Origin of the sequence: Daejeonella sp. H1SJ63 (assembly GCF_029360775.1) — a bacterium.
GTDB lineage: Bacteria > Bacteroidota > Bacteroidia > Sphingobacteriales > Sphingobacteriaceae > Daejeonella.
The window spans coordinates 57,672-173,014 of record NZ_JARKMZ010000001.1; the positions used below are offsets into that span (position 1 = coordinate 57,672).

Below are 115,343 nucleotides of genomic sequence, written 5' to 3' on the forward strand. Positions count from 1 at the left end.
CAATTTGTTTTTGGGAGAATAAACGGCAATTTTAGGTGCTTTCTCAAGCTTAACCATCTCCATATTAACCGAGGGATCAGTAATTTCATTAAGAATCAAATTTACTTTGGCATCGGCAATCACCTCATAGGAAATACCTCTGATCTTACACTCAGATTCCATGCTCTGCGTATATTTCATCAGAAAACTTCCTCCTCTGTAATTGAGCAGCCAGTCAGTCTCCAAACCATTCTTTAAGGCCCAGTAGGTGATACCATAAGCTTTTAAATGGTTTTTCTGCTCCTCATCCATGGGAATGAGGATGGATGCGGCCCTGCAAATTGCAGTTAAAAGTAAGAACAGAAGGGTGAATCTGGCTTTTAACATGTGTTTTAAAGGGGTTAAACAGTATTTAAAGGTATAAAAAGAAGAAGATATTCTAAGAATTTCAGCAATTGCCCGAAATAATTAACTTTGTCTACCAATTATAAGGGAACAGATATGAGCAAAGCAATTATAAAAACAGAGAAAGGGGACATGACCGTTCAATTTTATGATAAAGATGCACCAAATACAGTTGCAAATTTCCTGAAACTTGCTAAATCAGGTTATTATGATGGGGTAACATTTCATCGTGTGATCAATGATTTCGTAATCCAGGGCGGAGATCCAACAGGTACAGGTGCCGGTGGTCCGGGATACCGTATTAAGTGTGAGCTTGATGGTGATAATCAGTATCACGACAGGGGAGTGCTTTCAATGGCACATGCAGGAAGAGATACCGGTGGCTCTCAGTTCTTTATTTGCCATAGCCGTACTAATACTGCGCATCTTGATCGTAATCATACCTGCTTTGGTAAGGTGGTTGAGAATGTGGATGTTATTGATGATATCCGACAGGGCGATAAGATTTTGGGGATAGAAATCTTAGAAGAGAGTAATGCGTAATGAGTATTGCGAAATACGTATTTAATCCATTACAAATAAAAATAATTAATAAAGATTGATGTGTCTGAGTAAAGTACAGCGTTGTACTCAATACTCAATACTCAATACTCAATACTTAAAATATGAATTTAAGAGGACTTGTTTCTGTTTCCGGAAAGCCGGGATTGTTTAAATTAATAGGGCAAAATAAATCGGGCTTTATTCTGGAGACACTGGATGAACTGAAGAATAAAATTGTAGTTAATATCAGTACTGCAAAAATGGCTTCGTTGGAAGACATTACAGTTTTTGGCAATTCTTCTGATATTAAGTTAAGCGATATTTTCCAGAAGATGAAGGATGCAAAAAGTATTCCTGATGCTAAAACAGCTGATGGAAAGGTATTGCGATCTTTCTTTATTGAGGTTGCCCCTGATCATGATCAGGAAAGGGTATATGCTTCTGACATGAAGAAGATCATTAGCTGGTTTAACCTTATTAAGGAGCTTCCATTGTTTACAGAAGCTGCTCCTGAGCCATTAACAGAGGGTGGAGCACCTGCAATCGCAGAGCCTGTAGCTAAGAAGCCTGAGCCGATTGCAAAAGAAAAGCCAAAAGCTACAAAGGCTCCTGCCAAGAGTGCAACCCGCGTTTCTCAGAAATCAAAATAATGTCTGATGGTGTATGATAAATTTTCCGAAAATTTATCATACACCATAATTTCTGTATTATCTGAAGAAATACAGGATGGCTGCACCAATAGCCAACCCAATCAGGATGAACAGCCAGAACCTTCTGCTTTCTTTTCTCTGAATCCCTGATTTGAAGTGATAATCTCTTTTATAATCTGTCATAAGCTTGAAATTTAATCATGATGATAGGGCTCCCCTTTCAGAATGGTAAAAGCCCTGTATAGCTGTTCGGTAAAAAGCAATCGGATCATTTGATGTGAGAAGGTCATCTGAGAGAGTGATATTTTATCGTTACTTCTTGAATATACTTCATCACTAAACCCATAAGGGCCACCTACAATGAAAACGAGATGCTGCAAACCTCCAACCATTTTCTTGTTTAAAAATACTGAAAAACCTCTGGAAGAAAATTCTTTTCCATTCTCGTCCAGGAGCACTACATGGTCTGTACTTTGGATATTTTTGAATATTAATTCAGATTCCCTGATTTTTTGTTGCTCCTGCGACAGACTTTTTGTGTTTTTTAATTCCGGAAGCTCAAGTATTTTGAATGTTACGTAATGTTTCAGACGTTTCAGGTAGATGTCAATTCCTTCATTCAGGTATTTATCTTCAGTTTTTCCTATGGTTAGCAGCGTAATCTTCATTATTTTAATATAGTTACAGAACCTGATTTTTTAATCACCTGATCGTTAAAATCATAAGCATTAATTACATAATAATACGTTCCAACCGGAAGAAGCTCATTTTTATAAGTTCCTTTCCAGTGATTGAACAAATCTTCCGAGACAAAAAGCTGTATCCCATACCGGTTGAATATCTGAATTCTGTAGGATTTAATATTAGTCATGCTTACTACAAATTCATCATTCATTCCATCATTATTGGGAGTAAAGGTATTGGGTACAAACAGTATATTATTCTTACTGATCACATATTGCCCATGAACTACTGATGCACTGCATACCGAACTTTTAAAAACAGTCAGACTGACATCAAAATTACCTTCAATGGTATAGATATGTTCCGGATTCAGATCCGTGGAGGTATCGCCATCGCCAAAGTCCCATAGCCACGCATCTGCATCTTTAGATTCATTGTAGAATCTTACCCTGATAGGTGCAGATAATTTTGAAGGCAGCTTCGGTTCTGCACGGAAAGCAGCGACCGGATTTTTATAAATTGGTGGGACAATAATGCTGACTGTCTCTGTCTGGCAATTGCCCCTGCTAATCATTAATGAATAGGTTCCGGCAACAACAGTACTGTTAACCGGAATCTTTGGCTCTCTTTCGTTGGAAGTAAAATTATTGGGGCCGGTCCAGTTGTAAACAACATCGGTCTGAACCCGGGTACTTAAGCGGATGGTATCTGTGAGACAAAAATCGGGTTTATTAACAGTGATTACAGGCTTGTCAGGGCTAAGTGCAACAATAATTTCCTGACTGAAGACACTGATACAGCCTGAGCTGCCTTCTGCTTCAAGGATGATGGTTTTCTTGCCGGAGCTTGAGTAGCTTACTGTATTTGCCAGATTACCTGAGCCTGCAGGTATACTTGCCCCATCTCCGAAATTCCACCGCAGTTTCTGAAAGTCGCTGGAGGTATTGGTAAATGTAAAACTCTGCAGGCTTGTACATGCATTGTTATTCAGAATAGAAAATGAAGCTGCAGGTGTTTGACCGATAGGGGCAATGGTAACTGAGGCAGGGTTGCTCGTACAACCATTCAGACTAACAGTGACGGAATAGATACCCGCCCTGCCTGCATCATCAACCGGAACTTTAATTTCTGCTGTGCTTGAGGTAAATCCTTTTGGTCCGGTCCATGAATAGCTTGCACTGTCCACTAAATCTGCCTTCAGACTTATCATTTCACCAACACAATATCTTGATTGAAGGCCACTAATTTTTGGTGCATCAGGCTTAACGACATGCATGAAAGTCTCGGTTTGAACAATCGAGCACCCATTATTGTTTTTAATCTGTAAAACCACTGTTTTCAATCCCGTTGTGTTATAGGTCACAGTGCCTGGGTTTTGGTTATTGCTTCCGGCGATACTTGCACCTTCTCCAAAATACCATTGTAAAGTGCTGAAATCAGATGCTTCACTGCTAAATGTGTATGAAGGGTTAGAGCTACATGGATTATTATCCACTTTCTTGATTTTTGCGTAGGGGCCTTTAAATAAACCAGTTCCGGTTTTGCCGGTTTTGTCGGTAAAGGCAATTTCAAATCCATTATTTCCGGCTGAGGCATTATTTACAAGGAGTGCGTAAACGTAGCCTTTTTTCATAGTGATAAACTGAACAACACCATCCTGGCCTGTCCCACAGCCGCTTGCCTCACTTAAATCAGTTACGTTAAAGTCTAATCCTGTTTGTACATATGTTGCTTCATTTGCGCAACGTTGATTGATGCCTTCCCCGGCAGCACATCTGATCGCATTAGAGGCTAAAGGATTCTGTGTATTACCTTCAGGTCCTAATTCATATAATACCCAGTCAATATCATCCCTTTTGCTTGGAGTAATTGTAAAAACAAGTGTTCCATCATTGGCGGCTATCCATTTATACCATGCAGAATTTGTTTCTGAAAAAGCAATACCGGGTTGAACATCCAGGCAGGTTCCCTGTGCTTCGTTAGGACTTAAACCAGCCCCTGATATTTTAACCTCTCTTATTATGCTCTCTGTTGAACATATTAACGATGCTCCTGAGAAATCCTGTCCTGCTTTAATTTCAGACTGATAATTTTCTATGCAAAGTTTGAAAGTGCCTGTACTGTTATTTGCCCCGCTTATTCCAATAAAATAGGTGATGCCCGGAACTAATCCTGCACCGGTTATAATGGTTGTATTACCATCTTGTATTGTCTGTACAGTTCTTTGTGTGCCATCGCAGGCATTGTACAAACGAATTTCAGGTGATTGTAAAGTACCGCTACCCGGAGAACCGCTAACGGTCACTTTAACTTCAAAATTTCTTGCATTAAACTTAAACCATACATCATTTCCAGTTCCAATGAAAGTGGGAGTGGCGTTTATATTGCTATACTGTGCATTACCTGAACAATATTCACGGGCATCAGTAATTTCAATAGCATTAATGCAATCATCATTTGCAGGTTGTGCATAGACAATACAAACAGAAATTAACAGAAATAATATCAGAAAAAAATATTTCAATTTTATAGTACTGGCTATTACGAAAATACGAAAAAGCCCTCCACATCTATTGATGGGAGGGCTTATAAATTTTGCCATCAGGTAGGATAGCAATTAAATTATTTATTCAGTATCCCCTTTCTTACCTGGGCTTTCAATAGTTCTCCATCAGGATCCAGACTTGTTTTTAATTTTGTAAATGCCAGGGTACCTTCAGAAGTGAGGTAGCGAACTTTAGGATGCGGATCGTTCATACACCCGATGATTACCGCAGCGATATCTGAGGGCTTTTGAAATGCCTTTTCCTTAAATTCATCGGTAAAAGTGGCCCGGTATCCCATATAGGTTTCCATCAGGGGTTTATAATCATCATTGAGAATTCCACCGGTCGATTCGAAATATTCGGTCAGGCTGTTTCCAAACTCTGTTATTGTGCCTCCCGGTTCAATCAGTGAAATATTGATTCCGAAATAAGGCTCCAGGTAGGTTGCAAGACTTTCGCTCAAACCTTCGAGCGCAAATTTTGCAGCACAATAGATCTCATTTACCGGTGATCCCACGATTCCTCCAACCGAAGATACATTGATGATATGCCCGCTTTTTTGATTGCGCATATATGGCATTACCGCTTTACAGCACCGGATCGGGCCATAGAAGTTCACGTCCATCACCTGCTGAATTTCTTCCATGCTGGCCTGCTCCATCGGTTTGATGAATCCTGCTCCGGCATTATTGATCAAAACATCGATTCTGCTTTCATTTGAGATGATTTCGGAAATACAGGTATGAATGCTTTTTTCATCCTGAACATCCAGTTGCCTGATATTGAGCTTTACATTTCTCTTTTCAACCTCAGTGTCGAGCAATGACCTCTTATTCAGATCACGCATGGTTGCATAAACCTGATGCCCCTGTTCTGCAAGCTGCACAGCAGTTTCAAGTCCGATACCTGTTGATGTTCCTGTTATTAATATAACTTTTGCCATGGTAAATGATTTTAGAAAAATTAACAGAAGCAAAAAGCCAAAAGTGTTGAACTTTTGGCTTTTTGCTATATTATAAAATCGCTTATTGAATTAAGCTTTCTGATTCATTCTGATGATATTTAATGCACCACCTGCTTTGAACCACTCAATTTGCTGTTCATTGTAAGTATGGTTTACATTAAATGACTCTGATTTGCCATCAGCGTGATTCAATACAATTGTTAGTTGCTTACCCGGTGCAAAATCATTTAAGCCGGTGATGTCGATTACATCATCCTCAAGGATGCGGTCATAATCATTTGCATCAGCAAATGTCAATGCAAGCATACCTTGTTTCTTAAGATTTGTTTCGTGGATACGGGCAAAAGATTTAACAAGAATTGCACGAACACCAAGGTGTCTTGGCTCCATTGCTGCGTGTTCACGTGAAGAACCTTCACCGTAGTTTTCATCACCAACAACGATACTTCCAATGCCTGCGGCTTTGTAAGCACGGGCTGTAGCAGGTACTGCTCCATATTCTCCGTTAAGCTGGTTCTTAACGGTATCAGCTTTATCATTGAAGAAGTTGGTAGCACCGATAAGCATATTGTTGGAAATGTTATCCAGGTGACCTCTGAATTTTAACCATGGGCCAGCCATAGAGATATGGTCAGTAGTACATTTTCCTTTTGCTTTGATCAGAAGTTTTAATCCTTTAACATCAGTACCTTCCCAAGCTTTGAACGGATCAAGTAATTGTAAACGTGCAGATGCAGGATCGACAATGACACTTACTTTGCTTCCATCTTCTGCAGGAGCCTGATATCCGGCATCTTCAACTGCAAAGCCTTTTAACGGCATTTCAAGTCCCTGTGGTTCATCAAGCTTAACCTGCTCGCCTGCCGAGTTGGTCAGGGTATCAGTCATTGGATTGAAAGCAAGATCACCGGCTATAGTTAATGCAGTAACGATCTCAGGAGATGCTACGAATGCATGAGTATTCGGGTTTCCGTCGTTACGGGCTTTGAAGTTTCTGTTGAATGAAGTAATGATTGAGTTTTTACGGGTAGGATCATCGCTATGACGAGCCCACTGCCCGATACATGGTCCGCATGCATTTGCAAGAACCACACCACCCATTTTTTCAAAAGTATCCAGGTAACCATCACGCTCTACGGTATAACGAACTAATTCAGATCCCGGAGTGATAGTAAATTCAGCTTTAGCAACAAGGTTTTTATCTACCGCCTGTTTTGCAAGAGAAGCTGCTCTTGAAATATCCTCGTAAGAAGAGTTGGTACAAGAACCGATCAGACCAACCTCCAGTGTCTGAGGCCATCCGTTTTCTTTAACAGCAGCAGCAAATTTAGAGATAGGCCATGCCATATCCGGAGTGAATGGTCCGTTTACATGTGGCTCTAACGAAGAAAGATCAATCTCGATAACCTGATCGAAATATTTCTCAGGATTAGCATAAACTTCATCATCGCCGGTTAAGTGTTCTTTAACCTGATCAGCAAGTTTTGCGATCTCTTCTCTTTCAGTACCTTTTAAGTAAGTAGCAATTTTATCATCGTAACCGAATACTGAAGTGGTAGCACCAATTTCAGCACCCATATTACAGATTGTACCTTTTCCTGTTGCAGAAAGTGATCTTGCACCTTCGCCGAAGTATTCAACGATTGCACCTGTACCACCTTTTACAGTAAGGATTCCGGCTACTTTAAGAATCACGTCTTTTGCAGAAGCCCAGCCTGAAAGTTTACCGGTTAATTTTACTCCGATAAGTTTAGGGAATTTTAACTCCCATGCCAAACCTGCCATTACATCACATGCATCAGCACCACCAACACCAATTGCGATCATACCCAAACCACCTGCATTTGGTGTATGAGAGTCAGTACCGATCATCATTCCACCAGGGAATGCATAATTTTCTAAAACTACCTGGTGAATAATACCTGCACCCGGTTTCCAGAAACCAATTCCGTATTTGTTTGAAACTGAAGCAAGGAAGTCATAAACCTCTTTGTTTTGAGTATTGGCAGTTGCCAAATCCTGATCAGCTCCGATTTTTGCCTGAATAAGGTGATCGCAGTGTACAGTAGACGGAACAGCAACAGTTGGTCTTCCTGCCTGCATAAATTGCAAAAGTGCCATTTGCGCAGTAGCATCCTGCATCGCAACGCGGTCAGGAGCAAAATCAACATAAGTTACTCCGCGTTCATGCGCTTCTGTAGCATTACCTTCCCATAAGTGGGCGTATAAAATTTTCTCTGTTAATGTAAGTGGCTTACCAACAACTTTACGTGCAGCCGCAATACGCGGACCGTAGTTGTTATAAACCTTTTTGATCATGTCTAAATCAAATGCCATGTTATTTGCTTGATTTTAATTTATTTCCAATTATAACTGACAGCGAAGTTACATAAAACGACCTTAAAAATGAATAGGAGAGGACAAGGAAATCAGAAAAAATGTACATTATAAGTAAAATAATACAAAGCCTCCGCATTTTTTAACCGAAGGCTTTGATAGTATATAATGGAAATGTGTAATTAATGGATCTCTTTGAGTACTTTATTTTTGTTTGAAAAGTTCTGAACTCTGGTGTAATTCACATCTCAGGTAAGCGTGAGGACTTTTTTCTCATGCTTCTTACTCCGCAATATTTTACCTGAGAGAGGATAACTGCCGGCATAGCTGCCTATCTGATCCTTATAATTTATACACTGAGATGGCAACATATTCAATCAGGTTTTTACTTCATGTACCCTGCTTATCTGATTGGTTTAAAGATTCTGAATTACTCTGCTGAGTTTTTCTCTGACAGAGGTAGCAACAGAACCTAAAGTATCGTTTTTGATAGCCATCATAGATGCCACAGGGTCAACAGCTGTTACTTCAATTTGTCCTCCTTCATGCTCCTGTACAATCACATTGCATGGAAGCATGGTGCCGATTTTATCTTCAGCTTTGATTGCCTCAAATGCAAAATTAGGATTGCAGGCACCCAGAATGCGGTATTTACGAAAATCAATATCCAGTTTCTTTTTGAAGGTTTCCTTAACATCAATTTCAGTTAGTATTCCAAATCCTTCTTTTTTTAATTCTTCGCTTACTCTTGCTATTGCAGTATCGAAATCTGTATTTAATGTTTTTGAAAAAAAGTAGCTCATGATTTTGTTTTTTAGGTTTTATTGATACTCAAATATCCTTATTTTTTCATCTTTTTGACTGTTACTTCTGTTACAATTTTCATTCAATTAAATAAGATTGCGTCTTCCTTAAATCAAATAATTAAGACTGGCAGCAAATAGATTTTAAATAAAAATCTATTTATCTTTTTTGCAATGAGAATAAAATGTATCCAAAGCTCTGGTTTAGTGCTGCTTATGCTATTGCGGGTCAGCAATCTACCCTGGTAATAATAAATCCGGTACGTTCAGTTAATACATGGGATACAGGTTTGCAGTAGCAGGGGGTAAAGATCAGCTGCGAAGAACATTTAATTCAATTTCCTTCGTAGATCACACCTGAAGTAGGAGTTTCCTTTAATTCGATTCGCTTCAAACCGGGGATAAGGGGTTTAATTTTTTCCCATAACCATACAGATAAAATTTCGCTGGTCGGGTTTTCAAGCCCCTGAATATTGTTCAGAACCTGATGATCCAGTATGTCAATAACCGGTTTGATGTGCATTTTGAGATCGGCGTAATCAATGATCCAACCGCTCTTCTCATCCGGTTTGCCCTCAACGAAAACGCTAAGAGCATAGGTGTGTCCGTGCATGTTTCCGCATTTATGCCCCACCGGAACATTAGGGAGGAAATGTGCAGAATCAAATGTGAATTGCTTGTATATTATCATGGGGCAAAATTAGATTTTGCCCTACATGATAAAAATGATCCTTATCAGTTTTAAAGATTATTTTCTATCAGAATACTGAGTGCAGTACCTCCGAATCCGGCGGCATTGATCAGTATTTTCCGGAGCTTTCTGTTTTGCTTTTGCTCAGGGAGATATGGAGCCTGAATGAAATGATCGTGTTTCAGCATGAGTAGTGCCATTTCAAGACTCAACGCTCCTGATGCCCCGAAGGTATGTCCGATTTTCCATTTGTTACCGGTTAGCAGAGGTTTGTTCTGACCAAATACAGACTCAAGAGCCTTCATTTCGGAATTATCTCCCAAAATAGTTCCCGGAGAGTGCATGATTATAACATCGATACTTTCTGGTTCATGCCCTTCCATTGCCATTTTCATTGATTTTTGAAGGCATTGAGCATCTGCTGATAATGATGCGCCATGACTGATTATTTCTGTTCCATAGCCTATTCCGCTAATATATGCGAGTGCATTTTTAGAGGATAATTCCAGACAAAAGCAGGCTGCTCCTTCACCCAGTATCAGGGTATTCTGTTCTTTTGTAAGATCCATACTTCGGCATGGATAATCATTATTCAGGCCTGAATAAATTTTCAGGGCCTTCATTTGAGCAATAGTAAAACTGGTTAGCGGTGCCTCACTTCCTCCGGCAAGAAAACTTTTGCTAAAACCAGATTGGAGCCAGGCAGCTGCATTGGCAATTGATTGTAGTGCAGTTGAGCAGGTGGCAGAATGTGAAATAGAAGGCCCGCTATTGTTCAGATCGCAGGCAACCCAGCTGGCAATATTACCCAAAGTAGTACCCGGCGATGTTAATGGGTTAACTTTCTGGCTGCCATTCTCAATAAATTCTCTGTGATATTTTTCGAATGTTTCAGTAGCTCCTCTGGAAGAGCCGATATTGATCCCAAATTCTTCATTTTTATTCCAGCCGGCATTTTCTACTGCAATTCTGGATGCTGCAAGAGCATAATGAACACTGGGATCCAGAGACTGATATTTTTTATCCCTTTTAAGTCCGAAAATTATTTCATTCCCCTCCGGAGTTAAAGCTGCAACCCAGTCTTCCGATACGTCAAACTGCTTTTTCATAAAGCAGTGCTGATTATCCAGATACCTGTTCCAGATATGTTCACTGTTTACGCCCAAAGCTGATATACTTCCGTATCCGCTGATTGCAATTTTTAGATTCTTCATTAAAACAGAAGCCTTTTATATGTTCAATTTTTCAGGTAGCTTAATCAGAATATCAGAACTAGTACCTTGTTGCATCCCTTTCCCAGTGTAATTTTTTCCCGAAGAAATTCGTGTTATCTGACATTTTAACTTTTAACAGCTCAATACACCACACTTTACCGGGTTTTGCCAGAGCAAGCGGAAATACCTTATGATAGAATACTTCAGGATTGATTTGCATTAAATAAGGCTCATTCAGAACCCGTCCTGTTAATTGTATTCCCTTTAATGCTAAAAAATCATGCTTTTCAGGCAAGATACTTCCTGCGATGTTTGAGTTTTCTGTAAGAAGCTTCGAATGTAGCGATGAAATTGAAGATTTGAAAAATAAGAGCTGGTTTTTTTCATCAAAAGCATAGAAGCAGTGGAAACAATAAGGTTTGTTTTCCGCATCGATACATGAAATACTTGCTATTCGGTTAGCTTTGATGAAATCTTTAATTCCTTTTTCCATTTAAGTCTTATTTTATAAATTCCTGCTAAATCTGACAGGCTATCAGATTATCTTTTTAAAACTTCATGGATAGCATCATATAAATGTTTCTTCCCGGACGAAGCATTTTACCCCAGTCGAGGTGCTCGTAATAAGCTTTGTCCAACAGGTTTTCGGCACCGGCGGATAATTCCAGTTTGTAAGTTTTTAATTGAAAGGTATAATTCGCCCTCAGGTTAATGATTGAAAACCCCTGACTGCTTTTTTCTCCGAACTCCTGACTTATCCTGTTTTGCCCGCTGCTTAATTCATTTTCAGCCTGAATAAATAAATTATTATGATTAAATCTCAGGCTGCTGACGGATTTGAATGGGGCAATCAGTGGCAGAGGATTTCCATTATTGTCTTTGCCATATAATAATTTCAGAGTGTTGTTAAAGCTAAAGTGCCTGTTGGCAAATTGATAGTTCATACTGCTTTCGGCACCGCTGACTCTGGCTGAAGGGATATTGAAATATGACCTCACTCCTGATGCTCCGATTGTCATTACGCTCAGACCACTCTGTGTTTTTCCTAAAATATAATGCTGCAGATAACTTGTAAACCCGCTAATTTTAACTGAAAGATCACTGCCGGAATAGATCAGATTTAACTCTGCATTCAATGCCTGTTCGTTCTTCAGGTCAGGATTTCCGATATAATCATGATTATCCATCCGGTTGAAAAGGTAAAAGCCAAACCGTTCGGAAGTAGTGGGATTCCGTTCGCTGTAACCGGCGCTGGCATAAAGGGAAAATTCTGAATTCAGATAGTGCGTGTACCCGGTGCTGAAGTTTTTCAGGATGCCCGTTTTTACTTTGGCAACATCATAACCCAGAACTGCAAACTGATCCTGTCCCATTTTGTCAGAAACCTTTGAGAAAGCGGCGTCTATACGTAATTTCAGATCTATTCTGCTTTTATCGTTCAGACTGATCTGGTCCTGAGCAAATAAACCGGATACCGTTTGATGATTTACCGGCCAGGTAAGCATATACATAGGTGCACTGTTTGCCGGATACATGGTCATATCTGCTTTTACCCTGTTGTGATAGCTATCCAGTTTCAGATTAAATGTATGTTTCCCAGCACTTTTTAGCTGTGTTTGGACAAAAGCACCCTGGGTATCGCTCCATCCCGGCATATCCATATGTATTGGTACTACCGGTCTTTTGGTATCGTCCATTGCATGCCGGATACTGTTTGCATAAACTTTGGCTTCCAGTTCACTGATTATTCCGTTTTGCGGATTATTTTTAAAACTGAGAGCAGCAACTCTTGCCTTGGCATAAGCTACGTCCATAGGCAGCGCAGGGTATCCGATATTCCATCCTTCATCAATCAGGACATCGGCTTTTAATGTGCTTGTTTTGCTGAGCTGGTATTTCCCTGAAATATTGGCATTGGCCTTTTCATACTTTGAAAAATCCACTTTTTGATCCATGCCATTACGGTAATTCCCCGCTTTTCTGTAAACCCCGCTAATACGCATTGCCCATTTAGCTGAACTATAATCCATAGCAAGGATGTTCTGAACCGCTGAAGCTGCAGAATAGTAACCTGAAGCAATTGTGCCTGACAGTTTTTGCCCTGAATTAATCATGGCCTCAGCCAATTTCAGGTTCAGCGTTCCTCCAACTGAGGACCCCATCGCCATTCCGTCGCCTGAATATTTTATATCAATACTTTTCAGGTTAACAGGTTCAGTATAAATGGTCACAGGATCCATTTTATCAGTACAGGCGCCAAAAAATTTCATTCCGTCGATCACCACATTTACCTGCCCTGCACTGAAAGCACGAAGGCTTGGTTCCATTCCGATCGGCCCCCGGCGGATGAGGCTTACGCCTTCAATTCTGGAAAGAATATCTTCAGTACTTGAGAGGCTTGATGACTGATAAAATGCTGATCCGGGATGCTTGCTTTGTGTATATCCCTGAATCTGAATTTCTTTCAGAACAAGGTGTTTGAATACAGTGTCCTGCGTAGTCTGAGAAAATGCTGAGAAGCCGCCTGTAAGAGGCAGGCTGCTCAGCATCAAGAGAATTTTGAATGAGGGTTTCATGTCAATCAGAATAACAGGTCAAAGAAAGTTTTAGTACTTAAACCGTCTTTATTGAGATCCAGATTGATTCTCCAGTCGCCGGTCATGGTAAAGTTCACTTTCCCTTTATAATGCCCGTTTTTGGTAAGAACCGGGTTTATATTGTTTGGTGATCCGTGTCCCATGCTGGGCATTTCAGGAGTCATGCTGATGCTGTAACTGTCTTCTGCAGGGAAAGTCATCATATCCTGCTTTCTGAATATTGCAAGCTCAAAATCATTCACCCCAACTTTTGGACTCAGGGGAGATACATAGGCAACAATTATTTTTGACCCATTGGCTGTAGTAATATTTTTTACACGCTCTGGTTGTGATTGCTTTACCTGAATTGGCATCTCTGCTTTTCCGAATTTAGTCTGGCCTTCTTTTTTGACCATGACTGTCATTTTCCATTTTCCGCTTTCGCCGGTGCTTGGCATAGTAAATACTGTTGCACACTGGAATAATGAATTGTCGGCATCAAGACTAAGGGGATTTTCAAACGGGGCAGAATGGCTTATTTTCATTCCATTCATATCCATCTCCATCATCGGCATGATTTGTACAGTAGATCTGCTGATAGATTTTCCTGAGGCTGAGTCATACAGTGCAACAAATAAATTCTGGTATCCTGTGCTTAATTCAGATTTTGACCATAATTCGACCCTGGCCGATGAACCTATGGCATAAGCCTCAGAAATCTTAAGTAAAGATGTTTTAGGATCAGTAATTTCAACTAAGGTGTCTTTTTCGCAGGAGGTAAAAAGTGTAATTGCAGTTGCAGCTGCCAGTAATATCTTTTTCATAATTTTAACAATAAGTAAATCTCTTTCAGGTACAGATGTGCACGGGCATTCCCCATGGTTTACATCATATAACCTGTTGGCATTTCAGAGGCAGTAATTGCCTGAATAAAAAATCTGTTGAATCTTTACCCGCTTGGGTATGAGAAAGATTTAAGCCAGTGGGGGATGGAATATTTTATTGTGAATATTATGAGAATAAAGATCTTTCAGAATAAAAGGCAGGCTTTTTATGTCTATACATTCAATATTGAAAGTGAGCGTAGAGTTTGGAATAAAAGCCGGGAATTCGATCTGTTTGAAAATTTCATTAGTCTTTTTTTCAGCTTCATCAGCTTGAGCCATCTTCTTCTTTAAAAAACACTTACCCTTACATTTCAATTCAGGTTTGTCTTTGTTCTCGCAAAGCTCTTTGACGATGTATTCAATGTTTACAGAATAATAGGTTAAAAGCCCTAATTTAACCAGACACTGAAAACTCAGTGCCAGGATCAAAGTAAGACTTATAAATCTGTTTATCATCTATTGTATTCTGTTTACAGGTGTAAATTTATAAAAGACAGAACTGTCCGAAAATGATGATAGTCTGACAAAAACATGAGATAGGTCACCTTTTAAGCTCCCCGGGTATTGATACTGATTCATTTCAGAAGACTAATATCAAAATTCGAATTTCGGCGCAAAAATACTGATATTTAAATAGAAATGCTATGTGTACTCTGAATTAGCGGGTATTTTTTCAGAGTGTTTTAAAGCCAAATCCTTGTTCATTAAGAACAGTTAAAACTACAGGCAGAGTATGCTCCAGTCGGCCATAGGCTTTTTCACTATCATGAAATACGATGATAGAGCCATTTTTTGCATTTTTCAGGACATTTTGAATGCATTTTTCAGGGCTTATATTTTGGTCCCAATCACCGCTGAGAACATCCCACATAATAATTTCAGTTGCAGGATATAATGCTTTTATAATCTTAATCTGAGATTTTTTTATTCTTCCATAGGGCGGTCTGAACAATCTGCTTCCTGTTAGTTCAGCACATTCTTCAAAATTTTTCAGGTATTCTTTATTATCTGTTTTCCAGCCTTTCAGATGATTGTAGGTGTGATTTCCAACAGTATGACCTTCGGCCTCAAGCAAAGAAAAAATATCAGGATGCTTTCTTACATTGTCGCCTATACAGAAAAACGTAGCTTTCGCATTGAATTTTTTAAGTGTATTTAAAACAAAGGGTGTAACAACCGGTATAGGTCCGTCGTCAAATGTCAAATAAATAAATTTTTGCCTGCGATTTTTATGCCAGGTTAGCTTTGGATAAAACCATTGCAGCCAGAAAGGAGATTTAGCCAGGTACAAATGCCGTATAATAATTTATCACGAAGATAAATATGTTATTAATTAATTGGTAGTAATTTTAGACTCAGTATAAAACGAACCAATCTTGTTGAATTGTGTATGAAAAAAATAAACTTTAAGTTCTTTGGCCGGATTAGTATTTTAGGATTAATACTTTCTGCTTCATTTTTTCATTCGCTCTCAGCACAGGAGCGGATTACCTTGAAGAGGGCAACAGAACTGGTGATAGAAAATAATTTACAGATCAAGCAGTCGCAGTTTTCGGAGGCATTATCTGAAGAGAATCTGCAGCAATCGAAGCTGGCTGTCTTCCCTACACTTAATGCCAATACGGGACTTAATTTCAATTTTGGACGAAGTATTGATCCTTTAACCAATCAGTTTATAAATCAGGCAATTACTTCAACCAGTGGTAATGTTTCATCGGTTACTTCCCTGTTTCAGGGCTTTCAGAAGATGAATCAGATATCCCAGAATAAACTTCAGCTGGAGGCGGATAAAAGCAATACACAGAAGATCAAAAATGATCTGGTGCTTGCTGTTGTAACTAATTATTTGTCAGTTTTAAATGCGCTGGATCTTTTAGAAGCTTCGCGTCAGCAACTGGATATTTCAAATCAAAGACGGGATGTAGAACAAAAATTCTTTGATGTGGGGAATAAGACTTTAGCGGATCTTTCACAGGCAAAATCGCAGGTGGCAACGGCAGAACTGAATGTAACCAATGCACGTAATCAGGTAGATCTTGCCTATCTCAATCTTGCACAATTGCTTGAGAGGGATCCCTCTGTTGCATTTGAGGTGGAAAGACCTGAGGTAGAAGACGTATTAAAGTTAAACCCGTCTTATTCAGCCTCTGATGTTTTTAAAATAGCATCTTCCAATTTTCCTGATATTAAACTGGCTGAGTTCAGAAAACAGGTCTCAGAGAAAGGAATAGAAGTTGCACGTGGCGACTATTTCCCAAGGTTAAATCTTCAAACCGGTTTTGGAACCCGTTATTCAAACGGAACTTTTGCAAACAATGGCTTCTCTACCCAGATAAAAGACAATTTCAATCAGTTTATAGGATTCGGATTAAGCATTCCCGTATTTAACGGAATGGCTGCCAGATCATCGGTAAGAAAAGCAAAAATAGGCTTCCAGAATGCAATGCTTAATGAGCAGCTTGCAAAAAATAATTTAAACAAGGTGATCAATCAGGCTGTTTATGATCTGAGGGCTGCAGAAAAGCGTTATGCTTCCACCCGGTCTGCATTTGAATCATCCAAAGAGGCATTTAATGTTATTGAACAGCGTTATGCGGTAGGTTTAGTGAATTCGCTCGACTTTAATCAGGCACAGACCAATCTTAATAAAGCACAGTTTGATCAGATTCAGGCACGTTACGATTTGATATTCAGAAGCAAGGTTATTGACTATTACCTTGGCAATCCAATTACCTTTTAATTAAAATATTCCCCATTATATTTGAATCATGGCAAAGAAAAAAAATACCCTGAAATATGTGCTCATCGGAGCAGGAGTACTCGTTATAGCTGCAGTTGCAGGGAATAAACTAGGCTGGTTTGGGAAGAAGGATATAGTACAGGTAGCAGTAGATAAGGCTGAAAAGCGTACAATTATCGAAACTGTTTCAGCAAGTGGTAAGGTACAGCCCGAAGTGGAGGTCAAACTTAGTGCAGAGGTCTCAGGAGAGGTTGTTGAATTACATGTTAAGGAGGGCGACGTGGTTAAAAAAGGACAGCTTTTGTGTAAGGTGCGTCCGGATGTACTTCAGTCGGGTTATGATCGTGCAGTAGCGTCTTTAAACAGTCAGAAGGCATCTCTTGCTAGTACACAGCAACAATTGAAACAGGTTGAAGCCAGTTTTGCCAATACTGAAGCAAAATATAAGCGTAATCAGGAGCTTTTCAGTAAGAAGGTAATTTCTGCAGCTGAATTTGACGCAGTGAAAGCTGAGTATGAAGCTGCAAAAGCCAGTCTGGGTGCTGCCCGTCAGAATGTTGTTGCTTCACGTTTTGGGGTGGATCAGTCAGGAGCGGTGGTGAAAGAAGCCGGTGCAAACCTTGCTAAAACCACAATTTATGCACCTGTTGAGGGTGTGATCTCTAAATTATCGGTAGAGTTAGGAGATCGTATTCTGGGGACTTCACAAATGGCAGGTACTGAGATTATGCGAATTTCAAACATGAGTGCGATGGAAGTTAGTGTAGATGTAAATGAAAGTGATATCAACAGAGTATCTATAGGTGATAAGGCAGATATTGAGATCGATGCATTCCAGAATCAAAAATTCAAAGGGGAGGTAACTGAAATTGCCAGCTCTTCAAGTATAGTAGGTACATCTACAGACCAGGTTACTAACTTTAGTGTGAAGGTGCGGATTCTTCCTGAGTCATATGCTAAATTGTTACGTGCCGATAGTGCCAATCCTTCGCCTTTCCGCCCCGGATTATCTGCCACAGTAGATATTCAGACTGAACAATTTGAGGGACTGGCAGTTCCGATCCAGTCGGTAACTACCAGAGAGGAGAAAAAGGATGAAAAAGCCGGAGAAAAGGGAGATAAACCTGCATCGTCTGCTGATGAAAAGACTAAACCCAAAGATGCAGCTCCTGTGAGAGAATTCGTATTTGTGCATAACGCCGGAAAGGTTAAACAGGTACAGGTTACAACCGGTATTCAGGATGATACTTATATTCTGATCAAGACAGGATTGAAAGGTGAAGAAGAAGTTGTTTCGCGCCCTTTTACCGCAATATCAAAAACACTGAAGGATGGATCAGCAGTAGAGAAGGTTGATAAAGACAAGCTTTTTAAAGCTGAAAGTAAAGAGTAATTTCTAAGAAATCCTTATCTTGTCCCGATTAATCAGGTTTTCTATCAGATCTGATTAGCCGGGATTTTTTTATGATGTCAGAAATTCAAAATAGTATTGCTGTTGTTGGAGGCGGAAGTTGGGCAACCGCTATTGTTAAGATATTATCAGATAATCTGATCAGTAAGGAGGTTTTCTGGTGGATGCGGAATGCTGAAGCTATTGAACATATCCGCAAGTATAACCACAATCCGCATTATCTGAGTTCCGTAGAAATCAAAGTCCCTGATGCTAATCTGAGTACTGATCTGAAAGAGATAATTTCCAAATCTGATTATATTCTCTTAAATGTTCCCGCTGTCTTTTTAAAGGATGCGCTTAAAGGGATTGACCCCGATGATTTTAAAGGCAAAAAGGTCATTTCTGCAATAAAGGGTATTGTTCCGGATGAAAATACGATCATTGGAGAATTCCTGAATCAGCATTATCATATTCCCTTTGAGGATATTATTGTTGTGAGCGGACCATGCCATGCCGAGGAAGTTGCATTGGAAAAGTTGTCCTATCTGACCATTGCATCTCAGGATGCAGAAACGGCCCGTCATTTTGCCTCTATGTTAAATACCAGATATATTAAAACCAATGTATCTGATGATATTTACGGAACCGAATACGCGGCTGTTTTGAAGAATATTTATGCCGTTGCCAGCGGGATTTGCCGTGGATTGGGCTATGGAGATAATTTTCAGGCAGTTTTGATCTCCAACGCAATTCGGGAAATTGAGGATTTTGTGGGCGCAGTTCATCCAATCGACCGGGATATTAAGGAATCAGCATATCTTGGTGATCTTTTAGTGACCGCATATTCGCAGTTCAGCCGTAACCGCACTTTTGGTACAATGATCGGTAAGGGCTATACCGTTACTTCTGCCCAGCTGGAAATGAATATGGTTGCTGAAGGTTATTATGCGGTTTGCTGTCTTCACCAGATTAACAAAGCATATAAAGTAAACATGCCTATTTGCAGGGCTGTTTATGCAATCCTTTATGAAAGACATTCGCCCCAGATTGAGATGAAACTTCTGTCAGAGCAGTTAACCTGATTGGTTAATTAAGGACATATCAGATGTTTTATTTGTCGGTTATTCTCCATTTTTCTTCAGGAAAATAATTTCCCGTGTTACATGGCCTTCTAAATAAATTGGGGAGGCTCATTGAAAGGCTCTTAAAAGCATCGCGTGTTATTATGGCTGGAATAAAAGCCTTAAGCCTGTAATTCAAGGCTTGATGATAATTTCAGTGATGGCCATGCTCTGGCGTTGACTCTGCTCACAATAATTTACAAATCGAATATACATTCTACAGTCTGTTGGATTTTGTGACTATTAAATTATCTGTTCCGATCTTCCGGTGCACTAAATCCTTAAAGTGCAGGATAACAGGCCATACTTTCTCTGCATATATCATCTACGACTACTTTAAAATTGGTTTGTCGGAAAAGAAGATAGCTGAAAAGTACCAAAGGCAGGATCTATCGCTGCCATCAAAACATACAGCGCCTTAAAAAAATAATTGGCTGATAATGAGTGATTTGAGTCGTTACATCAATTTTTTTTTGAAAAAAAAATTGATGTAACGGTAATGTTATGTTTATATTAGATTAGGATAGTGTAGTTAATACACTAAATGTTTTATCCCGGGTTCAGAAACTTATGGGGTTAATTGCGGTACTGATGTTTTGTAAAAAAGCCTTTAAACCAAATTTTATAAATAATAACAATAATTAAACCAAACTAAAAATGTATGCTAAAAATCCTGTTACTCTTTAAAAACACCGTGTTTTAATCTCATTTACCGTAAATGGATTATTAACAAAAGAAAATTATTAATTAAACCAATCTAACTAACAAATTTAACAAGCAAATTATGATATTTAAAACTTTACTCCTCCAGAAAAGGAAGGTGTGCTTATCAATTTTGTGCATACTAATCTCTTTAACTGCTGTTGCTCAACCAAGAGTTACGGGAAAAGTCATAGGTAGTGATGACAATCAGCCGATAATTGGGGCAACAGTTCATATTAAAGGAAGCAATGTGGGAACAATGACGAACCTGCAGGGTGCTTTCTCCATCAATGCAAAACAAGGCGATATATTGGTAGTGACTTATATCGGCTTCGCTATCAAAGAAGTTTCTGTTACTAATCAGGCTAACTATGATATTATTCTGTCTCCATCGCAAAGCACTTTAGATGAAGTGATTGTAACCGGATATTCTACTGAAAAGAAAAAGGATATTACAGGGTCAGTTTCTATAGTTAATGTGGCTGATATGAAAACCATCCCGACAGGAAGTCCTGAACAAATGTTGCAGGGACGTGCATCCGGACTAAATGTTACTACTTCCGGTGAACCGGGTGGTGGAAGTAATATTCGTATCCGTGGTATTACTTCATTAGGAAATGTTGATCCTTTGGTTATGATTGATGGTGTTCAGGGAAGTTTGCGTAACATCAATGCAAACGATATTGCATCAATTCAGGTATTGAAAGATGCGGGTGCTGCTGCAGTGTATGGTGTACGTGGTGCCAATGGGGTAATTGTTGTTACTACCAAAAAAGGTTCCGGTAAGCCTAACATTACTTATGATGCTTATGCCGGTACTCAGGTACCTTTACAGGGTAATGTATTTAATCTGTTAAATACTCAGGGAATGGCTGATCTTACCTGGTTAGCTTTAAGAAATTCAGGACAGGTTGCCTCAAACGGCAATCCGACACATCCGCAGTATGGTAATGGTGCAAAACCAGTAATTCCGGATTATTTGTTAATTGGCGGTACAAACGGAGTAACAGGACAACCAACAGCTGCTCAGATGGATAGCTATAATGTGGATTACAGCAAGGGAAATATCTATCAGATAATTCCTGCAAATAAGACCGGTACTGACTGGTTTCATGAAATATTCAAACCTGCTCCAATACAACAACATACAGTTACAGCATCAGGTGGAGCCGACAGATCAAACTATCTGTTCTCTTTAGGATCCTTTGATCAGCAGGGAACATTACAGAATACTTACCTGAAAAGATACAGTCTGCGTGCCAACACTACCTTTAATGTTAAAAACAATATCAGGATAGGTGAGAATGCTTATATCTTTTACAGAAATCAAAGGGGAACACCTTCAGGTAATCAGGGTGAAGGAAATCCTATATCAATGTCTTACCGACAGCAGCCAATAATTCCGGTTTTTGATGCAATGGGTAATTATGCCGGAACACGGGCTCAGGGCCTGGGAAATGCACAAAACCCATATGCTATGATTGACCGCGTAGATGGCAATAGAAATAATATCTGGGATATTCAGGGAAATGTATTTGCTGAAATCGATTTTCTGAAGCATTTCACGGCAAAAACTTCCTTTGGGGGTACTCTGGATAATCAGTATAATTTTAGTTTTGGCTACAGAACCTATGAGAATGCAGAAAATAATGCTTCGAATAGTTTCAACGAAAATGCCCAGTACAACAGAAACTGGACCTGGACGAATACCGTCACTTATAACCAGGTATTCGGGAAGCATAGTGTAAGGGTTTTAGCCGGTTTAGAAGCAGTTGAACTATATGGCAGAGGTCTGGCTGGTGGCGCTTTAGGATTATTTACTGATAACCCTAACTTCCGTACATTAAGTAATGGTTCAGGTGGCTTTACCAACTCCAGTTACGTTTACCAGGAAGCATTGTCATCACAGTTTGGTAAAGTTGATTATGCCTATAATGATAAATACTTATTAAGCGCTACTATTCGCAGAGACGGTTCTTCACGTTTCGGACCGGAAAGCAGATGGGGTATTTTCCCTTCTTTCTCTGCAGGATGGAGATTATCAAGTGAAGCATTTTTGAAAAACCAGACCTGGATTGATAACCTTTTAGTAAAAGGCAGCTATGGTATCCTTGGAAATCAGCTGAATGTTAATCCAACCAATGCCTTCAATCAGTTTGGCGGAGGCCCGGGAAATGCATATTATGATATTAATGGTACAAGTACGAGCACTGTTCAGGGTTTCATTGCGTCCAGAATCGGTAATCCAAAAACAAGCTGGGAAGAAGATAAGTTAACTAACTTCGGTATTGACGGTACATTTTTTAACAATAAGATTGATTTCTCTGTAGAGTATTATAAAAAATCAATTGAAGGACTATTATTTGCAGATCAGTCTCCTGCAACAGTTGGTGGTGCAGCTTTACCTGCGGTTAATATCGGGAATATTGAAAACAAAGGTCTTGACTTTTCTACAACCTATCATGGTTCTGTAGGCAGCGACTTGAAATTTGATATTGGTGCGATTGTCACTACTTATAAAAGTAATATTACCGATATCCCCGGCAAATTCTTTGATGCAGGAGCTTCCAGGATTGGTAATTTTGTACGTAATCAGGTAGGTCAGCCTATAGGTGCATTCTTTGGTTATGAGGTTGAAAGACTATTCAGGGATGCTGCTGATGTTACAGGTTCTCCTGTACAGGATGCTGCAGCCCCAGGCCGTTTTAAATACCGTGATGTGAATGGTGATAAGAAGATAAGTGCTGATGACCGTACTTTCTTTGGTGATCCAAATCCGGATTTTACCTACGGACTTAATTTGGGAGCGAACTATAAAGGTTTGGATTTTTCTGCATTCTTATACGGATCCCAGGGTAATGAGGCTATAAACTATGTACGTTACTGGACAGATTTCTATCCTTCATTCCAGGGGGCAAAGAGTCTTGACTTGTTAAACAATTCATGGACCCCGCAAAACCTGAATGCAAAAACCCCTATTGCAGAGAATGCTTCTAATTTCAGTAATAACTCAGTGCCAAACTCATATTATTTAGAGGATGCATCATTCCTGAAATTACGTTCTTTAGTTATCGGTTATACCATTCCTGCTGCCAAGTTAAAAAGATTTGGAATTGACAGAATGCGTGTTTATGTACAGGGTGCTAATCTGTTCACTATTACCAAATACACCGGATTGGATCCTGAATTGATAGGTCTTAATTCCAATGGTACTAATAATAATACTGCCTTTGGTATTGATTACGGTAACTATCCCAACAATCAGAAAAACTATAATTTCGGTGTAAATCTTACTTTTTAAGTTTACTTATAAAATAAAATAAAAGTTTATGAAACGATCATATATAAAAATAATTCTGGTGTTGAGCATTTCCTCAGTGCTGTTTTATGCCTGTAAAAAAGAATTCCTTGAAAGAGCTCCTTTAGGATCTCTGGATCAGGGTAATCTTACGACCTCTGCAGGTGTCAGGGGACTGTTAATCGGAGCTTATTCATTATTGGATGGCTACGGTGGTGCAGGAGGAGGGTTTGCTACAGCAGCGTCCAATTGGGTATTTGGTGGTGTAGCTTCAGATGATGCCTATAAAGGATCTGATCCGGGCGACCAGGCTGATATTGTATCTATTGAAACATACAGCGCAAATGCATCTAATCCATATTTTGAATCAAAATGGCGTCATTTATATGATGCTATCCAGCGTAGCAATGATGTGCTGAGAGTTATGGCCGATGTAAAAGGTATGAGCGATACAGAAAAGAAAGTAGCAGGTGCTGAAGCAAGATTTCTAAGAGCTCATTATCATTTCGAGGCCAAAAGAATGTGGAATATGATACCCTACGTAGATGAAACTATCACTTACGCGAAGGCAAACATCCTGGTGGCTAATGACAAGGATATCTGGCCAAATATTGAAGCAGATCTGAAATTTGCGGTAGCTAATCTGCCTGCTACCCAACCTGCAATTGGCCGGGCAAATAGCTGGGCAGCCAAAGCATACCTGGCAAAGGTTTATTTGTACCAGAAAAAATATGCTGAAGCAAAGACACTATTGGATGATGTTATTACTAATGGAACAACCGCTTCAGGTAAAAAATATGACTTGGTAAATTTCTTTGACAACTTTAATCCGGAGACCAAAAACAGTGTAGAAAGTGTTTTCTCAGCACAAATGTCTGTAAATGACAATTCCGGAGGTAGCAATGGTAACTGGGGAGATGTATTAAATTTCCCTTACAACGGAGGTCCCGGCGGATGCTGCGGTTTCTATCAGCCTTCTCAAAGCCTGGTTAATTCCTACCGCGTTGATACAGATGGCCTCCCATTCCTTGATAATTTCAATAGTGTGGATGTTAAAAATGACCAGGGATTAAAATCTGATGACCCTTTCACCCCGGAAACCGCTCCTTTGGATCCTCGTTTAGACATTACAGTAGGAAGAAGAGGTATCCCTTATCTTGACTGGGGAGTTCATCCGGGAAATAACTGGATACGTGATCAGGCAAATGGCGGACCATATGCTCCGAAAAAAAGTGTTTATGCTAAAAGACAGCAGGGCGCTTTAACTGATAAATCTTTCTGGTCAACAGGTATAACTGCTAATAATTATACGATTATCCGCTTTGCAGATGTATTGTTAATGGCAGCTGAAGCTGAGGTTGAAGTAGGTTCACTGGATAAAGCCAAAGATTTGGTGAACAGGGTTAGACAAAGGGCAGCAGCTCCGGAAGGATGGGTGAAAACTTATGTTGATCCGGCCGCGCCTGAAAAGGGATTTACCAGCACTCCTGCTGCAAATTATAAAATAGGCTTGTACCCTGCATTCCCTGATAAAGTGTATGCACGTAAGGCAGTACGATTTGAGAGAAAATTAGAGTTGGCTATGGAGGGCTCACGTTTCTTCGACCTGGTACGTTATGGTACTGCGGCTGAAGAGCTAAATGCTTATATTGCTGTTGAAAAAAATCGTCGTTCTTATTTGAATAACGCTTCTTTCACTAAGGCGAAGAATGAGTATTTCCCAATTCCACGTAACCAGATTGATTTAAGTAAAGGAACACTGAAACAAAATCCGGGATACTAACAAAAATTAATTATACTCTTAAAAGGGCAGAGATTTCTGCCCTTTTTTAATTTTATATCAGAGTTTAGTATTTACTATTAATTATGATCAGAATCATTTTTTATTCAGTTCTTTTACTAATTTTTTCGTCCTGTAAAAACTCAGGCCCATTATTCGAAAAAATTAATTCCAACACAAGCGGTATTCATTTTGAAAATACTATAAATGAAACCGATTCCATAAATGTACTTGATTTTGCAAATGTTTATAATGGCGGGGGGGTCGGTATTGGTGATTTTAATAAAGATGGATTACAGGATATCTATTTTACCGGAAATATGGTAAGTAATAAATTATACCTGAACAAAGGAGATTTCGCTTTTGAGGATATTACAGACAAGGCTAAGGTAAACGGGCTGGGAAGATGGGGAAGGGGGGTTTCTGTAGTGGATATTAATAACGACGGATGGGATGACTTATATATTTGCGCATCAATAAAGAAAAAGGCCAAAGAGAGAGAGAACTTATTGTATGTTAATCAGGGTTTGAATAAGGATGGGATTCCAAGTTTTAAAGAGATGGGAGCTGAATATGGATTGAATGATACCACACATTCAACCATGGCAAATTTTTTTGATTATGATAATGATGGTGATCTGGATGTTTTTATAGTTGTCAATGAAATTATAGATGGCGATTTTCCCAATAGGTTTCGGCCACGTTTGTTAAATGGAGAACATCCAAGCACAGACAGATTATACCGGAATGATCCGGACGAAAAGCTGGGGCATCCCTTTTTTACTGATGTTTCAAGACAGGCAGGGATATTAATTGAAGGATATGGACATAATGCTTCTGTTGCAGATATAAATCAGGATGGATGGAAAGATATTTATGTTTCCAACGACTATCTTTCTAATAATGTTTTATATATCAATAACCGGGATGGAACATTTACCGATAAGGTAACATCCTATTTTAAGCATGCAGCTGCTAATGCTATGGGTACTGATATAATTGATATTAATAATGATGGTCTTGATGATCTGGTGGAGCTGGATATGAGTCCTGAAGATAATTACCGGAAAAAGATGATGACGAATGGGAATAACTACCAAACCTATCAAAACATCGAATACTTAAATTATCAATACCAATATGTTAGAAACATGCTTCAGGTTAATCAGGGGCCGAGGATTAATCAGAATGATTCTATAGGGGATCCGATTTTTAGCGAGCAATCATTTTTTGCCGGAGTGGCTGAAACTGACTGGAGCTGGGCGCCTGTAGTAATGGATTTTGACAACGACGGATTTCGTGATATTGTTATTACTAACGGTTTTCCAAAAGATGTTACTGATCATGATTTCATCACTTTTCGGAATACGGCTTATTCCATCGCCACCAAGGCAGAGTTATTAGCACAAATTCCCGCAGTCAAAATTCCTAATTATGCTTTCCATAATAATGGTAATCTATCATTTACAAAGGTGTCTAAAGATTGGGGATTTGATACCCCCTCTTTTTCAAACGGAGCTGTATATGCAGATTTGGATAATGATGGGGATATGGATTTGGTGATGAATAATATTAATGATAAGGCCTTTTTATACCGTAATAATACGAAACAGGAAAGTAAAGAAGCATATCATTATCTGCAGATCAAATTTGTGGGCGATAGCCTGAATAGAACCGGAATTGGTGCCCGGGCAGAATTGCATTATAATCAGGGCAGGCAGCAAGTTTTTGAAAATACCCCATACCGGGGTTATTTATCATCCATGCAAAATATTGCTCATTTTGGATTAGGGAATATTGCCTCCATTGATTCAGTGATAATCAAATGGCCAAATGGAAAATTACAATTGTTGAAAAATGTAAAGACAGATCAATTATTAACTGTTGAAATCACCAGCGCAAGGGAAGTATATTCATCTCAAAATGAAAAGTTCGCAAAGAATAATTTGTTTCGTGAAGTGAGCGATTCTGTGAATATACATTATCAGCAGGAAGAGAAGGATTTTGTGGATTTTAATATTCAAAAATTATTGCCGCATAAATTTTCTGAATACGGGCCTGCTTTAGCAGCCGGAGATGTTGATGGAAACGGACTCGATGACATCATTAGCGGAGGGTCTTTTTCATTTAGTGCCCAGCTATTTTTACAACAGGAAAATGGTCGCTTTATTCAAAAAAGCTTGATACCTGATGCAGATATAAATACTAAAAGATGGGAGGATACGGGAGTTTTGCTTTTTGATGCTGATGGGGATGGTGATCTGGATTTATATTCTGCCAGTGGTGGTTTTGAAAATGAAAGAAATACCATGGTATATCAGGATAAACTATTTATTAACGACGGAAAGGGAAACTTTAAAATAGATTTACCGGCATTACCTCAGAATTTCACCAGTAAATTTTGCGTCAGGGCAAGCGACTATGACAAAGATGGTGATCTTGATTTGTTTGTGGCCGGCAGGGTAGACCCCTGGAATTATCCCAGGCCGGTTTCCAGCTTTATCTTTAGAAATGACAGCCGCAAAGGGAAGGCTAAATTCACAGATGTTACCCAAACCATTGCGAAAGATCTTATAAATGCCGGACTCGTTTGTGACGCTGTTTTTACTGATTTTGACAATGATGGCTGGCAGGATCTGATATTAGCAGGAGAGTGGATGCCTGTTACCTTTTTAAAGAATGAAAAAGGGTTGTTTAAAAATGTAAGTTCAGCCTCTGGAATTAACGATAAGGTGGGCTGGTGGAATACAATTGCTCCGGGTGACTTTGATAATGATGGAGATATCGATTATGTTATTGGCAACCAGGGTAAAAATTCATTTTATAAAGGGAACGATAAATATCCTGTCTTTATTACAGCTGATGACTTTGATAAGAATGGAAGTTATGATGCCATACCTTCTTTATTTCTGCCTGATCAGAATGACGAACTGAAAGAATTTCCAGCTCAGACCAGAGAGGATATGGTAAAGCAAATGATCAGCATGCGGTCTAAATTTCAAAATTACAACTCCTTTGCTGTTGCCACAATGGATGAAGTGCTGCCTGAAATTCAAAGAAAAGGTGCATTAAGGCTAAGAGCGAATTATCTTCTCTCAAGCTTTATTCGAAACGATGGCAAAGGAAAATTTACGATCAGTCCATTGCCTTCGCAAGCTCAGGTCTCTGTATTGAATGGAATCACGGTGGATGATTTTAATGGAGATGGTAATTTAGACCTTGTGATCAATGGAAATGATTATGGTACGGAAGTATCAGTAGGAAGATATGATGCATTGAATGGTTTATTTCTTAAAGGTAATGGCAAAGGCGGTTTTGAAGCTGAAACTATCCTGCAAAGTGGTATATTCATTCCAGGCAACGGGAAAGCACTGATTAAACTAAGAAGTAAATACGGTAATTGCTTACTGGCAGCCAGTCAGAACAGGGGGGCTTTGAAGATATTTCAATTAAAGCGGGCTATAAATCTTGTTCCGGTTTTAGCTGGTGATATGAGTGCCGTCATTAAATATAAGAATGGTAAGCGCAGACGTGAAGAAATATATTATGGTTCGTCCTTTCTATCCCAGTCAGCCAGATTCTTAAATATCGATAATAATATTTCCAGCGTACAGTTAACAAATTATAAAGGGTCAAGTAGAAATTTACAATTGAAATAATAATGGAATATAATTTAAAAAGGCTAGTATATGCAGGAATTTGCATTATGGCTTTATTTACTGCTTGTAATAAAAAGGAAGAAGGCAGATTATCAGATGCTGAAATATTACACCAAAATCAGGATCAGCTTACAGAAGTAATCATATATGATGTTTTTACTCCCCCGGTGGCCAGCCGGATATACGCTTATTCTTCACTTGCTTCGTATGAAGCAATGCGTTTTGCAAAACCCGGTTCTCCATCAATTGTCTTAAAACTAAATGGCTTTAAAGCGTTGCCTGAACCCGAAAAAGATAAAAATTATAACTTTACCTTAGCCGCTACCAAAGCGTTTTTTACAGTAGTTCATAAGGTTGTATTTTCAATTGATTCTTTAAAAGGTTATGAAGCGAGGGTTTTCGGCCAGTTTAAAAAATCTTTACCCAAAGAAACTTTTGAAAGGTCAGTTGCCTTTGGTGATTCTATCGGTAAAGGGGTTTTAGCAATAGCAGCAGTTGATGGATATTTCAAAAGCAGAGGCAAAGCTAAATTTTTGGGGAATCAGAATCCGGGTCAATGGCGTCCTACCCCTCCCGATTATATGGATGGTGTAGAATGGTGCTGGGGGACTATGAAGCCATTCCTGCTGGATTCGGCCTCTTTATCTGCAAATCTGCCAGCTCCTCCTAAATATGATCTGGATACCAATAGTGTTTATTATAAGGAAGTGACCGGATTGTATAAGCTTACAAAAAATTTGACACAGGAACAAAAAGATATAGCACGTTACTGGGATGATAATCCTTTTGTAATGGAACATTCAGGTCATATGATGTTCGCAAATAAAAAAATCACCCCTGGAGGCCATTGGATGGGCATTGCAGCAATTGCTTCCCGGCAAACGAATGCTGATGCGGTAAAAACAGCAAAAGCTTATGCTGCTACTGCGGTTGCTTTGTATGATGCTTTTATATCCTGTTGGAATTTAAAATATAAGTATAATACGGTTAGGCCTGTTACAGTTATCAATGAGAAGATTGATAATAACTGGATGCCAATGCTTCAAACTCCGCCTTTTCCTGAATACCCCAGCGGTCATAGTACAATAACAAGAGCAGCTGCAGAGGTGTTAACTAAGATGTTTGGAGAAAATTTCGCCTTTGAAGATACAAGTGATCTTAAATATATTGGCATGAAGCGAAACTTCAAATCATTTATAGAAGCCGCAGATGAAGCCTCTATAAGCAGGGTTTACGGAGGAATTCATTATCGGTTTAGTGTAGATGAGGGTGCAGAAATAGGTAGTAAAATAGGAAAAACGGTTGTTAATAAATTAGACCTGTAAGTTTTTTGAGGTTTAATAGTATATTCTGTTTTGTCACTTTATAAATTAACGTCTGCAGATGTTTTTATCCTGCAGATACTTAATCACGTTATTATTATTATTATTAAAATGTTTAAATCAAGTTTCATAATTCGTTTATTTTTTGGATTTGTCCTGTCCGGATTAATTTTAGTTCAGGAGCTTAGTGCTCAGGTGACTCCTGTGAATAAAATTCCTGAATTTACATTCTCTACCCTGAATGGGCAATCATTCACAAGAAATGAACTGAAAAAAAACAAAAAACTGGTTATCGTTTTCTTTGATATTACCTGTGATCATTGCCAAATTGAACTCGCAGCAATAGGTGATCATATCAATGAATTTAAAAATGCAGAATTTTATCTTGTTTCTTTAAATCAAGTGGCTGGGATCAGAACATTCATGAGCACTTATGGAAGGAAGCTGAATGGAAGAAGCAATGTAACTGTGCTCCGTGATTTTCAAAATCAGTTTATTACCCGGTTTACACCTGTTCAATATCCGGCACTATATGTATTTGGGCAGGACTTTCGTTTGATAAAATATTTTGGACAAAACAGTAATGTGAAGGAAATAATCAGCACCGTCAATAAAATCTAAACGGATCTGTTCGGTACTATTCCTTGTTTCAGGACGGGACAAACAAAAAGAAAAGGCTCCTCAGGAGCCTTTTCTTTTTAGAATTTTAGAATATTTAACTTAGCTGCGTCTGCGTCTTTCGCCGCCTTCGCGACGACCGGCACTGCTGCTTCCTCCACGATCTTCACGGCGTTTGCCTGAAAAATCACGGAATCCACCGCCACTGCTACCGCCTTCGCGACGTCCGCTTGCACCTTCACGGCGTCCGCCACCGCTGCCGCCACGATAGCCACCGCCTTCACGACGACCACCACCGCTTCCGCCGCGGTAAGAACCACGGTCACTGCTTCCGCCTTCGCGGTCGCCGGCTAACTCAATGCGTACACTTCTGCCCTGAAAATCAACAGATTTGAATCCTTCGATTACCTGATTTACTGCAGATTCTTCAACTTCAAAGAAGGTGAAAACACCTTTCAGGTCAATCTTGCCAACACTCTTTCCGCTGATCTTGGTATTATTGCAGATGAATCCAAGCATATCTCCACGGGTGAAATCATCCACAGAACCAAGGTTCATGAACAGACGGGTATAACCCGGACTGGTACTTGATCTGAATGCACGATCAGGGCGTTCACCGCGCTCAAAGCTGCGTTCATCACCCGAAACATTCAGATCAGGTGCTTTTGAATAATATTCAAGGAAACGGTTAAACTCAAGAGATGCAAAGCGTTTAATAATATCTTCTTTTGAAAGATCCTTAAACTCTTCCATAATACGTGGAATGTACTGCTCAATTTGCTCTTCATTCACTTCAACATTATGAACTTTGTGAACCAGTGCAAACAGCTGCTTCTCACATACATCAAATCCGTTTGGAATCTCTGCCTTGGTGAATTGCTTGCCGATTACACGTTCAATTTGACGGATCTTACCAAGTTCTTTTGAATTAATGATCGCGATAGATACACCTGTTTTACCGGCACGGGCTGTACGTCCGCTTCGGTGGGTGTAATTTTCGATCTCATCAGGAAGAGAATAGTTAATTACGTGTGTAACGTCATTCACATCGATTCCTCTTGCCGCCACATCAGTTGCAATAAGCAATTGAAGACTGCGGTCGCGGTAACGCTTCATTACTTTGTCGCGTTGCTGCTGAGAAAGATCTCCGTGAAGTGCATCTGCATTATAACCATCCTTAATTAAAGCCTCAGCAATTTCCTGGGTTTCAATTTTAGTACGGCAGAATACGATACCAAAGATCTCAGGATTGAAATCTACGATTCGCTTAAATGCGGCGTATTTATCACGTGCCTTTACAATATAATACTCGTGTTCGATATTAGCATTGCCGGTATTTTTGGTACCCATGGTCAGCTCGAAAGGATCTGTCATGTATTTTTTTGCAATGCGGCGAACCTCTGAAGGCATGGTTGCAGAGAACAACCAGGTCTTTTTATCGTCAGGTGTTGTTGATAAAATACTGTCGATGTCTTCCTGAAAGCCCATGTTCAGCATCTCATCAGCTTCGTCAAGTACTACATATTGTACCTGAGAAAAGTCAATTGCCTTACGGTTAATAATATCAAGCATACGGCCTGGAGTGGCCACTACGATCTGCACACCACGCTTGATCTGGCGTAACTGATCTGAAATATTTGCTCCTCCATAAACTGCCACAACATTTACGTTGCGCATGTTTTTGGAATAATTCTTTAAGTCGCTGGTGATCTGTAAACAAAGTTCACGGGTTGGACATAGAATAAGAGCTTGTGGATAATTTTCTTCGAAATCCAATAATTCTAATAATGGAAGGCCGAAGGCTGCCGTTTTACCGGTTCCTGTTTGAGCTAATCCGACAAAATCGTTGCTGCCTGAAAGTAATACCGGGATAGATTGTTCCTGGATTGGTGTGGGATTTTCGAATCCCAGCTCAGTAATGGCATTAACAATATCATGACGGATACCCAAGTTACTAAATGGGTTCATGATAATTTTTATTGCTTATCAGCCTTATTGCCGAAAGCGCCGCAAAGGTACGTTTTTTTAAATTAAAAATAGTATTCAGATTGGGATTTGAAGCTAAGACGGGAATATTTAATTAGAAAAGCGGGCTTCGAACTGCCTCCCGGACCTGCTGCACAGGATTATCCGCTTCATTTATTTTATTGAAATCTTTTACTTATTTATTTTATTTCTAATTTACTTGTGATGAGGAGTTTAATAATTGTATTTTCAGAAATTGGGATTTAAGTCAAAGGTCGTTTGAGATATGTATAATTCGGCAGATTATTTAATTAAGTTATGGGACTTTTCCTGATTTCAGGCTCTCTTTATTAGGGCTTAAATAATTAAATTTATGAAAAGACTGGTTTTCCTCCTTCTTGGGTTTCTAATTGCAGGATTTAATGGTGCTTTAGCCCAGCAAGAGAGTAAATTATATGGAATTATCATCAGCGGCGGGCATCTGATCGACCCCGGAAATCAGATCGATGCACCGATGGATATTGCTATTAATGATGGGAAAATCGCCCTCATTGCTAAATATATTAATCCCGAAAAGGCCACTCAGGTGGTGGATGCCAAAGGGATGTACATTTCTCCGGGTTTAATCGATATTCATTCACGCCTGGGATCAAATCTTCCTGATGGTTATACCCTGCGGGTGGGTGTTACCACAATTGTTGATGCAGGAGATGCTGACCGGAATACTTTTAAAGACTTCAAAAAAAATATCATAGACCGATCTGTAACACGGGTATTGTCATTTCTGAATATTGAAGGTGCTAATTACAGTGGCGGAACAAATGAGAAGAATTCAGGAGATAAAATCGCTGCAGAATCTGCTCAGCTGGCGCTGCTTCACAAGAAGGATATAGTTGGATTTAAAGTTGATTTTGTGGGTCCGGACTGGTCTGCTGTTGATCGTGGTGTAGAAGCCGGAAATATGGCCAAAATGCCGATCATGCTGGATGGAGGAAGAAATCATCCGCATCCTTCTTTGTCAGATCTTTTTACTAAACACATGCGCAAAGGGGATATTTACACGCATACCTATACAATTATTGAAGATTTTAATGCCCGCGACCGTATTGTTGATCAGCAAACGGAAAAAATTAACCCTGCGTTTTTAGAGGCACAGAAGAAGGGGATTGTTTTTGATGTTGGCCATGGTTCAGCTTTTCGCTATTCAAATGCTATTCCGGCAATGAAGCAGGGTTTTTGGCCCAATACCATTAGCACAGATATTTCGATGGGCAGCGTAAATGCTTTTATGAAAGACATGATGAATGTTATGTCTAAATTTCTGAACATGGGAATGAGTCTTAAAGATGTTATCAAAGCCAGTACCTGGGCTCCTGCTCAGGCCATCAGAAGAGAGGAACTTGGACATTTATCTCCTGGAGCTATCGCTGATCTCACCGTCTTTAGCCTGCGCAAAGGCAAATTTGGCTTTTATGAAACTGCCGGATACAAGATGGAGGGCGATCAAAAGTTTGAATGCGAGATGACCATTAAAGACGGCAGGATTGTATACGATTTGAATGGTATTGCAAAACCGTTAAATAATTTTTTCCGTGAAGGAAATCAGTTCCGACAATAAAACCAACACACATATCTATGAAAATGAATCATTTTTTTTACTGCTTACTTTTTTCAATCCTCTTGTCCTCCGGAGGGGCTTTTGCTCAAAAGATTGATATTCTGCTTAAAGGCGGTCATGTTATCGATCCCAAAAACAATATTAATTCGGTGATGGATGTTGCTATCTCAGAGGGTAAGATCCTTCGTGTTGCTCCACAGATAGATGCGGCAAATGCAGCAAAAGTGGTTGATGTCAAAGGGATGTACATAAGCCCCGGACTGATTGATCTTCACGTGCATGTATTTGCCGGCAATAAAATCAGCCAGAAGTATATGGACGGTCCAAACTCACTTCCCCCTGATGGATTTACTTTCAGGGCAGGCGTTACCACAGTTGTGGATGCGGGAAGTGCAGGCTGGAAAAGCTTTCCGCTATTCAAAAAGAATGTTATTGACATCGCCAAAACCAGAGTTCTGGCATTTTTGAATATTGTTGGTGATGGAATGGGAGAGTTTGAACAGGATACTTTGGATATGGACCCTAAAATGGCGGCTGCTTCAGCTATTTTCTACAAACAGCATATTGTTGGCTTTAAGGTAGCACATTATAACGGGGTACAATGGATTCCGGTTGATAATTCTGTTGAAGCAGGTCGTCTGGCTAAGATGCCTGTAATGATCGACTGGCGGGGGCTTCCACCGGTTAATTCTCTTGAAGCATTATTATTAAAGCATCTCCGTCCGGGTGATATCCTTACTCATATGTATCATGCAGGGAAGGGTGCAGGTGCAGGCAGTCCGATGTACAAAGAATCTGTTGTTGATCTCAGCGGAAATGTTAAACCCTATGTTTTTCAGGCTCAGAAAAGAGGGATCATTTTCGATGTTGGACACGGAGGTAACGGGTTTGTATTTGGTCAGGCAATTCCGTCAATGAAACAGGGCTTTGTTCCGAACACCATCAGCTCTGACCTGCATATCGGGAATATGAATGCAGGTATGAAGGATATGGCAAATATCATGTCCAAGTTTCTGAATATGGGGATGTCGGTACAGGATGTAATTACCAAGTCCACATGGATTCCTGCACAGAGTATTCACAGGCCTGAGCTCGGCAATTTAAGTGCGGGTACAGAAGCGGATATCGCAGTTTTTAATATTAGAAATGGTGATTTTGGATATATTGATTCTCACGGAGGAAAGTTTAAAGGGACTAAAAAACTGGAGGCAGAACTAACTATCAGAGCCGGAAAAGTAGTCTGGGATCTGAATGGTATTGCTGCTGATTCTTACGATCAGGCAGTTAAAAAATAATTTATTACATCAACTACCAGAAAAACATGAAACGCAGAGATATTTTAAAAGGCCTGACATTGCTTCCCTTTGCAGGTAGCACTTCAGCCATGGAAGTCAGGGTGCCGCAAAACAGCAATGGATTTACCTTTTTATCGGATGTATCCAGAACATCTGATACTGAGCTTGCTGACAGGGGGAGAAAAATTCTTAAATCTATTGGAGTTGAACCCTTTGTCAATTGCAAGGGGACCAATACTATTATGGGAGGTTCTGTTGCAAGAACAGAGGTTAGACTGGCAATGGAAGCCGTAGCAACACTTAATGTTCAGATGGATGAACTTGTTGAGGGTGTGGGTAAACGTCTTTCTGAATTAACCGGCGCAGAATGGGGTTTGGTTACTGCCGGTGCTGCAGCTGGTATTAAGTTGTGTACCATTGCCTGTATGACAGGAGGTAACCCTGAGAAACTGGTCAGAATACCGAATTTAAACGGATTTGAAAAAACAGAGGTGATTATCCCGGCAGGCATGAGGACGGTTTATGATCAGTCGGTTAGAACTACCGGAGCTACAATTATTACAGTTGAGAATGAAGACGATCTAAGAAAAAAAATCGGACCCAAAACAGCAATGATCTATGTTGAAGCGGAGAAAGAAAATTTTATGTCGCTGGAGACCATCGTAAAAATTGCAAAACCATTGAAAGTTCCTGTATTTGTTGATGCTGCTGCACATATCCTTACCTTCCCGAATGTTCATTTAGCTAAAGGAGCCGATATTGTTGCTTTCAGTGGTGGTAAAGGATTAAAGGCTCCGGGCAGTTCCGGATTGTTACTGGGACGAAAGGATATATTAATGTCTGCATGGCAGGCTGCCGCTCCGCATCATGGTCCGGGTCGGGATAATAAGGTTGGACGTGAGGAACATATCGGGATGCTGGCAGCAGTTGAGCGATGGATCGAGATGGATCATCAGAAAGAAATGCAAACCTGGGTGAGCTGGCTTGAAAATATCGGAAAGGAGGCTTCTGCAGTAAAAGGAGTTACTTATCGTATCAGAATGCCTGATCCGAAGCTGGTACATCACGTTACCCCTTATTTGTTCATTACCTGGGATCCGGCAAAATTGAATGTTACCGGACAGGAAATATCCGAAGAATTGGGTAATACTTATCCAAGAGTTGGGGTAGCTATTTACAGAGATGAACCGGGAGTTACAGGAATTAGTTTGGTTGGATACATGATGGTGCCGGGTGATGATAAACTTGCAGCATCGAGAATCAGGGAAGTACTGTCTAAGAAAAGAGAAGCCAAACCGGTTATTCCATTAAAGTCGCCGGCTATAAATATGACCGGACACTGGGATATGGATATTGAATTCTATAACAGCTCAGAAAAGCATCTTTTATTTATTGATACTCAGGATGGAAATTATTTTTCCGGAATTTATAAGTCCCGGTTTTCTGATCGTGTGATAAACGGAACAATAGATGGAGATCTCATTCATATGCAAAGTACCTGGGTTGTTCCCGGTGATCGGATTCAAACTACTTTCCGCGGCACAGTAAGCGGAGAAAATGTATCAGGCGATGTTGATATGAATGAATTCCTTTCAGCAAAGTTCAGCATCAAACGCAACCGTTCAGCAATTGTAAAACAAAAGATAGTTTTTCCAAAAGGAAGACCTCAGGGGGGCAATTTTTTAATTTAAAATTCAGGAAGTTTTAATAGAGCAGTAGTTTACCTGATCTGTAGCAGCAGCTCATCATATATCCAAATATTCAATGAAACGCAGAAATCTAATAAAAGGACTGGCACTTCTACCTGTTGCCGGTTCAGTATTTTCAAATAACAGCCTTAATGCTGCAGTTCCGGAAAGCTCAGCAGAAGCGTTTGTTCCGGCAGCAAATGCAGATCCCAAAGCCATCTCTACGGTTTCATCTTTTATGAACGAATCGAATATTTTTCGTTCGATCGGAGTGGAGCCGGTAATCAATTGTATGGGTACATTCACCATCATAGGTGGTTCCCTCGAGCGTTCCGCAGTTCGTGTTGCAATGGAAGCTGCAGCACATAATTTCGTTCAGTATGATGAACTTGCCGATGGAATCGGTCAGCGTCTTGCAGATCTGACCGGAGCAGAATGGGGAATGGTTTCTGCAGGATGCGCTGCAGGGCTAAAACATATTACCGCTGCATGTGTTACGGGTGGTAATCCTGAAAAGTTAATTCGCATACCTGATTTGACGGGTTTTGATAAGAACGAGGTCATAATTCCGAGTTTCTCAAGAAATGCATATGATCATGCAATCAGGAATATTGGCGTAAAAATTATTAGTGTTAATACGCCTGAAGAGCTTGAAAAAGCGATTAATCCGCGTACAGCTATGATCTATATCCGATCCACAGATAGTGCAACCTTTACCGGAGAGCCTTTTTCGCTGGAGGTGATATCTTCTATTGCCAAACCGCGACAAGTTCCTGTGCTGGTAGATGCAGCGGCAGAAAACCTGACTTTGCCTCCTGTACATCTTAAGCGTGGGGCAACCATTGTAGCCTACAGCGGAGGCAAAGCGATATGTGGTCCGCAATGTGCCGGACTCATGCTTGGGGATAAGGCGATACTGAAATCTGCATGGCAGTCAAGTTCTCCTCATCACGGGCCGGGTCGTGATAATAAGGTAGGCAGAGAAGAAATGGTAGGGATGATGGCGGCAGTAGAGGATTGGGTTAAGCGTGATCATGATGCCGACTGGAAAAGGTGGCTTTCCTGGCTTGCTACAATTCAAAAAAGACTGGCTCCGGTTGACGGATTGAAAATGGAAGTAATTGAAAGGACTTTACTGGACAATAAAACTCCGGTTTTGAAGCTTAGCTGGAATCCTGATAAACTGCATATCAGTGCTTTTGAAGTGGCAGAAGAACTTGGAAGAAATAAACCAAGAATTGCTGTTTGGGCAGAGGATCCTCAAAATGAAGACAGTTTTTTCAATATCACAACAGGTCAGATGCAGGCGGGTGAGGAAAAAATTGTTGCTGAAAGGGTTTATGCCATATTTTCAAAAAAGCGCAGTCCGAAACCTGAGACAATGACGGCTCCGGCAGCTGATCTTTCAGGTAAGTGGGATGTTAGTATGCAGTTTTTTAGTAGTATAAGTCAGCATACATTTAATATTGCACAGGATGGAAACTGGCTTAACGGGACTTATCAGGCTGAATTTCAATCCGGAAATCTTACCGGAACCATTGAAGGTGATCAGGTCAAAATTCAATGTTCAATGCGAATCGTGGGTGATCATCTGATTTATTTATTCTCAGGGAAGTTGAACGCTGATACCATGTCGGGCGATATACACCTTGGTGAATATCGTACGGCGAAGTTTACTGCAAAACGTAACACTGGCAAAGCTCCGAGAAGAAAAGTAAATATTCCTGCAGGTCCGCCATTGGCTACCTGATCCCTCCATTTTTCTAATATTCAATAAATGTAAGCTATGGAATCAAGCAGAAGGTCAGTGATCACCCGGATATTTTCAGCAATTGCCGGTGTTGCCGGATTGAGCTTAGTAGCCCGATCTCAAACTCCATCTGATAGTGATCAGCTATTTTTAAGTGCCCGAGCTTCACCCGATGTAAAATTATATCCCGGATCGATCAGATATGGAAACCTGGTTTTTGTTTCCGGAACCGGTGCAGATGCAGAATCTGAATTTGAAATAAAGGCCGATACAGATTTCGTTCTTAAAAAGATGGAAAAACGATTAATTGCAGCAGGCTCCTCAATGGAGAAGGTGCTGAAAGTAACGGTATTTTTAAGTGATATGGCAGATTTTGAAGGGATGAATTCAATATATAAAGGCCGTTTTGGGAAAAATCCTCCCGTTCGTTCAACCGTTGCGGTGGCAAAGGGTGGAATTCCGGGCAAATCAATCGTTGAGATTGACTGTATCGCTTATGTATGATCATTTAACTACTTATTCTTTATTGAAAGAATTTGTTTAGGTTTTGGTTCATGCTACTTTTTTGCTGAAATGTTTTAAAGAAGTCTAAAAATTCAGACTTCAGAAGAGTTTTGATTCAATATTTGCTTTTAATTTAAAGAGGGGGGAGCCAGGAACCTGAATTTTTTTGAACGAAAATTGTAATATTAAATATTATATTCGAATAGATAAATTTTTAAGGTCTTGAACTTTAAGTCTTCAACGGATAAGGAATTATTAGAATATCTAAATTTAGGTAATGAAGAGGCGTTTACAGAGATATATAACAGATACTGGAAGCGGCTTCTTGCAATTGCTTATAACTTTAGTAAAGATAAAACTGTTGCCCAAGATATAGTTCAGGAGATTTTTACACGTCTTTGGGTTAAGCATGCCAAGCTTAATATTGAATGTCTGAATACTTATTTGGCAGCAGCTGTTAAGTTTTCAGTATTCAAGTTAATTTATCGGCAAAAAAGAAGAATGGAAATTGAATCTGAGAATTGTGCGGATGAACTGTCTACCCTTTCTGAAGATGAAATAGATGCAAGATTTATACAGGAATATATCAATAAGGTGGTAGAATTTCTTCCAGAGAATTGCAGGCTTGTATTTAAATATAGTCGTAATTCAGGACTCTCAATTACTGAAATTTCTCTTGAGTTAGGTATTTCTCCGAAAACAGTTGAGGGACATCTGACTAAAGGATTAAAAGCCATTCGGTTGAATCTTAGAAATGCTTTAAACCTGTTCTAGGTTATAAGCTCGCAGCAAAAAACTTTTTTTTCAAATTGACCAAGGGTAATAGCTGCTGCTATGGTACTTATCTATGTAGGCTATAAAGGTGAATTATGCAAAATGAGGAAGTAGAAAAATTAGTTGAAAAGTACCTCCAGAATACTGCTTCAAAGGAGGAAGTCAATAAATTATTTCGATGGTATCGAACTGAAAGTTCAAGAGAGTTGGAATGGCATTTTGATCATTCTGAGAACGAGGAAAGTTTGAAATTATCAATGCTGTCTAAAATCATTAAGTCAGATTTAGAACAGAAAAAAGAACCATTAATCAAATCGTTTTATTACACAATAGCCGCTGCTGCCAGTATTATAATTTTGTTTAGTTATGCTTTCTACAATTATATAAGTAAAGATAATACTCAATTAGTCCGCACCGAACAGATTGAAAAGCAAAAACCTCTTGATATTCAGCCTGGTGGACATATAGCAATCCTCACATTGGCTGATGGTAGAAAGATAGTGTTAGACGATTCGCATAACGGGGTTTTAGTTAATGAGGGGGGGATTAAAGTGCATAAAAATCTGAATGGCATTCTTGAGTATACGATAAGCAAACAGGCTCCTGGTGAGGGCCAAAACAGCACTGATAAAAATCTGATCGTCTACAATACCATTCAAACACCTGTAGGCGGTAAGTTTCAGCTAAATCTTTCGGATGGAAGTAAGGTATGGTTGAATTCTGCTTCGTCACTGCGTTTTCCTGTGGTATTTACAGATAATACACGGGAGGTTGAACTAAAGGGTGAAGCATACTTTGAAGTCTCAAAAGACAATAATAAAAAATTTTCAGTTCGTTCGGGTAATCAATCTGTTGAAGTTTTGGGCACACATTTTAATATCAATGCCTATTCAGATGAGCCATCAATTACTACAACTTTGATTGAAGGAAAAGTACGGGTTATTGAATTAAATACTCATGAATCACAAATACTCGAACCCGGGGAGCAATCGAAAGTTGATAGAAATATAAAAATTAAGAAAACGGATACTCAGGTTGACGTAGCCTGGAAAGATGGTTACTTCTATTTTGAGAATGCAGATATCAAAATAGTAATGCGTCAGTTGGCCAGATGGTATGGTATTACCACAAGGTATGAGGGTGTATTACCTGAACATCATTTTGCAGGAGCAATTTCAACTAGTCTGACACTTTTGGAAGTGTTGGAAATACTTGAAAAGAGTAATATTCATTTTAGACTTGAAGGGAAGGAGGTTATTGTGATGCCTTAAATTCGAAATAATTGAAGGCAAAGAAAAAGCCAGAAGCGTTGGAGCGCTTCCAGCTAAAGTCTGGCCTTTAAATAAAATACTTACGAGATAGATTATTAATCACCAAACGAAACAAATTTATGAATTTATTTACTAAAACTGGAGGCTGTTCAGGACGAGTCCTTTCCTTGGACTTAGAGCCGAAAATAACCAGCGAAATTCGATTCTTAACGCATGGTATTAGCCAATGGATTACATTTCATTCAATTCTCCTTGTCATGAAGCTGACATTCATTTTTATTATTGTTTTAATTTTAAATGTTCGTGCTGAAGGATTTTCTCAAAAAGTAACATTTAGCGGAGAAAATGTTCCAATAGAAAAGGTCTTCTCTACAATCAAAAAGCAGACAGGCTATGGATTCTTCTTTCAGGAGGAACTAATCAATTTGGCAAAGCCGGTAACTATTAATGCTGTTAACGAGGATCTTTCGGAAGTATTGATAATTGTATTTAAAGGACAGCCATTAGAGTTTAGCATTAAAAATAAGACAATATTAGTATTTAAAAAGCCGGCATCGGTGGTTGGTGGGGAAACTACAAAATTTAATATTCAAGCCTCATCCCAACAACGTGATGTTATTGTCCGTGGTCAGGTTACTGATACTAAAGGCGAGACACTCCCCGGAGTTAGTATTAAATTAAAGGGGTCAGGTATAGGAGCTACAACGGATCTTGATGGCCGTTTTAGTATAAATGTTCCGGATGAAAGTAGCGTTCTGATATTTACTTATATAGGCTATAATACTAAGGAGCTTATTGTTGGCGGGAGAACAACAATCAATGTGCAGCTGGAAACAGCTAATACTGCATTGAATGAGGTGGTTGTAACTGCTCTTGGTATTTCAAGGGAGTCGAAATCTTTAACTTATTCCGCTCAGAATGTTAGGGGAGATGAATTAACCAAAGCTACCGGAACCAATGTGGTAAATGCATTGCAAGGAAAAGTTGCAGGTATGACTATTACAAGAGGATCTGGAGGTGTCGGAGGGGGGTCAACGGTTTTACTTCGTGGAAACCGTTCAATAACAGGTAATAACGCACCTCTATATGTTACTGATGGTGTTCCCGGAAGCATAGGTATTGAAGATGGCGATAATATTGAGAGTATTACCGTACTTAAGGGTGCGGCGGCAGCAGCATTGTATGGTAGTGCTGGTCAAAACGGAGTAATTCTTATCACAACTAAAAAGGGAAAGGTAGGAACAACATCTGTGGAATTTAATGGAGGTGTTCTTTTCGATCAGGCTGATATTCATACAGAACTTCAGAACGAATATGCACAGGGTGATGCAGGAATCTATGTTCCATCTTCTGAGCATAGTTATGGTCCCAAAATGACGGGTCAAAGTGTTGCTTTGTGGAATGGGAAAACGGTGTCTCTTACAGGACAGCCGGATAATTTAAAAGATTTTTTCAGAACCGGAGCAACCTATAATAATTCCTTGAGTATCAACACCGGAACCGAGAAAATGCAAACATATTTTTCATATGGAAATATTCAGGCTCAGGGAGTGATGCAGAATAATGATCTTACCAGGCATAATCTGACATTAAGGGTAAATAATACAATTTCTAAGAAATTATCTATTGACACCAAGCTAACTTATAATTCCGAAAATGTAGACAATGCTCCGGTGAGTTATGCAATCACATCCATTTATCGTACACCGGTGTCGATTCCAACCAGTGAGATGAGAAACTATTTGTATACAGATGCAAACGGTAATCCACGTCAGAATTACTGGAAACCAGGATCCTCAATAATTGGGAATCCTTATTTCTACATGTATAGAAATTTAAATAATGATAAGGTGAGTCGTATTGTCGGATTATTATCTGCAAAATATGATTTCAATGACTGGTTATCATTTCAGATTCGGGGTAATATAAACCGGACTTTTTCTGAGAGTGACAATAAGACATACTCAGACTCTTATTGGAGTACTGTAGGTTCTTCCTATGCTATGGGTTTCAATAATAACATTAATTCTAATCTGGATGGATTATTGACCTTTAAGCGGGATCTGACAAAAAGCATTAAGTTGTCCGGACATCTAGGTGCCTATATTCAGGGAAGCACAAACCGTGGAACGACCAATAATACAAATGGCCTGAATAAGCAGGATTTTTTCTATTTAAGTAATGCCAGAGCTATTCAGGCTGTCAATACTTTTTCTCAAAGTCCATTGATTCAATCTGTTTATTCATCACTGACATTTGCTTATAAAGATTATTTATATCTGGATGTTACAGGTAGAAACGATTGGTCTTCTGCGCTACCTGGTGGAGAGGAGTCTGTATTCTATCCTTCACTTGGGCTTACAGCAATTGTGTCAGATATGGTTAAACTTCCATCATGGATTTCATATGGCAAGGCCAGATTATCATCAGCTAATGCAGGAAATGGGGGTAATGCTTACTTCGGTAAAGAATATTATCGGGTAGGTGTGGGTGGCCTCATCTCAACACCAACAATTCAGACATTTGACAATTATAAACCTGAACTAACCACCTCATTTGAAGCAGGATTGGACTGGAGATTTTTTAATAACAGATTGGGTTTTGACTTTACTTATTACAAGACTAAAACTACTAATCAATTGCTTTTAATCGGAGCTCCGTCTGCTTCAACTTATGATCAGAGGTACATAAATGCAGGTCTGATTGAAAATGATGGAATAGAACTTATTATGAATGTAACCCCATTAAAGATTGGTAAATTCTCATGGGATGCAACATTTAATTATTCCAAAAATAATAACAATGTAGTTAGGATAACTGACGAGCAGAAATCAGTTATCATCCAAAGTGATGATATCGTTACTACACGAGTTGAGGTTGGACGTCCTTTTGGCGAACTTTATGTAAAGGGATGGCAAAGAGATTCTCAGGGAAGAAAATTAGTGGATTCTCAGGGCAGGCCATTATTGACTCCGGGTCTGACCATTTATGCCGGTAATTTTAATCCGGATTTTATGACCGGATTAACCAATAGCTTTAATTATAAAAACGTATCATTTGCTTTTCAAATTGATTACAGAAAAGGTGGAAGTATTATAGCAGGTACACAACCCCTGTTAGATGCAGATGGACATTCTAAAAGGTCGCTGGAAGGGCGCGAAAGTGGGATTATTTTAGATGCTTATCGTGCCGATGGTACGAAGAATTCGACCCCGATTACCTCTCAGGCTTATTTTAGTACAATTGGAGACCGGAAGCCTACCGGAGAAGAATATAATTATTCTGCTAATAATATGAGATTAAGAGAGGTGACATTGGATTATACAATTCCTGCTAAATTGTTGACCAAAGCAAAATATATAAAAGGGGCCAAGATTTCCTTTATTGGCAGGAATTTATTCTTCTTTAGTAAGTCAACTCCATTTGATCCCGATATCGCCCGCGGCAGGGGAGGGAATGAATATATCGCACTTCCTTTTTCAAAAACTTTTGGGCTTAATTTGAGAGCATCATTTTAGTATTAAATGAGAATTAGATTAGTGTCATTACATTTTTAAACTTCAGGAAATGAAAAATTATATAAATATTCCATTAAGGGTTAGTATGTTATTCTTGTTATTCATAGCAGCTATTCTAAATAGCTGTACTAAAGAATTTGACGAAAGAAATACTGATCCAACAGCAGTTACAACACTAAGCCAAACCGATCTTAAGGGTTTGTTCCCAAATGCGCAATGGCAGGGAGTTGCTCTGGGTGGGGGGTCACAATATCAAAGAGGAGTGAATGCATTCGCTGATTTGTATGCGCAGTATTTTGCGGTAACTCAAACAGCTTTTGCATCAGATCGTTTTGATTTAACTCAGGCTCGTTTACAGAATCATTGGATACGTTCTTATGTGTTTACTATGCCATCTTTACTTACAATTATTAAACAAACGCAGACCCCGGAGACTAAGCCTCTGAATGCAATTGCACGAATTTGGAAAGTATTTAGCCTGATGCGTATCACAGATTACTACGGGCCGGTACCTTATTCTAAGATTGGTTCTTTAGAAAAAACAATTCCTTACGACTCGCAAAAAGATATTTACTACGATTTCTTTAAGGAGTTAACTGAAGCAAGCGCTGATCTGAAAAATAATATAGCATTACCTGGTTATGGATCTCAGGATTTGATATACAATGGAGATAATGCTAAATGGCTTAAGTTTGCTAATACATTACGACTCCGTCTGGCATTGAGAATTTCAAAAGCTGATGCCGCTAAAGCAAGAATTGAGGCTGAGGCTGCTGTTGCTAACGGTGTTATGACAGCTGTTGCTGATGATGCATATATGAAAGTTGATCCGGCTCGTCCAAATGCTTTGGGCTTTATCTCTGCATGGAATGAATTCAGAATGAGTCAAACGATGGAAAGTTTTTTAAAGGGATATGATGATCCACGACTCAGTAGTTATTTTCAACCAGCTGTTAATGATAAGCAATACCGGGGGTTGAGGAATGGAATGATTCCAGCTCAAATTGTTTTACCCGCGAATGGCTACAATAATGCGTCTAATCTCAATGATCGTTTTACACCGGTGAAGATGAACACTGAACCAATGACCGTTATTCGTTCAGGGGAAGCTTATTTGCTTCGTGCAGAGGGTGCTGTGAATGGATGGAATATGGGAGGAACGGCAGCTGATTTGTATGCCAAGGGCATCGAAATGTCCATGAGGACGAATGGTATAACAGATGCTACAATCATTGATAATTATATTAATAGCACTAATTTGCCTTCGGCACCCGGAGGATATTTTAACACTCCGGCAATTAGTGATATTCCTGTCAAGTTTTCAGCGGATCCTGCAAAGCAGAGAGAGCAGATTGGTACACAGAAATGGCTGGCTTTATTTCCCGATGGGCAGGAAGCCTGGGCTGAGGTCAGAAGATCCGGGTTCCCAAAGAGGTATAATGTGATTAATTCGGACAATCCGGATGTACCGGTTGGGAAATTTGTTCGCCGGATTGTATTCCTCGAGTATGATAAAGACAGGAATGGTCAGGCCGTTAAGGATGCTGTGGCTCTTTTAGGAGGGCCTGACTTGGCATCGACTCCCCTGTGGTGGGATAAGAATTAAAATATGCTGATTGTATAAAAACAAGTAGTATTTATAATTACCTGTTATAAATACTACTTGTTTCAGGGTTAAAATCTGTAAGTTTTTTCTTAAAGAATATTTCTGCGATTTAGAATTTGCAAGTGTTTAAATCCTTGAATTGATTCTCATAATGTTTATTAAATATGGGCTCTTATAAATTGCCATTTATAGTCATATTGTTTCTTTTGATTTCTTATGTATCCTTTGCTCAGGAAAATATTTCTGTATCAAAGCGTATTGCGAAATCCTATAAAGTACCACGATTAAAGAATGAGCTGATTATAGACGGGGATTGGAATAAGCCTCAGTGGCGAAAAGTGAAATCTTTAGGGATTAATAATTTTATTCGTGAAAATCCGAAATTTCGGCCCAGGGTATATGCAAAAATGATGTATGATGATGCAAATATATATGTTATTTTTCAGGTTAAGGATCGTTTTGTACGAAGCGTAACAACTGAGATTAACGGACCTGTATGGAAAGATTCAGCCGTTGAATTCTTCTTTTCTCCTGACACGACTATGCCTCTTAGTTATTTTAATCTTGAGGTAAATTGTGGTGGGACGCCTTTATTGGGATATAATTCTATACCACGTAAACGGCCTGTAATTGAAGATATACAGAAAATCACTATAGGACATACACTTCCTGTTAAAGTTGATCCTGAAAGAGAGGAGCCAATAACCTGGATTATCGAGTATAAAATTCCTTTAGATATGCTTGATAATTATTCTAATGTTACACGTCCTCAAAAAGGAGTATTCTGGAGAGCAAATTTTTATAAGATCGCAGAAATAAATTCGAATCCTCATCATGCAACCTGGTCGGTTATCAATGCTCCAAGACCTACATTTCATCTTCCACAGTTTTTTGGTACGCTTAAATTTCAATAATGAATAGAAAAGTCTTTGTTGCTGGTATATGTTTGTTAACAACATTTATTTGGATCTTGTTTCTAAGCCTGAAACCAGTGCAGGAACCTTGGAAGGCTCCCGTATGGACAGATGGTTTAAAGTCAACATTACGTCAAAATCAAAATACTTTAGTCCAGGGTAAAGAACTGTATAATCAATACTGCCAATCTTGTCATGGTAGCAAAGGTTTGGGTGATGGGGTATTAGGAGGTGAATTGCCGGTTAAACCTGCGAATTTTCATCTTCAGGCTCTGGTAAATCAAAAAGATGGAGCGATCTTCTGGAAGTTATCGGAAGGAAGAGGCAGCATGCCATCCTATAAAGAATCATTGTCTGCAGAGAAGAGATGGCAATTGGTATCTTATATCAGGCAGCTGACCTCGGAAAATAAAGATGAACAACTTGTTCCTAAACCTAAGAATTTACTGCCTGTCGCTGATTTTTTGATAGAGCGAAAATTATTGAGTAGTTATTTTCCATTACCGGAGAAAGTTATGAATGCAATAGCTTCAGAAGATATTGTATTCATGGTAGACACAGTTGTTTCAGGCTTATTAAGGCCATGGAGTATGGCATTCTTGCCAGATAACAGTATCCTGATCACAGAGCGGTCTGGCAATCTCAGGATAGTTAAAAATGGTAAGTTATCTGCCAATTCTGTCAAAGGTAATGTTCCAAAAGGTTTGCGTGATGTGAAGTTGCACCCCCAGTTCAGTAAGAACAGGTTGATTTATCTTTCATATTATATTGAACCCCAAAAACCGGATGGTGGTTATACTGTTCTTATGCAAGGGAAGTTAAATGGGGATAGTTTTGTGGATGAAAAAATTCTTTATAAGGCCGGTCCTTTCAGGGAAGGTGGTGAAACATTTGGTAGCAGGATAGCTTTTGATAAGTTTGGGTTTCTTTATTTTACTGTTGGACAACGAACTATAGATGAAAGACACAGGTGGAAAACAGTACAGGATAGAACAAATCCATCGGGTAAGGTAATGCGTTTTAATGATGATGGAACAATACCAAAAGATAATCCATTTGTAGATAGTTTACAGATATTGCCTGAAATTTATACATATGGTCATCGTCAGCCGCAAGGGTTAATCAGACATCCTCTTACGGGAGAAATCTGGGAAACTGAACATGGCGAGATGGGCGGATCTGAACTTAATTTACTAAAATCTGGTTCAAATTATGGGTGGCCTGATGTAACTTTTAGCAGAAATTATGATGGTACTCTTATTTCACAGGATACAGCCCGTGTGGGTATCGAGTCACCTGTTCATCATTGGACACCATCTATTGCTCCTTCTGACTTTGATTTCGTCTTCAGCAACAATTATCCAAAGTGGAAAGGGAATTTGTTTGTTGGAGCGATGGTACATAAAAGATTGAATAGAACAGCTTTTAATAATGGGAAGCCGGTACATGATGAAATACTTCTTGAAAATATCGGTCGAATAAGGGATGTAAAAGTTCCATCTGATGGATTTATCTACCTTATGATTGAAGATACAGGACAAATTGTTCGGCTTTTGCCTCTGAAAAAAAGATAATTACTCAATTTAAAATCAATATTACTCAAAATGAATATGAAAGAGTTAACAAGATATAGTCATGCCTGCTTAATGACACTCACGATATTTTTTGTTGTGGGACTAACAGCAATTAAGGCACAAAACGTAGACATATTAATAAAAGGCGGCCATGTAATAGATGCCAAAAATAATATCAATTCAGTTATGGATGTGGCAATTACCGACAGGAAAATTACACAGGTTGCTGTTAATATTCCTGTAAATTCTGCTAAAAAGGTCATTAATGCAAAAGGGTTATATGTAACACCCGGATTAATCGATATGCATGCCCATCATTTTGCGGGTATTTCTGAAGAAAGAAATGGAGATCCTATGCCTGATGATTACACATTACGTACAGGAGTTACAACTTCAATAGATGCAGGAAGTTCAGGATGGAAGTCTTTCAAGGCATTCAAAGCGCACACTATAGATAAATCGAAAACAAGAGTTCTTGCATGGTTAAATATTGTTGGTGAAGGATATTTGGGCAGAGAACCATGGGAGCAAAATACAGGAGATATGGATGCAAAATTAACTGCAATGTCAGCTCGTATAAACAAAGAATATATTATTGGGATTAAAGTTTCACATTACAAGGGAGGGGATTGGATATCTGTTGATCGGGCTGTTGAAGCAGGTAAGATAGTGAATATGCCGGTTATGGTAGATTTTGGTGAACATAATCCCCCACAGTCAATTGAGGAGCTGTTCACAAAGCATTTCAGACCCGGTGATATCTTTACTCATTGTTTCGCCGCAGGTGCAAATAACCGGGAAACCATTGTAGATGAGAATGGGAAAGTGAAGCCATTTGTTTTTGAGGCTCAAAGAAATGGGATTGTTTTTGATGTTGGTCATGGAGCCGGTGCATTTGCGTTTTCGCAGGCTATTCCGGCCTTAAAGCAGGGTTTCGTACCAAATTCAATCAGTACTGATTTTAATAATGGGAGTAAAAATGCAGCTATGAAAGATATTTTAAATGTGATGTCTAAATTCATGGCTATGGGGATGGATTTGCAAACTGTTATTAAATTAACTACAATGACTCCTGCAAAGCAAATCCAAAGGGAAGATTTGGGTAATTTATCCGTTGGAGCAGAGGCAGATGTAGCAATATTCAGCGTAAGAAAAGGTGATTTCGGCTTTACTGATGTAAGGAAAACAAAGGTCAAAGGAACTCAAAAGCTGGAGGCTGAACTTACTATTCGTGCAGGTAGTATAGTTTGGGATCTGAATGGAATAAGTATTCAAGATTAATTAATAATTTATCAGGGGGGAGACTAATTTATTTTTTGGTAAATGTCTCTCCAAAAAATCATTTAGAACGGCTCAAAGAAATCTGATTTTTTTGAGCCGTAATGTATTTATAATTTGATGTCTGATATGTTAATGTAAACAATTAGTCAAGATTTTTTAATGTCAGATAAACCCAGAAAATGAAATCTTCTTTCGATTTTTTTTAATTAGATACCTTCTGGTAAAAAGACCTGACCCTAAAGATATCCTGGGCAGGATCAGAATTTGGAATACAGTCATTTCAGGCCTCAAACTTCCCGGGTTGATCATTTCTTCAATTAAATCAATCATTTGGAGCTAAATAAAAATTTAGCTTGATTTTCAGGTGTGCTGTTCACTTTGAAATAATCTAAATAGTGCAAATTTCTTAAAATGTACATTGATTAATTGAGTTTATAGTTTAGGTTCAATTGAGCTTGGATTAATGTTTCCGGACTCTTATAAAATTTTATCCTTTGTATTTAGGATATAAAGTTTTTATCTTGGGTTATAACTTATAATAAATTAAAGAGTGAAACAGCCTATTTTGCAGAATGAGCCTACACTCCTGAAGCTGGTGGCTGAAGGTGATGAAATTGCTTTTCGCAAAATATTTAATCATTATAAAGACAAACTGTTTAATTATACCTACAGGATTACAGACAATGAAGAATTGTCTGAAGAAATTGTAATGGATGCTTTTCTAAAGATCTGGTGCAATCGTGAGGAGCTGATCTGCATTAATCGTTTTGACGCTTATCTGTATACAATTATTCGTAACAGGGCTTTTAGTGCCATTAAGCGCAGAGCCCATGAAGCCTTGATCATTACAAAGTTAAGTCATGTATCTTCCGAATACCAGGAGTGTACAGAAGAAACAGTGGTTTTCAATGAATATCAGTATCTTCTCAATAAGGCAATTAATCAGTTACCCCCGCAGCAAAAACTGGTTTACAGTATGAGCCGTGAAGAAGGGCTCAAATATGAAGAGATTGCTGATCAGCTTAATCTTTCAAAAAATACAGTTAAAGCCCATCTGAAAAAAGCATTGCACACACTAAGATTAGTGGTTTCTAATTTTTTGCTGCTTTCCCTTGTCTCCTTGCTGTTTCATAACTGATTCTTAGTTCTTTTTTTAAAAAAATATTTTTCCGGCACTAACCCTTTTATTCTTTCCGATAGTCTTTAAATGAAATGAGGATATAAAACCCTTGTTTTAACTAAACTATTGATATGTCAATTCATAGGTTCAAATATCTCTTTCAACAGTTTATTGATAAAACTGCATCCCCGGCAGAGGTTGAAGAGTTTCTTTCAATGATGAAAAGAGATGGTTATAATGAAGAAGTTCAAACTCTTCTGGATGAATTCTGGGATGAACCAACTTCTGTTACCTCACTTGGTGAAGAAAGGGCAGAAAAGATCTTTAACAAAATAATGGCCTCATCCGGCAACCGGAAGAATGGGAGTATTTTTAGCATTAAACCTCAGTTTTACAGAGCAGCTGCAGCTATACTGATAATTGGTATTTCCGTGTTCTTTTATACAAATCATAACAAAGACCTTAGGGTTCATGACGCTAAGCCAAAGCTTGCTGAAGCAAAAAAATATGAAAAACCAACACGAAGATTTATTAACCTGCCCGACGGAAGTTCAGTAATACTCAATGAAAACAGTCAGATTGAACTTGCTGAAAATTTCAACTCAGGGGGGAAGCGGGAAGTATACCTGATGGGAGAAGCTTTTTTTGATATTGCTCATGATCCGAAGCACCCTTTCGTTGTACATACAGGGAAGTTAAAAACAACAGTTCTTGGAACCGCATTCAATGTTAAGTCGAGTGCAGGTGCAAAGACTGTTACAGTAACGGTTACCAGGGGAAAGGTTAAAGTTGGTGATGAAAAGCAGACTTTTAATGTAATTACGCCGAATGAACAGGTAGTTTTTAAAGAGGAACAAAATAATGTGGTTAAGATTCCGGTGAAGGCCGAGTCATACATCAAATGGACAAGTGAAGATATTTATTTTGATGATGTGAGCATAAAGGATGTAGCTAAACAGCTGCAGGAGAGGTTCGGAGTTTCTATAGTTTTTTCAAATGAACAGATTAAAACCTGCAAATTCAGCGCTACATTCCTTAAGTCTCAAAGCCTTCCACAGATTTTAAATGTTATTGGTGAATTTAATCAGATTAAGTACCAGTTCAAAGACAATAAAACCGTTGTTCTGGATGGTTCCGGTTGCGAATGATGACAAAATAAATGCTATTTAAAGTAAATAAAACTTAACCTATGCATAAGAAATTACCACCTTAAAAAACGTAAAAACCCTCCGAATACTTCACGGCAATGAAGCATTCAGAAGGTTTTGTGCTATTAGTCAGACTATTAGCAGTTTTAATTTAATTCATCCAATGAGAGGATTTTAATCAAATAAAAACATGTAAAAATATGAAATATTTTACAAACAGTACGTCAGGGGCTATACTCGTGAATACGATCACAGTTAGCTCTAACCGCAAAAAACTTATAATTCAGATTATGCGAATTGGCTTTATATCCATTGCCATGCTACTCATTTCTTTGCAGATGCTCATGGCTCTGCCGGCTAAGAGCCAGAAGATTAGTTCGGTAGAAGTCAGGTTAGAGCTCAGGAATGAGACTTTATTGTCAGCGTTTAAGAAAATCGAGCAGCAAACTCCTTTTCGTTTTGTATATCGCAAAGGAGAATTGATGACCTTGCCTTCAAAAAACATCAGCCAATCAACTTATACGGTTGAGCAGGTACTGAATTTGCTTTTGGAGAATACTGATCTTTCCTATAAGCAGGTAGATAATAATGTACTTATACAGTCAAATAATAATCAGTCTGCAAGACTAATCAAGACTGAAGAAACTGTTAATGTTGTTGCTGACATTACCATCCGTGGTCAGATTACAGATTCTAAAGGAGAAACCCTTCCCGGAGTAAGTATCAAAATAAAAGGCAGTAATACCGGTGCAACAACAGATATTGACGGAAGATATTCAATCAATGTGCCGGATAAGAGCAGCGTTTTGGTATTTACCTATATCGGATATCAAACTCAGGAAGTTACAATAGGCGACAGAACTACTTTGAATGTAAAGCTTGAAGCTGCCAATACAGCACTTACCGAAGTGGTTGTAACCGCTTTGGGTATTTCCAGAGAGAAGAAAGCCCTTGCTTATGCAGTAACCGAGGTTAAGGGAGAAGAGTTTACCCAGGCAAGGGAAAACAACGTTGCAAATGCATTTAGTGGTAAGATCGCCGGTGTGAACGTAACAGGTATGTCATCAGGTCCGGGTGGCTCCAGCCGTGTAATTATCCGTGGTAACGGATCATTGAGTGGTAATAATCAGCCTTTATATGTGATCAATGGTATGCCGATGAACAATACAGCACGTTCACAGGCACAGGGTGAGGGAGCAACCATATTAGACCGAGGCGATGGTATTGCTGCGATTAATCCTGATGATATTGAAACTATTAACGTACTTAAAGGCGGGCCAGCTGCTGCACTTTATGGTAGCCAGGCATCAAACGGTGTAATTTTGATTACGACGAAAAGTGGTAAGGCTCAGAAAGGCGTTGGTGTAGAACTCAATAGTAACTTTACTGTCGGCAGTCCGTCGATGTATCCTGATCTGCAGTATGTTTATGGTCAGGGTCTTGATGGAGTGAAGCCTAAAACCAAAGCTGAGGCAATCAGCTCAGGCCGTCTTTCATTCGGTGCCAAAATGGATGGTCAGCCCTATATTCAGTTTGACGGGGTGATGCGTCCTTATTCTCCGGTTAATGTCAAAGATAACTGGAAGAACTTCTACAGACCTAGTACCAATTTAACCAATACTGTGGCATTTTCGGGAGGAAGCACTCCGCAATTAACTTACAGATTGTCATTATCTGACCTTGAGGCTCAGGCTATGGAGCCAGGTTCAAGCTATAACAGACAAACCGGTAACTTAAGTTTAAGATCTGTTCTTGGAAAGAGGATCATCGTTGAGTCAACAATGCAGTACAACGTTGAAAGAGGTATCAATCGTCCGGGAAATGGATATGCTGATAACACCACATCATGGGCAACCAATCTTTTGGCAAATACGGTAGATATCCGCAGTCTGGCACCGGGTTATGATGCCAACTTTAATGAAGTTCAGTGGCAGCAGGTGCCGGAGGCTCAGAATCCTTATTTCGTTATTAACAGAATGGGAAATAAGGATACCAAGAACCGCTTTATGGGACAGGCAAGTATTCAGTATAATATTCTGGATGATTTGTCGGTTAAAGTTAGTGGAATGAGAGATATTGACAGATTCAACTCAATGGATTATATGCCGATAGGTACTGCAAAGAGACCCAGAGGTTTGTTCAATTCCGGTACTTCTTTTGTAACCAAAACTACTGCTCAGGCATTATTGAATTACAATAAAACTTTCTTTAAAGATTTCCAGTTAACTGCAATGGCGGGGGGGAATATTGAAAGAAACGTTGCTGAATCAACTGCAAATTACGGATCGGAATTCATTGTTCCTGATTTTATCAGTTTCTCTAACCTTGCTATTCAGTCGGCAAGCGTGGGTTTAAGCCGCTTCGGACAGAATTCGGTATTTGGTTCTGCTGATATTGGCTATAAGAGTTTGCTTTATTTCACATTTACAGGAAGACAGGATTGGTTCTCAACTTTGAATCCGGGGAATAACTCAATATTCTATCCTTCATTTGGTACAAGCTTTATTCTTTCAGATGCCATCAAATTACCTTCTGTTATCAGTTTTGCTAAGTTGAGAGCTTCATGGGCACAGGTGGGTGGAGCAACTGTTAGTCCTTATCAGATCAACCAGCTTTATACTTTTGAACAGGGTGGGCACATTGGTCGTCCGGTTCAGAATACTTCAAGTGCTTTGTCAAACCCGAATTTGAGACCTCTTACTTCAACAACCTATGAAGGAGGTATTGATATTCAGTTTCTTAACAACCGCTTAGGGTTAGATTTTACTTATTATAACCGTAAAACTACAGATGATATCCTGAGTACTTCGATTGCAGGTTCATCAGGTTATACCTCGGCATTATTAAATGTTGGAGAGCTGAGTAATAGGGGAGTTGAGATCCTGTTAACCGGTACTCCGATTAAATCAAATAAGTTCACCTGGGATGTAAGCTATAATGCGGCTTACAATAAGAGTGAGATTTTGAAACTTGCGCCGGGCCTGAGTACTGTGGGCGGTGCCGGTGTTGGCAGGCCTTATAATACAATCAGAGGAAGAACTTATTTAACCAATGCAAGTGGTGTACGAGTATATAATAAGCTGAGTGGATATGAAGTTCAGAGCCCTGAGATGGAATATGGTCAGGGTGTGCCTCCGTATACAATGGGACTGACCAATAATTTCAGATACAAAAACTTCTCACTTAATATTCTTTTGGATGCCAAATTCGGAAATATCGTTCAGTCGGGCTTAAGCCGCTATATGTACCGTTTCGGACTATCTAAGAATACACTTCCGGGAAGAGAAAATGGTTTGACTGTTTCGGGAGTTGATCAAACGGGAGCACCTTTTACAAAAACCTGGCCAGTTGATCAGTTAGATACCTATTATAATAACCAGGCAAGTATCAGCCCATTAACTACTTCAGTTTTTGATGGCGATTTCGTGAAACTTCGCAGCGCAGTTTTAAGCTACAGATTACCTGTAAATAAACTGCAGTCTCTGAAGATTCAGTCGGCTGATATTTCCCTTGTTGCAAGAAATCCGTTTATACTTTATAAGCATATCACGGATTTCGATCCTGAATCTGCCTACACGATCGGCAATACTCAGGGGCAATCATCAAATACAATTCCAAGAACCCGCGATATTGGGGTGAATTTAATTGTAAGGTTTTAATTAATGTTATCTAATATTTTGAACATGAAAAAGCTAAGTTTTAAACCTATATATACGACTCTTGTTCTGGCCATCTTCTTGTCATCCTGTACAAAGGATCTTGCCGAGCTGAATAAGAATCCAAATGCTTACGAGAGTGTAAACCCTAATTTCCTCTTTACAAAAGCTCAACTGGGAGCCATTGGATTAAATCCAAATGGAAACCGCTTTAATAATATGCAGATGCTTCAGCAGGAAGCTACTTACAGTGAAGTAACAGCTCCGGGCGATAAATATTTTGCTGAAGGCTACGTCAGGAATAACTGGGCAGCATTTTCCGGATGTTTGAATCAAATACAGCTGGTAATCAATGAAGTGAAGAAGGATCCTGCGATGGTTAATAAATTATCTGCAGCAAGAATCTGGAGAGTTTATATCAATCATCAGTTAACAGATCTGTATGGGGATATTCCATATTCTGAAGCTCTTAAAGGTCTGGATGGAAAATATCAACCTAAATATGATCTTCAGTCTGATATCTATAAGGATATGTTTAAGGAACTTGAAGAATCGGCAGCAGCATTCGATGCATCTAAACCTACATTCGGAAATTCTGATCTGTTTTATGATGGTAATACTGTAAAATGGAAGAAATTCGCCTATTCTATGATGCTTAGATTAGGAATGCGTTTAACCAAGATCGATCCTGCTCTGGCTAAAACCTGGGTTGAAAAAGCGATTGCGGGCGGTCCAATCATTGATGATGCTGACCTTACAAGAGCACCATATGCTGATGGAGGATTAGCGAGTAACAGAAATCCATTCTCAGAACAGATGAGAATTCTTGATTATGTTGATGGTCAAAATCCTTTGAATGTTCAGGGATCTAAGATTTCTCAGCGTTTTATTGATCATCTGAAGGGTAATTCAACAACTACAAAAGATCCGCGTTTGAATGTTATCGCCGTTTTATGGGTAAAACAGTCTACCGGAGGTTACGTAGCGGATACTGCCACTGCTTTACAGAAAGGTATGAAGAATGCTCAGTTTAACGGATATCCTGCGGATTTTGAAACCTATTCTGAGCCAAATCCAAATACCGTAATGAGATACGATGCTCCTGTTATTGTAATGAGTTCGGCTGAAGTTCATTTTCTGCTTGCAGAAGCATCTATCCGGGGCTGGTATACAGGAAATGAGGCTACCTCTTATAATAATGGGGTAAGATCAGCAATGAAACAATGGTCGCTTTATGGTGCCGGGGGCGCAATTTCTACTGATAAGGTTGATACTTATCTGAAATATAATCCATTCCTTTCTGCGGGTACTTTTGAGCAGAAGCTTGAGCAGATTTCCACTCAGCGCTGGGTTTTAGGTTATCTCGACCAGATTGAAAACTTCTCTAACTGGAGACGTACAGGATATCCGGTTCTGATTCCAACGAATTATCCTGGTAATATTACCGGCGGTAGAATTCCTCGTCGTTATATTGTTCCGGAGTCTGAGGAAACTTTGAACAGAGAGAACTTCCTGGCTGCCAAGGCCAGACAAAGCGGAGATAATACCCTGCTGAGTCGTGTTTGGTGGGATAAGGAGTAAAATTTTATAAACAAAGAGGAGAAATCTATATCTTACGGTATGAATTTTTTCCTCTTTGTTTTTTCGTTCAACTCATATTCTAAAATTCTATTTTTCATAAAATGAAGCGCAGAGACCTTATTAAATACCTGTCAGTATTGCCTGTGTCGGGTACAGTGGCGGGTGCTATTTTGCCGGTACAGTCTGTAAATGCAGAAGAGATCCAGACTTATAAACCTGATGTGCAATCCGGACCCAAACGTATTGCTGCAATTTTAACAGAATATCGTCCGATTTCCCATGCCGATGTAATAGTTGGTAAATACCTTGAGGGTTTTAATCAGGATCAGATGGCACCTTATCCTGATTCTAAGATCGTTTCAATATTTACCGAGCAGGTACCGGAAAATGATATGAGCCGTTCAATGGCGAAGAAATATAATGTACCTGTTTTCAGAACAGTTGCAGACGCTTTGACTCTGGGTGGTGATAATCTTGCAGTTGACGGAATTTTGCTGATCGGAGAGCATGGAGTTTACCCGATGAATGATAAAGAGCAAAAACTTTATCCAAGGTTTGAAATGTTTCTTAAGATAACTGATGTCTTCAGACAGTACAAAAAATCAGTTCCTGTTTTTAACGATAAACATTTATCCTATAGCTGGCGACAGGCAAAGCGAATGGTGGAAATATCAAAGGAGTTAAAATTCCCGATGCTTGCAGGCTCAACTATTCCGGTTTCGTTACGTATTCCGGCGGTGGATACACCTTATGGAGTGAAGCAAAAATATGCTGTTGGGATTTCTTTCAGCGGACTGGATATTTATGGATTTCATTTGCTGGATGGTTTACAGGCTGTTGTTGAGAGAAGAAAGGGCGGTGAAACAGGTGTTCGTGCAGTACAATGCCTGGAGGGGCAGGATTGCTGGAATTATATTGATCAGAATGAATGGGTAAAACGACTGTTTGATCAGGCAATTTCTCATAGTGAAACCCGGGTGGCAGGTAATATGAAAGAATTGGTTAAGAAGCCTGCGGTATTTATTATAGATTATAATGATGGTCTGAAGGCAGCAGCATTTCTGATGACCGGGCTCGTTCAGGATTTTACGTATGCTGTGGATCTTGAAGGCCAGCAAAAACCATTCTCCACATTAATGAAGTTGCAGGCAGGAAGACCTCATTATCATTTTGGGTGTCTGGTTAAGAAAATAGAAATAATGTTCAAAACCGGCAAGGCTCCTTATCCGGTAGAACGTACAATGTTGAGTAGCGGAATATTGGATTTTGCACTTGAATCACGTATATTGGGATATAAAAAACTGGAAACTCCGGAATTGTCACGGGTACGTTACCTTACTTCTTCGGAATCGCACTTTTTTAGTAAAGGATGGGATAGTAATGGCAAAAGATTAGACTGATAATTTGATTTGAATCTGCTGAGAACCCGCTCTTTCATTCATCATGATTAGTATTTATTAAAAATTTGAGTAATTAACTTAAACCAAAAACATAACAAATGAGAAAGCTTTATATTTTTCTTTTTAGTCTTCTGTTGCCATGTCTATTAATGGCTCAGACAAAACCATACAATATTATTATTAAAGGCGGTCACGTAATTGATCCAAAGAATAATATCAATCGTGTTATGGATGTGGCTATTGCTAATGGTAAGGTTGCTAAGGTCGCAGCAAATATCGATGCTTCTCAGTCAACCCATGTGGTCAATGCAGCAGGGATGTATGTTACTCCCGGTCTTATTGATATTCATGGGCATGTTTTTGCCGGTACTCAGGAAAATCATATGTACAGCAATGGCTTTAATAGCATAATGCCTGATGGATTTTATCAGCGTGTGGGTGTTACTACCGTAGTTGATGCCGGAGGTTCAGGCTGGAGAGATTTTCTGACATTTAAAAAGAATATTATTGATAATTCCCAGACACGTGTTCTGGCTTTTCTGAATATTGTTGGTAATGGAATGCGCGGAGGAATTATTGAGCAGAATACCACCGATATGGATCCGCAAATTGCGGCTAAAGCTGCACTTGCTTACAAGGAGCATGTTGTTGGAATAAAGGTAGCTCATTTTACAAGCCCTGATTTTACCAATGTTGATCGTGGTGTTGCAGCAGGAAAACTTGCAAATATGCCTGTAATGATCGATTTCGGAGGTACTAAACCTCGTCTTTCATTGTACTCTCTGCTGATGGAGCGTCTTCGTCCGGGTGATATATTCACACATACTTTTGGAGAACTTCTTGACACTAAAGAAGCTATTGTTGATACAGCAAAACAGCAGCTAAAACCTTACGTAATGGCTGCTCAGAAAAGAGGGGTGATCTTTGATGTAGGTTACGGTGGTTCAAGTTTCAGATATTCACAGGCAATTCCTGCGGCAAAAGCGGGATTTCATCCTAATACCATCAGTACAGATTTACACATCAGCAGTATGAAGGGATCAATGAAAGATATGCTTTTGGTGATGTCGAAATTTTTGAAACTGGGAATGGATCTTCCTGCAGTAATCAATGCAAGTACCTGGGCTCCGGCAAAAGCAATTAATCGCCCTCAGCTGGGGCATCTTTCTGAAGGAGCAATCGCTGATATTGCGATTTTAGGGATGAGAAAAGGAAAATTCGGATTCTATGATATGCAGGGCTACAAGATGGACAGTGATGAAAAACTGGAGTGTGAAATGACCATTTTCGGTGGCAAAATAGTTTACGATCTGAATGGGATTGTGAATCCGCTGCCTGATCTTACTAAATAATAACGAACCCTTAGTTTAAGCCGGTAAAACCATGAAGCGCAGAGAGATTCTTAAAACATTGACCATGTTGCCTTTAGCAGGAGCAATGGGAAATTCCGGGTCTCTTTTGAATCCGGCTGAGGCAGCTCAGCAGGCGAAACTGGATGTTTTTAAGGAGTTTGGCTTGCGTACGTTTATTAATGCCTCGGGTTATTTTACCAGTCTGAGCGGATCGTTGATGCATGATGAGACAATGGATGCAATCCGCGAAGCTTCAAAGCATTTTTGCAGACTGGATGATGTTCAGGATAAGGTTGGAGCAAGGATCGCAGAACTTCTTCATGCAGAATCTGCCATGGTTACTGCAGGAGCATTTTCTGCATTGATGCTTGGAATGGCCGGTGTGCTGAGCGGAACCGATCCTAAGAAAGTTGCACGTATTCCGGATCTGGAGGGCTCAGGAATGAAATCTGAAGTGATCCTGCAGAAAGCTCATAATGATGGATATGCTCATGCACTTCGGAACTGTGGTGTAAAACTGATAACAGTTGAGACCAGTGAAGAACTTGAAAAAGCGATCTCTGAAAAAACGGCTATGATGTATTTTATTAATTATCAGGCTTCTCTGGGAGGTATACAGCATAATGAATGGCTTGAGCTTGCAAAAAAATATCAGATCCCGACTATGATCGATATGGCAGCCGATCTGCCGCCGAAAGAGAACTTATGGAAGTTTCATGATCTTGGTTTTGACTTGGTTTGTGTATCAGGTGGAAAGTTTATGCGCGGACCACAAAGTACGGGTATATTGAGCGGCAGGAAAGATCTGATTTCCGCTGCAAGGTTAAATGCTCCGCCCAGAGGCTCAAATATTGGCCGGGGGATGAAAGTAAATAAAGAAGAGATTTTCGGGTTGTATTTCGCTCTTGAGCGATTTATTAATACCGATCAGGATAAGGAATGGAAAATGCTGGAAGACAGAATTGCCCTGATCGAAAGATCTGTTACCTCTATACCAGGTGTAAAGACAGAAATGTTGCCTCTGCCAGCAATTAACAGGGTTCCAACTTTGAAAATTTCATGGGATAAAGCAAAAGTGAGGCTTGAAAACCTCGCAGTGAACCTGCGTAATGGTAATCCTTCCATTGAAGTAATGGGCGGTGCGGGAAGTATAAATGTGACTACCCATATGTTGAAGCCGGATGAAGTAAAAGTTGTAGCCGAAAGAATCAGGGCAGAACTTTCAGGCGCATTGATTTAATGTGCAAAAGCTAATTCGGGATTGCTCCTGTTTAGCCCCGATATTTTGTCTCATTGTTATCAGATTAAATAAATTAAAATATATCAATAATGAAACGCAGAGAAATTTTAAAGACTCTCAGTCTTCTTCCACTTAGCGGTGCGGTTACAGCAAGTGCAGCACCGCTAACTAACATGCTGACTTCTACAGATGTTAAGCGTGATCTTTTTAAGGAACTGGGCATTCGCACTTTTATTAATGCTGCCGGTAATTATACGGTAATGTCGGGATCTCTGATGCCGCCTGATGTGATGGATGCGATTAATTCTGCTTCAAAAAAATTCGCTCTGGTGGACGATGTTCAGGAGAAAGTGGGAGCAAAAATTGCTGAAATGTGTCATGCAGAAGCAGCTATGGTTACAGCCGGTTGCTGGTCGGCTCTGATGCTCGGAATGGCAGGAGTGCTAACCGGAATGGATACCAAAAGAGTAAGTCAGGTGCCAAATCTTGCCGGAACCGGAATGAAGACGGAAGTTATCCTTCAGAAGAGCCATTCTCTTGGTTATGATCATGCACTTACTCAGGCAGGGGTTAAGCTGATCAAGGTTGAAACCAGAGCTGAACTGGAAGCCGCCATAAATGAGAATACAGCGATGTTATGGTTTCTGAATCGGGAAGTTCATAAAGGACAAATTAAGCATCAGGAATGGCTTGAACTCGGTAAAAAATATAATCTGCCTACCATGATCGATATTGCTGCCGATGTTCCTCCGGTTGAAAATTTATGGAAATTTAATGATATGGGCTTTGATCTGGTAGTGATATCCGGTGGAAAAGCAATGCGCGGACCGCAGAGTTCGGGTATTCTGATGGGTAAGAAAAAATATGTTTCTGCAGCATTATTGAGCAATAATCCCAGAGGTGGAATAGGGCGTGGCCAGAAGGTAAATAAGGAGGAGATTCTTGGAATGTATGCGGCATTGCATCGTTTCATTAACCTTGATCATAAAAAAGAATGGCAGATGTGGGAGAATAAGATTGCATTTATTGCCGGTCAGATCAAATCTATTCCGGGAGTAAAAACCGAAACTCATATCCCGCCAACAGATAATAATATGCCAACCCTTAAAGTTACCTGGGATCCGGCAAAGATTAAATTAACCAATACCGAAATGGGTGAGCGTCTTCGCCAGGGTAATCCTTCTGTAGAGGTAATTTCATGGGAAGCTCCAAACACCTTCAGATGCGGTATGCATGTTCTTGAGGCTGGCGAAGAGAGGATTGTAGCAAGTCGTATTAAAGAAGAGTTATTAAAAGCTTCAGTATAAAACTAAAATCAAAACCTATAATAATGCAAAAACGTTTTTTCTTATTGGCAGCACTTTTTTTAGTTGCTAATTTCTCAGTTCAGGCACAGACTTATCAAACTCTGCTAAAAGGCGGTCATCTTATTGACGCAAAAAATAATATTAATAAAGTAATGGATGTAGCCATTCAGGATGGCAAGATCGCAGCTGTTGCGGCAAATATTGATCCTAAATCGGCAAAGCAGGTAATTGATATTTCCGGAAAATATATCACTCCCGGATTGATTGATATTCATGGTCATGTGTTTGCGGGTACTGATCATGAAGGTCAGCTGGAGAATGGATTCTCTTCACTACCGGCTGATGGATTTACTTTCCGGGTTGGAGTTACCACCATTGTGGATTGTGGAGATTCAGGTGCAGAAACATTTGAGTTGTTCAAGAAAAATGTAATCGACAAAGTTCAGACCCGTGTTCTGGCATTTTTGAATATCTCAAAAAAGGGAATGTATGGTAGTGAATATTCTCTGGAGCAGCAAAATAACAGTTTCTTTGATCCGGTACTTGCAGCAGATGTTGCCAAACATTACAGTGACTATATTGTAGGGTTTAAAGTTGCACACTACCATAAATCTGACTGGGTAGCTGTTGACAGGACAGTGGAAGCGGGTAAACTTGCCAACAAGCCAATCATGGTTGATTTCGGAGGAGCGATCCCTAGATTATCACTGGAGGAATTGTTCCTTAGAAAAATGCGCCCCGGCGATATTTTTACTCATACTTACGGACAAATACTTAAAACAAAGGAAACTATTGTTGATCTTGATACAAAGAAATTATACCCGTATGTTCTTGAAGCAAGAAAAAGAGGGGTCATTTTTGATGTAGGCCATGGTGGTGGAAGTTTCACCTTTTCACAGGCAATACCGGCTACAAAACAAGGGTTCTATCCTGAAACTATCAGTACTGACCTTCATACAGGAAGTATGAATTCAGCAATGAAAGATCAGCTGAATGTAATGTCGAAATTCATGGCTCTTGATATGCCATTGGCAGATGTTGTGAAAGCCAGTACCTGGTCAGCTGCAAAAGCAATCAATCATGAGGAACTTGGACATTTATCTGTTGGTGCAATAGCTGATATCGCTGTATTGAACCTTCGTGAAGGCAAGTTCGGATTTTACGATGTAGCACGTTACAAAAAAGAAGGTAAGAATCTCCTTGAATGCGAGATGACTATTAAAGATGGCAGGGTAGTTTATGACCTGAATGCAAGATCATTCCCATCTGCTGAATAAACACTTGAATTAACATTTTCTAATTATATACAATCCTTTTACACCAACATGAAAAGATCAATTATTTTTTTTCTGTTCTTATTTACAGTTTGCATTTTAAATATTAGTTCAGCTCAGGCTCAGCAACTTACCGCAAAAGATCCGGAAACCAGAATTAAAGAGCTGGGTATTAAATTAAGAACTCCGGGACCGCCTTCTGCTAATTTTTTGGGAGCTGTCAGAGTAGGTAACCTGGTTTACCTTTCAGGTCAGGGTCCGCTGAAGGAAGATGGGAAATTCATGATCGGTAAGGTTGGTAAGGAATTCAATTTTGATGAGGCCAAATATGCTGCACGTTTAACAGGAATTAGTTTGCTGGCAGCATTAAAAGCTGAAGTTGGAAACCTGAATAATGTGAAAAGGATTGTAAAGGTGCTGGGAATGGTTAATGCTGTCCCTGAATTTGACAATCATTCACAGGTTATTAATGGATTCTCTGATCTGATGGTAGAGGTCTTTGGTGAAAATGGGAAACATGCCCGTTCAGCGATCGGATTGGGCTCATTACCGAGAAATATACCGGTAGAAATCGAAATGATCGTAGAAATGAAAGACTGATTTTTTAAACCTTTAAAAGTATTATCATGAAACGTAGAGAAATCATTAAGTTTTTATCTGCTGCACCCCTTGCAGGAGGAATCATAGGAAGCGGTCTTCCGCTTCAGTCGGCCTTTGCAGAAGAAGCAGCTGCTGCTGCCGGAAGAGATCTGTTCAAAGAGCTGGGCCTTAAAACTTTTATCAATGCATCCTGTGTTTGTACTCGCTTAACGGCTTCCCTGATGCCTCCTGAGGTTACCCAGGCTATTACAAAAGGAGCTGAAGAGTTTGTATTACTTGATGATGTGCTTGATAAGGTAGGTGAAAAGATTGCAGAACTTTGTCATGCGGAAGCTGCAACTGTTACTGCCGGTTGCTGGTCTGCCCTTGTACAGGGTCTTGCTGGTGTCATGACCGGTATGGATCGTAAAAAGGTGATGCAGCTTCCTAATGTGGATGGAATGAAGTCTGAAGTGATCCTTCAGAAATCTCATGCCAATGGATATCACGAAGCTTTGAAAAACACAGGAGCTAAATTGGTTATTGTTGAAACTGCAGCGCAGGCTGAAGCAGCCATCAATGAGAAAACAGCGATGCTTTGGTTTCTGAACAGAGAACTTTCTGCTGGTCAGTTGAACTATGAACAATGGTTAGCCTTAGGTAAGAAGCACGGGGTTCCTACAATGATCGATATTGCATCTGATGCACACCCGGTAGAGAATCTGTGGAAGTTCAATGATATGGGGTTTGATCTTGTTGCTATTTCAGGAGGAAAAGCAATGCGTGGTCCTCAAAGTGCCGGAATTCTGATGGGCAAAAAAGCTCTGATTGCTGCAGCACGCCTTAGTGCACCACCAAATAGTGGAATCTGCCGTGGTCATAAAGTAAATAAAGAAGAGATTCTGGCAATGTATGTGGCGCTGGAACGTCATATTAAAATGGACCATGAAAAAGAATGGAAAATGTGGGAAGACAGGATGGCGGTTGTGGTTAATACTATAAAGGGAATCAAGGGTGTGAAGACAGAAGTTTTCCTTCCGGAAATTGCAAACAACACTCCGACACTTCACCTTACATGGGATGATGCCCAAATAAAAATGACGGGAAAAGAATTCAGAGAACGTTTGTGGAATGGTAATCCCGGTATTGAAGTAATGGGGGGCGGTACAATGGGTAAGAGCAAAGGAGGAATTGAACTATCTGTATGGCAGTTGAAGCCCGGACAGGATAAGATTGTCGCCAGAAGGCTAAAAGAGGAATTGATGGCAGCTTCAGTATAATCGCCGCTTATTCAGCAAAATATTTATATCCAAACATGTTAAAGAATAGTTTTTACAAGATTCTTATGGCCATTGCCATACTTAACCTGATCGTGGCGATAGTAATGGCTTATATAGGAAATATAGCTGATGCTGGTCCTTTTGTGATTGCCTTTTTTATTTTTATGGCAAGCAGTTTCAGAGGCTTTGCTCCATTGCGCGGACTTACTTTTACAACCTCAATTCTGGCGGTAGTTGCTACTTCATTGTATTATCCCCAGTATTTTAAGGAATATCAGGGTTTTGAATATGCTACATTGATTACTCCCCTCATACAGATTATTATGTTTGGTATGGGATGTTCAATGGGTTTGAAAGATTTTATAGCACTTGCCAAATCACCCAAATCGGTTATTGTGGGGGTTATAAGTCAATACACCATTATGCCTCTGCTCGGGTTTTCTCTGGCAAGTTTCAGTGATTTCCCTCCTGAAATTTCAGCCGGTATTATCCTCTTAGGTTGTGCACCCACCTCTGTTACAGCCAGTGTAATGTGCTTCCTTGCAAAAGCTAATGTTGTTCTTGCAATTACAATTACTGCACTGACAACATTAATGGCACCATTCCTGATTCCATTATTAATGAAGGTACTTGCCGGAGGTTTCATCGAGATCAACGTAATGGAGATGATGCTCGGAATCATTAAAATGGTTTTTGTTCCGATTGGTGCCGGATTGCTTTTTAATAAGTTTTTAAGTGGAAAAGCAAAATGGCTTGATGATGCCATGCCGATGGTATCAATGGTTGGAGTGGCATTTATTGTAGCAATTATTATGGCGGCCGGAAGGGATAGTATTTTAAATATAGGAGTTGAACTGATCATAGTGGTATTACTACTGATTGTTCTTGGCTTTTTCTTTGGATACTGGTTTGCAAAACTATTCAAACTCTCAGAAGGTGATTGCAGAACAATTGCAATTACAACCGGAACTCAGAATGCAGGTTTGGTTTCAGGTATTGCCAAAGTGATGGGAAAAATTGCAACAGTTGGATTGGCCACCGCTATTTGCGGACCTATAATGGGCTTTACCTCTTCCATACTGGCATCTTACTGGAACAGTAACCTTCCCAAAGACGAGTTGAATATAGAAAATTAAAATTATGTCTAAAAGGATTGCCCTGATGGGCATTTATCACGAATCAAATACTTTTGTCAGCAAGCCGACTGTTCTCGATGATTTTAAAAATGGTCATTATCTGAGAGGAGAAGCAATTCGTAATGAATATCAGAATGCTCATAATGAAATAGGAGGTATGCTTGAGGTGATGGACAGGGAAGGTATGGAAGTGCTTCCCCTGGTTTATGCTTCAGCTACTCCCGGAGGAACGATTTCAGCTGAAACTTATGATGTCCTGTTACAGGATATGCTTGCAGAACTTGACAAAGTCTTGCCGGTTGATGCATGTCTTGTAATTCCGCATGGAGCCGGAGTTTCAGAAAAGTATCCTGATATGGATGGCCACTGGTTAAGTAAGGTGAGAGAAAAAGTAGGTAAAAATGTTCCTATTGTAGGTACGCTGGATCTCCATGCCAATGTCAGTCAACTTATGGTTGATTCCACGGATGCTCTGGTTGCATATAAAGAAAATCCGCATGTGGATATGAGGCAGCGCGGGGCAGAGGCCGCAAATATTCTGGCTGGTTTGCTGAAGGGGGAAACCAAACCTGTTCAGGCTTTGGTTCAGGTTCCGCTGGCAATCAGTATAGAACAGCAATTAACGGCAAACGAGCCCTGTATAAGTTTATATGCTTATGCCAGTGAACTTGCTAAAGAACCCGGGATTTTATCATTGAGTATACAGCATGGTTTTCCTTATGCAGATGTTTATGAAATGGGTACTTCCATTATTGTTGTTGCTGATGCTGATCGTGATAAAGCACTCTCGGTAGCAAAGAAACTTGAATCCTATATCCTCGAAAGGAAAGATACTTTTGTAGGCCATAAAAATGATATTTCTTCTTCCCTGAAACAGATTAATACGAGTGAAAAACCGGTATTACTGCTTGATATGGGGGATAATGTAGGGGGAGGTGGACCGGCAAATAATTGCTGTATCCTGGAAGCATTTGAAGAGAGCAAACAATACAAATATTTTGTTTGTATTTATGATCCTAAAGCTGTTGAGGAAGCTTCTGCACATCAGCCCGGAGATATTTTTGATCTCCCGGTTGCCGGAACCGGAAAGGATGGCCTGAAAATACTCAATCTCCGTGTAAAGTTATTACGTGTTACTGATGGTACTTTTCAGGAAAGTAACCCCCGGCATGGAGGACAAATTAATTTCAGAATGGGTAAAACTGTGGTAGTTGCTACAGAAGAGGGTAGTGAGATTATGTTAACCTCTTTAAGAGTGATGCCTTTCAGTCTGCAGCAATTAATTTCTCAGGGAGTGAACCCATCTGAATTTGATGCTATTGTAGCTAAAGGAGTTAATGCGCCAATTGCTGCCTATTCTCCTGTTTGTCCAACAATTATTCAGGTAAATACACCGGGGGTTACCCAGGCTGATATGACCCTGTTTGATTTTAAGCACAGGCGTAAACCATTGTTCCCATTTGAGAATGTTTAAGAGATAACCTTTATAAAACAGCCGATTCCGGCCGGTATTTCAAAGCCGGCCGGTGACAGCTGGAATAAGTTCAAAATTATGAATACCGGAAAATCACTATTGAAAAAAGCATTCGGGTTCCTGTTGGGAACCCTGATACTAACCTCATCAATTCAAACAAATGTTTCAGCGCAGGCGGCCAAAGATAATCTTCGTCCTGCGGCACTGGGCAAAAATGGTATGATTGCTACCGCCAATCCCCTTGCAACTTTAGCAGGGCAAAAAATTCTGGTAAAGGGAGGAAATGCAATTGATGCGATAGTTGCAGCAGCAGCGTCATTAAATGCCGCTGAACCCTATATGTCGGGTACAGCTGGGGTAGGATACATGCTTTTTTATTCTGCAAAAGAGAACAGGGTAAGGTCTTTGGTCTTTGGAGGCTGGGTGCCGGAAACATTTAAAATCACAAGATTTAAGACTGATGTGAGGGTAGCTGATGGAGCAGGCCACGGTGCGATGGAAACTATTGGTCCGCGTATTGCTGCTGTTCCCGGTAATCTTGCAGGCTGGGCAAAAGCATTGAAGGATTATGGTACCATGCCGCTTTCAGAAGTGTTTGAAAGTGCAATTGATTATCTCGAAAATGGTGTGCCAGTCACTGAATTTGATCAGGCGATGTGGGCCGGTACAGTTGCGAGAGTTGCTCCACATGCCGAGTCAAGAAAAATATTCCTTAAAAATGGTAAAGACCCTTATGTCATAGGTGATTATTTCTCGAACAAGCCATTGGCTAAAACGATGCGAAGAATTGCTGCAGAGGGTATTGATGTCTTTTACAAAGGTGAAATTGCCAAAGAAATGGCAGATGCATTTGCCCGTGATGGTGGTTTTATTACAGTGAAAGATCTGGCAGCTGTACCTGACAGAGTTCAATGGACTGATCCGATTTCGATTAAATACCGCGATTATACTGTTTACAATAACCCTCCTCCTGGAATGGGTATACAGCAACTGCAGGTTTTAAAGATCATGGAAGGCTTTGACCTTAAAAAAATGGGACATAACAGCCAGGAGTATCTGGCACATCTCCTCGAGGCAAATTATCTGAGCAGAATAGATACTGATAAATATATCGGAGATCCTAAATATGTTTCTGTACCTGTTGATATGCTTCTATCTGATGCCTACATCGCTAAACAGAGGGCAAAAGTTGTTACCAGAGTAAAAGAACGTATGGCAGGTATGAAGCGCCAAAATTCATTGAATATGAATACTGTTCCGCAGGATGATGCTAATGCAAATAAATACAGATATGCAACAACCAGTCTTTCGGCAGTTGATAAATGGGGTAACGCAGTTGTAATTATTCAGACGCATGGCGGAGGTTTTGGTTGTGGATATGTTGCAGGAAATACCGGTGTAGTGTTTAACAGCGCTTTAGACTGGATGTCTGCTGAGCAGGGCCTGGCAAATAGTGTTCAGCCGGGAAAGGCTGTGGGATGGTGCATTGGCGGAATGCTGCAGTTTCACAGGAATGGAAAACCTGAGCTGATCGTTGGCTCTCCTGGTAGTTTTGGAATTTTACAGTCAGTACCACAGGTGGCAATGAATGCCATCGATTTTGGGATGAATATCCAGGACGCAATCAGCGCGCCGCGTTTCCGCTGGAAAGATGAACTGGGATCTGTTCCTGCCAAAGAACTGATTATGGAAACCAGGGTTCCTGCTAAAGTAATTCAATCCTTGAGAGATATGGGTTATGTGATAGATACAAGCCTTGGGGACTGGTCTATGACTGTTGGTGGAGCTCAGGGCGTAAGCATTGACCGTAAAACCGGCTGGCTGATGGGCGGTGCGGATTTAAGAAGAAACGGATATGCAGTAGGCTGGTAAGCAGATATTTATTGTAGAAAAGCATTATAGAATATTAAGATGAGACCTGCTTGCCGCAGGCAGGCCTACCTGCTGGTAGGTTCATCACCTTTAAAAACGAAAAATAAACGGATGAAAAAAGAAAGCACAAATCACCGCAGGGACTTTATTAAGAAGTCAGTTTTTGCTGCAGCGGGAATGAGTCTGGTACCGGGTTTTGTACTAGGCAAAGATGGCAGTATTGATTCAATTACTGAACAGCTGTCGAGGGCCCTGGCCGGGCAGGACGGGATTAAGAAAGTTGCCTTCATAACTCATATTTACAGAAACAGTGCACATGCAGATGTAATCGGTACCAAATTGTTCCTTGGAATTCCGGCTGATGAAGGTATGGTGGCACCACAGATCAAAATTGCATCAGTATATATCGAGCAGGTTGGGGCTAATGATACAGGTATCAGAATCGCTAAAATGAACAATACTCCGGTTTATCCCACAGTTGAAGAGGCTTTAACTCTTGGGGGCGACAAACTTGCGGTAGATGCGGTAATTTATGTGGGCGAACACGGTGAATATCCTTATAACAGACTGGGAATGAAATTATACCCCCGTATGAATTACCTTGAACGAATTTTCAGAGTATTTGATGCATCCAACAGATCAGTTCCAGTTTTTACAGATAAGGCACTGTCTTACAGCTGGATAGATAGCAGGTGGATTTATGATCGTGCTCAGGAATTAAATGTGCCATTAATGGCGGGTTCATCCCTGCCGTATTGCTGGAGAGATAAACCACTGGTTCATCCTCTTGGAGTTAAGATTTCTGAGGCAGTAGCAATAGGTTATGCATCTCTGGATGCTTATGGATTCCACGTAACCGAGATTCTTCAGTGTATGATTGAAAGGAGGGCAGGAGGTGAAACCGGCGTTGAAAGTGTTGAAGGCTTGAAGGGAGCCGATGTATGGGCGGCTATTGATTCAGGGAAGATTTCGCAGAAGCTTGTTGAAGCTGCCTGTGATACCATTCAGGGTAAAGCTACCGGAAATATGCGTGAGATTGTTAAAATGCCGTATGCCGTGATTGTTAAGTATAAAGATGGGACCAAAGGTTCTATTGTTATGCTTGATCAATATGTAAATCAGGGCTGGGCTTATGCCGCAAAAACTGGAAAGGATATTGTAGCAACAGAGTTTGTTCTGGATCATAGCATGAGCTACTCACACTTCAGCTATCTTACCTTAAATATTCAGAAGTTTATTGTTACAGGGAAACAGACTGCACCAATTGAGCGTAATTTGCTGACCAGTGGAATTATAGATATGGGAATTCGCTCACTGGCCGAAGGTAAAGTGAAACAAACACCATTCCTGAATATTAAATACAGTGCTGCAGGTTACGAGCCGATCAGACCAACAGCTCCGCGTCCAACGGGGCAAAGCATCGGACCATGGCCTCCGAAAGGCTATGAATTTATCATTCCGGATGCATTTAAGAATAAGAAATAGATTTTAATTGCTTGCTGAATATATTCAGAATTATACCAGAAATAATACGTTTATAATTTGGAAAATCAGTAAAAAGTAAAGAATATGCAGTATATTTTATTGAGTGTCCATTTGAACTAAATTCATCACGAATGATGCCGGTTAACTAAAGGTGTATTTTCTGTAACTTGCAGTTCTGAAAATAGTATATCAGGCTTTCATTACAATTAAAAACAAATTCAACAAAAAAAATGAAAATCAATTCAAAATTTTTTTCTGAGACTAAGCTTCGCACAAAAGTGCTTGGATTTTTAGTCCTGGCATTTCTGATCACAATCAGTTTTATCAAATCACAGGGAACCGCCGGTTTACCTAAAGCCGATTCTGATAATGGCGGTCTCTTCTTGCCGGGTGGTTTTGAAGCAGTAGTAGTTCATGATTCTGTAGGTCGTGCAAGACATCTTGCGGTTAATTCTAACGGAGATGTTTATGTTAAGCTTAGAGTGCCAATCAACGGTAATGGTAGTGTTGGGCTTCGTGATACAGATAATGACGGTAAGGCTGATATTGTTGAATACTTTGGTAACTATCCGGATGTTGGTAACTATGGTACTGCCATGAGAATTCATAAAGATTATTTGTATTTCTCAACTGCAGGTGAAGTTTATCGTACTAAATTAACTAAAGGTAAACTGGTTCCTGAAAGTAAAGCAGAATTGCTTTTGACTGATGATTATAAGAATGATCCCCATGGTTCTTCTCACATTGCAAAGCCACTTGCATTTGATGATCAGGGTAATATGTATGTTCCTTTCGGATCTCCTAGCGATGTATGTGGTATTTATGACAGACAGCCGGGATCATTGGGCAAAAACCCATGCCCTGAACTTGAGGAACATGCCGGAATATGGAAATTCAGTGATAGCAAACTAAACCAGACTCTGAAAAAAGATGGTATCAGATATGCTACCGGTATCAGAAGTGTTGTGGCAATGGACTGGAATAAGAAAGAAAAGACATTATATGTTGTTCAGCATGGACGTGATGACTTAGTCAGACAGTTTCCTGATATGTATAATCCTTGGCAGAGTGCTTTGCTTCCTGCTGAAGAATTCTTTAAAGTTACTGAAGGAACTGATGGTGGATGGCCATATTATTACTATGACTATATGAAGGGTAAAAAATTATTAAACCCTGAATACGGAGGAGATGGTAAGAAAGAACTTGATCCGTCTTCAAAAATTGCAATGCCTTTAGTTGGATTCCCTGGTCACTTTGCACCAAACGATTTATTCTTCTATACCGGAAATCAATTCCCTGAAAGATATAAAAACGGTGCATTTGTTGCTTTCCATGGTTCAACAATTCGTTCACCTTATCCGCAGGGAGGTTATTTCATAGGTTTCGTACCATTTAAGGATGGAAAACCTTCAGGCGACTGGGAAGTGTTTGCTGATGGATTCCCTGGCCGTGATACTCTGGTTAATACCAGTGATGCTGCATACCGCCCAATGGGTATAGCTATGGGGCCTGATGGTTCACTGTACTTATCTGAAAGCGAGAAAGGTAAAATCTGGAGAGTAATGTACAAAGGAGATAAAAAGAACTTCGGCACTGCTCAATTAGCAGAAATGCAGAAGCGTAAAGAGACTCAGCCTCACATCAAAACTCCTGATATTATTAAGGATAATGTGAATACAGCTAAGATTGCAGCAGGTGCTAAACTGTATAATACCTATTGTGCTACCTGTCACCAAACCAATGGTAAAGGTGATGGAACCCGTTTCCCTCCATTGGAAAACTCTGAATATGTTAAAGGAAACAAGAATCGTTTAATCGGAATTGTGCTGAACGGACTTAACGGCCCGATTACAGTGAATGGTGTTGGTTATAATGAGGTAATGCCTGCTAACAGCTATCTTTCTGATGAGCAGATTGCACTTATCCTTACTTATGTAAGAGCAAACTTTAAAAACAATCTGACAGGCATATTACCTGGTGAAGTAGCCAGAATACGTCAGCAGACTAAAAAATAATTATTGAACATGAATTTTATCAGTTATTTGCTTTTAATCTCTCTGCCTGTATTCTTTACAGGCGGAGAGCCTAAAGCACCTGCAGTTTCAAAACATGTTAACAATGTTAAACCTGCAGATGCTATCTATAAGGTTTCAAGGTTGAAAAAAGCCATGCCGGTTGATGCGAACTGGGATAAGCCTCAGTGGAAAAAGGTGAAGACCATCAAAATTGAAAAGTATATGGGGGCTATTCCTCCGTTTAAGCCTCAGGTGGAAGCAAAGATGATGTATGATCAGGATAATGTTTACGTTATTTTTCGCGTAAAAGATCGCTTTGTAAAAAGTGTCGTTCAGGAATATAATGGAAATGTGTCTGGAGATTCATGTGTGGAATTCTTTTTTGCTCCGGATACGGAATTACCACTGAAATATTTTAATCTGGAAATAAACGCCGGAGGTACACCTTTGATTTATTATGTATCCAAACCATGGACTGAATTTGCAAAGCTGAAGAATGACGAGATCAAACAAATTGAGATTGCTCATTCACTTCCCTCAAAGGTGGATCCTGAAATTACCGAGCCGGTAACCTGGACTCTTGAATACAGACTGCCTTTGGCAATGCTGAAAACATATTCAAATGTTACCCAGCCTGCACCAGGTGTGATCTGGAAAGCTAATTTCTACAAAACAGGAAGCCGTACTTCCAATCCAAACTATCTTACCTGGAACTTTGTAGATAATCCTAAACCTAATTTTCATTTACCTCAGTTTTTCGGAACCTTAATCTTCAAATAGCCGGGGAAGGACATCTGAAAAAGTATGGAAAAGCTGGCAATTATCGGGTCTGGCACAATGGGACATTCCATTGCACTTAGTGCTGCCTGGAGTGGATTAAGTGTTAAAATGTACGGACTGGATGATCTGGATCTTTCGAATGGATTATTGGGTATTCAGCAGAAAATTTCAATCTTAATTGAGAATGGACTTTTACCTTCCTCTCAATCTGATCAGGTATTATCCCGTATTTCCCTGACAAAATCTAAAGAAGAGGCTGTTTCAGAGGCTACATTTGTTATCGAATGTATTCCTGAGGATCTTGGGTTAAAGCAGGAACTGTTTAAGTATTTAGACGAGATTTGCTCTCCTGATGTTATTCTCGCAAGTAATACCTCGGGATTGAGTCTGAGTAAAATGCTTGCAGATACTAAGCATCCTGAACGTTTCGTTTTAACTCATTTCTGGAATCCTGCACATCTTATTCCTCTTGTAGAAGTACTCAGAACTTCCCTTACTGCATCATCAGTATTTAAAAGAACGATCGATTTATTGAATCTGATGGGTAAAAAGCCTGTTGAAGTAAAGAAAGAAGTGCCGGGCCTTATTGGTAACCGGTTGCAGTTCGCATTACTCCGGGAAGCGCTTTCACTGCTTGAAGAAGGTGTGGCTTCTAAAGAGGATATCGATGCGGCGGTTATTTACAGCATAGGCAGAAGATTGCCGGTAACCGGACCTATCGCTTCAGCTGATATGGGCGGGCTGGATGTTTTTGCTGCTATCTCCGACTATCTTTTCAAAGATTTGAGTAATGCAGATCGGGCATTCTCTTCAATGAGAAGTTTGGTTGAACAAAAAAAAATGGGACTGAAGAGTTCTGAAGGTTTTTATCTCTGGGATAAGAAATTCTCGGATGAGATGACAGGATCCAGAGAAAAGGAGTTGATCCGTCAGCTTAAACAGGATCGTGGGATTGAATAAAGAAGCTTATAAATGAAGAAATTACGCCTATAATTTATTAATACAGAAAAGATTATTAACCCTTGTTGCCAATGAAAAGTTTAGATTATTCCAAATCTGCAGAATTACTCGGCAGAGCTAAAAAAGTCCTCGCCGGAGGTGTTTCCTCTGAATTTCGAAAATACAATCATCCACATGCGATATTTTATACGCATGGAAAGGGAAGTCACCTTTTTGATGTGGATGGTAATGATTATCTCGATTTTACCTTAAGTCAGGGCCCTTTGATCCTTGGACATTCACACCCTCATGTATTGAAATCGGTAAATGATTATTCTGAAGAGGGACAGCTATTTGCGGGTCAGCATATCCGGGAGATCGAACTTGCTGAAACATTAAACCGTTTGATTCCATCTGCAGAGCTGATGAGATTCTGCCTGGATGGTTCAGAGGCTGTTCAAACAGCTTTCAGAGTGGCAAGGGCAAAAACCGGAAAACAAAAATTCCTGCGTTTTGAAGGGCATTACCACGGGTGGTTGGATAACGTAGCCTGGGGTATTTCAACACCTTCTCCTGAAGCATTGGGCAGCAGAGAACATCCAAATGTTTATCCATGGTCGGCAGGTTTACCCGAGCACTCAAAAGATGAGTTTATCATTCTTCCATGGAATGATATTGAGCTGGTAAAGAAAACTCTTGCTGAGCGTCATGGAGAGATTGCTGCCATTATTACAGAACCGATTATGTGTAATAATGGTTGTATTATGCCTGCCGAAGGATTCCACGCCGGATTGCGCAGCCTTTGTGATCAGTACGGAATTGCATTGATTTTTGACGAGGTTATCACCGGATTCAGAATGAGTATTGGTGGTTCTCAGAAATACTTCGGAATTACTCCGGATATGTCAATTTTTGCCAAAGCAATGGGTAGCGGTTATCCTATCAGTGCTATTGTTGGAAAACGTGAGTGGATGGGTTTGATCGAAGAGGCAAAAGTAATTCATGCCGGTACCATGAACTCAAGTAATCCTACCATTGCTGCTGCTTTGGCTACTATTGAAGTTCTTGAAAAAGAAAATCCTTATGAGCGCATGTTCCGGTTTGGAAATAAACTAATGGATGGGATTCGTAAAGCTGCTGCAGATTATAATCATAATCTTTTGGTTCAGGGTCCGGGTCCGATGTTCAATATCGGATTCACAAATCTTGATAAGGTTAAAGATTACAGGGATACATTGACATACGATAAAGCTAAGCTTGGAAAGTTCATTGCCACCATGCATGATGAGAGAGTCAGAATCATTGGTCGCGGACTTTGGTATATCAGTGCTGCACATACCGAAGAAGATATCGATCATGCTATTGAGGTGTCGCGAAGAGTGCTCAGTAATATGTAATTATTGAGTTTTCTTTACGGATTCTTTGTATTAAGTATAAATTCTTTCAACTTTAGGGCTTAAAATATCAATATGGATACAGGGAGGCTTTTGGAAGCTATTTTGCCAAAAGAAAGAATTAAGACGAGATTAATTGACCTGGTAGCTTATGCATCAGATGCCGGTTTTTATTATCTGAGACCTAAAGCAGTTGTACAGCCGGTAAGTGAAAACGAGATCATTTCTCTGTTGGAATTTTCGCACAGGAACAGGATTCCGGTTACTTTCCGGACAGGTGGTACAAGTTTATCAGGTCAGTCAATTACAGATGGTATTCTTGTTGATTTAAAGCAATACTGGAATCAGTTGCTGATTGAAGAGGAAGGATCAAGGGTAAGAGTACAACCCGGGATTACGGGTTCTATGGTTAATAATTACCTGAAAAAACACAGGAGAAAAATTGGCCCAGATCCTTCAAGTATTGATTCTGCAATGATTGGGGGAATACTCTCCAATAATTCCAGCGGAATGTGTTGTGGTGTTAACCTGAATTCATATCATACAACCAGGCATATCCGGTTTATACTTCCCTGTGGCAAAACTTTTTCTACAGAGAAAACCTCTGATTATTCACGTTTTGAACAGGAATGTCCGGAGATCTTCTCTACCATTATAAGTTTAAAGCAACAGATTTCTGCAAATTCTGAACTATCAGACCGGATCAGAAAAAAGTATCTGACAAAAAATACGGTAGGATATTCTTTGAATGCATTCATAGATTATGAGCATCCATTGGATATCCTTTCGCATCTGCTGATCGGAGCAGAAGGTACTCTGGGATTCATCGCTGAGGCGGTGATGGAAACTGTTCCTGATTATCCTTTTAAGTCTACAGCATTTCTTTATTTCGAAAATATCTATTCGGCATGTCAGGCTATTGAGCCGCTGACACTGACAGGTGCCGAGGCTGTTGAGCTGATGGACAGGGCTTCATTAAGGTCTATAGAGGATATCAAAGGTGTACCGGCGATTTTTAAAACATTACCTGAAACGGCTGCCGCCTTACTAATTGAATATCAGGCTAATTCTGAAGCTGAACTTCAGGCAAAAATTGATAATTTACTTCCTCTAACCGGAGTTTTTTTACTGCTCGAACCGATCAGGTTTACCACTGATCCTGCTCAGCAGGCATTTTACTGGAAACTGCGTAAAGGGATGTTCCCTGCGGTAGGAGCAGTTCGTGCAAGCGGTACAACGGTAATTCTGGAAGATATTGCTTTTCCGGTAGCTCAGCTTGGAGATGCTATACTTGATCTTCATGTGCTTTTCGCAAAGTATGAATATGAAAATGCCATCATTTTCGGCCATGCAAAGGATGGTAATATTCATTTTGTGGTTACCCAGTCATTCAATTCGCCTGAAGAGGTAGACCGTTATGACAGGTTCCTCAGGGAAGTGGTGGAACTTGTTGTGAATAAATACGATGGTACCCTGAAGGCTGAGCATGGTACGGGTAGAAATATGTCGCCCTTTGTTGAAACAGAATGGGGCGCCGAGGCTTATGAGATCATGAAGAGCCTGAAGCAGGTGGTTGATCCTGAAAATCTGCTTAATCCGGGTGTAATTATCAATGCTCATAAAAATGCACATATTCATGACCTTAAATCTCTTCCAAGTGTTGAAAAAGAGGTCGACAGATGTATTGAATGTGGATATTGCGAACATAAATGCCCGAGCAGGAACGTTACTCTTACTCCGCGCCAGAGGATTGTGGTACGACGTGAGCTAGCCCTTCTGGATGCCAAAGGAAATAGTTCTGATCATAAGGAATTACTTGCTCAGTTTCAATACGACGGACTTGATACCTGTGCGGTAGATGGTTTATGTGCAACGAGTTGCCCTGTTGATATTAACACCGGTGATCTGGTAAAGCGCCTGCGTCGTGAAAATCATTCTGCTTTTTCAAATAAAGCAGCACTTGCTGTGTCTAAGAATTTCAAATTGGTTACTTCTTTAGTAAACTTTGGTCTGGAGGCTGGTACAGTGATGAATAATGTATTCGGTAAGAATGCGATGAAAGGAATTACCGGTGGACTTAAGAAAGTTATTCCTGAGTTTCCTTTGTGGAGTGATCAGCTTCGTACCAGTGGTTCGATTTCAGGAAAATATGTAAAATCTCCTGCAAACATAGGTTTTGATGCTCCGGCAGTTGTTTACTTCCCTACCTGTATTTCACGGATTATGGGTGGTCAGGAAGGTAAGAGAAGTATTCCGGATACATTTCTGAGTGTTGCAGAAAAATCAGGGATTCAGGTAATCATACCGCAAGGTATTGGTTCAATGTGCTGCGGGCAACTTTTCTCGTCAAAAGGTTATAATCAGGCTTATGCGGATAAGAGCAATGAAACTGTTGAGCAGCTCTGGACTATTACAAAAGAAGGTATCTTACCAGTAGTACTTGATGTAACTTCCTGCTCTCATACATTGCAGCAGTGCAGGCCGGTTTTAACTGAATCCAATAAAGAGCGTTACGATAGGCTAAGTATTCTCGACAGTATTGATTTTCTGCATGACTACATTATTCCAGCCTGTGGAACTGTTGATAAGAAAGGGAATATTGTTCTGCATCCCGTATGTTCTTTGCAAAAAATGGGACTTGAAAGAAAGTTTATTGCGGTGGCTTCCCATTTCAGTGATACTGCTGAAGTTCCGGTGCATGCAGGATGTTGTGGTATGGCGGGCGACCGTGGATTTATTTTCCCTGAACTGACTGCTTCAGCAACTGCACCTGAGGCTGCAGATGTAAAACAGGGAAATTATGAAGGGTATTATTCATCCGGTAAAACCTGCGAAATAGCCATGTCTGAGGCGGTTGGAAAGAATTATGAGTCTATTCTTTATCTCGCTGATGAGTGTATAAAAGGCAAGTCATGACAAGGAATTCCGGTAAGATCAAATGTTATGAAAGCTAAAGTTGTTCTGATTACCGGAAGTACAAGTGGTATCGGACTGGAGTTGGCCGGAACATTTGCCCGGGCCGGGTTTAATGTGGTGTTTCACGGTCTTGAACCTGATGGTGCAAAAATAGCCCGTCAATTTGCTGAAGAGTTTCATATCCAAACCTTTTATTCTTCTGCAAACCTGCTTGTACCTTCTGAGATAGAACTGATGATTGCAGATGCATGTTCAGAGCTTGGGTCGGTTGATGTTCTGGTAAATAATGCAGGTATTCAGTTTGTTTCCCCGGTTGAAGATTTTCCTCTGGATAAATGGAATGATATTTTGAGTGTCAATCTGAGTGCCGCATTTTGTACTTCAAAGGCTGTCTGGACTTCCATGAAAGACAAGAAATGGGGAAGAATTATTAACATAGCCTCCGCACATGGATTGCAGGCTTCTGAATTTAAATCGGCATATGTTGCATCAAAACATGGACTTATTGGTTTGACGAAGGTTCTGGCTCTGGAAGGTGCAGAGTTCGGGATTACAGCGAATGCAATTTGTCCGGGTTATGTAAAAACCCCTTTGGTAGAAAAGCAAATAGCCGATCTGATGCAATCGCATAATATTTCAGAACAGGAGGTTTTGCAGAAAATCATGCTGCAGAAACATGCGATCAAAGAATTTGTAAGTCCGGATGCAATTGCAGCACTTGCTTTATTCTTAGCGTCTGATCAGGCCTCAATGATTACCGGAGCTTCTTTGCCTGTTGATGGTGGCTGGGGGGCACAGTAGCCCTTTCTGCAATTAGCGCAGCCTGTCTGCAGATTTTATCAGCTTTTCGTCTCTTCTGATTCCTCTTAATGCAAGTACCACAAAGAATACTGCCAGTGATGGCATTATTACTCCCAATCCATAATTCTCAGATTGAAGTGTGATACCGCCAAGGGCAACTTTTGCTGTTTGAACCAGCCAGAAGCTGAATCCAAGAATAGAAATGATGCTGGCATAACAAAGCATCATTTGCTTCTTTCTGTTTTTGAAAAGGAAAATAGCTATGAATGGAATAAGCCCCAGGATTACTGTAGCTATCGTTAATCCGATAAAAGCTTCTGTCTGAACAATCTGACCACCTACGCTTTCATGAACTCCCGTTACTTTCAGTGATTTGGCACTGCCATCCGGATTAAATGTTTGAAGATATGGGAACAGAAATAAACTGAAAATAGCCGCAGTTGCAAAAAACAGCCAGATAGTTTGTACTCTTTGTAGCATAATTCAATATTTTGCAGCAAATATAAATTTTTTATTCAAGCGATGACCTTAAGTCTGTATGAGAATAGGATTAAAAATATGATCATCTGCACAGCTCTTTAACATTTCAGCATTACCTTTGCAGCTTGAACACACAACAAAGATATTTCATTGAACTGGCTTATAACGGGACTGCTTATCATGGTTGGCAGATCCAGAATAATGCTGTTTCTGTTCAGGAACTGATCAATAAGGCATTGTCTGCGCTTTGCCGTACAGAAATAGAAACTACAGGATGCGGCCGTACCGATACCGGAGTTCATGCAAAGCAGTTGTTTGCACATTTTGATGTTTCAACTGATATCGATGTTCTAAGCTCTAAATTTTTGCATAGTACAAATGCTATGTTACCCTATGATATTGTTGTGAAGCGATTCATAAAGGTTAAGAATGATGCGCATGCCCGATTCGATGCAACATTGCGATCATACGAATATCATATACACTTTTTAAAGGATCCGTTTTTGCATAATCGGTCCTGGTTATTGCGCGATGAGCCGGATCTTGATTTAATGAATAAGGCTGCTCAGATCCTGATGGAGTACCGTGACTTTAGCTGCTTCAGTAAATCAAATACTCAAACATTTACCAATAATTGTGTAGTTAACAGAGCCGAATGGTTAAAAACTGAAAACGGAATCGTATTTCATATCTCTGCCGATCGTTTTCTGAGGAATATGGTTCGTGCAATCGTTGGTACATTGATCAGGGTTGGAAAGAATGAGATCAGTGCAGAAGAGATCAGAAACGTGATTGCCAGTAAAGATCGTTCCAATGCCGGTGAATCGGTTCCTGCCTGTGGTTTATATCTTACAGAAGTAAAATATCCATATTTATAAGATGAGTAAGGTTAGTGGTAATGCAGTTGATGTTAATCTCCTGAGACGGATATTCAGGTATGTAACGCCATACCGGAATATATTTACTAAATCGATTATACTTACAGTATTATTAGCTGTACTGGCTCCATTGCGTCCATGGCTCATCCAGTATACGGTCGACAGCTATATTTTGCTCAACGATTTCAGGGGGCTGGTGAATATGAGTTTTATCATGGTGGCTTTGCTGCTTATCCAGACTTTTGTTCAATATTATCATACATTTTATACAAATGTTCTTGGTCAGTCTGTAATTAAAGATTTAAGAATTACAGTATTTAATCATATTTCGGCCCTCAGACTAAAATATTTTGACCGTACTCCAATCGGGCAGTTGATTACACGTACAGTTTCTGATCTGGAAACCATCGCAGATATCTTTTCGGAGGGTTTAATAGTTATCGTCGGAGATATCTTGCAGGTAGTGGCCATCATTGCCGTAATGTTATATACTGATTGGGAACTCACACTGATAGTGCTGATCCCTATGCCTTTATTGATGGCAGCATCATACGTATTTAAGGAAGCAATAAAATCAGCATTTCAGGAAGTCAGAACTCAGGTAGCAAATCTGAATACATTTTTACAGGAACATATTTCAGGGATCAGGATCATTCAGTATTTCGCCCGCGAAAATCAGGAAATGCGAAAATTTAAGAAGATCAATGCCCGGCACAGAGATGCACATATCCAATCTAACTGGTATTATTCCATTTTTTTTCCGGTGGTGGAGATCATTTCAGCACTCTCTATTGGTTTGCTGGTGTGGTATGGTTCAAAATTGATCATCGCAAACGATATTTCACCGGGAGTGGTAGTGTCTTTTATTATGTATATCAACATGCTTTTCAGACCTATCCGTGAACTGGCTGATAAGTTTAATACTCTTCAAATGGGGATGGTAGGTGCTGAGCGGATATTTAAAGTTTTAGATACAGATGAAAAGACAGAGAATAAGGGAATCCTGAAACCTGAGACATTAAAGGGAGATATTGAGTTTAGAAATGTTTGGTTTGCCTATAATGATGAGAACTGGGTGTTAAAGGATATTTCATTTCATGTTAAACCCGGCGAGACCCTGGCACTTGTTGGTGCAACAGGAGCAGGAAAGTCTTCTGTTATTAATATTCTTAACCGTTTTTATGAAATTAATAAGGGTAGTGTATTGGTAGATGGCAAAGATATCAGGGATTACGAGTTGAATTATCTTCGCTCACACATTGCAACCGTTTTGCAGGATGTCTTTCTTTTTTCAGATACTATCGGAAACAATATAAATCTTAATAATCAGGAGATCAGTCGTGAGGATCTGGTCAGGGCAGCCATGGAAGTGGGAGCACATCAGTTTATAGAGAAATTACCGGGCGGATACGATTATGATGTGATGGAAAGAGGTGCAACCCTGTCGGCAGGCCAGGCTCAGCTAATTTCATTCATTCGTGCCATGGTTTATGATCCACAAATCCTGGTACTTGATGAGGCTACTGCATCTGTTGATACAGAAACTGAGGAATTGATTCGTCATGCAATTAATAAGCTGATGGAGGGCAGAACTTCCATTGTAATTGCACACCGTTTGTCGACCATACAAAATGCAGATAAAATAATAGTCCTTGATCGCGGTGAGATCAGAGAAATGGGTTCTCATCAGCAATTGCTAAAGTTCAATGGTTATTATAAGCGTCTGTATGATCTTCAGTTCAATTCAGAGGGTATAGCTAAAGCTTAATTTTTGCTGAAAATAATTTACCTTCGGTTCAGACCATAATATTACTGATCTTATGAAGCGAATTGTTTCCCATTTAACCTTCCAGGTGCTTGTTGCCATTATTATCGGTGTATTGGTGGGTATAAATTTCCCGGGCTTTGCACCAACGGCAAAACTGATCAGCCAGACTTTTATCAATATGATCAGCATGCTGATCGCACCCATCATTTTTTTTACAATTGTATTGGGCATTTCTCAGATGGGAGATATGAAAAAGGTTGGAAGGGTAGGAGGAAAGGCTCTCATTTACTTTGAGCTTATCACTACCATTGCGATTATTATCGGACTGTTTGTGGCAAATATCTTCAGACCGGGTAAAGGGGTTGATGTAAGTGCAACACATGCTGACCCTTCAAAGATTCAAACTTATCAGGATTCTGCCTCAGAGATGAACTGGCTTGAGTTCTTTGCTCACATTGTACCTAAAAATATCACCGAATCCTTTGCCAAAGGAGATATTCTTCAGATTCTGTTTTTTGCCATTTTATTCGGATTTGCATTAAGCAGAATGGGTTCTGCCGGAACTTCACTGATTGGTACTTTTGAAAAGCTTTCTCAGGTGATCTTTAATATTATGAAAATGGTCATGGTTCTGGCACCATTCGGAGCATTTGGAGGCATGGCTTTTACCATTGGAACTTACGGGCTTGAAACGCTTTATCCATTGGGTAAACTGATGATAGCTGTGTATATGACGATGGCCTTATTTATTTTCATTGTGCTGAACCTGGTTTGCTATTTTTATAAGTTCAGTTTATGGCAGTTACTCAAATATATCCGACAGGAAATAGTGATCGTTTTGGGTACTTCTTCTTCAGAATCGGTTTTGCCAAGTATGATTATGAAGATGGAAAAGTTTGGCTGTTCTAAATCTGTGGTCGGATTGGTTATCCCAACCGGTTATTCCTTTAATCTGGACGGAACTTCTATCTACCTTTCCATGTCGGTGATTTTTCTGTCTCAGGTTTTCAATATTGATCTCAGTATTGGTCAGCAGCTTGCAATTATTGGGGTACTAATGATCACATCGAAGGGTGCGGCAGGTGTAACCGGCAGTGGATTTATTGTATTGGCTTCTACTCTGACAGCATTAAAAGTTGTGCCTATAGAAAGTATAGCCATATTACTGGGGGTCGACAGATTTATGTCTGAAGCCAGAGCGATCACCAATCTGATCGGGAATGCGGTAGCTTCCGTGGTAATAGCCAAGAGTGAAAATGAGTTCGATAATAAAGCTTATAAAAAAGCAATAGATCCAAATGCTCCGGATGAGCTTGTTATTCCCTGAAAAGACTAAAAATCCTTTAATTCTTTTTTTGTTTACCTTTTGAGATTCTGCCTGATTCTGTTAGCTTTGCTGTACAAAAATATATTCAATGAGTGTACTGGTAAATAAAGATTCAAAAGTTATAGTTCAGGGGTTTACAGGTAATGAGGGTACATACCACGCCTCTCAGATGATCGAGTACGGAACGCAGGTAGTGGGTGGTGTTACTCCGGGTAAAGGTGGTCAAAGTCATCTTGACCGTCCGGTATTCAATACGGTTAAAGATGCTGTAGATAAAACAGGCGCTGACGTGTCTATCATATTTGTTCCACCGGCTTTTGCTGCAGATGCGATCATGGAAGCTGCTGAGGCAGGCATTAAAGTTATTGTTTGTATCACTGAAGGAATTCCAACCAAGGATATGATCCTTGTTAAAGAATATATTGCAGATAAAGACTGTCGTTTGATCGGTCCGAACTGCCCTGGTATCATTACAGCTGATGAAGCTAAAATTGGTATTATGCCAGGTTTCATCTTCAAAAAAGGAGGTGTTGGAATTGTTTCAAAATCAGGAACTCTTACTTACGAAGCAGTTGATCAGGTTGTTAAAGCCGGTCTGGGTATTACCACGGCTATTGGTATTGGTGGTGATCCAATTATTGGAACTCCAACTGTTGAAGCTGTGAAATTATTGATGAATGATCCTGAAACCAAAGGTATTGTCATGATTGGCGAGATCGGTGGAGGTATGGAAGCAGAAGCTGCACGCTGGATCAAAGAAAATGGTACTAAGCCGGTTGTTGGCTTCATCGCAGGTCAGACAGCGCCTCCGGGACGCCGTATGGGTCATGCAGGAGCAATTGTTGGTGGTGCTGACGATACAGCTGCTGCTAAAATGAAGATTATGAGAGAATGCGGAATTCGCGTTGTGGAATCACCGGCTGAGATCGGCGCTGCAATGGCTGAAGAACTTTCAAAATTATAAAAGGGTATTTAGCTCACTGAAAACCGGCTTCATGCCGGTTTTTTTGTGCCCATTACTGGTGTTTTCAACAAGATTTTTTAATTTCAAAATCAGAGATCACCCCCTTACCTTAGTTATATGTCTGAATTATAGATTCTTGATGGAGAATTCTGGCCGGGGGCAGATATGCTGGCGAGAACGCCAGCATAAAGGGGCGACTGAGATGTAAATTATTATTTTGTTGTTGATCGGTTTATTAAGTAGATTCAGGTATGGTAAAATTGAAAGCACTATTCAAGACAATCTGTATCGTATTTACGGTAGTCATCTCAAGCCCGGCAAATGCACAGGATCTGGCAAAGAAGGCCAACGCATTTCTAAATACACTTTCGGCTGAATTAAGGGCTCAGGCTCAGTTTGATTTTGCGGATGCAGAACGATTTAACTGGAATTTTGTTCCTATTAAACGAAATGGCCCTTCCTTTCGTGACTTTGATGAAAAACAGAAAAGTGCTGCGATTGTCCTGCTGAGGGCTTCGTTAAGCGATCAGGGTTATCAGAAAACAAGAGCAATTATTGAATTGGAAGAGGTTTTGAAGGTAATTGAAGGCAGAGGGCCTTCTGATAATTTCCGCGACCCCTTAAATTATCACATCAGTATTTTTGGGACACCATCCTTAAATGCTGAGTGGGGATGGAGATTTGAAGGACACCATATATCATTGAACTTTTCTTCAATAAAGGGAGTTCTGGTTTCGTCTACACCCTCTTTCTTTGGAACTAATCCGGCTATTGTTACAAGCGGGCCTAAGAAAGGCACACAGGTTTTAAAAGAGGAAGAGGAGTTTGGATTCTTATTACTTAACTCCCTGGATGAAAAACAATTGAAAATTGCCCGTTTTTCAGAAAATGCGCCATCTGATATAATAACAGGCAATAAGCGCAAAGCATCACTTTTAGATCCCTCCGGAATCAAATTCAGTGACTTGAATGAAGTACAGAAGAAAATATTCTTAAAGTTAATGGATGTTTACATGAAAAATTATGCCGCTGAGTTTTCAGAAAAATTTCTCCGGAAAATAAAAAATGCAGGACTTGATAATTTACATTTTGCATGGGCCGGAAGTTTGAAGCCGGGTAGCGGACATTATTACAGGATTCAGGGGAATTCATTGCTTATTGAATATGATAATACCCAGAACAATTCCAACCATGTACATACTGTAGTTCGTGACCTTACAAATGATTTTGGAGATGATGTATTAAAGGGACATTATCAGCAGCATAAACATCATTAAATAAAGACGTTAACGATCTTATAATTGTTTTCAACCTATGCCAGCCATTTTTGATGCATTGTTTGAATTTGCTGTTTCAGCCTGAAATCGCGATATTTGTTCTGACTAACCAATAAATGAAGCAGATGAAAGCACTAATTTTTATACTCTTCAGCTTTATTTTAATGGCTTCAGCTTCTGCTCAAAAGGCAGATTTACAGAAAGATAGTATACAGATAAATACTATTCAGACAGATAGTATCCAAACCGATAGCATCCGGATTGTCAGAGGGAAGGCAACCTATTATGCAAGTAAATTTCATGGCAGGCGAACTACCAGTGGAGAGATCTTTAGCAATAATAAGATGACAGCCGCCCATCTGACCCTGCCTTTCGGGACAATGGTAAGAGTTACCAATATTGATAACGGACGTACTATAGATGTTCGGGTTAACGATCGGGGTCCGCACAATAAGAGTTTTATCATTGATATATCTCAGGCCGCAGCTAAAGAGATCGGGATCTATTCCAGAGGTGTAGGGAATGTAGAGATCAGATACATATTGCCAAAAAAGTATTGAACTTTTATAAACATTCAACTATTGTATCCTTCACGTCATATACGGGGGTGAATTAATTTATTTCAAAGCCCCTTACTATATTTGTGACAGCCAGACCATACTATGGAATATAACAAACTAAGTCCCGAAGAAGAATACATCATTTTGCAAAAAGGCACAGAGAGGCCCTATTCCGGAGAATATCTTGATAATAAGAAAACAGGTATTTATTTCTGCAGACAATGTAATGCACCCTTATATCGGTCAGAGGATAAATTTGATTCTCACTGCGGCTGGCCCAGTTTTGATGATGAAATTGAAGGTGCTGTAAAAAAAGTGCCTGATAAAGACGGACATCGTGTAGAGATCGTCTGCAATAGCTGTGGTGGGCATTTGGGACATGTATTTGAAGGAGAGAAATTAACTCCTAAAAATACCCGTCATTGTGTGAATTCGCTTTCTATGAAATTTATCTCCTCAGAGGATCTGTCTGCTCAGCGTTTTTCCTGAGTTTTTTTGCCCAGAATACTCCCCACATTAAATATTTGGAGAGCAGGTCGACCTGGCCGAAGCCGGCATTTTCAAGCTGATTGAGGTGCCAGCCTACCGGACTGTGGTGATCATGCGTATCCTGATGTTCCATCCACATCCTCCAGTTTTCCTCTGTTGAGCCAAGTTTTATGGCCTCTTCTTTCCAGCATGCTATATTCTTTTTATAGATCTCGTCTGTAATTCCCCGGGTTTGATCTGCAAAAATAAACAGGCCATTCTTACTCAGAGCTTTGTAAACATCCTGATATAAATGGATTTTAAACGGGTCTTCAATGTGGTGAATGGCAATACTCGACATTACCAGATCATAAGAGTTGGGCTGAAGGTTCATCTGTCTGAAATCGGCCTTGATGTATCTGATATTTTTCGCATTGGGAAAACGCTTTCTGCATTCATCAAGTATATCTTCGGAAAGGTCGAGCGCATGGATCTCCGCATCCGGAAAGTGATCCTGTATCTGTTGGGTCAGATTCCCGGTACCACATCCCAGATCAAGGATGCGTCCCGGCTTAAAATCTTCAGGGATATAACGGAACATGTTAAAAAGCATTTCATGATATCGCGGCACACACTTACGGATTAATTCGGTATAGCTGCTGCTTAATTGATCATAAAATTGTTCAAGTTGTTCCATGTAATACTCCTTTGGATAAAATTGTATTTATTTTTAAGAAAAGTCCTAATTTCACAGTTTTAAATCTCATTATGAAATTACTTAAAGGAAAAATTGCATTAATTACCGGGGCATCAAAAGGTATTGGTCGTAAGATTGCTGAAAAATTTGCTGAGCACGGTGCTGAGGTGGCGTTTACCTATTTGTCTTCTGTTGAAAAGGGGCAGGCATTGGAAGAGGAACTGCAAAGCTTCGGAACCAAAGTTAAAGGATATCGCTCAGATGCATCAAAGTTTGATGAAGCAGAAAAGCTGATCAATGATATAGTTGAAGATTTTGGGGGTCTTGATATCGTTGTAAACAATGCCGGGATTACTAAAGATGGCTTATTGATGCGAATGACAGAAGAGAACTGGGATGATGTAATCAATGTCAATCTTAAATCTGTTTTTAATGTTACTAAAGCAGCCTCTAAGGTAATGATGAAAAACCGAAAGGGTGTTTTTATTAATATGAGTTCTGTAGTAGGAGTGCAGGGTAATGCCGGGCAAGCCAATTATGCAGCATCTAAAGCCGGTATTATTGGTTTTTCCAAATCGGTAGCGAAAGAGCTTGGCTCAAGAAATATTCGTTCCAATGTAGTTGCTCCGGGCTTTATTAAAACAGAGATGACCGAAGTTCTGGATCCTAAGGTTGTTGAAGGATGGGCACAGGCAATTCCTTTGAAACGGGCTGGTGAAACAGAAGATGTTGCTAATCTTTGCGTTTTCCTTGGTTCTGATATGAGTACTTACATCACCGGGCAGGTAATTCCGGTTGATGGGGGTATGCTTTAATATTTTTTGAATTGTTCTTTAAGCCTGTAATTTATCTGATTACAGGCTTTTTATTTTCTTCCCTTTTTTCTGAAAATACTTTTTCGTGTCATGAACACTTGATAAAATATTATTATAAGTTCTGTAAAGCATAAATTTTTAAAGGCATATTTGTAATAGCTATGCCGCTTTTATTTCAATTGCAATTTACAACGGTAACTTATTTATGGCTTCTGGCAAGTCTGTTTGCCGGTATAGGGTATGCTGCTCTGCTTTATTACAATACATTTGATCCTGCAAAAAAACTTCGCAACTATCTTTTCCTGATCAGGGCATTATCCATTACCCTGATTGTATTTCTACTGTTTGCCCCACAAGTAAAAACGGTAAACTATACGAAAGAAAAACCTCTCATATTAATTGCTCAGGATAATTCAGCATCACTCGGGATTGCCGGAAATGACGGTTTCAACAAGGAGAAGTATCAGCAGCAATTAAAAGCGCTTGAAACCGAATTGTCGACTTACTATGAAGTCAGGACTTTTAATTTTGATTCAGAGCTGAGAGATGGACTTGATCTTAATTTCAGTGGTGCATTAACTGATATTTCATCTGCATTAAAGAAAATTACTGATCAGTTTGCAAACCGGAATATAGGTGCTTTGATTCTTGGCAGTGATGGGATATACAACAGGGGGGCTAATCCGCTTTACGAGAGTAAGAATTTTCCTGCAGCAATCTATACCATAGCCCTGGGTGATACTGTACCGAAGCGGGATTTACTGATCTCTGATGTCAATTATAACAATATTGCCTATCTGGGTAATCAGTTTCAGATAGAGGTTAGGCTTGAAGCTTTTCAGGCCCGGGGTAGCACAGCTTTATTAAAAGTGTTTTCAGGTTCAGGGATTGTACTTTCCAGGCAAATTCAAATAGGATCGAATGAGTTCAGGCAGACAGTGCCTCTGACACTCCCTGCAGACAATAAGGGTATTCAGCAGTTTACCATCAGGATTGATCCTGTTTCAAATGAGCTTTCTGAACGTAATAATGAACAAAAAATTTATGTAGATGTAATTGACGGAAGGCAGAAAGTACTGATCATTGCTCATGTCCCTCACCCGGATATTACCGCGTTTAAGCAATCTATAGAAATCAATAAAAATTATACGGTCAAAGTTGTGCCGGCATCAGAGGTCTCAGTAGCTGAAATCACAGCTTCAGACCTGATTATACTTCATCAGATACCTGCTTCAGGGGGCAATGCCCGTGATATCCTGTCGCAGGTTATATCAAAACCTATATTGTTTGTCCCCGGATCTCAAAGTAATCTTACCGCATTTTCAACATCTCAAAACTTATTGAGTTTAACATCTTCGGGAACTCTGCAGGAAGTAACTGCATCTGTGAAATCAGATTTTTATGCGTTTACCCTGAGTGAGGAAACGAGGAGGAGGATAAGCAATTTCGGTCCGCTCCTATCTCCATTTGGTAATTATGGGCTAAAGGCTCCTGCAAGTATTTTGCTGACGCAACAGATTGGTAAATTGGTTACTGATAAGCCTTTGCTTTTATTTGCTGAGGATAACCGGCGCAAGATAGGGATACTTGCCGGAGAAGGAATATGGCGCTGGCGTCTTGAGGATTTTCAGGAAAATTCAAACCATAATGCCATTGATGAATTGATTCAGAAGATAGTTCAATATTTATCGGGTAAGGAAGATAAAAGGAAGTTCAGGGTATATCCTTCAAAGAATGCATTCGATGAGAATGAACAGATCGGTATTAATGCTGAATTGTATAATGATGCTTTTGAACTGGTCAATACGCCTGATGTAAATATTGTCTTAAAACCAAAAGAAGGGAAATCATTTTCCTTTATTTTTTCAAGGACAGCTAATGCATATACCCTGAATGCCGGAACATTGCCTCCGGGTGAATATCAGTTTATTGCACAAACCACTTTGGGTAAGACAAATCATAAAGCAGAGGGGCAGTTTATAATCAGCCGTCAGGATTCAGAGTTCAGACAAAGTATAGCTAATCATCAGTTGATGAATACTATTGCCCTGCAAACCGGTGGCAAAATGATTTATCCTGATCAGCTCAATGATCTGCCCGGATTGCTAAGGTCAAATGAAAATGTGAAAACACTTTCATTTGAAGATCGTAAGTATGAAGATCCTGTAAATATCGGCATAGTATTCTTTCTCATTCTTGGACTGCTGAGTCTGGAATGGTTTTTAAGAAAACGTAATGGTTTAATTTAATCAGGCAGGCTTCATTTATTAATCCTATTTCTCTCCTCTAATTGTTTTTGCATATCTCAAATCCTGTAAGTTTGACCGTTAAATTGGCCTTATACACCGCTGACTAAAAACCATTCTCCCAAATCATTCTGCAGAATCTAAATTCAGATATCGATTGACCGGTCATGAATTTGCGATTCAGAATTGTTACGATCCAGGTAATTCTATGAGGATCAATTGTGGGTTGAGAAGTTTTTAAATGATTGAATATGTCTGAATTACTTGATTCTGATAATAATAATTATCAATATTTTTCTTCAACTAAGTATGGTTTAGGCAGGAATAGCCACATTATTTATTGTGTTTCTGTAGTGGCTGTCATTTTCACTTTCGCCCTCTTACCTTTCATTGTAATACAGATAAGTGTAAACGGTAGGGGAATTATACAGTCAGCTATTGAAAGAACTGAATTAGTAACATCAGTGAGTGGCAGGATAATTCAGATCCGGATGAAAGATAATCAGACTCTTTTACGTGGAGATACACTTTTGATTATCGATTCATCGCTATCCAGACAACAGGGCAAAATTATAAATATGCGATCTGCTTTATTAAAGCAGTATTTGTATGATATAGCACAAATTTTGAAATATGCTGAACTATCAGATAAAGAAAGTAAAACTCCTGATTTGAGAACAGAACAGTATAAAGCAACCTGGCAACAGTTTTTGCAGGAGTCTGAGGAGCATCAGCTGGTAATCAGGCAATCAGAGCGTGTGTTAAACCGTTACACTATCCTTTATAAAACTGGAGCATTGACTACTGCTGAGTATGAGAAATTTAGTTTTGACTATGATCAGGCGGTTTCGAGATATTATCTGTTGGGGAAAAGGTACAGATCGCAGCTGGAAATGGAATCCGGAGCTCACCGTAAGGAACTAAGTGAACTGATTGAGCAGGAAGCTGAATTAGCTGAAGAAAAAGAACTATTTATTCTAAAATCTCCTGTCAGTGGTTCATTGCAAAATCTTTCGGGACTACAGAATGGATCTTATGTTTTTGCCAACCAAAAAATTGCAGAGATTTCTCCGGATACTCATCTGATAGCCTTTTGTTATGTCAAACCGGCTGACATAGGATTAATTAGAAAAGGGCAATCCGTAAATTTTCAGATCGATGCGTATAATCATAATCAATGGGGTCTGTTATCCGGAAAGGTAATTGATATTTCTGACGATGTCATTTTTGCAAATTCGGGTGAAGCAGTATTCAAAGTGAGGTGCAGCCTCGATAGTGATCATATGAAATTAAAAAATGAATACAGAGGATTTCTTAAAAAGGGAATGAATTTTACTGCCCGTTTTATGGTAGCGGAGCGAACCTTATTCCAGCTGTTATATGATGATGCAGAAAATTGGCTTAATCCAAATTTGAAAGAAGCAAATCACATTGATACCTATCGCAAATTATGAATATTAAGGTAAAGCAACGAGATATTAGTGATTGTGGTGCGGCTTGTTTGGCCTCTGTTACAGGGTTTTATAAGTTGAATGTATCGGTTGCCAGAATCAGGCAGTATGCAGGTACAGATCATAGAGGGACAAATGTTTCCGGTATGATCGAAGCTGCGAAACGACTTCGATTAGATGCCAAAGGTGTCAGGGGCTCATGTGAAAGCCTTTTTAAAATACCAGTTCCAGCTATTGCGCATGTCATTATCAAAGAGCAGCTTCAGCATTATGTAGTCATATATCAGGTTAAGCAAACTTCAATTACCGTGATGGATCCGGCAGATGGGAAAATGCATGTGAAAGATCATGATGATTTCAACAAGGAATGGAGCGGAGTTTTGATTTTGCTTAGTCCAAACGATGAATTTGCTCCGGGTAATCAAAAAGTAAGTCTGTTAAGTCGGTTCAGACTTTTGTTATATCCTCATAGGGCTATTTTAATTCAGGCTCTTTTCGGGGCAATGATTTATACACTGTTAGGGCTTTCGATGTCAATTTTTGTTCAGAAAATTGTTGATTTTGTATTGGTTGATGGCAATAGAAATTTGCTTAACCTGATGAGCGTTGGAATGATTCTCATTCTGTTACTTCAGGTTTTTATCGGTACACTGAAAAGTATATTTATTTTTCGAACGGGTCAAATGATCGATGCCCGACTAATTTTAGGCTATTACAAGCATTTACTCAAATTGCCTCAGCAATTTTTTGATACGATGCGTGTGGGTGAGATTACGTCAAGAATAGGTGATGCTGTTAAGATAAGAATATTCATAAATGATGTGTCCATCAATATGGTGGTAAACTTCTTCATGCTTGTATTTGCATTCGCATTAATGTTTACCTATTACTGGAAACTTGCCTTGTTTATGTTGACTATCATTCCATTATATGTAATTATCTATCTGCTTAGTAATAAACTTAACAAAAAAGTTCAGCGTAAACTGATGGAAAATGCTGCAGAACTTGAATCACAACTTGTTGAGAGTTTGAATGCTGTTGGTACAATCAAACGTTTCAGACTGGAGGAACATGCAAATCAGAAAACAGAAGACCGGTTCATAAATCTATTAAATACGGTCTACAAGTCAGGCCTTAACTCTGTTTTTTCCGGCACATCTACAGAGTTGGTTTCCCATGGATTTACAATCATGCTTCTTTGGTTAGGCTCAGGTCTGGTACTTGAGCAACAGATCAGTCCCGGAGAATTACTTTCCTTTTATACTCTGATAGGATATTTTACAAATCCGGTTTCCTCATTCGTCGGGATGAATAAAACAGTTCAGGATGCATTAATTGCATCCGACAGGCTTTTTGAAATCATGGATATCGAGCAGGAGAATGAAGAACATAAAGTTGAACTGGTCGGGTCTAATCCGGGAGATATCCGGTTTGCAGATGTCTGCTTTCGCTATGGCACAAGGGTCAGCATCTTTGACAAGCTGAATTTAGAGATTTCTCGAAGTACATTGACTGCTATTGTTGGAGAAAGTGGTTCAGGAAAATCTACATTGATGTCTATCCTGCAAAATATTTACCCTATTCAGAGCGGCAACATATTTATTGGTGAATATTCTTTAAAGTATATCAGTAATAGCTCACTTCGGAGGATGGTTGGTGTAGTTCCTCAACGTATTGATCTTTTTGCCGTAAATGTGATTGAAAATATAGCTATTGGAGATGATTCGCCGAATATGAGTAAGATATTGAGTATTTGTAAACGATTGGGAATGGTTGAATTTATTGAACAGCTGCCACAAGGGTTCAATACTCAGCTTGGTGAGAATGGCGCAAACATATCCGGCGGACAAAAGCAGAGAATAGCCATAGCACGTGCTATGTATCGTGATCCTGAAATTCTGATCTTGGATGAGGCAAGTTCATCACTGGATCCGGTTTCAGAGAGGTATGTTCAGGATACAATTGATTTTCTACTCGCGGAAAACAAGACAGTAATTATAATCTCTCATCGCCTTAGCAGCATACAAAAGGCCGGAAAGATTATCGTTCTAAAAAACGGACAGGTAGCAGAAGAGGGTAAACATGCTGAGCTGATTGCTTTTAGGGGAGAATATTTTCGATTATGGTCTCAGCAGATACCAATGGAATTTCAGGGTTTAATAGATTGAAAATGAAATTATTGGAACAAATTGAACGTATTAACCGATTGCATGAGTTGATAAAGCATCGGCGCACTGGCACTCCAAGTCAGTTGGCCCGCAGACTTAATCTCTCAACTTCTATGGTTTATAAACTGATGGATGAGCTCAGGTTAAGGGATGTTCCGGTTGAGTACTCGCGGCAATTGGGTACTTATTTTTATAGCAGAAATTTTCAAATGAGAATATCCATAGAATTCAGACCTCTGACAGAGGAAGAAGAAAATTGATTTTTTTCTGTATGAAAGTTGAATTGAAAAAGCTCAGGCTATAGTTTTTTTATATTTAAGATTAGTCAATTTAATACATCGCGATAAATGTTGTGCAACAAAGGCAGAGACCGAAAAGCCTGAATAGAGTAGGTGAACTAAAATTGAAATAACATGCAAAATTCAAATTTAATTGAGATTGACAAGCTGGAAGCTATGTCAATCAACGGAGGTAATATTGTACCATGGTCGGCTGCAATGAGAGCTACCTGGTGGGGTGCTCTTATCTTCTATGCCATGGAAAATTATGAAGACCTAAAGGGAGGTGCCGTTAGTGCTTATCATGATTACTACAAAAAATAGATGCTGTGAAACCATCATGATTTTGCTAAAACCTGCAAGGGGTATGATTATCAAATCACGATCACCTTGCCAGTAGGCAGATTCATTATCGTTAAAAAACAAAAAATAAACAAATGGAAAAGTTAAATGTAAAAGACCTCGGGATGCAGGAGATGAATTCTGAGGAAATGTATTCTTGTACTGGTGGGGAAACACCGGGAATGAATACTAGTTTAGCCAATGATATAGGCTATATGCTTGCCTATGGCTTTTTCGGAGCTATTGATATGGTTAGAGCATTTGGTGCAGGTGCTGCGAAAGGGCAAAAACTCCGTTTTCAGGGTTGATTGGCATCGGGCAGATTAATCTGCCCGATGTTTTTATTATATTAAATCGTTATTGATAAAAGATATGAGTACCAAACGGTTGATTTCTTTTGAGCCACCTTCATTTATTCAAAGGTTGAACACTTTTAAACTACTTTTGATTGTATTGCTTGCTAATCTTATACTTTCATCTGTCTTTGCCATATTGAGACAGAAATATGGCTATTCAATGGACCCCAAAATGCTCAATTTTGATAGTGTATTAGAAGAATTTATTGTTGTAGTTGTAGTTGCACCTGTATTCGAAACGGTTGTTTTTCAATACTTTATGATCACATTGATGTTGTTTCTGGCTCAGAGGTTTTTCAAAAGGGATTTAGCTGCATTTGCGATAATACTGCCTGCAATTTGTTTCGGATTTAGTCATACTTATAACAATCTGTATGTGTTAAACACGTTTTTAGCTGCATTGATGATCAATTACTTTTATATCCTGGTGAAATCAAGAAACCAGAATGCATTTATATTAACAGTAATTCTTCACGCACTCTATAATTTTTCAGTATTTGGTCTGAAGCAAATGGCCTGATAAAAATCAGATCAGCGCATTAGTTGAATCAATAATTTGAGCAAGAGCTTCTATTTCAGGAGGGGAGAGTTTTGAGGAGGAGATTTACTTTAAAGACAATCAGAAAATTGATTTATCCTATTTCTTATTTTCTTCAACAATAATCACAAATACATCCTCATTCTCTTTTTTCATCAGATACTTTTCTCTGGCGAATTTTTCCAGTTTAGTTTTATTTGTGGTAAGCTCATTGAGGTCTCTAACAGCTTTTTCTGATTCTCTGGTATAAAACTCCTTTTCAGCTTCTAATTTATTCAACTGTGTTCTGTATTCATACTGAGACATCAGATCATTTCTGTCAAAAAACAGCATCCAGGTCAGAAATGCCGTACCTGTAATGAAGTATTTGTTTCGAAGGAGAGCTAATAAACGTGACATCAATACAAATATAAAACAAAAACATCCTAAGATTTATATTCTCAGGATGTTTTGCAATGTTGTATTATCAACTTATTAACAAAGTCTTACTTTGCGTATTTGAAATTCTTGCCAAGGAAGCGGGCATTACTGCCAAGTTCTTCTTCAATGCGAAGTAGCTGATTGTACTTTGCTATCCTGTCTGAACGTGAAGCAGAACCTGTTTTAATTTGTCCGCAATTTAGAGCAACAGCAAGGTCGGCGATAGTATAATCTTCGGTTTCGCCTGAACGGTGACTCATTACTGAGGTATAGCCACTATTTTGTGCAAGTGAAACAGCATTTATTGTTTCGGTAAGAGAGCCGATCTGGTTAACCTTTACCAGAATTGAATTTGCAGTATCATTATCAATTCCTTGCTGTAAACGCTTAACATTGGTTACAAAAAGATCATCACCAACAAGCTGAACCTTTGACCCGATTTTTTCAGTCAGTAATTTCCAGCCGGCCCAGTCATCTTCAGCCATGCCATCTTCAATAGAGATGACAGGATATTTTTCGGTCAACTGAGCAAGATATTCGGCTTGTTCAGCACTGGTTCTGATAGCTCCTTTTTCGCCTTCAAATTTGGTATAATCGTATTTACCGTCTTTGTAGAATTCAGAAGCTGCACAATCAAATGCAAGGAAGATATCTTTTCCCGGAGTATAACCTGCTTTTTCGATAGCCTGAAGAATAGTTTCTACACCATCTTCGGTTCCTTCAAATTTGGGAGCAAAGCCGCCTTCATCACCAACTGCTGTAGATAGGCCTCTGTCGTGAAGAATCTTTTTAAGATTATGGAATACCTCGGTTCCCCAGCGAAGTGCTTCAGAGAAAGAAGAAGCTCCTGCAGGCATGATCATAAATTCCTGAAAAGCAATCGGTGCATCAGAATGAGAACCTCCGTTAACGATATTCATCATTGGTATAGGCAAGGTATTGGCATTTACACCACCGATATAACGGTATAAAGGTTGGTGACTTTCCTGTGCTGCAGCTTTTGCAACTGCTAAAGAAACACCAAGAATAGCATTTGCCCCAAGTTTTCCTTTGTTTTCAGTGCCGTCAATCTCAATTAAAAGCTGATCGATACTGTTCTGTTCAAAAACATCAATTCCTTTTAATTCGGGAGCGATTCTTTCATTTACGTTGGCAACTGCTTTCAAAACACCTTTACCCATATAAATTGATTTATCGCCATCGCGAAGTTCTACGGCTTCGTGTACACCTGTTGATGCGCCTGAAGGTACTGCCGCACGTCCGATAATGCCATTTTCTGTAATAACATCTACTTCTATTGTAGGATTTCCGCGAGAATCAAGGATTTGTCTTGCGTGTACGTCGAGAATTAAACTCATAATCTTGTAATTTCTATTTGAAAATATTTTATTAATACGTGTGCTACTACACAATTAGTTGCAGTTTATTAGTTCATCATTGCTACAAAGTCATCGAAAAGATATCTCGAATCGTGAGGACCCGGAGATGATTCAGGATGATATTGAACCGAAAATGCTTTTTTACCCTTAACTCTGATTCCTTCAATTGACTGATCATTCAGGTTAATATGGGTGATCTCAACTTTGTCAGAATTGCGCACATCATCAGGAATTACTCCAAAACCGTGATTTTGTGAAGTTACTTCGCAGTGATTAATGATGATATTTTTTACCGGATGGTTCAAACCTCTGTGCCCGTTGAACATTTTCATAGTACGAATGTCGTTTGCCAGAGCCAGTAACTGGTGACCAAGACATATCCCAAATAAAGGTTTCCCTGAAGCGAGAACTTTTTTAACGGTGTCAATTGCATACGGCATTGCAGATGGATCGCCCGGGCCATTTGAGATGAAATAACCATCAGGGTTCCATTTTTCCATTTCTGCAAATGTTGTTTTAGCCGGAAATACTTTAGAAAATACTCCTCTGCTGTCAAAGTTTCTCAGAATGTTCTTTTTAACACCTAAGTCAAGAACTGCAACTTTTTTAGGTGCATTCTTGTCGCCATATTCATAAGCCTCTTTTGTTGAAACCTGAGAAGATAGCTCAAGCCCGTCCATTGAAGGTACAGAAGCCAGTTTTTCTTTTAATTGGTCAATATCCAGAATCTCAGATGAGATAATAGCATTCATTGCTCCTTTATCACGAATGTGGCGAACCAGAGAACGGGTATCCACATCAGAAATACCTACTATATGTTCCTCCTGAAAGTAGTCCTGAATAGAGGTATCAGCCATTTTCCGGCTGTAGGTTATATTGAAGTTTTTACATACAAGTCCTGCAATTTTAATATCTTCAGACTCTACCTCATCCTTGTGGATACCATAGTTTCCGATGTGTGCGTTGGTTGTCACCATGATCTGTCCAAAATAAGACGGATCAGTAAATATCTCCTGATATCCGGTCATACCTGTGTTGAAACAAATTTCACCAGTAGTGGTACCAATTTTTCCCGCCGCTTTTCCGTGGTAAACAGTTCCGTCTGCAAGTAGCAGAACAGCAGGTAATTTGATGTAATTATTCATTTATTAAAGTTTGAAAACAAATTTGAAAATCAGTTGAAAAACAATGATTTCGGAAGATTTTCCGGCCGTGTTGAGGGAAGTCTTTTACTTCAAAATTCACGGCTACAAAATTAGGTATTTATAACTAATTCTGAAAGCATTTCGCATAGGAATTATGAATTTGTTTTACAAAAGGGCGATTCAGAATATTTTGAGTATTTATTGTTTCTATTAATCATAACTTTGGACACACTTAAATACTCTGCTCATGTCTGTACATAAAGAGCTTAAACGGATTACTACAAATACGATTCAGGAAATGAAGCAAAAAGGCGAAAAGATCGCCATGCTGACTTCCTATGATTATTCAATGGCCACTATAGTTGACGAAGGTGGGGTAGATGTTATTCTTGTTGGAGATTCTGCATCAAATGTAATGGCTGGTCACGAAACTACCTTGCCCATAACGCTTGACCAGATGATCTATCACGCTCAGTCTGTAGTGAGGGCAGCAAAACGTGCATTAGTTGTGGTCGATCTTCCCTTTGGCTCTTATCAGGGTAATTCGAAGGAAGCACTTAATTCTGCTATCCGTATTATGAAAGAGTCGGGAGCACATGCAGTTAAGTTGGAAGGGGGACTGGAAATCCGTGAATCTGTTGAACGTATTATCACGGCAGGTATTCCGGTTATGGGGCATTTAGGGCTTACACCTCAGTCTATTTATAAGTTTGGAACTTATACGGTAAGGGCTAAAGAACAGGCAGAAGCTGAAAAATTAAAAGATGATATTAAAGTTTTGCAGGAAGCCGGATGTTTTTCTGTAGTACTTGAAAAAATCCCGGCTTTACTGGCCAAAGAGGTTACTGATTCGGTTAAAATTCCGACTATTGGAATCGGTGCCGGGCCATATTGTGATGGTCAGGTATTGGTTATTAATGATATGATCGGATTAACCAAGGGCTTCAAACCAAGATTCCTCAGGCAGTATCTGAATCTTTTTGATCAGATTAACGGAGCTGTGAAAACTTATGTGAGTGATGTAAAGGCCGGTGATTTCCCTAATTCAAAGGAACAATACTAATTTATCCTGATTAATGGCTGCTCCTGAATTCAAGAAGACGAAATTTCCGGTTCTTTCTCCTGATATCACAGACAAGGATATTCTTTTCGAGGATAATCATCTGATTGCGATTAATAAAAGAGCCGGTGATATCGTTCAGGTTGATGAAACCGGTGATGAACCTCTGGATGAAAAGGTTAAGCGTTACATTGCCAGGAAATATAACAAACCCAATGGAGCGTTTCTGGGAGTAGTCCACCGTCTCGACAGGCCTGTAAGCGGTGTAATCCTTTTTGCCAAGACCAGCAAAGCACTCGACAGGATCAATAAAATGTTTAAGAGCAGGGATATGCATAAAACCTATTGGGCAGTGGTGCGCAATCGTCCGGCTCAGGAACAAGGTACCCTGATCCACTGGCTGGTAAAAAATCCCAAAAAAAATGTAACCAAAGCTTATGAAAAGGAGGTTCCCGGAAGTCTGAGGGCTGAGCTACACTACAAACTTATTGGAGAACTGGGAGGGTATTACCTGATAGAGGTGGATCCGATTACGGGCCGGCCGCATCAGATTCGCGTGCAGTTATCCACAATGAATTGCCCTATAGTTGGCGACAATAAGTACGGATATCCGCGTGGTAGCCTGAAAAAGAGTATTTGCCTGCATGCCCGCAGGCTGCAATTTATACACCCCGTAAAACAGGAACCTGTGAATATTTTTGCTCCATTGCCCAAAGATGGTTTTTGGGACAGATTTGAAAATTTCTGATCGTTCTATTCTTCAAAGGAGGTATTCAGACTAACATCCTCCCATTTTGAAAACTCTTCTTCAACTGTTTTAAATTTATCTCTTATCGCATCAAGAGCAACTTTCCCTAAAACCAAACGTAGTGGCGGATGGCTCGAATTAATGGCCAAAAGTATGGCCTTTGCTCCTTTAGCAGGATCGCCGGGCTGTTTACCACTGCTGCCTTGCAGAAGTTTAAGCCTTAGTCCTGAACTTTGTTCGTAATCAGCAATTTTATTTTTGGCGCTTACTGAAGAAGCTCCGGCCCAATCTGTGCGGAAAGGACCTGGCTCCACAAGTGTTAAATGAATATTAAGTGGTTGAATTTCAATAGCTAAAGCTTCACTCATACCTTCAAGAGCAAATTTACTTGCATTGTATAATCCGGTGCCTGAATTGGCGCGTAATCCCGACATGGAAGAAATCTGAACAATATGTCCTGATCTTTGCTTTCGCATGACAGGTAAAACGGCTTGGGTTAAGGCCAGAACTGCAAAAAAGTTAGTTTCCATCTGCATTCTTGCCTCCTCCATGCTGAGCTCTTCGATAGCACCAAATAACCCGTATCCGGCATTGTTTACCAGGATATCTAAACGATTGTGCTTATTTAGAATATGCTGAATAACAGAATGCATTTGAACCTGATTGTTTACGTCAAGCTCTAGTCCGAAGGTCTTCCCAGGAACGAGCTCATTAAATGCCCTGATTTGTTCAGTTTTTCGCAGGGTTCCAAAAATAATGTCTCCATTTGACGCAGCTTCTTTAGCAAGAGCTCTTCCTAATCCTCCGGATACTCCGGTAATCAGCCAGATTCTGGGTTCTTTATTCATATTGCAATTTAGCAATTATCATTAATCAAAAGATGATTCAGAAGGGATTCAGACTTTCTTTTGTCGACAATATGTGCCGGAAGTGTGAGCTTCCCCTTCATTTACAGTTGCGGTATTTGATTGGCTTTAGCTAAATAAAAATAGCCGCCATTGTTAAATGACGGCTATCTGTATGATTCAATAAAAAGCTTAAGCTAACTTGGCTTTTAAGTTCTGGTCAATTGCATCAAGGAACTCTTCTGTGTACAGATAGTGATCTCCATGACTTACTTTGTTTCCGTGAATACAAACTGCAAGATCCTTGGTCATTTTTCCGCTCTCAACAGTTTCGATACAAACCTGCTCTAAAGCATGACAGAAATTAATTAATGCCTGGTTATTGTCTAATTTACCACGGAATTCAAGACCTCTTGTCCATGCGAAAATTGACGCGATCGGGTTAGTTGAAGTTGGCTTTCCAGCCTGGTGATCACGGTAGTGACGGGTAACAGTACCGTGAGCTGCTTCAGCTTCCATGGTAGAACCATCCGGAGTGATCAGTACAGAAGTCATTAGTCCTAATGAACCAAAGCCCTGAGCAACAGTATCAGACTGAACATCACCATCATAATTTTTACAAGCCCAAACAAAATTACCATTCCACTTTAGTGCAGAAGCAACCATGTCGTCAATCAGACGGTGCTCGTAAACGATACCTGCAGCATCAAATTTTGCTTTGAATTCATTCTGATAAACTTCTTCAAAGATGTCTTTGAAACGTCCATCGTATTTTTTAAGGATTGTATTTTTGGTTGAAAGATATAAAGGCCATCCTTTAGATAAAGCCTGGTTAAAGCAGGCACGTGCAAAACCGAAGATACTTTCGTCAGTATTGTACATCGCCATAGCAACACCGTCGCCTTTGAAATTATATACTTCGAAAGATTGTGCTTCACCGCCATCTTCCGGACTGAAAGTGATGGTTAATTTCCCTTTTCCTTTAGTTACAAAATCAGTTGCACGATACTGATCGCCAAAAGCGTGACGACCGATACAGATCGGAGCAGTCCAGTTTGGTACCAGGCGGGGAACATTGCTCATTACAATTGGCTCACGGAAAACTGTACCATCCAGAATGTTTCTGATTGTACCATTTGGTGATTTCCACATTTGTTTAAGACTGAACTCTTTAACACGAGCCTCATCAGGAGTGATGGTTGCACATTTGATACCTACACCGTATTGTTTTATTGCATTTGCTGCGTCAATGGTTACCTGGTCGTTAGTTTCATCCCGGTATTCCATTCCAAGATCATAATATTTAATATCCAGGTCAAGATATGGAGTGATCAGTTTATCTTTAATAAACTTCCAGATAATTCTGGTCATTTCATCTCCGTCTAATTCTACTACCGGATTTGCAACTTTAATTTTTTGTACTGACATATACTTAATAATGAGGTTTTTGGAATTTCGTCAAAGATAGGAATTTTGAATACACCTGAAAATCTGTGAGGCATCAATTTTGGCAGATTTTTCATTTAACGGAGATTAAAGCCATTTTTTGCCCTGATCTGCCTGAAATCCGGTAAATACAGAACGTAAAAATGATGTTAGGAATATGCAGTTGAAATTTGACGGCTTTTCAGGAAGCTTAACTGTTTAATAGTCGAGGTCGAGGTTAAATCTGCGTTTGAACTCTTCTAGATTAGGGTTTTTTTGTACCATATGCTGATATTTTTCAGTGGAGGTATAAAGTTTTCTCTTTACCGTTTGTTCAATTAGCTTCGTTTTCAGGTCGATGCTGAAGTTTTTAAGCTCTACTCTGAGATAATTCAGAAGGTCAACCCTTTCAGAGTTCAGAAGGTTATCCTGAATTTTATTTTCTATGACGACTTCGATCTGGTAGTTGTCAAGCAGAGCCGGAGGGTTTGCTGTCAGTATTGTGAAGATGTTTATTTTACCTTCTTTTTTAGTCTTTTCAGCATACATGTTCCAGTGTCTGAGCAGTGTGTCTGAATCGAATTCCTGCTTACTGTCGCCACTGACATATTCCGGATCTTTATCTTCTTTTTTAGAATAAGAAGCGGTGAGATCATTCAGGTTGGGAATCAGCGTTCCTGAGTTACTTAATAAAGGTTTAGGGATGTTGATTCTGGATTGTTTTTCATCTTTCCCGGCATTCGGCGGCACATGAGCTGAAACGACTGCAGGAGCGGGATTGATTATTTCTGCCGGAGCCGGTTCAGAAATTTTAATGGCCGGAGGAACGGTAGTTGTTGTCGCGGCCGGTATTTCAGCCTGTAGAGGCTTCTCTGTTATCGTATGTAGTGCCGGAGCCGGGCTTTTCTGTACTTCTGTTAAGGGATTAAGTTTTTTTTTTACCAGGCCTTCAGAAAGACCTTCGGTTGCAATATTAATTACAGAAGGTATATGGCATAGTTTGATTAAGGCCAGCTCAACCTGTAATCTTTGATTTTTACTGGTTTTATAATTTAAATCGCACTGATTGCTGATGTTTAGGGCCGAAATCAGAAATGAGGCAGATGCAGCCAAAGCTTGCTGATTATATTTCTGACGTATTCCCTCACTCACTTCAAGTAATTTCAATGTTGAACTGTCTTTACTTACAAGCAGATTCCTTAAGTGGGAGGCAAGTCCGGTAATGAAATGATTGCCATCAAATCCATTACTTAAAATTTCATCAAAAATCAGTAATGATGCCGCCACATCCTGCTCCAATATAGAATCGGTGAGTTTAAAGTAGTAATCATAATCCAGAATGTTCAGATTGTCAATTACAGCCCTGTAGCTTACATTTTTGTTTGAAAAGCTGACAATCTGATCGAACATGGAAAGCGCATCGCGCAACCCGCCGTCGGCCTTTTGGGCAATCATGTGTAGCCCATCCTCATCATACGATATACCTTCCTTAACTGCGATTTCTTTCAGATGACCGGCAATATCTTCTACCCGGATGCGGTTAAAATCAAAAATCTGGCATCTGGACAGTATAGTTGGAAGAATTTTATGCTTTTCTGTGGTTGCCAGAATAAAAATGGCATAATTCGGGGGCTCCTCAAGAGTCTTCAGGAAAGCATTAAATGCTGCCTGAGAGAGCATATGAACCTCGTCGATGATATAAATTTTGTATTTGCCTGCCTGAGGCGGTATCCGAACCTGTTCAATCAGGCTTCTGATATCCTCAACGGAGTTGTTGGATGCAGCATCAAGTTCATGGATATTGAAAGAATTTCCGTTTTGAAAAGAAATGCAGGAATCACAAACTCCGCAAGCTTCAGCATCCTCAGTCAGATTTTTACAGTTTATAGTCTTTGCAAGGATTCGGGCGCAGGTAGTTTTTCCTACACCTCTTGGTCCGCAAAAAAGAAATGCCTGGGCAAGCTGGTTATTTTTGATGGCATTCTTCAGAGTACCTGTTATATGCAGCTGACCTACAACAGTTTGGAATGTTGCCGGTCTGTACTTTCTTGCTGATACTATAAAATTGTCCATCGGAGGCTAAATTAGAAAGAGGATTGTGTTAAACCAAACTTAGATGATTTTTTTGTCCATATAATTTATTGTATGGTTAAACTTAAGTGATTTAGCCCGAATTGTTGGGAGGATTACCTATTTGTGCCGGGCGATTAAAATGATATGGAATATTAAATTGATAATAGTTGAAAATACGTAATAGTGAGTATTGGTACTTAGTAGATTAAATTGAATCTTTGCATAAGATCCATTATTTTATGAAAGCGTTTACTGATTTTTGCAGGTTCACAATAGGTTTTATTGTTTATATCGTAAAAAGTAATACCAGATAAGCCCTTTTGTTTTGTTTGGTTTGAAATTGATCTGTCTGACTAAGTTCTGAATTTCCCTGCTCTGATATTATATTAATAAGGTTTCTTTATTCTGATAAAACCATTTGATAAATAGAAAATTATATCTATTTTTGCATCCCGCTTTGAAGCCTTACAAAGGGTTTGAGCGTAATTCAATTAAAACAAATAAAAAGCAACAATGCAACAGTACGAAACAGTGATCATTCTGACCCCGTTGTTATCAGAAGAAGCTGCGAAAGAGGTAGTTACCAAATTCAAAAAGCTTATGACAGATAACGGAGCCGAAATTGTCCATGAAGACAATTGGGGTTTGAAAAAACTAGCGTATCCGATTCAAAAGAAGACTACAGGATACTATCACCTAACTGAATTCAGAGCTCCGGGTGAGTTTATTAACAAACTTGAAGTTGAATACAAGCGCGATGAACGTGTAATGCGTTTTCTGACTGTATCTCTGGATAAGCATGCACTTGCATTCAGTGAGAAAAAACGTAGCGGAGCCTTCAACAAGAACAAGGAAACTAAAGCTGAGGAGGTAGCAAAATAATGGCAAAAGATCAAATCCAATACGTAACCGCTCCGAAAGTTGACGAGAGCCGTAAAAAATATTGCCGTTTCAGAAAGAACGGAATTAAATACATCGATTATAAAGACGCTAACTTTTTATTAAAGTTCATCAACGATCAGGGTAAAGTTTTACCACGTCGTTTAACCGGAACTTCATTAAAATTCCAGCGTAAAGTGGCTCAGGCTGTTAAGCGTGCCCGCCATATCGGTTTATTACCTTATGTTACTGATTCATTAAAATAAGAGGGAGATAAGCGAAATGGAATTAATTTTAAAACAAGACATCAAGAATCTCGGCGAGAAAGATGATGTTGTTACAGTAAAGCCGGGTTTTGGACGTAACTACCTTATTCCAAAAGGTTATGCTATCCTGGCTACAGAATCTGCAAAGAAAGTATTAGCTGAAAACTTAAAGCAGGCTGCTTTCAAACAGGACAAAATTAAAAAGGATGCTGATGCAATTGCAGCAAGACTTGAGGGTGTAAAACTTTCAATCGGTGCTAAAGCTGGCGAGAGTGGCAAGATCTTTGGATCTGTTAATACTATCCAGATTGCTGATGCTTTGAAGAAAGAAGGCTTTGACGTTGACCGTCGTCGCATTACTTTCGATACTGAGCCTAAGTTTGTAGGTGAGTATACAGCAAACCTTAACCTGCACAAAGAAGTAAAGGTTAAAGTTCCTTTTGAAGTTATTGCAGAATAATTTCCTTTCACCGGATTAATTCCGGTGGATAATCAGGAAAAAAATTATATTTTTAAGTGCCTTCTGAAATTTCAGAAGGCACTTTTTATTTTTACGTATTTCAGATCAATTAAACAGGTGCAGATTGAAAAAATTCAGACAAGCCCTTCGTAAGTTCATTTTCTGGTATTTTGTTATAACGATCTCCTGGGTTTTGATTTATCGTTTTATTAATCCGCCAATAACTTACCTTATGGTTCAAAGAGCAGTTGAACGTAAGATCGATGGGAAGGACTGGAAGATGGAAAGGTCGTGGCTGGAAATGGATGAGTTGTCAGATAATCTGAAAAAAGCTGCAATAGCCGGCGAAGATGCCCGGTTTTTAAGTCACTGGGGCTTTGATATAGAAGCGCTTCAAAATGCTGTTGAAAAGAACAAAAAGAGAAAACGGGTTATCGGTGGAAGTACAATCAGTCAGCAAACTGCTAAAAATGTTTTTCTATGGCCCGGAAGATCTTATATCAGGAAAGGATTTGAAGCATATTTTACCTTGCTTATCGAATTGCTTTGGGGTAAAGAACGAATTCTGGAAGTTTATCTGAACGTAATCGAAATGGGGGATGGAATCTATGGAGCTGAGGCTGCCACCCAACAATACTATGGGAAATCTGCCAGAAGTTTGAGTAAATCCCAGGCTGCATTACTGGTGGCTGTGTTTCCTAATCCTTTGCGCTGGACGCCAAACAGACCGACGAGATATATTTATTATAAGCAGGGATTGATTCTCAGAAATATGCGTCATATTGGCAAATTGCCTTTCTGAAGAGTATAGAAATAAGGATATTAAATATTTTCGATTCAGCATTGTCCTTCAGGATAGCCTGTTCAATAACCTTATCCTGATTCTCAATGATACAGGCCAGCAGTAATTTAAATCTTACCTTATTCTACTCTTCAGGTAAAGAAAATATCTTTGAATGCCAGCTTTGGCTGAATGGAATTTCCCATTTACTGAATAACTCTTTGCGCGTGTTAATCAGGTTGTTGAAAACCGGTGTTTGGCTATTTATTTTACCGTTCCTGATCAGTTCTTCAAATTCCTCCCGGCTACAGTTTATAATATTCTGATCCTGACGGAAGGCAATTCTGAATCTGTCAAACAGATTAATGCCAAACTTCTGTTCAATTTCCTTTATCAGGTTTACTGATTTGTCAATACTGCATCCGGTAGCTCCGGCTATTTGTTCATCAACAGAAAGAACAATGAACTGATGATGAAGCACTTCTCCCAATGCTGCAAGGGCATGTCCATGTGCCTGCCATTCTGAAGTAAACTCATTCAATATTTTTTGAATGGCAAGTTCCTCATTATTATTGAGGATACGGTTTGAATGATAGATCCACAGTCTCGAATTTTCAGAAATATTCATATACAAAAATACAAATTCAGAACTTATTAAAGTTCAGATGAATGTCTTTATGTCTTATATGATTCATCAATTTGTAAAAAATGTAGCCCTGAACTATTTCAAGTTTATTTGGCCTGTTACGAAAATGTGATCTACCCAGAAATGGGTATTCTGAGTGGATATACTTGTGTTGTTGTTCTCAGGGAGTATCTTTGACATAGAATTCATACAATTAATCAAATCTTAAATTCAGCTTTCATGAAAAAGATCATTTTGTCAATCGCTCTTTTATTCATTTTGGGTGCTGCACAGGCACAGGAAAATGAAACTCAATCTGAAAAGAGTTCTTCTTCCGGAAATAACCTCTTAAAGGTTAATTTACTATCTCTTCCATTAAGAAATTTTTCTTTCAGCTATGAGCATAAAATCGGTAAAAAGATAAGTGCAGGCCTTGGTCTCCGTATTATGCCCGAGGGTGGGGTACCTATGTTGTCTACTATTTCTGATATGATTGATGATCCGGAAACTTCCAGACAACTGGAGCAGGTTCAGACAAGTAATACTGCCATTACTCCTGAGATCAGATTCTATTTAGGTAAACAGGCCATGCGCGGTTTTTATGTGGCTCCATTTGCCAGATATAGCAAGTACAAGGCTGCTCTTCCGTTTGAGTTTGATGTGAACGGATCTACTCAAACAATGCCCTTAAGTGGTGAGTTAACTACCTTCACCGGTGGATTGCAATTGGGTGCTCAATGGAAATTAGGAGGCAGACTTTACCTCGACTGGTGGATGCTTGGTCCGCAGTATGGTACTTCTGACGGTACTCTCGATGGTAAGCGTGCATTGAGTACTCAGGAACAGCAGGAATTAAGAACAGAACTTCAGAATATTGAAATCCCATTTGCTGATACAAAGACAACTGTTGACGCGAATGGAGCAAGACTTGATATTACCGGTCCATGGGCTGGTTTGAGAGCTGGTCTCAGTTTAGGAATCAGGTTCTAAGTGATTCTCTGAAATACAATATTTCTTTTCTATTTTAGGGCAGGATTTTCATTCTGCCCTATGTTTTTTAAGAATAAATCATATTTCATTTATCCGTTTCTGCTTCTGTCGCTTTATATATTTCCAGGAGCCACTTCAGGAACTGAAGATGAGCCGGTAAAGGTTCTGGTTGATAGAACACTGAGCCGGTTCAATGCCCTGCACTATCCTGAATCTGAACTTTCTAAAATCAGGAAATGTGAGATACAATTAAGTGAAGATGGTTTTCTCAGGTATCGTAAAACTTATATCAACGGAAAGCAGGAATATTATTCTTTTAATCTTTCCAGGTTTGTTAGCATGGATTATTACGGGAGCATCACATCCGGCGAATTGTCTATCAATACCGAAGAAGATGATGTGATTGTACAGACATTTAATGACCGGAATGGCAATGTAGATTCGATGGCAACATATTTTCGATTGCCGGTACATGGCATCGCAGCTGAAGATCTGAACTCCATTCAGGCAGATCTTTTAGAAATGAAGAAACATTTTCAGCTATAAAGAATCAATTATTTCAATCGGAATACAAAATCTGAAAATACCTGAATATGGGTATTAGTACTTAAGTCTGTTTCTTCTAACTTTAGAAAGCGAACAGATTAAAATTGGTTACCTTTAATCAAAGGCAATCCGGGACTTAAATAGTTTCGAATTGCCTTTTTTTATAGCCCATTTGCTCTGACCGTGATCTCGGCAATATCCAATACTTTTACTTCTTCTTCTTTATTGTAATTTTTAACCCCATCACTTAGCATTGTCATACAGAACGGGCAAGAGGCGGCAACAATATTGGGTTGAAGTGCAAGTGCTTCATCAATCCGTTCGATATTGATGTCTTTTGTTCCCTTTTCAGGCTCCTTGAACATTTGTGCTCCACCTGCACCACAGCATAATCCATTTGATTTGCAGCGTTTCATTTCCACTAAATCAGCATCCAGAACTTCGAGAGCTTTTCTTGGAGCTTCGTATACATCATTTGCCCGGCCCAGATAACAGGGGTCGTGAAAGGTTATTCTTTTTCCCTTGAATGATTCACCGCCCTCAGTTTTTAACTTTCCTTCATCAATGAGCTGCTGAATGAGTTGCGAATGGTGGATCACCTCATAATTGCCTCCTAATCCGGGATATTCATTTTTGATGGTATTGAAACAATGAGGACAACCCGTGACGATCTTTTTGATCTCATAACCATTCAGTACCTGAATATTGCTCATGGCCTGCATCTGGAACAGAAATTCATTGCCGGCACGTTTTGCCGGATCGCCGGTACAGCTTTCTTCTGTTCCAAGAATGGCAAATTTTAATCCAACGTGCTGTAATATCTTGCAGATATCCCTTGTTATTTTCTGGGCCCTTTCATCAAAACTGCCTGCACAGCCAACCCAGAATAATATTTCCGGTGTCTCGCCCTTTGCAAGCATTTCGGCCATTGTAGGAACCGTTAATTTATCCATGTTGTACTAATTTGTCTATTATTCAATTTGTCTATTTGTCAATCGCATCCGGAGGCACTTGACATTTATTGTTATCATCACCAATCAGGCTTATTAATATTGGCATAGCATCTTTTCGCAAAATTTACTTCAATCAGCAAATATCTAATCGTTTTCCGCCCAATTCATCCTGTCTACTGCCGCATATTTCCATGGAGCTCCGTTATTTTCAACATTGGAGAACATGTTATTGATACTTGCAGGAGCCTGCGACTCTTCCATTACGGCAAAGCGTCTTAGTTCAATGATAATGGAAAGAGGGTCGATATTTACCGGACAAGCATCTGTACATGCATTGCAGGTAGTACAGGCCCATATTTCCTCGCGGGTGATGTAATTGTCGAGCAGTGATTTACCGTCCTGATGATCTTTCCCATGCTTATCGATAGTATTGCCAACTTCTACCAGTCTGTCGCGCGTATCCATCATGATCTTACGGGGGGAGAGAAGCTTGCCTGTTTGGTTTGCCGGACAAACGGAAGTACATCTTCCGCATTCAGTACAGGTGTAGGCATCCATCAGACTCTTCCAGGTCAGATCATGGATGTCTTTTGCTCCAAAACGGCTTCCCTCGGCTACCGGTTCAGGTACATAAGAAGGGTCGAGCATGGCTTTAACCTCATTACTTACAGAAGCCATATTGCTGAATTTCCCCTTAGGTTCGAGGTTTGAATACCAGGTGTTTGGGAAAGCCATAATGATATGTAAATGCTTGGAATAAGGCAGATAGTTTAAGAACCCAAATATTCCGATAATGTGAAACCACCAGCAAAACCGTTCAATCAATAGTAATGAGGACTCAGAATCAGGTAGAAGGGCTAAGAGCAGGCCGCTTACCGGAAATGTTCCTGCATTGATGTAATGTGCTGATCCCAATTGCTGTAGCTTCTGGTCTGCAGCATTCATCAGTAAAAATGCAGTCATTAACAGTACTTCTACAATCAAAATAATATTGGCATCTGATCTTGGCCAATCTGTCATTTCAGTACCTGTAAAACGTTTGATTTTGAGGATGTTTCTTCGGGCGAAGAAGGCAATTACTCCAATCAGTACCAGTGCGGCAAGAATCTCAAAGCCGGCAATAAGTACATCATAAATGGCACCTAATGGCTGAGCAAAGATGCGGTGAGTACCAAATAATCCATCAATAATGATTTCCAGTACTTCCAGATTAATGATAACAAAGCCTACGTATACAAATAAATGCAGTACTGCTGCAAGAGGTTTTTTAACCATTTTCGACTGTCCGAAGGCGACCTTAAGCATGGTCTTCATACGTTCTGCAGGTCTGTCAGAGCGGTCGAGATCTTTTCCCAGCTTAATATTGCGGATGATTTTACGAACATTCAGGCTGAACAGGGTAATTGCTGCCGCTGAAATGATCAAAAAAATGACTTGCAGAATCATATCGGTATGGGTTTTTGGCTAATTTAACGAATATCCGGTATATATAATTACTATGCAAGCATAATAATAAATTAAATTGAAAACAATTTGCTTAGGGAAAACAGACCTTGAGTACTGTTCTTTATGTAAAATAAAGTTTCTTATTTAAAATTCATGAATAGGTGCGACCAGTGAGTGATAAGGGGGGGCCAAGTGATTTTCTGTCAGGTTGCAGGCAAATTGAGGCGGATTACAATCCATCTGATGCTTCTGAAATCCAGACTATACCTCGTTTTCTAATCTTTTATTCTTTTCTTTCATATTCCAGTCCAGGACCATCACACATTTGCCAGGTTCCAACAAGTTTGTTAGCTGATTTTAATGATAGCTGTTCGGTTTGATGTGAATAACAATTCCCAATAATTGCGTTTTCAGTTTCATGAGTTAATTCAAGCAGAGTCACGGATGTTGTGGAAAGAAATTTAAAATTCCCTGACACATCATAATTAATTCCGTCTCGTTCTCTATGCTTAATAAATGTTCCGTCAGATTTCAGTAAATAATATTCCTGCCATCCCATGTTTTCCCCGGTCCTCTCTGAATTTGGAATTTGGCCTGTCATTTTTACTAAAGTCCATTTTTGGGGATATTTATCAATATTAAAACTATTATCCTTCGAGCAGGAAAATACAGCACATAGTGTGAATAATATTAAAAATGACTTTTTCATCTTTATTTTTATGGTTAACAATAATAGTCAAAATATATCACCTTGAATTTGCCTGGAAAGCTCTTATAAAGACGATCAGTAGTTGATTTCTGTTACATGATTTCTGATATTTATGCTGATCTTTTTAATTGGCAAATTTTCAGGGTCGAGGCCAAAAGGGCCTCAATAGATTCAGTGTCAGTTAGCTGGTACCACTTCGAAAACCTCAGAGAAATCCGGGGCTTACCTTGATTTATTCACAGCCCCGGGTGGCTGTTCGATCTTGATACTTCAAATTCTGGTTCCTCTCCAGAAATCTTGGCAATATTGAGAGTTTACCAGCGCACAAAGAGGATTTGACAGAATTACTCTAGCTTTTTAACTAATGATCGTTTTTTGTACAGTCTATCTGAAATTAAATTTACAATAGGTTTAACGCTGGGGGTCAGATATTTGCAGCTTGCAGCTCCTGATCTTGAAAACAATTATTAAATACCATGAATAAATCTTATCAGAAATTTTCAAATAATATTTTCTTAAATGAAAAAAGACACTACATTTGCAGTCCCGAACAAAACGGGT

93 protein-coding genes (1 of these 93 only partly in view) are annotated in these 115,343 nt (G+C 39.6%); 66 read left to right on the forward strand and 27 right to left on the reverse strand.

All coding sequences use genetic code 11. The features are described 5' to 3' along the window. A protein-coding gene (locus tag P2W72_RS00295; protein WP_276358965.1) for an asparagine synthetase B crosses the window boundary here: on the reverse strand, positions 1–291 show its 5' end (the start). The gene continues 897 nt to the left of window position 1, outside the view; the window shows 291 of its 1,188 coding nt (coding positions 1–291); the start codon lies at positions 289–291; its stop codon lies beyond the left edge, outside the window. Positions 292–480: 189 nt separating this feature from the next. On the opposite strand from P2W72_RS00295, the gene P2W72_RS00300 reads away from it, so the two are divergent. Together P2W72_RS00300 and P2W72_RS00305 are read left to right on the forward strand one after the other, a co-directional pair. After that, positions 481–927 carry a peptidylprolyl isomerase gene (locus tag P2W72_RS00300; protein WP_276358835.1) on the forward strand — a complete coding sequence of 149 codons (447 nt, stop codon included), beginning with the start codon at positions 481–483 and terminating at the stop codon, positions 925–927. A 122-nt stretch (positions 928–1,049) separates the two neighbouring features. Continuing rightward, positions 1,050–1,577, forward strand: coding sequence for a DUF5606 domain-containing protein (locus P2W72_RS00305; RefSeq protein ID WP_276358838.1), 528 nt, complete (start codon positions 1,050–1,052; stop codon positions 1,575–1,577). Between the two features lie 57 nt (positions 1,578–1,634). Here the strand turns inward: P2W72_RS00305 and P2W72_RS00310 are convergent, their stop codons facing one another. The 13 genes from P2W72_RS00310 to P2W72_RS00370 form a co-directional block, all read right to left on the reverse strand. Beyond that, positions 1,635–1,760 (reverse strand): hypothetical protein, encoded by a 126-nt coding sequence (locus P2W72_RS00310; protein WP_276358839.1) that lies wholly within the window; start codon positions 1,758–1,760, stop codon positions 1,635–1,637. An 11-nt stretch (positions 1,761–1,771) separates the two neighbouring features. Further along, complete coding sequence (gene rlmH, locus P2W72_RS00315) at positions 1,772–2,245, reverse strand: 23S rRNA (pseudouridine(1915)-N(3))-methyltransferase RlmH (RefSeq protein ID WP_276358840.1); 474 nt, start codon at positions 2,243–2,245, stop codon at positions 1,772–1,774. Continuing rightward, a complete protein-coding gene (locus P2W72_RS00320) occupies positions 2,245–4,785 on the reverse strand; it encodes a PKD domain-containing protein (RefSeq protein ID WP_276358841.1) in 2,541 nt (846 codons plus the stop codon). The genes rlmH and P2W72_RS00320 overlap by 1 nt, the downstream gene beginning before the upstream one ends. Positions 4,786–4,883: 98 nt before the next feature. Next, a complete protein-coding gene (locus P2W72_RS00325) occupies positions 4,884–5,750 on the reverse strand; it encodes an SDR family oxidoreductase (protein WP_276358842.1) in 867 nt (288 codons plus the stop codon). A 90-nt stretch (positions 5,751–5,840) separates the two neighbouring features. Further along, entirely contained in the window at positions 5,841–8,108 is a 2,268-nt protein-coding gene (locus tag P2W72_RS00330) for an aconitate hydratase (RefSeq protein WP_276358843.1), read from the reverse strand. 416 nt (positions 8,109–8,524) lie between these two features. Continuing rightward, a complete protein-coding gene (locus P2W72_RS00335) occupies positions 8,525–8,911 on the reverse strand; it encodes a DUF302 domain-containing protein (RefSeq protein ID WP_276358844.1) in 387 nt (128 codons plus the stop codon). Positions 8,912–9,245: 334 nt separating this feature from the next. Continuing rightward, positions 9,246–9,602, reverse strand: a complete 357-nt coding sequence (gene queD / locus P2W72_RS00340) for a 6-carboxytetrahydropterin synthase QueD (protein WP_276358845.1) — start codon at positions 9,600–9,602, stop codon at positions 9,246–9,248. A gap of 50 nt (positions 9,603–9,652) precedes the next feature. Beyond that, complete coding sequence (locus P2W72_RS00345) at positions 9,653–10,816, reverse strand: beta-ketoacyl synthase N-terminal-like domain-containing protein (protein ID WP_276358846.1); 1,164 nt, start codon at positions 10,814–10,816, stop codon at positions 9,653–9,655. A 58-nt stretch (positions 10,817–10,874) separates the two neighbouring features. Continuing rightward, positions 10,875–11,309, reverse strand: a complete 435-nt coding sequence (locus P2W72_RS00350) for a pyridoxamine 5'-phosphate oxidase family protein (protein WP_276358847.1) — start codon at positions 11,307–11,309, stop codon at positions 10,875–10,877. 55 nt (positions 11,310–11,364) lie between these two features. After that, the gene (locus P2W72_RS00355) at positions 11,365–13,365 is read right to left on the reverse strand and encodes a TonB-dependent receptor (protein WP_276358848.1); all 2,001 of its coding nucleotides are present in this window, start codon (positions 13,363–13,365) and stop codon (positions 11,365–11,367) included. Positions 13,366–13,397: 32 nt separating this feature from the next. Further along, the gene (locus P2W72_RS00360) at positions 13,398–14,216 is read right to left on the reverse strand and encodes a FixH family protein (protein WP_276358849.1); all 819 of its coding nucleotides are present in this window, start codon (positions 14,214–14,216) and stop codon (positions 13,398–13,400) included. Positions 14,217–14,366: 150 nt separating this feature from the next. Further along, positions 14,367–14,735 (reverse strand): hypothetical protein, encoded by a 369-nt coding sequence (locus P2W72_RS00365; RefSeq protein ID WP_276358850.1) that lies wholly within the window; start codon positions 14,733–14,735, stop codon positions 14,367–14,369. A gap of 217 nt (positions 14,736–14,952) precedes the next feature. Then, positions 14,953–15,570, reverse strand: coding sequence for a polysaccharide deacetylase family protein (locus tag P2W72_RS00370; protein ID WP_276358851.1), 618 nt, complete (start codon positions 15,568–15,570; stop codon positions 14,953–14,955). Between the two features lie 99 nt (positions 15,571–15,669). On the opposite strand from P2W72_RS00370, the gene P2W72_RS00375 reads away from it, so the two are divergent. From P2W72_RS00375 to P2W72_RS00410, 8 genes are all read left to right on the forward strand, one after another. Next, on the forward strand, positions 15,670–17,019 hold the full coding sequence (locus P2W72_RS00375; RefSeq protein ID WP_276358853.1) for a TolC family protein: 1,350 nt from the start codon (positions 15,670–15,672) through the stop codon (positions 17,017–17,019). 28 nt (positions 17,020–17,047) lie between these two features. Then, positions 17,048–18,412: an efflux RND transporter periplasmic adaptor subunit gene (locus tag P2W72_RS00380; RefSeq protein ID WP_276358854.1), complete on the forward strand. Its 1,365-nt coding sequence runs from the start codon at positions 17,048–17,050 to the stop codon at positions 18,410–18,412. Positions 18,413–18,483: 71 nt separating this feature from the next. Then, a complete protein-coding gene (locus P2W72_RS00385; RefSeq protein WP_276358855.1) occupies positions 18,484–19,494 on the forward strand; it encodes an NAD(P)H-dependent glycerol-3-phosphate dehydrogenase in 1,011 nt (336 codons plus the stop codon). Between the two features lie 874 nt (positions 19,495–20,368). Further along, positions 20,369–23,536 carry a TonB-dependent receptor gene (locus P2W72_RS00390; protein ID WP_276358857.1) on the forward strand — a complete coding sequence of 1,056 codons (3,168 nt, stop codon included), beginning with the start codon at positions 20,369–20,371 and terminating at the stop codon, positions 23,534–23,536. 28 nt (positions 23,537–23,564) lie between these two features. Beyond that, positions 23,565–25,316, forward strand: coding sequence for a RagB/SusD family nutrient uptake outer membrane protein (locus P2W72_RS00395; RefSeq protein WP_276358858.1), 1,752 nt, complete (start codon positions 23,565–23,567; stop codon positions 25,314–25,316). An 83-nt stretch (positions 25,317–25,399) separates the two neighbouring features. Further along, a complete protein-coding gene (locus P2W72_RS00400) occupies positions 25,400–28,972 on the forward strand; it encodes a VCBS repeat-containing protein (protein WP_276358859.1) in 3,573 nt (1,190 codons plus the stop codon). 47 nt (positions 28,973–29,019) lie between these two features. Then, a complete protein-coding gene (locus P2W72_RS00405) occupies positions 29,020–30,297 on the forward strand; it encodes a vanadium-dependent haloperoxidase (RefSeq protein ID WP_276358860.1) in 1,278 nt (425 codons plus the stop codon). Positions 30,298–30,405: 108 nt separating this feature from the next. Next, positions 30,406–30,915 (forward strand): redoxin domain-containing protein, encoded by a 510-nt coding sequence (locus tag P2W72_RS00410; RefSeq protein WP_276358861.1) that lies wholly within the window; start codon positions 30,406–30,408, stop codon positions 30,913–30,915. A gap of 99 nt (positions 30,916–31,014) precedes the next feature. Here the strand turns inward: P2W72_RS00410 and P2W72_RS00415 are convergent, their stop codons facing one another. Beyond that, a complete protein-coding gene (locus P2W72_RS00415; protein ID WP_276358862.1) occupies positions 31,015–32,880 on the reverse strand; it encodes a DEAD/DEAH box helicase in 1,866 nt (621 codons plus the stop codon). A gap of 370 nt (positions 32,881–33,250) precedes the next feature. On the opposite strand from P2W72_RS00415, the gene P2W72_RS00420 reads away from it, so the two are divergent. The 33 genes from P2W72_RS00420 (at position 33,251) to P2W72_RS00580 (ending at position 81,419) form a co-directional block, all read left to right on the forward strand. Further along, the gene (locus tag P2W72_RS00420) at positions 33,251–34,495 is read left to right on the forward strand and encodes an amidohydrolase/deacetylase family metallohydrolase (protein WP_276358863.1); all 1,245 of its coding nucleotides are present in this window, start codon (positions 33,251–33,253) and stop codon (positions 34,493–34,495) included. Between the two features lie 17 nt (positions 34,496–34,512). Next, positions 34,513–35,790, forward strand: coding sequence for an amidohydrolase/deacetylase family metallohydrolase (locus P2W72_RS00425; protein ID WP_276358864.1), 1,278 nt, complete (start codon positions 34,513–34,515; stop codon positions 35,788–35,790). 26 nt (positions 35,791–35,816) lie between these two features. Continuing rightward, positions 35,817–37,481, forward strand: a complete 1,665-nt coding sequence (locus tag P2W72_RS00430; RefSeq protein WP_276358866.1) for an aminotransferase class V-fold PLP-dependent enzyme — start codon at positions 35,817–35,819, stop codon at positions 37,479–37,481. Between the two features lie 73 nt (positions 37,482–37,554). Further along, the gene (locus P2W72_RS00435) at positions 37,555–39,228 is read left to right on the forward strand and encodes an aminotransferase class V-fold PLP-dependent enzyme (RefSeq protein ID WP_276358867.1); all 1,674 of its coding nucleotides are present in this window, start codon (positions 37,555–37,557) and stop codon (positions 39,226–39,228) included. A gap of 36 nt (positions 39,229–39,264) precedes the next feature. Continuing rightward, complete coding sequence (locus tag P2W72_RS00440) at positions 39,265–39,732, forward strand: RidA family protein (RefSeq protein ID WP_276358868.1); 468 nt, start codon at positions 39,265–39,267, stop codon at positions 39,730–39,732. Positions 39,733–39,954: 222 nt separating this feature from the next. Further along, positions 39,955–40,506, forward strand: coding sequence for an RNA polymerase sigma-70 factor (locus tag P2W72_RS00445; RefSeq protein WP_276358869.1), 552 nt, complete (start codon positions 39,955–39,957; stop codon positions 40,504–40,506). Between the two features lie 95 nt (positions 40,507–40,601). Then, a complete protein-coding gene (locus tag P2W72_RS00450) occupies positions 40,602–41,777 on the forward strand; it encodes a FecR family protein (RefSeq protein ID WP_276358870.1) in 1,176 nt (391 codons plus the stop codon). 257 nt (positions 41,778–42,034) lie between these two features. Beyond that, on the forward strand, positions 42,035–45,295 hold the full coding sequence (locus P2W72_RS00455; RefSeq protein WP_276358871.1) for a SusC/RagA family TonB-linked outer membrane protein: 3,261 nt from the start codon (positions 42,035–42,037) through the stop codon (positions 45,293–45,295). Positions 45,296–45,344: 49 nt separating this feature from the next. Continuing rightward, a complete protein-coding gene (locus tag P2W72_RS00460; RefSeq protein ID WP_276358872.1) occupies positions 45,345–46,901 on the forward strand; it encodes a SusD/RagB family nutrient-binding outer membrane lipoprotein in 1,557 nt (518 codons plus the stop codon). 164 nt (positions 46,902–47,065) lie between these two features. Continuing rightward, entirely contained in the window at positions 47,066–47,815 is a 750-nt protein-coding gene (locus P2W72_RS00465) for a carbohydrate-binding family 9-like protein (RefSeq protein ID WP_276358873.1), read from the forward strand. 77 nt (positions 47,816–47,892) lie between these two features. Further along, complete coding sequence (locus P2W72_RS00470) at positions 47,893–49,389, forward strand: PQQ-dependent sugar dehydrogenase (protein ID WP_276358874.1); 1,497 nt, start codon at positions 47,893–47,895, stop codon at positions 49,387–49,389. Positions 49,390–49,425: 36 nt separating this feature from the next. Beyond that, positions 49,426–50,670: an amidohydrolase/deacetylase family metallohydrolase gene (locus P2W72_RS00475; RefSeq protein ID WP_276358875.1), complete on the forward strand. Its 1,245-nt coding sequence runs from the start codon at positions 49,426–49,428 to the stop codon at positions 50,668–50,670. 550 nt (positions 50,671–51,220) lie between these two features. Next, entirely contained in the window at positions 51,221–51,808 is a 588-nt protein-coding gene (locus P2W72_RS00480) for an RNA polymerase sigma-70 factor (RefSeq protein WP_276358876.1), read from the forward strand. Positions 51,809–51,921: 113 nt separating this feature from the next. After that, positions 51,922–52,938 carry a FecR family protein gene (locus P2W72_RS00485; RefSeq protein ID WP_276358877.1) on the forward strand — a complete coding sequence of 339 codons (1,017 nt, stop codon included), beginning with the start codon at positions 51,922–51,924 and terminating at the stop codon, positions 52,936–52,938. Between the two features lie 200 nt (positions 52,939–53,138). Next, positions 53,139–56,597, forward strand: coding sequence for a SusC/RagA family TonB-linked outer membrane protein (locus P2W72_RS00490; protein WP_276358879.1), 3,459 nt, complete (start codon positions 53,139–53,141; stop codon positions 56,595–56,597). Between the two features lie 24 nt (positions 56,598–56,621). After that, positions 56,622–58,175 (forward strand): SusD/RagB family nutrient-binding outer membrane lipoprotein, encoded by a 1,554-nt coding sequence (locus tag P2W72_RS00495; RefSeq protein WP_276358880.1) that lies wholly within the window; start codon positions 56,622–56,624, stop codon positions 58,173–58,175. A gap of 101 nt (positions 58,176–58,276) precedes the next feature. Then, on the forward strand, positions 58,277–59,575 hold the full coding sequence (locus tag P2W72_RS00500) for a hypothetical protein (protein ID WP_276358881.1): 1,299 nt from the start codon (positions 58,277–58,279) through the stop codon (positions 59,573–59,575). Between the two features lie 98 nt (positions 59,576–59,673). After that, positions 59,674–60,927, forward strand: a complete 1,254-nt coding sequence (locus P2W72_RS00505; protein ID WP_276358884.1) for an amidohydrolase/deacetylase family metallohydrolase — start codon at positions 59,674–59,676, stop codon at positions 60,925–60,927. 31 nt (positions 60,928–60,958) lie between these two features. Then, positions 60,959–62,167: an aminotransferase class V-fold PLP-dependent enzyme gene (locus P2W72_RS00510; protein WP_276358885.1), complete on the forward strand. Its 1,209-nt coding sequence runs from the start codon at positions 60,959–60,961 to the stop codon at positions 62,165–62,167. Positions 62,168–62,256: 89 nt separating this feature from the next. Then, a complete protein-coding gene (locus P2W72_RS00515; protein ID WP_276358886.1) occupies positions 62,257–63,474 on the forward strand; it encodes an aminotransferase class V-fold PLP-dependent enzyme in 1,218 nt (405 codons plus the stop codon). 23 nt (positions 63,475–63,497) lie between these two features. Beyond that, positions 63,498–64,751, forward strand: coding sequence for an amidohydrolase/deacetylase family metallohydrolase (locus P2W72_RS00520; RefSeq protein ID WP_276358888.1), 1,254 nt, complete (start codon positions 63,498–63,500; stop codon positions 64,749–64,751). A gap of 48 nt (positions 64,752–64,799) precedes the next feature. Continuing rightward, complete coding sequence (locus P2W72_RS00525) at positions 64,800–65,348, forward strand: RidA family protein (protein ID WP_276358889.1); 549 nt, start codon at positions 64,800–64,802, stop codon at positions 65,346–65,348. A gap of 26 nt (positions 65,349–65,374) precedes the next feature. After that, on the forward strand, positions 65,375–66,607 hold the full coding sequence (locus P2W72_RS00530; protein ID WP_276358890.1) for a selenocysteine synthase: 1,233 nt from the start codon (positions 65,375–65,377) through the stop codon (positions 66,605–66,607). Positions 66,608–66,642: 35 nt separating this feature from the next. Continuing rightward, positions 66,643–67,743, forward strand: a complete 1,101-nt coding sequence (locus P2W72_RS00535; RefSeq protein ID WP_276358892.1) for a bile acid:sodium symporter family protein — start codon at positions 66,643–66,645, stop codon at positions 67,741–67,743. A 4-nt stretch (positions 67,744–67,747) separates the two neighbouring features. Next, positions 67,748–69,217 carry a M81 family metallopeptidase gene (locus P2W72_RS00540; protein ID WP_276358893.1) on the forward strand — a complete coding sequence of 490 codons (1,470 nt, stop codon included), beginning with the start codon at positions 67,748–67,750 and terminating at the stop codon, positions 69,215–69,217. 78 nt (positions 69,218–69,295) lie between these two features. Continuing rightward, the gene (gene ggt / locus P2W72_RS00545) at positions 69,296–71,089 is read left to right on the forward strand and encodes a gamma-glutamyltransferase (RefSeq protein ID WP_276358894.1); all 1,794 of its coding nucleotides are present in this window, start codon (positions 69,296–69,298) and stop codon (positions 71,087–71,089) included. 111 nt (positions 71,090–71,200) lie between these two features. Continuing rightward, positions 71,201–72,574, forward strand: coding sequence for a hypothetical protein (locus P2W72_RS00550; protein WP_276358895.1), 1,374 nt, complete (start codon positions 71,201–71,203; stop codon positions 72,572–72,574). A gap of 230 nt (positions 72,575–72,804) precedes the next feature. Then, positions 72,805–74,589: a c-type cytochrome gene (locus tag P2W72_RS00555; protein WP_276358896.1), complete on the forward strand. Its 1,785-nt coding sequence runs from the start codon at positions 72,805–72,807 to the stop codon at positions 74,587–74,589. 9 nt (positions 74,590–74,598) lie between these two features. Next, positions 74,599–75,369, forward strand: a complete 771-nt coding sequence (locus P2W72_RS00560) for a carbohydrate-binding family 9-like protein (RefSeq protein WP_276358898.1) — start codon at positions 74,599–74,601, stop codon at positions 75,367–75,369. Between the two features lie 24 nt (positions 75,370–75,393). After that, complete coding sequence (locus tag P2W72_RS00565; RefSeq protein WP_276358899.1) at positions 75,394–76,329, forward strand: 3-hydroxyacyl-CoA dehydrogenase NAD-binding domain-containing protein; 936 nt, start codon at positions 75,394–75,396, stop codon at positions 76,327–76,329. 71 nt (positions 76,330–76,400) lie between these two features. Further along, positions 76,401–77,705 (forward strand): aspartate aminotransferase family protein, encoded by a 1,305-nt coding sequence (locus tag P2W72_RS00570; RefSeq protein WP_276358900.1) that lies wholly within the window; start codon positions 76,401–76,403, stop codon positions 77,703–77,705. Between the two features lie 72 nt (positions 77,706–77,777). Next, positions 77,778–80,618 carry an FAD-binding and (Fe-S)-binding domain-containing protein gene (locus tag P2W72_RS00575; protein ID WP_276358902.1) on the forward strand — a complete coding sequence of 947 codons (2,841 nt, stop codon included), beginning with the start codon at positions 77,778–77,780 and terminating at the stop codon, positions 80,616–80,618. 27 nt (positions 80,619–80,645) lie between these two features. Beyond that, complete coding sequence (locus tag P2W72_RS00580; protein WP_276358903.1) at positions 80,646–81,419, forward strand: 3-hydroxybutyrate dehydrogenase; 774 nt, start codon at positions 80,646–80,648, stop codon at positions 81,417–81,419. 12 nt (positions 81,420–81,431) lie between these two features. Here P2W72_RS00580 and P2W72_RS00585 read toward each other — a convergent pair whose 3' ends face one another. Next, on the reverse strand, positions 81,432–81,899 hold the full coding sequence (locus P2W72_RS00585; protein ID WP_276358904.1) for a DUF4293 domain-containing protein: 468 nt from the start codon (positions 81,897–81,899) through the stop codon (positions 81,432–81,434). A 125-nt stretch (positions 81,900–82,024) separates the two neighbouring features. Here P2W72_RS00585 and truA point away from each other — a divergent pair, with 125 nt between their 5' ends. From truA to P2W72_RS00620, 7 genes are all read left to right on the forward strand, one after another. Further along, positions 82,025–82,777 (forward strand): tRNA pseudouridine(38-40) synthase TruA, encoded by a 753-nt coding sequence (truA, locus tag P2W72_RS00590; RefSeq protein WP_276358905.1) that lies wholly within the window; start codon positions 82,025–82,027, stop codon positions 82,775–82,777. A gap of 1 nt (position 82,778) precedes the next feature. Next, complete coding sequence (locus P2W72_RS00595) at positions 82,779–84,545, forward strand: ABC transporter ATP-binding protein (RefSeq protein WP_276358906.1); 1,767 nt, start codon at positions 82,779–82,781, stop codon at positions 84,543–84,545. A gap of 52 nt (positions 84,546–84,597) precedes the next feature. Further along, positions 84,598–85,872, forward strand: coding sequence for a C4-dicarboxylate transporter DctA (gene dctA, locus P2W72_RS00600; RefSeq protein ID WP_276358907.1), 1,275 nt, complete (start codon positions 84,598–84,600; stop codon positions 85,870–85,872). Positions 85,873–85,960: 88 nt separating this feature from the next. Continuing rightward, positions 85,961–86,836 (forward strand): succinate--CoA ligase subunit alpha, encoded by an 876-nt coding sequence (sucD, locus tag P2W72_RS00605; protein WP_276358908.1) that lies wholly within the window; start codon positions 85,961–85,963, stop codon positions 86,834–86,836. A 251-nt stretch (positions 86,837–87,087) separates the two neighbouring features. Beyond that, the gene (locus P2W72_RS00610) at positions 87,088–88,113 is read left to right on the forward strand and encodes a DUF3500 domain-containing protein (protein ID WP_276358909.1); all 1,026 of its coding nucleotides are present in this window, start codon (positions 87,088–87,090) and stop codon (positions 88,111–88,113) included. 125 nt (positions 88,114–88,238) lie between these two features. Then, positions 88,239–88,673 carry a septal ring lytic transglycosylase RlpA family protein gene (locus tag P2W72_RS00615; RefSeq protein WP_276358910.1) on the forward strand — a complete coding sequence of 145 codons (435 nt, stop codon included), beginning with the start codon at positions 88,239–88,241 and terminating at the stop codon, positions 88,671–88,673. Between the two features lie 102 nt (positions 88,674–88,775). Next, positions 88,776–89,162 carry a methionine-R-sulfoxide reductase gene (locus tag P2W72_RS00620; RefSeq protein WP_276358911.1) on the forward strand — a complete coding sequence of 129 codons (387 nt, stop codon included), beginning with the start codon at positions 88,776–88,778 and terminating at the stop codon, positions 89,160–89,162. Here P2W72_RS00620 and P2W72_RS00625 read toward each other — a convergent pair. Beyond that, positions 89,122–89,838 carry a class I SAM-dependent methyltransferase gene (locus P2W72_RS00625; RefSeq protein WP_276358912.1) on the reverse strand — a complete coding sequence of 239 codons (717 nt, stop codon included), beginning with the start codon at positions 89,836–89,838 and terminating at the stop codon, positions 89,122–89,124. The genes P2W72_RS00620 and P2W72_RS00625 overlap by 41 nt on opposite strands. 71 nt (positions 89,839–89,909) lie before the next feature. Between P2W72_RS00625 and fabG the strand changes: the two genes are divergently transcribed. The 8 genes from fabG to P2W72_RS00665 all read left to right on the forward strand — a co-directional run bounded on the left by fabG (position 89,910) and on the right by P2W72_RS00665 (position 98,014). Then, a complete protein-coding gene (gene fabG / locus P2W72_RS00630) occupies positions 89,910–90,653 on the forward strand; it encodes a 3-oxoacyl-[acyl-carrier-protein] reductase (protein ID WP_276358913.1) in 744 nt (247 codons plus the stop codon). A 161-nt stretch (positions 90,654–90,814) separates the two neighbouring features. After that, entirely contained in the window at positions 90,815–92,902 is a 2,088-nt protein-coding gene (locus P2W72_RS00635) for a hypothetical protein (protein ID WP_276358914.1), read from the forward strand. A 248-nt stretch (positions 92,903–93,150) separates the two neighbouring features. Further along, positions 93,151–94,353 carry an HlyD family efflux transporter periplasmic adaptor subunit gene (locus tag P2W72_RS00640; RefSeq protein WP_276358915.1) on the forward strand — a complete coding sequence of 401 codons (1,203 nt, stop codon included), beginning with the start codon at positions 93,151–93,153 and terminating at the stop codon, positions 94,351–94,353. Then, the gene (locus P2W72_RS00645; RefSeq protein WP_276358916.1) at positions 94,350–96,518 is read left to right on the forward strand and encodes a peptidase domain-containing ABC transporter; all 2,169 of its coding nucleotides are present in this window, start codon (positions 94,350–94,352) and stop codon (positions 96,516–96,518) included. Before P2W72_RS00640 ends, P2W72_RS00645 begins: the two co-directional genes overlap by 4 nt. Positions 96,519–96,520: 2 nt before the next feature. Next, positions 96,521–96,778, forward strand: a complete 258-nt coding sequence (locus tag P2W72_RS00650; RefSeq protein ID WP_276358917.1) for an HTH domain-containing protein — start codon at positions 96,521–96,523, stop codon at positions 96,776–96,778. Between the two features lie 153 nt (positions 96,779–96,931). Further along, the gene (locus P2W72_RS00655; protein WP_276358918.1) at positions 96,932–97,120 is read left to right on the forward strand and encodes a hypothetical protein; all 189 of its coding nucleotides are present in this window, start codon (positions 96,932–96,934) and stop codon (positions 97,118–97,120) included. Positions 97,121–97,233: 113 nt separating this feature from the next. Beyond that, a complete protein-coding gene (locus P2W72_RS00660; RefSeq protein ID WP_276358919.1) occupies positions 97,234–97,446 on the forward strand; it encodes a hypothetical protein in 213 nt (70 codons plus the stop codon). Positions 97,447–97,510: 64 nt separating this feature from the next. Further along, on the forward strand, positions 97,511–98,014 hold the full coding sequence (locus tag P2W72_RS00665) for a CPBP family intramembrane glutamic endopeptidase (RefSeq protein WP_276358920.1): 504 nt from the start codon (positions 97,511–97,513) through the stop codon (positions 98,012–98,014). A gap of 117 nt (positions 98,015–98,131) precedes the next feature. Here P2W72_RS00665 and P2W72_RS00670 read toward each other — a convergent pair whose 3' ends face one another. The 3 genes from P2W72_RS00670 to carA all read right to left on the reverse strand — a co-directional run bounded on the left by P2W72_RS00670 (position 98,132) and on the right by carA (position 100,976). Next, on the reverse strand, positions 98,132–98,431 hold the full coding sequence (locus tag P2W72_RS00670; protein ID WP_276358921.1) for a septum formation initiator family protein: 300 nt from the start codon (positions 98,429–98,431) through the stop codon (positions 98,132–98,134). Positions 98,432–98,517: 86 nt separating this feature from the next. After that, the gene (gene eno, locus P2W72_RS00675) at positions 98,518–99,810 is read right to left on the reverse strand and encodes a phosphopyruvate hydratase (RefSeq protein WP_276358922.1); all 1,293 of its coding nucleotides are present in this window, start codon (positions 99,808–99,810) and stop codon (positions 98,518–98,520) included. A gap of 68 nt (positions 99,811–99,878) precedes the next feature. Beyond that, positions 99,879–100,976: a glutamine-hydrolyzing carbamoyl-phosphate synthase small subunit gene (carA, locus tag P2W72_RS00680; RefSeq protein WP_276358923.1), complete on the reverse strand. Its 1,098-nt coding sequence runs from the start codon at positions 100,974–100,976 to the stop codon at positions 99,879–99,881. Between the two features lie 247 nt (positions 100,977–101,223). Between carA and panB the strand changes: the two genes are divergently transcribed. Both panB and P2W72_RS00690 read left to right on the forward strand, forming a co-directional pair. Beyond that, positions 101,224–102,039, forward strand: a complete 816-nt coding sequence (panB, locus tag P2W72_RS00685; RefSeq protein ID WP_276358924.1) for a 3-methyl-2-oxobutanoate hydroxymethyltransferase — start codon at positions 101,224–101,226, stop codon at positions 102,037–102,039. A gap of 13 nt (positions 102,040–102,052) precedes the next feature. Then, positions 102,053–102,784, forward strand: a complete 732-nt coding sequence (locus tag P2W72_RS00690; RefSeq protein ID WP_276358925.1) for an RluA family pseudouridine synthase — start codon at positions 102,053–102,055, stop codon at positions 102,782–102,784. A gap of 5 nt (positions 102,785–102,789) precedes the next feature. Here the strand turns inward: P2W72_RS00690 and P2W72_RS00695 are convergent, their stop codons facing one another. The 3 genes from P2W72_RS00695 to P2W72_RS00705 form a co-directional block, all read right to left on the reverse strand. Then, complete coding sequence (locus P2W72_RS00695) at positions 102,790–103,632, reverse strand: oxidoreductase (protein WP_276358926.1); 843 nt, start codon at positions 103,630–103,632, stop codon at positions 102,790–102,792. A 189-nt stretch (positions 103,633–103,821) separates the two neighbouring features. Continuing rightward, entirely contained in the window at positions 103,822–105,057 is a 1,236-nt protein-coding gene (locus P2W72_RS00700) for an isocitrate dehydrogenase (NADP(+)) (RefSeq protein WP_276358928.1), read from the reverse strand. A 216-nt stretch (positions 105,058–105,273) separates the two neighbouring features. Next, positions 105,274–107,127 (reverse strand): DNA polymerase III subunit gamma/tau, encoded by a 1,854-nt coding sequence (locus tag P2W72_RS00705; protein ID WP_276358929.1) that lies wholly within the window; start codon positions 107,125–107,127, stop codon positions 105,274–105,276. 513 nt (positions 107,128–107,640) lie between these two features. Here P2W72_RS00705 and rpsF point away from each other — a divergent pair. The 4 genes from rpsF to mtgA all read left to right on the forward strand — a co-directional run bounded on the left by rpsF (position 107,641) and on the right by mtgA (position 109,534). After that, positions 107,641–108,009: a 30S ribosomal protein S6 gene (gene rpsF / locus P2W72_RS00710; RefSeq protein ID WP_276358930.1), complete on the forward strand. Its 369-nt coding sequence runs from the start codon at positions 107,641–107,643 to the stop codon at positions 108,007–108,009. Next, on the forward strand, positions 108,009–108,272 hold the full coding sequence (gene rpsR / locus P2W72_RS00715) for a 30S ribosomal protein S18 (protein WP_276358931.1): 264 nt from the start codon (positions 108,009–108,011) through the stop codon (positions 108,270–108,272). Before rpsF ends, rpsR begins: the two co-directional genes overlap by 1 nt. A 16-nt stretch (positions 108,273–108,288) precedes the next feature. After that, on the forward strand, positions 108,289–108,732 hold the full coding sequence (gene rplI, locus P2W72_RS00720; RefSeq protein ID WP_276358932.1) for a 50S ribosomal protein L9: 444 nt from the start codon (positions 108,289–108,291) through the stop codon (positions 108,730–108,732). A gap of 124 nt (positions 108,733–108,856) precedes the next feature. Then, positions 108,857–109,534 carry a monofunctional biosynthetic peptidoglycan transglycosylase gene (gene mtgA / locus P2W72_RS00725; RefSeq protein WP_276358934.1) on the forward strand — a complete coding sequence of 226 codons (678 nt, stop codon included), beginning with the start codon at positions 108,857–108,859 and terminating at the stop codon, positions 109,532–109,534. 124 nt (positions 109,535–109,658) lie between these two features. On the opposite strand, the gene P2W72_RS00730 is transcribed toward mtgA, so the two are convergent. Beyond that, on the reverse strand, positions 109,659–110,141 hold the full coding sequence (locus tag P2W72_RS00730) for an ABC transporter ATPase (protein WP_276358935.1): 483 nt from the start codon (positions 110,139–110,141) through the stop codon (positions 109,659–109,661). Positions 110,142–110,378: 237 nt separating this feature from the next. Between P2W72_RS00730 and P2W72_RS00735 the strand changes: the two genes are divergently transcribed. Both P2W72_RS00735 and P2W72_RS00740 read left to right on the forward strand, forming a co-directional pair. Continuing rightward, positions 110,379–111,128, forward strand: coding sequence for a DUF3575 domain-containing protein (locus tag P2W72_RS00735; RefSeq protein WP_276358936.1), 750 nt, complete (start codon positions 110,379–110,381; stop codon positions 111,126–111,128). A gap of 60 nt (positions 111,129–111,188) precedes the next feature. Continuing rightward, on the forward strand, positions 111,189–111,674 hold the full coding sequence (locus P2W72_RS00740) for a hypothetical protein (protein WP_276358937.1): 486 nt from the start codon (positions 111,189–111,191) through the stop codon (positions 111,672–111,674). A gap of 161 nt (positions 111,675–111,835) precedes the next feature. Here the strand turns inward: P2W72_RS00740 and P2W72_RS00745 are convergent, their stop codons facing one another. The 3 genes from P2W72_RS00745 to P2W72_RS00755 form a co-directional block, all read right to left on the reverse strand. Next, the gene (locus P2W72_RS00745; protein WP_276358938.1) at positions 111,836–112,627 is read right to left on the reverse strand and encodes a (Fe-S)-binding protein; all 792 of its coding nucleotides are present in this window, start codon (positions 112,625–112,627) and stop codon (positions 111,836–111,838) included. Between the two features lie 144 nt (positions 112,628–112,771). Then, positions 112,772–114,073 (reverse strand): 4Fe-4S dicluster domain-containing protein, encoded by a 1,302-nt coding sequence (locus P2W72_RS00750; RefSeq protein ID WP_276358939.1) that lies wholly within the window; start codon positions 114,071–114,073, stop codon positions 112,772–112,774. 283 nt (positions 114,074–114,356) lie between these two features. After that, positions 114,357–114,782, reverse strand: coding sequence for a hypothetical protein (locus tag P2W72_RS00755; RefSeq protein ID WP_276358940.1), 426 nt, complete (start codon positions 114,780–114,782; stop codon positions 114,357–114,359). Positions 114,783–115,343: the final 561 nt, after the last annotated feature.

What these genes read in the sequence shown, in the direction of transcription:
- P2W72_RS00305 (WP_276358838.1), top strand. Translation starts at nt 1,050, where the DNA reads ATGAATTTAAGAGGACTTGTTTCTGTTTCCGGAAAGCCGGGATTGTTT.
- P2W72_RS00505 (WP_276358884.1), top strand. Translation starts at nt 59,674, where the DNA reads ATGAGAAAGCTTTATATTTTTCTTTTTAGTCTTCTGTTGCCATGTCTA.
- P2W72_RS00625 (WP_276358912.1), bottom strand. Translation starts at nt 89,838, where the DNA reads ATGGAACAACTTGAACAATTTTATGATCAATTAAGCAGCAGCTATACC.
- P2W72_RS00555 (WP_276358896.1), top strand. Translation starts at nt 72,805, where the DNA reads ATGAAAATCAATTCAAAATTTTTTTCTGAGACTAAGCTTCGCACAAAA.
- P2W72_RS00540 (WP_276358893.1), top strand. Translation starts at nt 67,748, where the DNA reads ATGTCTAAAAGGATTGCCCTGATGGGCATTTATCACGAATCAAATACT.
- P2W72_RS00645 (WP_276358916.1), top strand. Translation starts at nt 94,350, where the DNA reads ATGAATATTAAGGTAAAGCAACGAGATATTAGTGATTGTGGTGCGGCT.
- P2W72_RS00610 (WP_276358909.1), top strand. Translation starts at nt 87,088, where the DNA reads ATGGTAAAATTGAAAGCACTATTCAAGACAATCTGTATCGTATTTACG.
- P2W72_RS00565 (WP_276358899.1), top strand. Translation starts at nt 75,394, where the DNA reads ATGGAAAAGCTGGCAATTATCGGGTCTGGCACAATGGGACATTCCATT.
- P2W72_RS00310 (WP_276358839.1), bottom strand. Translation starts at nt 1,760, where the DNA reads ATGACAGATTATAAAAGAGATTATCACTTCAAATCAGGGATTCAGAGA.
- P2W72_RS00410 (WP_276358861.1), top strand. Translation starts at nt 30,406, where the DNA reads ATGTTTAAATCAAGTTTCATAATTCGTTTATTTTTTGGATTTGTCCTG.
- P2W72_RS00385 (WP_276358855.1), top strand. Translation starts at nt 18,484, where the DNA reads ATGATGTCAGAAATTCAAAATAGTATTGCTGTTGTTGGAGGCGGAAGT.
- rlmH (WP_276358840.1), bottom strand. Translation starts at nt 2,245, where the DNA reads ATGAAGATTACGCTGCTAACCATAGGAAAAACTGAAGATAAATACCTG.
- P2W72_RS00690 (WP_276358925.1), top strand. Translation starts at nt 102,053, where the DNA reads ATGGCTGCTCCTGAATTCAAGAAGACGAAATTTCCGGTTCTTTCTCCT.
- P2W72_RS00655 (WP_276358918.1), top strand. Translation starts at nt 96,932, where the DNA reads ATGCAAAATTCAAATTTAATTGAGATTGACAAGCTGGAAGCTATGTCA.
- P2W72_RS00535 (WP_276358892.1), top strand. Translation starts at nt 66,643, where the DNA reads ATGTTAAAGAATAGTTTTTACAAGATTCTTATGGCCATTGCCATACTT.
- P2W72_RS00330 (WP_276358843.1), bottom strand. Translation starts at nt 8,108, where the DNA reads ATGGCATTTGATTTAGACATGATCAAAAAGGTTTATAACAACTACGGT.
- P2W72_RS00615 (WP_276358910.1), top strand. Translation starts at nt 88,239, where the DNA reads ATGAAAGCACTAATTTTTATACTCTTCAGCTTTATTTTAATGGCTTCA.
- P2W72_RS00550 (WP_276358895.1), top strand. Translation starts at nt 71,201, where the DNA reads ATGAAAAAAGAAAGCACAAATCACCGCAGGGACTTTATTAAGAAGTCA.
- P2W72_RS00745 (WP_276358938.1), bottom strand. Translation starts at nt 112,627, where the DNA reads ATGGATAAATTAACGGTTCCTACAATGGCCGAAATGCTTGCAAAGGGC.
- P2W72_RS00740 (WP_276358937.1), top strand. Translation starts at nt 111,189, where the DNA reads ATGTTTTTTAAGAATAAATCATATTTCATTTATCCGTTTCTGCTTCTG.
- rpsR (WP_276358931.1), top strand. Translation starts at nt 108,009, where the DNA reads ATGGCAAAAGATCAAATCCAATACGTAACCGCTCCGAAAGTTGACGAG.
- P2W72_RS00490 (WP_276358879.1), top strand. Translation starts at nt 53,139, where the DNA reads ATGAAATATTTTACAAACAGTACGTCAGGGGCTATACTCGTGAATACG.
- P2W72_RS00345 (WP_276358846.1), bottom strand. Translation starts at nt 10,816, where the DNA reads ATGAAGAATCTAAAAATTGCAATCAGCGGATACGGAAGTATATCAGCT.
- P2W72_RS00730 (WP_276358935.1), bottom strand. Translation starts at nt 110,141, where the DNA reads ATGAATATTTCTGAAAATTCGAGACTGTGGATCTATCATTCAAACCGT.
- P2W72_RS00335 (WP_276358844.1), bottom strand. Translation starts at nt 8,911, where the DNA reads ATGAGCTACTTTTTTTCAAAAACATTAAATACAGATTTCGATACTGCA.
- P2W72_RS00515 (WP_276358886.1), top strand. Translation starts at nt 62,257, where the DNA reads ATGAAACGCAGAGAAATTTTAAAGACTCTCAGTCTTCTTCCACTTAGC.
- eno (WP_276358922.1), bottom strand. Translation starts at nt 99,810, where the DNA reads ATGAGTTTAATTCTCGACGTACACGCAAGACAAATCCTTGATTCTCGC.
- P2W72_RS00425 (WP_276358864.1), top strand. Translation starts at nt 34,513, where the DNA reads ATGAAAATGAATCATTTTTTTTACTGCTTACTTTTTTCAATCCTCTTG.
- P2W72_RS00380 (WP_276358854.1), top strand. Translation starts at nt 17,048, where the DNA reads ATGGCAAAGAAAAAAAATACCCTGAAATATGTGCTCATCGGAGCAGGA.
- P2W72_RS00355 (WP_276358848.1), bottom strand. Translation starts at nt 13,365, where the DNA reads ATGCTGAGCAGCCTGCCTCTTACAGGCGGCTTCTCAGCATTTTCTCAG.
- P2W72_RS00750 (WP_276358939.1), bottom strand. Translation starts at nt 114,073, where the DNA reads ATGATTCTGCAAGTCATTTTTTTGATCATTTCAGCGGCAGCAATTACC.
- P2W72_RS00435 (WP_276358867.1), top strand. Translation starts at nt 37,555, where the DNA reads ATGAAACGCAGAAATCTAATAAAAGGACTGGCACTTCTACCTGTTGCC.
- P2W72_RS00695 (WP_276358926.1), bottom strand. Translation starts at nt 103,632, where the DNA reads ATGAATAAAGAACCCAGAATCTGGCTGATTACCGGAGTATCCGGAGGA.
- P2W72_RS00415 (WP_276358862.1), bottom strand. Translation starts at nt 32,880, where the DNA reads ATGAACCCATTTAGTAACTTGGGTATCCGTCATGATATTGTTAATGCC.
- P2W72_RS00465 (WP_276358873.1), top strand. Translation starts at nt 47,066, where the DNA reads ATGGGCTCTTATAAATTGCCATTTATAGTCATATTGTTTCTTTTGATT.
- P2W72_RS00520 (WP_276358888.1), top strand. Translation starts at nt 63,498, where the DNA reads ATGCAAAAACGTTTTTTCTTATTGGCAGCACTTTTTTTAGTTGCTAAT.
- fabG (WP_276358913.1), top strand. Translation starts at nt 89,910, where the DNA reads ATGAAATTACTTAAAGGAAAAATTGCATTAATTACCGGGGCATCAAAA.
- P2W72_RS00525 (WP_276358889.1), top strand. Translation starts at nt 64,800, where the DNA reads ATGAAAAGATCAATTATTTTTTTTCTGTTCTTATTTACAGTTTGCATT.
- P2W72_RS00755 (WP_276358940.1), bottom strand. Translation starts at nt 114,782, where the DNA reads ATGAAAAAGTCATTTTTAATATTATTCACACTATGTGCTGTATTTTCC.
- rpsF (WP_276358930.1), top strand. Translation starts at nt 107,641, where the DNA reads ATGCAACAGTACGAAACAGTGATCATTCTGACCCCGTTGTTATCAGAA.
- P2W72_RS00460 (WP_276358872.1), top strand. Translation starts at nt 45,345, where the DNA reads ATGAAAAATTATATAAATATTCCATTAAGGGTTAGTATGTTATTCTTG.
- P2W72_RS00450 (WP_276358870.1), top strand. Translation starts at nt 40,602, where the DNA reads ATGCAAAATGAGGAAGTAGAAAAATTAGTTGAAAAGTACCTCCAGAAT.
- P2W72_RS00640 (WP_276358915.1), top strand. Translation starts at nt 93,151, where the DNA reads ATGTCTGAATTACTTGATTCTGATAATAATAATTATCAATATTTTTCT.
- P2W72_RS00575 (WP_276358902.1), top strand. Translation starts at nt 77,778, where the DNA reads ATGGATACAGGGAGGCTTTTGGAAGCTATTTTGCCAAAAGAAAGAATT.
- panB (WP_276358924.1), top strand. Translation starts at nt 101,224, where the DNA reads ATGTCTGTACATAAAGAGCTTAAACGGATTACTACAAATACGATTCAG.
- P2W72_RS00650 (WP_276358917.1), top strand. Translation starts at nt 96,521, where the DNA reads ATGAAATTATTGGAACAAATTGAACGTATTAACCGATTGCATGAGTTG.
- P2W72_RS00700 (WP_276358928.1), bottom strand. Translation starts at nt 105,057, where the DNA reads ATGTCAGTACAAAAAATTAAAGTTGCAAATCCGGTAGTAGAATTAGAC.
- P2W72_RS00455 (WP_276358871.1), top strand. Translation starts at nt 42,035, where the DNA reads ATGAAGCTGACATTCATTTTTATTATTGTTTTAATTTTAAATGTTCGT.
- P2W72_RS00405 (WP_276358860.1), top strand. Translation starts at nt 29,020, where the DNA reads ATGGCTTTATTTACTGCTTGTAATAAAAAGGAAGAAGGCAGATTATCA.
- P2W72_RS00475 (WP_276358875.1), top strand. Translation starts at nt 49,426, where the DNA reads ATGAAAGAGTTAACAAGATATAGTCATGCCTGCTTAATGACACTCACG.
- P2W72_RS00620 (WP_276358911.1), top strand. Translation starts at nt 88,776, where the DNA reads ATGGAATATAACAAACTAAGTCCCGAAGAAGAATACATCATTTTGCAA.
- sucD (WP_276358908.1), top strand. Translation starts at nt 85,961, where the DNA reads ATGAGTGTACTGGTAAATAAAGATTCAAAAGTTATAGTTCAGGGGTTT.
- P2W72_RS00530 (WP_276358890.1), top strand. Translation starts at nt 65,375, where the DNA reads ATGAAACGTAGAGAAATCATTAAGTTTTTATCTGCTGCACCCCTTGCA.
- P2W72_RS00670 (WP_276358921.1), bottom strand. Translation starts at nt 98,431, where the DNA reads ATGTCACGTTTATTAGCTCTCCTTCGAAACAAATACTTCATTACAGGT.
- P2W72_RS00400 (WP_276358859.1), top strand. Translation starts at nt 25,400, where the DNA reads ATGATCAGAATCATTTTTTATTCAGTTCTTTTACTAATTTTTTCGTCC.
- queD (WP_276358845.1), bottom strand. Translation starts at nt 9,602, where the DNA reads ATGATAATATACAAGCAATTCACATTTGATTCTGCACATTTCCTCCCT.
- carA (WP_276358923.1), bottom strand. Translation starts at nt 100,976, where the DNA reads ATGAATAATTACATCAAATTACCTGCTGTTCTGCTACTTGCAGACGGA.
- P2W72_RS00560 (WP_276358898.1), top strand. Translation starts at nt 74,599, where the DNA reads ATGAATTTTATCAGTTATTTGCTTTTAATCTCTCTGCCTGTATTCTTT.
- P2W72_RS00500 (WP_276358881.1), top strand. Translation starts at nt 58,277, where the DNA reads ATGAAGCGCAGAGACCTTATTAAATACCTGTCAGTATTGCCTGTGTCG.
- P2W72_RS00300 (WP_276358835.1), top strand. Translation starts at nt 481, where the DNA reads ATGAGCAAAGCAATTATAAAAACAGAGAAAGGGGACATGACCGTTCAA.
- P2W72_RS00325 (WP_276358842.1), bottom strand. Translation starts at nt 5,750, where the DNA reads ATGGCAAAAGTTATATTAATAACAGGAACATCAACAGGTATCGGACTT.
- P2W72_RS00440 (WP_276358868.1), top strand. Translation starts at nt 39,265, where the DNA reads ATGGAATCAAGCAGAAGGTCAGTGATCACCCGGATATTTTCAGCAATT.
- P2W72_RS00705 (WP_276358929.1), bottom strand. Translation starts at nt 107,127, where the DNA reads ATGGACAATTTTATAGTATCAGCAAGAAAGTACAGACCGGCAACATTC.
- P2W72_RS00485 (WP_276358877.1), top strand. Translation starts at nt 51,922, where the DNA reads ATGTCAATTCATAGGTTCAAATATCTCTTTCAACAGTTTATTGATAAA.
- P2W72_RS00595 (WP_276358906.1), top strand. Translation starts at nt 82,779, where the DNA reads ATGAGTAAGGTTAGTGGTAATGCAGTTGATGTTAATCTCCTGAGACGG.
- P2W72_RS00365 (WP_276358850.1), bottom strand. Translation starts at nt 14,735, where the DNA reads ATGATAAACAGATTTATAAGTCTTACTTTGATCCTGGCACTGAGTTTT.
- P2W72_RS00360 (WP_276358849.1), bottom strand. Translation starts at nt 14,216, where the DNA reads ATGAAAAAGATATTACTGGCAGCTGCAACTGCAATTACACTTTTTACC.
- P2W72_RS00580 (WP_276358903.1), top strand. Translation starts at nt 80,646, where the DNA reads ATGAAAGCTAAAGTTGTTCTGATTACCGGAAGTACAAGTGGTATCGGA.
- P2W72_RS00585 (WP_276358904.1), bottom strand. Translation starts at nt 81,899, where the DNA reads ATGCTACAAAGAGTACAAACTATCTGGCTGTTTTTTGCAACTGCGGCT.
- P2W72_RS00495 (WP_276358880.1), top strand. Translation starts at nt 56,622, where the DNA reads ATGAAAAAGCTAAGTTTTAAACCTATATATACGACTCTTGTTCTGGCC.
- P2W72_RS00665 (WP_276358920.1), top strand. Translation starts at nt 97,511, where the DNA reads ATGAGTACCAAACGGTTGATTTCTTTTGAGCCACCTTCATTTATTCAA.
- P2W72_RS00420 (WP_276358863.1), top strand. Translation starts at nt 33,251, where the DNA reads ATGAAAAGACTGGTTTTCCTCCTTCTTGGGTTTCTAATTGCAGGATTT.
- P2W72_RS00570 (WP_276358900.1), top strand. Translation starts at nt 76,401, where the DNA reads ATGAAAAGTTTAGATTATTCCAAATCTGCAGAATTACTCGGCAGAGCT.
- P2W72_RS00510 (WP_276358885.1), top strand. Translation starts at nt 60,959, where the DNA reads ATGAAGCGCAGAGAGATTCTTAAAACATTGACCATGTTGCCTTTAGCA.
- ggt (WP_276358894.1), top strand. Translation starts at nt 69,296, where the DNA reads ATGAATACCGGAAAATCACTATTGAAAAAAGCATTCGGGTTCCTGTTG.
- P2W72_RS00660 (WP_276358919.1), top strand. Translation starts at nt 97,234, where the DNA reads ATGGAAAAGTTAAATGTAAAAGACCTCGGGATGCAGGAGATGAATTCT.
- P2W72_RS00375 (WP_276358853.1), top strand. Translation starts at nt 15,670, where the DNA reads ATGAAAAAAATAAACTTTAAGTTCTTTGGCCGGATTAGTATTTTAGGA.
- P2W72_RS00430 (WP_276358866.1), top strand. Translation starts at nt 35,817, where the DNA reads ATGAAACGCAGAGATATTTTAAAAGGCCTGACATTGCTTCCCTTTGCA.
- dctA (WP_276358907.1), top strand. Translation starts at nt 84,598, where the DNA reads ATGAAGCGAATTGTTTCCCATTTAACCTTCCAGGTGCTTGTTGCCATT.
- P2W72_RS00635 (WP_276358914.1), top strand. Translation starts at nt 90,815, where the DNA reads ATGCCGCTTTTATTTCAATTGCAATTTACAACGGTAACTTATTTATGG.
- rplI (WP_276358932.1), top strand. Translation starts at nt 108,289, where the DNA reads ATGGAATTAATTTTAAAACAAGACATCAAGAATCTCGGCGAGAAAGAT.
- P2W72_RS00350 (WP_276358847.1), bottom strand. Translation starts at nt 11,309, where the DNA reads ATGGAAAAAGGAATTAAAGATTTCATCAAAGCTAACCGAATAGCAAGT.
- P2W72_RS00395 (WP_276358858.1), top strand. Translation starts at nt 23,565, where the DNA reads ATGAAACGATCATATATAAAAATAATTCTGGTGTTGAGCATTTCCTCA.
- P2W72_RS00735 (WP_276358936.1), top strand. Translation starts at nt 110,379, where the DNA reads ATGAAAAAGATCATTTTGTCAATCGCTCTTTTATTCATTTTGGGTGCT.